The sequence below is a fragment of the Sphaerisporangium flaviroseum genome (assembly GCF_039537005.1).
GTDB classification, from domain to species: Bacteria; Actinomycetota; Actinomycetes; order Streptosporangiales; family Streptosporangiaceae; genus Sphaerisporangium; species Sphaerisporangium flaviroseum.
This window is the reverse complement of record NZ_BAAAZR010000004.1, coordinates 415,618-497,477: the sequence shown is the minus strand read 5'-3', so window position 1 is coordinate 497,477 and position 81,860 is coordinate 415,618. Positions and strand designations below refer to the sequence as shown.

General features: G+C 69.4%; 81 protein-coding genes, 1 tRNA gene and 1 pseudogene (1 of these 83 running past the window's edge). 36 read left to right on the top strand and 47 right to left on the bottom strand.

What is annotated here, in order from left to right; genetic code table 11:
- Window positions 1-48: 48 nt before the first annotated feature.
- Window positions 49-477 carry a transposase gene (locus ABD810_RS41025; protein ID WP_425566897.1) on the bottom strand — a complete coding sequence of 143 codons (429 nt, stop codon included), beginning with the start codon at window positions 475-477 and terminating at the stop codon, window positions 49-51.
- A gap of 70 nt (window positions 478-547) precedes the next feature.
- Here ABD810_RS41025 and ABD810_RS13860 point away from each other — a divergent pair, with 70 nt between their 5' ends.
- On the top strand, window positions 548-1,327 hold the full coding sequence (locus ABD810_RS13860) for a class I tRNA ligase family protein (RefSeq protein ID WP_344938722.1): 780 nt from the start codon (window positions 548-550) through the stop codon (window positions 1,325-1,327).
- Here the strand turns inward: ABD810_RS13860 and ABD810_RS13855 are convergent.
- The gene (locus ABD810_RS13855; RefSeq protein WP_344938719.1) at window positions 1,247-2,947 is read right to left on the bottom strand and encodes an SMI1/KNR4 family protein; all 1,701 of its coding nucleotides are present in this window, start codon (window positions 2,945-2,947) and stop codon (window positions 1,247-1,249) included. The genes ABD810_RS13860 and ABD810_RS13855 overlap by 81 nt on opposite strands.
- Before the next feature lie 207 nt (window positions 2,948-3,154).
- A complete protein-coding gene (locus tag ABD810_RS13850; RefSeq protein WP_344938716.1) occupies window positions 3,155-3,718 on the bottom strand; it encodes a snapalysin family zinc-dependent metalloprotease in 564 nt (187 codons plus the stop codon).
- 437 nt (window positions 3,719-4,155) lie between these two features.
- On the opposite strand from ABD810_RS13850, the gene ABD810_RS13845 reads away from it, so the two are divergent.
- A complete protein-coding gene (locus tag ABD810_RS13845; RefSeq protein WP_344938714.1) occupies window positions 4,156-4,638 on the top strand; it encodes a GNAT family N-acetyltransferase in 483 nt (160 codons plus the stop codon).
- A 112-nt stretch (window positions 4,639-4,750) separates the two neighbouring features.
- Here ABD810_RS13845 and ABD810_RS13840 read toward each other — a convergent pair whose 3' ends face one another.
- Both ABD810_RS13840 and ABD810_RS13835 read right to left on the bottom strand, forming a co-directional pair.
- Window positions 4,751-5,413: a response regulator gene (locus ABD810_RS13840; protein WP_344938712.1), complete on the bottom strand. Its 663-nt coding sequence runs from the start codon at window positions 5,411-5,413 to the stop codon at window positions 4,751-4,753.
- Window positions 5,410-6,588, bottom strand: coding sequence for a sensor histidine kinase (locus ABD810_RS13835; protein ID WP_344938710.1), 1,179 nt, complete (start codon window positions 6,586-6,588; stop codon window positions 5,410-5,412). Before ABD810_RS13835 ends, ABD810_RS13840 begins: the two co-directional genes overlap by 4 nt.
- Before the next feature lie 262 nt (window positions 6,589-6,850).
- On the opposite strand from ABD810_RS13835, the gene ABD810_RS13830 reads away from it, so the two are divergent.
- From ABD810_RS13830 to argG, 4 genes are all read left to right on the top strand, one after another.
- Entirely contained in the window at window positions 6,851-7,252 is a 402-nt protein-coding gene (locus ABD810_RS13830) for a carboxymuconolactone decarboxylase family protein (RefSeq protein WP_344938707.1), read from the top strand.
- Window positions 7,253-7,369: 117 nt separating this feature from the next.
- Entirely contained in the window at window positions 7,370-7,507 is a 138-nt protein-coding gene (locus ABD810_RS13825) for a hypothetical protein (RefSeq protein WP_344938704.1), read from the top strand.
- 28 nt (window positions 7,508-7,535) lie between these two features.
- Window positions 7,536-8,036 carry an anthrone oxygenase family protein gene (locus ABD810_RS13820; protein WP_344938701.1) on the top strand — a complete coding sequence of 167 codons (501 nt, stop codon included), beginning with the start codon at window positions 7,536-7,538 and terminating at the stop codon, window positions 8,034-8,036.
- Window positions 8,037-8,126: 90 nt separating this feature from the next.
- Window positions 8,127-9,575 (top strand): argininosuccinate synthase, encoded by a 1,449-nt coding sequence (argG, locus tag ABD810_RS13815; RefSeq protein ID WP_344939046.1) that lies wholly within the window; start codon window positions 8,127-8,129, stop codon window positions 9,573-9,575.
- A gap of 202 nt (window positions 9,576-9,777) precedes the next feature.
- On the opposite strand, the gene ABD810_RS13810 is transcribed toward argG, so the two are convergent.
- Complete coding sequence (locus ABD810_RS13810; protein ID WP_344938698.1) at window positions 9,778-13,083, bottom strand: S8 family serine peptidase; 3,306 nt, start codon at window positions 13,081-13,083, stop codon at window positions 9,778-9,780.
- 357 nt (window positions 13,084-13,440) lie between these two features.
- Between ABD810_RS13810 and ABD810_RS13805 the strand changes: the two genes are divergently transcribed.
- Window positions 13,441-13,695: a Smr/MutS family protein gene (locus tag ABD810_RS13805; RefSeq protein ID WP_344938696.1), complete on the top strand. Its 255-nt coding sequence runs from the start codon at window positions 13,441-13,443 to the stop codon at window positions 13,693-13,695.
- 288 nt (window positions 13,696-13,983) lie between these two features.
- Here ABD810_RS13805 and ABD810_RS13800 read toward each other — a convergent pair whose 3' ends face one another.
- Window positions 13,984-14,331: a VOC family protein gene (locus tag ABD810_RS13800; protein WP_344938694.1), complete on the bottom strand. Its 348-nt coding sequence runs from the start codon at window positions 14,329-14,331 to the stop codon at window positions 13,984-13,986.
- 69 nt (window positions 14,332-14,400) lie between these two features.
- Between ABD810_RS13800 and ABD810_RS13795 the strand changes: the two genes are divergently transcribed.
- From ABD810_RS13795 to ABD810_RS13775, 5 genes are all read left to right on the top strand, one after another.
- Window positions 14,401-15,525: a sigma-70 family RNA polymerase sigma factor gene (locus ABD810_RS13795; RefSeq protein WP_344938691.1), complete on the top strand. Its 1,125-nt coding sequence runs from the start codon at window positions 14,401-14,403 to the stop codon at window positions 15,523-15,525.
- A 558-nt stretch (window positions 15,526-16,083) separates the two neighbouring features.
- The gene (locus ABD810_RS13790) at window positions 16,084-17,304 is read left to right on the top strand and encodes a sensor histidine kinase (RefSeq protein WP_344938689.1); all 1,221 of its coding nucleotides are present in this window, start codon (window positions 16,084-16,086) and stop codon (window positions 17,302-17,304) included.
- Window positions 17,301-17,960, top strand: coding sequence for a response regulator (locus ABD810_RS13785; protein ID WP_344938687.1), 660 nt, complete (start codon window positions 17,301-17,303; stop codon window positions 17,958-17,960). Before ABD810_RS13790 ends, ABD810_RS13785 begins: the two co-directional genes overlap by 4 nt.
- 364 nt (window positions 17,961-18,324) lie before the next feature.
- Window positions 18,325-19,347 carry a hypothetical protein gene (locus ABD810_RS13780; RefSeq protein WP_344938684.1) on the top strand — a complete coding sequence of 341 codons (1,023 nt, stop codon included), beginning with the start codon at window positions 18,325-18,327 and terminating at the stop codon, window positions 19,345-19,347.
- 173 nt (window positions 19,348-19,520) lie between these two features.
- Complete coding sequence (locus tag ABD810_RS13775; protein WP_344938682.1) at window positions 19,521-20,156, top strand: pyridoxamine 5'-phosphate oxidase family protein; 636 nt, start codon at window positions 19,521-19,523, stop codon at window positions 20,154-20,156.
- Window positions 20,157-20,325: 169 nt separating this feature from the next.
- On the opposite strand, the gene ABD810_RS13770 is transcribed toward ABD810_RS13775, so the two are convergent.
- Genes ABD810_RS13770 through dhaK form a run of 3 tightly spaced genes read right to left on the bottom strand, consistent with a single transcriptional unit; the run spans window position 20,326 to window position 22,384 of the window.
- Window positions 20,326-20,718 (bottom strand): PTS-dependent dihydroxyacetone kinase phosphotransferase subunit DhaM, encoded by a 393-nt coding sequence (locus tag ABD810_RS13770; RefSeq protein WP_344938680.1) that lies wholly within the window; start codon window positions 20,716-20,718, stop codon window positions 20,326-20,328.
- Window positions 20,715-21,338, bottom strand: a complete 624-nt coding sequence (gene dhaL, locus ABD810_RS13765; protein ID WP_344938678.1) for a dihydroxyacetone kinase subunit DhaL — start codon at window positions 21,336-21,338, stop codon at window positions 20,715-20,717. Before dhaL ends, ABD810_RS13770 begins: the two co-directional genes overlap by 4 nt.
- A 53-nt stretch (window positions 21,339-21,391) precedes the next feature.
- Window positions 21,392-22,384 (bottom strand): dihydroxyacetone kinase subunit DhaK, encoded by a 993-nt coding sequence (gene dhaK / locus ABD810_RS13760; RefSeq protein ID WP_344938676.1) that lies wholly within the window; start codon window positions 22,382-22,384, stop codon window positions 21,392-21,394.
- A gap of 132 nt (window positions 22,385-22,516) precedes the next feature.
- On the opposite strand from dhaK, the gene ABD810_RS13755 reads away from it, so the two are divergent.
- Genes ABD810_RS13755 through ABD810_RS13740 form a run of 4 tightly spaced genes read left to right on the top strand, consistent with a single transcriptional unit; the run spans window position 22,517 to window position 26,178 of the window.
- Complete coding sequence (locus tag ABD810_RS13755; protein WP_344938674.1) at window positions 22,517-23,320, top strand: cyclase family protein; 804 nt, start codon at window positions 22,517-22,519, stop codon at window positions 23,318-23,320.
- Window positions 23,317-24,960 (top strand): thiamine pyrophosphate-binding protein, encoded by a 1,644-nt coding sequence (locus ABD810_RS13750; protein WP_344938672.1) that lies wholly within the window; start codon window positions 23,317-23,319, stop codon window positions 24,958-24,960. Before ABD810_RS13755 ends, ABD810_RS13750 begins: the two co-directional genes overlap by 4 nt.
- A 36-nt stretch (window positions 24,961-24,996) precedes the next feature.
- On the top strand, window positions 24,997-25,743 hold the full coding sequence (locus ABD810_RS13745) for a lysophospholipid acyltransferase family protein (protein WP_344938670.1): 747 nt from the start codon (window positions 24,997-24,999) through the stop codon (window positions 25,741-25,743).
- A 9-nt stretch (window positions 25,744-25,752) separates the two neighbouring features.
- Window positions 25,753-26,178, top strand: a complete 426-nt coding sequence (locus ABD810_RS13740; RefSeq protein WP_344938669.1) for a PPOX class F420-dependent oxidoreductase — start codon at window positions 25,753-25,755, stop codon at window positions 26,176-26,178.
- 18 nt (window positions 26,179-26,196) lie between these two features.
- Here ABD810_RS13740 and ABD810_RS13735 read toward each other — a convergent pair whose 3' ends face one another.
- The 3 genes from ABD810_RS13735 to ABD810_RS13725 all read right to left on the bottom strand — a co-directional run bounded on the left by ABD810_RS13735 (window position 26,197) and on the right by ABD810_RS13725 (window position 30,084).
- Window positions 26,197-27,414, bottom strand: coding sequence for an RNA polymerase sigma factor (locus ABD810_RS13735; protein ID WP_344938668.1), 1,218 nt, complete (start codon window positions 27,412-27,414; stop codon window positions 26,197-26,199).
- Between the two features lie 118 nt (window positions 27,415-27,532).
- Window positions 27,533-29,158 (bottom strand): L-glutamate gamma-semialdehyde dehydrogenase, encoded by a 1,626-nt coding sequence (gene pruA / locus ABD810_RS13730; RefSeq protein ID WP_344938666.1) that lies wholly within the window; start codon window positions 29,156-29,158, stop codon window positions 27,533-27,535.
- An 8-nt stretch (window positions 29,159-29,166) separates the two neighbouring features.
- Window positions 29,167-30,084, bottom strand: coding sequence for a proline dehydrogenase family protein (locus ABD810_RS13725; RefSeq protein WP_344938665.1), 918 nt, complete (start codon window positions 30,082-30,084; stop codon window positions 29,167-29,169).
- Window positions 30,085-30,178: 94 nt separating this feature from the next.
- Here ABD810_RS13725 and ABD810_RS13720 point away from each other — a divergent pair, with 94 nt between their 5' ends.
- Window positions 30,179-31,240 carry a PucR family transcriptional regulator gene (locus ABD810_RS13720; protein WP_344938663.1) on the top strand — a complete coding sequence of 354 codons (1,062 nt, stop codon included), beginning with the start codon at window positions 30,179-30,181 and terminating at the stop codon, window positions 31,238-31,240.
- Between the two features lie 18 nt (window positions 31,241-31,258).
- Here the strand turns inward: ABD810_RS13720 and ABD810_RS13715 are convergent, their stop codons facing one another.
- Window positions 31,259-32,323 carry a glycoside hydrolase family 16 protein gene (locus ABD810_RS13715; protein WP_344938660.1) on the bottom strand — a complete coding sequence of 355 codons (1,065 nt, stop codon included), beginning with the start codon at window positions 32,321-32,323 and terminating at the stop codon, window positions 31,259-31,261.
- Window positions 32,324-32,454: 131 nt separating this feature from the next.
- Here ABD810_RS13715 and sthA point away from each other — a divergent pair, with 131 nt between their 5' ends.
- On the top strand, window positions 32,455-33,858 hold the full coding sequence (gene sthA / locus ABD810_RS13710; protein ID WP_344938657.1) for a Si-specific NAD(P)(+) transhydrogenase: 1,404 nt from the start codon (window positions 32,455-32,457) through the stop codon (window positions 33,856-33,858).
- A gap of 67 nt (window positions 33,859-33,925) precedes the next feature.
- Here the strand turns inward: sthA and ABD810_RS13705 are convergent, their stop codons facing one another.
- Together ABD810_RS13705 and ABD810_RS13700 are read right to left on the bottom strand one after the other, a co-directional pair.
- Complete coding sequence (locus tag ABD810_RS13705) at window positions 33,926-35,098, bottom strand: glycosyltransferase (RefSeq protein WP_344938654.1); 1,173 nt, start codon at window positions 35,096-35,098, stop codon at window positions 33,926-33,928.
- A 192-nt stretch (window positions 35,099-35,290) separates the two neighbouring features.
- Window positions 35,291-37,186 (bottom strand): SpoIIE family protein phosphatase, encoded by a 1,896-nt coding sequence (locus ABD810_RS13700; RefSeq protein WP_344938651.1) that lies wholly within the window; start codon window positions 37,184-37,186, stop codon window positions 35,291-35,293.
- 131 nt (window positions 37,187-37,317) lie between these two features.
- On the opposite strand from ABD810_RS13700, the gene ABD810_RS13695 reads away from it, so the two are divergent.
- A complete protein-coding gene (locus ABD810_RS13695) occupies window positions 37,318-38,046 on the top strand; it encodes a GAF and ANTAR domain-containing protein (RefSeq protein WP_344938649.1) in 729 nt (242 codons plus the stop codon).
- A gap of 96 nt (window positions 38,047-38,142) precedes the next feature.
- Here the strand turns inward: ABD810_RS13695 and ABD810_RS13690 are convergent, their stop codons facing one another.
- Window positions 38,143-38,556, bottom strand: coding sequence for an STAS domain-containing protein (locus ABD810_RS13690; RefSeq protein ID WP_344938647.1), 414 nt, complete (start codon window positions 38,554-38,556; stop codon window positions 38,143-38,145).
- Between the two features lie 183 nt (window positions 38,557-38,739).
- Between ABD810_RS13690 and ABD810_RS13685 the strand changes: the two genes are divergently transcribed.
- The 3 genes from ABD810_RS13685 (at window position 38,740) to ABD810_RS13675 (ending at window position 41,539) form a co-directional block, all read left to right on the top strand.
- On the top strand, window positions 38,740-39,522 hold the full coding sequence (locus tag ABD810_RS13685) for a SigB/SigF/SigG family RNA polymerase sigma factor (protein WP_344938645.1): 783 nt from the start codon (window positions 38,740-38,742) through the stop codon (window positions 39,520-39,522).
- A gap of 163 nt (window positions 39,523-39,685) precedes the next feature.
- Window positions 39,686-40,135, top strand: a complete 450-nt coding sequence (locus tag ABD810_RS13680; RefSeq protein ID WP_344938643.1) for an ATP-binding protein — start codon at window positions 39,686-39,688, stop codon at window positions 40,133-40,135.
- Between the two features lie 42 nt (window positions 40,136-40,177).
- Window positions 40,178-41,539, top strand: a complete 1,362-nt coding sequence (locus ABD810_RS13675; protein WP_344938641.1) for an NAD(P)/FAD-dependent oxidoreductase — start codon at window positions 40,178-40,180, stop codon at window positions 41,537-41,539.
- 163 nt (window positions 41,540-41,702) lie between these two features.
- Here the strand turns inward: ABD810_RS13675 and ABD810_RS13670 are convergent, their stop codons facing one another.
- From ABD810_RS13670 to ABD810_RS13650, 5 genes are all read right to left on the bottom strand, one after another.
- Window positions 41,703-42,122, bottom strand: coding sequence for a CBS domain-containing protein (locus ABD810_RS13670; RefSeq protein ID WP_344938639.1), 420 nt, complete (start codon window positions 42,120-42,122; stop codon window positions 41,703-41,705).
- Window positions 42,123-42,258: 136 nt separating this feature from the next.
- The gene (locus tag ABD810_RS13665; RefSeq protein WP_344938637.1) at window positions 42,259-42,450 is read right to left on the bottom strand and encodes a hypothetical protein; all 192 of its coding nucleotides are present in this window, start codon (window positions 42,448-42,450) and stop codon (window positions 42,259-42,261) included.
- Window positions 42,451-42,453: 3 nt separating this feature from the next.
- Entirely contained in the window at window positions 42,454-43,518 is a 1,065-nt protein-coding gene (locus ABD810_RS13660) for a hypothetical protein (protein ID WP_344938635.1), read from the bottom strand.
- A 6-nt stretch (window positions 43,519-43,524) separates the two neighbouring features.
- Window positions 43,525-44,367 carry a hypothetical protein gene (locus tag ABD810_RS13655; protein ID WP_344938633.1) on the bottom strand — a complete coding sequence of 281 codons (843 nt, stop codon included), beginning with the start codon at window positions 44,365-44,367 and terminating at the stop codon, window positions 43,525-43,527.
- 466 nt (window positions 44,368-44,833) lie between these two features.
- Window positions 44,834-45,277 carry a hypothetical protein gene (locus tag ABD810_RS13650; RefSeq protein WP_344938631.1) on the bottom strand — a complete coding sequence of 148 codons (444 nt, stop codon included), beginning with the start codon at window positions 45,275-45,277 and terminating at the stop codon, window positions 44,834-44,836.
- Window positions 45,278-45,628: 351 nt separating this feature from the next.
- Between ABD810_RS13650 and ABD810_RS13645 the strand changes: the two genes are divergently transcribed.
- A tRNA-Pro gene (locus ABD810_RS13645) sits at window positions 45,629-45,702 on the top strand.
- Between the two features lie 79 nt (window positions 45,703-45,781).
- Here the strand turns inward: ABD810_RS13645 and ABD810_RS41020 are convergent.
- From ABD810_RS41020 to ABD810_RS13630, 4 genes are all read right to left on the bottom strand, one after another.
- Window positions 45,782-46,009 (bottom strand): tyrosine-type recombinase/integrase, encoded by a 228-nt coding sequence (locus ABD810_RS41020; protein WP_425566891.1) that lies wholly within the window; start codon window positions 46,007-46,009, stop codon window positions 45,782-45,784.
- Window positions 46,010-46,360: 351 nt separating this feature from the next.
- The gene (locus tag ABD810_RS13640) at window positions 46,361-46,945 is read right to left on the bottom strand and encodes a hypothetical protein (protein WP_344938629.1); all 585 of its coding nucleotides are present in this window, start codon (window positions 46,943-46,945) and stop codon (window positions 46,361-46,363) included.
- A 273-nt stretch (window positions 46,946-47,218) separates the two neighbouring features.
- Window positions 47,219-48,064: a class I SAM-dependent methyltransferase gene (locus ABD810_RS13635; RefSeq protein ID WP_344938627.1), complete on the bottom strand. Its 846-nt coding sequence runs from the start codon at window positions 48,062-48,064 to the stop codon at window positions 47,219-47,221.
- Between the two features lie 475 nt (window positions 48,065-48,539).
- Complete coding sequence (locus tag ABD810_RS13630; protein ID WP_344938625.1) at window positions 48,540-48,929, bottom strand: hypothetical protein; 390 nt, start codon at window positions 48,927-48,929, stop codon at window positions 48,540-48,542.
- A gap of 906 nt (window positions 48,930-49,835) precedes the next feature.
- On the opposite strand from ABD810_RS13630, the gene ABD810_RS13625 reads away from it, so the two are divergent.
- The 3 genes from ABD810_RS13625 to ABD810_RS13615 are packed head-to-tail and all read left to right on the top strand — an operon-like array spanning window position 49,836 to window position 53,413.
- Window positions 49,836-50,960, top strand: a complete 1,125-nt coding sequence (locus ABD810_RS13625; protein ID WP_344938623.1) for an NAD(P)/FAD-dependent oxidoreductase — start codon at window positions 49,836-49,838, stop codon at window positions 50,958-50,960.
- Between the two features lie 10 nt (window positions 50,961-50,970).
- Window positions 50,971-52,323 (top strand): hypothetical protein, encoded by a 1,353-nt coding sequence (locus ABD810_RS13620; protein ID WP_344938621.1) that lies wholly within the window; start codon window positions 50,971-50,973, stop codon window positions 52,321-52,323.
- 34 nt (window positions 52,324-52,357) lie between these two features.
- Complete coding sequence (locus ABD810_RS13615) at window positions 52,358-53,413, top strand: LacI family DNA-binding transcriptional regulator (protein ID WP_344938619.1); 1,056 nt, start codon at window positions 52,358-52,360, stop codon at window positions 53,411-53,413.
- Here the strand turns inward: ABD810_RS13615 and ABD810_RS13610 are convergent.
- Entirely contained in the window at window positions 53,410-54,231 is an 822-nt protein-coding gene (locus tag ABD810_RS13610) for an SDR family oxidoreductase (protein WP_344938617.1), read from the bottom strand. The genes ABD810_RS13615 and ABD810_RS13610 overlap by 4 nt on opposite strands.
- 75 nt (window positions 54,232-54,306) lie before the next feature.
- On the opposite strand from ABD810_RS13610, the gene ABD810_RS13605 reads away from it, so the two are divergent.
- Window positions 54,307-54,798 carry a MarR family winged helix-turn-helix transcriptional regulator gene (locus tag ABD810_RS13605; protein WP_344938615.1) on the top strand — a complete coding sequence of 164 codons (492 nt, stop codon included), beginning with the start codon at window positions 54,307-54,309 and terminating at the stop codon, window positions 54,796-54,798.
- A 309-nt stretch (window positions 54,799-55,107) separates the two neighbouring features.
- Here the strand turns inward: ABD810_RS13605 and ABD810_RS13600 are convergent, their stop codons facing one another.
- The 3 genes from ABD810_RS13600 to ABD810_RS13590 all read right to left on the bottom strand — a co-directional run bounded on the left by ABD810_RS13600 (window position 55,108) and on the right by ABD810_RS13590 (window position 56,705).
- Window positions 55,108-55,707: a site-specific integrase gene (locus ABD810_RS13600; RefSeq protein ID WP_344939043.1), complete on the bottom strand. Its 600-nt coding sequence runs from the start codon at window positions 55,705-55,707 to the stop codon at window positions 55,108-55,110.
- Between the two features lie 32 nt (window positions 55,708-55,739).
- A complete protein-coding gene (locus ABD810_RS13595; protein ID WP_344938613.1) occupies window positions 55,740-56,069 on the bottom strand; it encodes a DUF7669 domain-containing protein in 330 nt (109 codons plus the stop codon).
- Between the two features lie 111 nt (window positions 56,070-56,180).
- Window positions 56,181-56,705 carry an HAD domain-containing protein gene (locus ABD810_RS13590; RefSeq protein WP_344939040.1) on the bottom strand — a complete coding sequence of 175 codons (525 nt, stop codon included), beginning with the start codon at window positions 56,703-56,705 and terminating at the stop codon, window positions 56,181-56,183.
- Between the two features lie 131 nt (window positions 56,706-56,836).
- On the opposite strand from ABD810_RS13590, the gene ABD810_RS13585 reads away from it, so the two are divergent.
- Window positions 56,837-57,298, top strand: a complete 462-nt coding sequence (locus ABD810_RS13585) for a hypothetical protein (protein WP_344938611.1) — start codon at window positions 56,837-56,839, stop codon at window positions 57,296-57,298.
- Window positions 57,299-57,309: 11 nt separating this feature from the next.
- On the opposite strand, the gene ABD810_RS13580 is transcribed toward ABD810_RS13585, so the two are convergent.
- Window positions 57,310-58,521, bottom strand: a complete 1,212-nt coding sequence (locus tag ABD810_RS13580) for an RNA polymerase sigma factor (protein ID WP_344938609.1) — start codon at window positions 58,519-58,521, stop codon at window positions 57,310-57,312.
- On the bottom strand, window positions 58,518-58,889 hold the full coding sequence (locus tag ABD810_RS13575; RefSeq protein ID WP_344938607.1) for a YciI family protein: 372 nt from the start codon (window positions 58,887-58,889) through the stop codon (window positions 58,518-58,520). Before ABD810_RS13575 ends, ABD810_RS13580 begins: the two co-directional genes overlap by 4 nt.
- 201 nt (window positions 58,890-59,090) lie before the next feature.
- Between ABD810_RS13575 and ABD810_RS13570 the strand changes: the two genes are divergently transcribed.
- Window positions 59,091-59,507: an MFS transporter gene (locus ABD810_RS13570; protein WP_344938605.1), complete on the top strand. Its 417-nt coding sequence runs from the start codon at window positions 59,091-59,093 to the stop codon at window positions 59,505-59,507.
- Window positions 59,474-60,043 (top strand): MFS transporter, encoded by a 570-nt coding sequence (locus ABD810_RS13565; protein WP_344938603.1) that lies wholly within the window; start codon window positions 59,474-59,476, stop codon window positions 60,041-60,043. The genes ABD810_RS13570 and ABD810_RS13565 overlap by 34 nt, the downstream gene beginning before the upstream one ends.
- 236 nt (window positions 60,044-60,279) lie before the next feature.
- Here the strand turns inward: ABD810_RS13565 and ABD810_RS13560 are convergent, their stop codons facing one another.
- Window positions 60,280-62,241 (bottom strand): AfsR/SARP family transcriptional regulator, encoded by a 1,962-nt coding sequence (locus tag ABD810_RS13560; protein WP_344938601.1) that lies wholly within the window; start codon window positions 62,239-62,241, stop codon window positions 60,280-60,282.
- 102 nt (window positions 62,242-62,343) lie between these two features.
- On the opposite strand from ABD810_RS13560, the gene ABD810_RS13555 reads away from it, so the two are divergent.
- A complete protein-coding gene (locus ABD810_RS13555; RefSeq protein ID WP_344938599.1) occupies window positions 62,344-63,222 on the top strand; it encodes an alpha/beta fold hydrolase in 879 nt (292 codons plus the stop codon).
- 103 nt (window positions 63,223-63,325) lie between these two features.
- On the opposite strand, the gene ABD810_RS13550 is transcribed toward ABD810_RS13555, so the two are convergent.
- Window positions 63,326-63,685: a hypothetical protein gene (locus tag ABD810_RS13550; protein WP_344938596.1), complete on the bottom strand. Its 360-nt coding sequence runs from the start codon at window positions 63,683-63,685 to the stop codon at window positions 63,326-63,328.
- A gap of 144 nt (window positions 63,686-63,829) precedes the next feature.
- On the bottom strand, window positions 63,830-64,471 hold the full coding sequence (locus tag ABD810_RS13545; RefSeq protein WP_344938594.1) for a TetR/AcrR family transcriptional regulator: 642 nt from the start codon (window positions 64,469-64,471) through the stop codon (window positions 63,830-63,832).
- A gap of 112 nt (window positions 64,472-64,583) precedes the next feature.
- Between ABD810_RS13545 and ABD810_RS13540 the strand changes: the two genes are divergently transcribed.
- Together ABD810_RS13540 and ABD810_RS13535 are read left to right on the top strand one after the other, a co-directional pair.
- Window positions 64,584-65,609 carry a glycoside hydrolase family 113 protein gene (locus ABD810_RS13540; protein WP_344938592.1) on the top strand — a complete coding sequence of 342 codons (1,026 nt, stop codon included), beginning with the start codon at window positions 64,584-64,586 and terminating at the stop codon, window positions 65,607-65,609.
- A gap of 962 nt (window positions 65,610-66,571) precedes the next feature.
- Window positions 66,572-67,807: an MFS transporter gene (locus tag ABD810_RS13535; RefSeq protein WP_344938590.1), complete on the top strand. Its 1,236-nt coding sequence runs from the start codon at window positions 66,572-66,574 to the stop codon at window positions 67,805-67,807.
- Between the two features lie 295 nt (window positions 67,808-68,102).
- Here ABD810_RS13535 and ABD810_RS13530 read toward each other — a convergent pair whose 3' ends face one another.
- From ABD810_RS13530 to ABD810_RS13505, 6 genes are all read right to left on the bottom strand, one after another.
- Window positions 68,103-68,834 (bottom strand): WD40 repeat domain-containing protein, encoded by a 732-nt coding sequence (locus ABD810_RS13530; RefSeq protein WP_344938588.1) that lies wholly within the window; start codon window positions 68,832-68,834, stop codon window positions 68,103-68,105.
- A 240-nt stretch (window positions 68,835-69,074) separates the two neighbouring features.
- Complete coding sequence (locus ABD810_RS13525) at window positions 69,075-69,440, bottom strand: hypothetical protein (protein ID WP_344938586.1); 366 nt, start codon at window positions 69,438-69,440, stop codon at window positions 69,075-69,077.
- A gap of 808 nt (window positions 69,441-70,248) precedes the next feature.
- Window positions 70,249-70,851, bottom strand: coding sequence for a class I SAM-dependent methyltransferase (locus tag ABD810_RS13520; RefSeq protein WP_344938584.1), 603 nt, complete (start codon window positions 70,849-70,851; stop codon window positions 70,249-70,251).
- Window positions 70,852-71,103: 252 nt separating this feature from the next.
- Window positions 71,104-71,469 carry a GntR family transcriptional regulator gene (locus ABD810_RS13515; protein ID WP_344938582.1) on the bottom strand — a complete coding sequence of 122 codons (366 nt, stop codon included), beginning with the start codon at window positions 71,467-71,469 and terminating at the stop codon, window positions 71,104-71,106.
- Window positions 71,463-72,458 (bottom strand): hypothetical protein, encoded by a 996-nt coding sequence (locus ABD810_RS13510; protein WP_344938580.1) that lies wholly within the window; start codon window positions 72,456-72,458, stop codon window positions 71,463-71,465. The genes ABD810_RS13515 and ABD810_RS13510 overlap by 7 nt, the downstream gene beginning before the upstream one ends.
- A 365-nt stretch (window positions 72,459-72,823) precedes the next feature.
- Window positions 72,824-73,288, bottom strand: a complete 465-nt coding sequence (locus tag ABD810_RS13505) for a hypothetical protein (protein ID WP_344938578.1) — start codon at window positions 73,286-73,288, stop codon at window positions 72,824-72,826.
- Window positions 73,289-73,486: 198 nt separating this feature from the next.
- Between ABD810_RS13505 and ABD810_RS13500 the strand changes: the two genes are divergently transcribed.
- Window positions 73,487-73,783 (top strand): hypothetical protein, encoded by a 297-nt coding sequence (locus ABD810_RS13500; protein WP_344938576.1) that lies wholly within the window; start codon window positions 73,487-73,489, stop codon window positions 73,781-73,783.
- A 215-nt stretch (window positions 73,784-73,998) separates the two neighbouring features.
- On the opposite strand, the pseudogene ABD810_RS41015 reads toward ABD810_RS13500, so the two are convergent.
- The 3 genes and pseudogenes from ABD810_RS41015 to ABD810_RS13490 form a co-directional block, all read right to left on the bottom strand.
- Window positions 73,999-74,130, bottom strand: a pseudogene (locus ABD810_RS41015) (aromatic-ring hydroxylase C-terminal domain-containing protein); the annotation flags it as partial.
- Window positions 74,131-74,152: 22 nt separating this feature from the next.
- Window positions 74,153-75,385 (bottom strand): RNA polymerase sigma factor, encoded by a 1,233-nt coding sequence (locus ABD810_RS13495; RefSeq protein WP_344938574.1) that lies wholly within the window; start codon window positions 75,383-75,385, stop codon window positions 74,153-74,155.
- Window positions 75,382-75,705 carry a YciI family protein gene (locus tag ABD810_RS13490; protein WP_344938572.1) on the bottom strand — a complete coding sequence of 108 codons (324 nt, stop codon included), beginning with the start codon at window positions 75,703-75,705 and terminating at the stop codon, window positions 75,382-75,384. The genes ABD810_RS13495 and ABD810_RS13490 overlap by 4 nt, the downstream gene beginning before the upstream one ends.
- A 124-nt stretch (window positions 75,706-75,829) precedes the next feature.
- Between ABD810_RS13490 and ABD810_RS13485 the strand changes: the two genes are divergently transcribed.
- A complete protein-coding gene (locus ABD810_RS13485; RefSeq protein ID WP_344938570.1) occupies window positions 75,830-76,033 on the top strand; it encodes a hypothetical protein in 204 nt (67 codons plus the stop codon).
- Window positions 76,034-76,082: 49 nt separating this feature from the next.
- On the opposite strand, the gene ABD810_RS13480 is transcribed toward ABD810_RS13485, so the two are convergent.
- The 3 genes from ABD810_RS13480 to ABD810_RS13470 all read right to left on the bottom strand — a co-directional run bounded on the left by ABD810_RS13480 (window position 76,083) and on the right by ABD810_RS13470 (window position 79,850).
- Window positions 76,083-77,849, bottom strand: coding sequence for an ABC transporter ATP-binding protein (locus tag ABD810_RS13480; protein WP_344938568.1), 1,767 nt, complete (start codon window positions 77,847-77,849; stop codon window positions 76,083-76,085).
- A gap of 220 nt (window positions 77,850-78,069) precedes the next feature.
- Complete coding sequence (locus tag ABD810_RS13475; RefSeq protein ID WP_344938566.1) at window positions 78,070-79,149, bottom strand: Gfo/Idh/MocA family protein; 1,080 nt, start codon at window positions 79,147-79,149, stop codon at window positions 78,070-78,072.
- Entirely contained in the window at window positions 79,146-79,850 is a 705-nt protein-coding gene (locus ABD810_RS13470) for a ThuA domain-containing protein (RefSeq protein ID WP_344938564.1), read from the bottom strand. The genes ABD810_RS13475 and ABD810_RS13470 overlap by 4 nt, the downstream gene beginning before the upstream one ends.
- Before the next feature lie 129 nt (window positions 79,851-79,979).
- Here ABD810_RS13470 and ABD810_RS13465 point away from each other — a divergent pair, with 129 nt between their 5' ends.
- A protein-coding gene (locus ABD810_RS13465) for an FHA domain-containing protein (RefSeq protein ID WP_344938562.1) crosses the window boundary here: on the top strand, window positions 79,980-81,860 show its 5' portion. 498 nt of this gene lie beyond the right edge of the window; only the first 1,881 of its 2,379 coding nucleotides appear in the window; the start codon lies at window positions 79,980-79,982; the stop codon falls past the right edge of the window.

The window sequence follows — 81,860 nt, the reverse complement described above, 5'->3', positions numbered from 1 at the left end:
TCATGGGCGCTGGCGGACCCGAAGGATCTTACGAGAGCTGGCGCTGGTCTATGAGCATGAAGGCACGGGCCCTGCGCTCCTGCTCGGGAAGCTGCCCAAGGCGGCGGTGGGCGTTTGATCCCGGGAGTTCTGTCTGATCTGAGTTAACGTGTCGCGCAAGGTTGGAGTGGATTCGCGGGTGAGGCGGCGGGTCATGAGGTCGATCATGGCGACGTGGATCATGGCTTCGGAGCGGGCGGGCAAGGCCTCGTAGTCGCGGACCAGACGACGGTGGAGCATCAGCCAGCCGAAGGTCCGCTCGATGACCCAACGTCGGGGCAGGGCGGTGAATCCGCTGGTGGCGGGGTCGCGGCGGACGACTTCGACATCGACGCCGAGGGCGGCGTCGCCTTCGGTGACCTTGGGGCGGTAGCCGTTGTCAGCCCAGGCTTTGGTGATGGCCGGGTGATCTGCGGCGACCTGGGTCAGCAGCGGCAGGCCGGCCGCGCCGTCGGAGACGCCGGCGGAGGGGACCAGTACGGCCAGGAGCAGGCCGCTGGGATTCGCGTTGGAACTCGTTCAGGCGGACACGCTCGCCCGCCATCACCGCGGGCGCGGCGATCACGTCAGGTTCCAGACCGGCACCGACGACAACTCGCTGAAGAACGTGCTGGCCGCCGAAGCGGCGGGAGTCGACGTCCAGGAGTTCGTCGACGGCAACGCCGCCGCGTTCATCGCGCTGGCCGAACCGCTGTCGCCGTCGGTCGACGATGTGATCCGCACCAGCCGCCACCCGCGGCACCGGGCCGGGGTGGAGCGGTTCTGGCGGGCCTGCGCCGACGCGGGCGACCTCGGCAGTCCCCGGCCTCGCTGCTTCGGCCACCTCGCCACCCCGCTGCTTCGGCAGCTCACGACCTGGGTGGGCAGCCACGCAGCACCACTGCCACGGGTGCCGGGTGGGCAGAATAGACCCTCAAATCAACCTCTACCTGCGACCCGTCCCAAACGCACACGCAATCCTGAACGGCCTCTCCCTTGGTGCTGCGGCGGCCCTCGGCCTCGCTGCTTCGGCCAGGTCACCATCCTCGCTGCTTCGGTAGCTCACGACCTGGGTGGGCAGCCACGCCGCGCCACTGCCACGGGTGCCGGGTGGGCAGAACAAACCCTCAAAACCAACTCAGGCGCTGTGAACCGAAGTGACCGGTGCCCGAGAATCGTCGGCCGCTCCTGGTGGTCCATGCTGATGGCCGGGAGCGGCCCGTTCGCGTCACTTCACCCGTTTCCAGTCGAGGAAGCCCTTCTTCACGGTGGGACGCCAGCCACGGAGAGGGCGGCCGGTGTGCAGTGACCTCGCCGTGTCCTCGAGTAGTGCCAGGTAAGAGGGCCAGACCACGTCGCCGTCCGTCCGCAGCCCGGTCTCGTTGAAGAACTCGCCCGTCTTGCCGGTGCCGGAGTCGATGAACAGGTTGCCGCCGTCGATCGCCGACGCGAACGGGATCAGATGCCCGTCCCACCAGATTCCGGCCATCTCTTCGGGGCCGTCGAGGGTGATCCCGCACAGCATCTTCCAGTCCGCGTACAACGCCTTGACGGACATGTACGCGTAGAACGGCGCCGGGCCGAACCCGTTCCACCGCTCGGTCCCGTCGTGGCGGAGCAGGGACGCGCGCAGGTCGTCCGGGAAGGTCATGCCCATGGCGGCCTCCGCCTTGGCGATCGCGCGTGGGGTCGCGGGCGCGTGCAGCGTCCGGTGCGTGGCCGGTGCCCGGCGGGCCAGCCAGGCCTCGATCCGCCGCCAGACGGTGTTCACCCGGGCGGAGACACGCGGGTCGGGCGCGCGGACGACGGCGGCGCGGTGCTTTGGTCGGCACCCGCTGGCGCTGGCCTGCTCGGGGGTGAGCCGGTCGGGTGGGGGCTCGACCGTGGGGGTCGGGCTGGGCGTGGGGCGAGGGCTTCCGGCGCAGCCGCCCGGCAGCGGGCCGCCCGGTTCCTCGGCCCAGCGAAGCTCGCAGGCCGACGTGACCGTCGGGTACCAGTCGCGCAGCGCGGTGCCGGCCTCCAGGGACCCGGCCAGCGCCTCCAGCAGGTCGAGGTAGGACGGCCAGCCCATCGGCCCGTCATAGCGCAGGTTCTCGTTCGAGACCGACTCGCCGACGCGCCCCGAGCGCGGCTCGACGAACAGCGTGCTGCCGTAGCCCGAATGGGCGATCGCCAGCAGGCTGCCGTGCCATTTCCCCTTCTCAGGGTCGGCGGCGGCGACATCGCCGTTCATCACGATGTCCTGGCAGCGCCCCCAGTTGACGTAGTCGATGTCGTCGTAGCCGAGCAGTCCGTGGGAGGCGGGCAACGGGAAGCCTGCGCCGAGGTTGCCGTCTGCGCCGTTGTGCCGCAGGTAGGACGCGTACAGGGCGTCGGGGATCCTGCGCCCGCGCGAGTTCTCCCAGCGCGTTAGATCTTCGGGCTCCGCCGGGGGCTTGAGCTTGCGCAGCGTCGCGGAGGCGTGGGCGCCGAGCCAGCGTTCGATGCGGTCCCAGGCCTTGACCACCCGGGCGGTGATCGCTGGATCGGTCGTCCGCGGCGGCACGCTCGGCTCCGGCTCTCCCGTCGCGACCACCTCGGGGACGGTCCAGTTGCCGTCGGGCCCGTCACCGGTCGCACCGTCCCCCGGCGCATCGCCGGACCCACCCTCCGGGTCGCCCTCGGAACCGCCTGAGCCGCCGCTCCGCTCGTCGGCGAAGGTGATGGGCTCGCAGCCCACGGAGCGCGCCTGCGCCGGTGACAGCGCCCCCGCTCGGATCTGGGCCTCCAGCGCGGGATCGTCGCAGTGCAGCGACACCGTGTCGCCCACGATGGTGGATGAGCAAAGGACGAGCTTTCCGGGCACCCAGCCACTGGCCGCGACTCCGCCCAGCAGTACGAACACGACGAGCGCCGCCCGCAAGGCTCGAAGCCTGGATAAGCCGATCATGCCGCCGTACCCTATCGGCGACCACCGACGATCATCACTGCCGTCGGCGCGGCTGTGACGCAGGTGGGACACGGACAGGGCGGCGGCGATCCTGCGCCCGTGCGAGCTCTCCCAGCGCGCGAGAGCTTCGGGCTCCGCCGGGACCTTGAGCCTGCGCTCGTCCAGGCGGGTGAGGACATCACCGCCGCCCGCTCGTGAGGCGGCCGGCTACGGCGCCGCGGTCAGGGCGGCGTCCGGGCGGTCGACGTACAGCCTGTCGAACTCGACCAGCGGGGTCGAGCCGGCGAAGTTGGCGTTCACCTCGGCACGCTCCGCGGCGCTGGGGTTGGCGTTGGTGCAGCTCACCGGGGCGCTGGAGCCGGACATCAGGTCGGTGCAGCGGCCGGTGCGGCGGTCGGGGAGGCCGAGGATGTGGCCGATCTCGTGGGTGGCGATGCGCAACGGGTAGTAGCCCTGGACGGTCGCGTCGCGGCCCATCCAGATGGTCCCGCGGCCCAGACTGGTCACCCGGGCGCGCGGCCAGCCGTTGTCGGCGAGCACCACGAAGTCGGCGGGAGTCCCGGCCACGAGCCGGACGTTGGTCACGCTGGCGTTCCAGACCTGTGCGGCCTGGTCCACGACGGATCGGAATTCGGCGGCGCGGCTGGCGTCGTACCGCAGCACGCGGACCGCGGCGCTCGCCTGCGCGGAGGCCGCCGGAGTGGGCGACAGGGTGACGAGGAAGGCCAGTCCAAGGAGCAGGGCCGAGATGGTGCGAAGGATTCTTGACATGGGAGTGGGATCTCCTCAAGGTGGGGGGTCGCCACCGCGAGGCGCACCGATGGGATCACCGGCGTGGCGGCGGTGATCAGTGGAGCTCCTCGGGTGGGGCTTCCGCCAAGGTATGCGCGGCGGAGCCCGCCGGGGATACGCCAGTTCTCCCCTACCACCGTGTTATGGACGGCTCCGCGGAGGTCGGCGGGTACGCTGCGCAGGCAATTGGCGGCCCGGAAGCGGAGGACCGGCCCGTACCCGTGCCCGTACGCGGCGCCGACGGAATCATGCGCCACATCCAGGAGGCCCGCACGCAGCTGTGAGTCTGGGGCGGGCCGCCCGGCGTCGCGTTGGTCGGTGCCGTCAGCAGGGCGTTGCGTTGCTCGGTGCCGTTAGGGCGGCGTTGCGTTGCTATCGTCGCGGCTAGCCATTTTGTCCCCAGGAAAGGCGCTCTAGTGGAACTTCGCCGTGTCTCGTTCGACCACCCGGACGCGGTCAGGCTGAACAAAGAGGTACAGGCCGAGTACGGCCGGCGCTACCAGGGTGACGGCGACGCGACACCGCTGGACCCGTCCATGTTCGAGCCGCCGAACGGCCTGTACGTCATCGCGTACGACGAGGACGGCATCCCCATCGCCAGCGGAGGGTGGCGCGCCAGGGAAGCCGGCGAGGAGGGCTACTCGGACGGTGACGCCGAGATCAAGCGGATGTACGTGGTGGAGGCACTCCGCGGCAACGGACTGGCCCGCCGCATCCTGGCCCACCTGGAAGCCGACGCCCGCACGGCGGGACGCGTCCGCATGGTCCTGGAGACCGGCATCGCCCAGCCCGAGGCCATAGCCCTGTACAGCTCCAGCGGCTACGAGCCCTGCGCCAAGTTCGGCTACTACCGCTTCAGCGAAAGCAGCCGCTGCTTCGCCAAACCGCTCCAGCCCTGAGCGCCTCCCGGACGCGGGTTCACGCCGCACTTCTGGAGATGCTTCCCACCCGATCGGCGTTCCTCTGACGGACCGCACGGGCCTCCTCTTCCTCCGAAAGGGGGCCTGGGGGTCACCCTGCGCCGTTCGGGGTGACGAGTCCGGACTGGTAGGCGAAGACGACGAGTTGGGCGCGGTCGCGGGCGTGGAGCTTGATCATGGCGCGGCTGACGTGGGTCTTGGCCGTGGACGGGCTGATGTACATGTGCGCGGCTATCTCGTCGTTGGTCATGCCCTGGGCGACCAGCGCCACGACCTCACGCTCGCGGTTGGTCAGGGACTGCAGGCCGGGCGGGACGGTCCGGGGACGGCGGGCGACGAACTCGCCGATCAGCCGGCGGGTGATCGCCGGGGCGAGCAGCGCGTCCCCGCGCGCCGCCACGTGGATGCCGTGCAGCAGGTCCGCCGGGTCGGCGTCCTTGACCAGGAACCCGGTCGCGCCCGCGCGCAGCGCGTCGAAGACGTACTCGTCCAGCCCGAAGTTGGTGAGGATCACCACGTGGACCTGTGACAGGCGTGCGTCGGCCACGATGCGCCGCGTCGCCTCGATGCCGTCCATCACCGGCATCTGCACGTCGATGAGCACCACGTCCGGGACCAGTTCGCGGGCCATGGCGAGGCCCTCCCGGCCGTCCGGCGCCTCGCCGACCACCTTGATGTCGTCCTCCGGCTCAAGCAGCGCGCGGAAGCCTGCGCGGATCAGGGCCTGGTCGTCGACGAGGATGACGCGGATCACAGGATGTCCTTCGTCAGCGCTGCGTTCGTCAGGGGGAGGCTGGCGCGGATGGTGAAGCCGCCCTCGGGACGGGGGCCGGTGCGCAGCCGGCCCCCGAGGGCGGTGACCCGCTCACGCATACCGGTCAGGCCGACGCCGGGCACCGGCCGCGCGCCGGCGGGCAGGCGGCCGTCGTCGTCGACCCGCACCGTGAGCTCGGTCGCGCCGTAGTCCACGTGCACCGACGCCTGGGTGTGCCCGGAGGCGTGCCGCGCGACGTTGGTGAGCGCCTCCTGGACGATCCGGTAACCCGCGCGGTCGACGGCGGCGGGTAGCGGGCGGGGTTCGCCGCTGATCTCCACGGTGACCGGCAGGCCCGCCGAGCGCGCCCGGGCAACCAGGTCGTCCAGCCGGTCCAACCCGGTGCCAGGGGGTTCACCGGCATCGTCGCGCAGCACCTCCAGGGTGGCGCGCAGTTCGCGCATCGCCTCGCCACTGGCCTCCTGGATGGCCAGCAGCGCCTCGGGAACCTCCTCGCCGCGCTTGCGGGCCAGGTGCACGGCCACCCCCGCCTGCACCTTGATGATCGAGATGCTGTGGGTGAGCGAGTCGTGCAGTTCCCTGGCGATGCGCAGCCGTTCCTCCCCGGCCCGCCGCAGCGCGGCCTCCTCCCGGGTGCGTTCGGCCTCGGCCGCCCGTTGCTGCGCCTGTTCGAGGTACGCGTGCCTGGCCCGGGTGACCGTCCCCCCGATGCCCGCCGCGAGGAACCACCCGAGCAGCAGGACCGTGGGATCGCCGGTCTGCTGGACGGGCGCGTCCGTCAGCAGGCTGCCGGCCAGGGTGCCGCCGAGGAACACCGCGCCCGCGAGGGCCGGGAGCAGCCGGTGGCCCGCCCTGACGGCGGCGAACACCGTGATCAGCACCGGGAAGGCGGCGGGCGGCCCCGGATGCGTCCTCAGTACGTAGAGCAGCATGCAGGTGGTCGCGACGACCACGGCGGCGGCCGGGGCCCTGCGCCAAGCGGCGATGGCGGCCGCGCCGATCAGCACGAGCACGTAGTCCAGCGGCTGCACGCCCGGCCGTGAGACGGCGCCGCCCACCTGCGCCAGGCCGACCACCGCCGCGACCAGTAGGTCCATGGCGAGCGGACGCCACCGGCCCTGGACGTATCCGGCCAGCGGCTGCCATTCGCGCACGAACCCCATCCCAGCACGGTAGAGCCTGGCGGGTCGTACCTCCTCCACACCAGGGCGGAAACCGGACTACTCCCGGCGTGGTACTTCCGCCCGTCCTGCGCTCCGTGGCGTAACCGAAGCATCTCCCCTGGCAGGACGCCCGCGGACCCTCGTACGGGTGACGATCGCAGCCTGGATCACCCGAGCACCCCGTGTGCTCGGTGTGGTGCCGGGACCGGCGCAGCGTCGCCAGGGGCGGCGTCATCTACAGGAGGACCGCATCATGCACTCGCTTTTCCGCCACATCACCCCAGTGCCGCCCGAAGACGCGACCGATCAGGTGGCCGCCGTCTACGAGCAGGTCAACGAAAAGTTCAGCACTATCGGCCCCGCGGTCATGATGCTGTCGCCGGCACCGGAACTCCTCGTGCCCGGCTGGGCCCTGCTGCGCGAGGCGCTGGTGGCCGGCACCGCTCCCCGCCGGCACAAGGAGGTCGTCACGGTGTCGGTTTCGCAGGCCAACCAGTGCGCGTACGACGTCGCCGGCCACTCGTCTTCCTTGAGCTGGCGGGCGGGGGAGACGCGGCCGAGGCGCTGCACCGTGGCGACGACCCGGACGACGAGGAGGTCGCGGCCATCGCGCGGTGGGCCCGCGCCACCGCCCACCCCGAAGCCCCGGACCTGAGGGCAGGAGCTTCCCTCCGGCGACCGCGGGTGGCAGGCCAAGCCACTGGCGTCCCTCGACCCCGGCGACCGGCCCGGGGTCGTCCTGGCGATCCTCGCGGGACTGGCACCGGCCGAGGTGACCGAGGACGACGTCAGCCGCTGGCGCACCGCCGCCTACACCGACCACTGCCTGCTGCACCTGATGGCCTTCGGCGCGATGGTCGCCATCGACCACATCGAGTCCGCCGTCACCGGCCGACCGTCCACCCATTGAGAACACCGTCTCGCAGGAGCTTCGTATCGTGCTTTACCGACTCGTCAAAGCGCTGGCGGCCGTCTCCACAGGCCTGCTCGCGGGAGCCTTCGGCTACGGGGTCGTGAACGTGGTCTACGCGTTCAACACCGTGCCCGTCCCCGTGCGTCTGACCTTCCACGCGGCGCTGATGCAGGTCAACGCCGTCGTCATGCAGTTGATGATGGGACTGGCGCTGCTCAGTACGCTCGCGCTGGCGGTCATGGCGGTCTCGGTCCCGCGGCTGCTGGCCGCGGGTTCGGCGGCCATGGTGCTGACCACGTTCCTGATCACCAGGTTCGGCAACGTCCCCATCCACCCGCTGATCGAGAAGTGGGCCGTCACCTCGCCGCCGACCGGCTACACCGCGATCCTGGACCGGTGGGAGATGTTCAACCTCATAAGAACCGGCACCGGGTTCGCGGCCTTCGGCCTCATCGTCTTCCTCCTGATCGCCGGTGGCGAGCGGATGCCGCTGCGGCGGACGCCCGTTGCGGTGGCAGCGAAGTAGATCGCAGTGGATCACGTGAGTGGTCCACTGCGCCACCACCGCCACGAATGTGTTGCATGGTCATGCATAGGTGTGTATATACTTCTGCTCGTGTCCAAGGTGCTCACCTCTCTGCCTGTCGGTGAACGTGTCGGGATCGCCTTCTCCGGGGGCCTCGACACTTCGGTAGCGGTCGCGTGGATGCGCGAGAAGGGTGCCGTCCCGTGCACCTACACCGCCGACGTGGGCCAGCATGACGAACCCGACATCGCCTCGGTGCCCGGGCGCGCCACGGCGTACGGCGCGGACATCGCCCGGCTGGTCGACTGCCGGGCGGCCCTCGTGGAGGAGGGGCTCGCGGCCCTGGCCTGCGGGGCGTTCCACATCCGGTCAGGTGGCCGCGTCTACTTCAACACCACCCCGCTCGGGCGGGCCGTCACGGGCACCCTGCTGGTGCGCGCGATGCTCGAGGACGGCGTGCAGATCTGGGGGGACGGCTCCACCTTCAAGGGCAACGACATCGAGCGGTTCTACCGTTACGGCCTGCTCGCCAACCCGTCCCTGCGGATCTACAAGCCGTGGCTGGACGCCGACTTCGTCCGCGAACTCGGCGGTCGCACGGAGATGTCCGAGTGGCTGCTCACCCGTGGCCTGCCCTATCGGGACAGCACGGAGAAGGCCTACTCCACCGACGCGAACATCTGGGGCGCGACCCACGAGGCCAAGGCGCTCGAACACCTCGACGCGGGCATAGAGCTCGTTGAGCCGATCATGGGCGTGCGGTCCTGGGATCCCACCGTCGAGATAGCCACCGAGGACGTCACGATCGGCTTCCAGCAGGGACGACCGGTGACGATCAACGGCAAGGAGTTCGCCTCCGCCGTCGACCTGGTGCTCGAGGCCAACGCCATCGGCGGCCGGCACGGCATGGGCATGTCCGACCAGATCGAGAACCGGGTCATCGAGGCCAAGAGCCGTGGCATCTACGAGGCACCGGGAATGGCGTTGCTGCACGCGTCGTATGAGCGGCTGGTCAACGCGATCCACAACGAGGACACCCTCGCCAGCTACCACAACGAGGGACGGCGACTGGGCAGGCTGCTGTACGAAGGCCGCTGGCTCGACCCGCAGGCGCTGATGCTGCGCGAGTCGCTGCAGCGCTGGGTCGGGACGGCGGTCACCGGCGAGGTGACCCTGCGACTGCGGCGCGGCGAGGACTACTCCGTCCTGAACACCTCCGGACCGGCGTTCAGCTACCACCCGGACAAGCTCTCGATGGAACGGACCGAGGACTCCGCCTTCGGCCCCGTCGACCGCATCGGCCAGCTGACCATGCGGAACCTCGACATCGCCGACTCTCGCGCCAAGCTTGAACAGTACGCCCAACTCGGCATGGTCGGCAGCGGGCACCCGACGTTGATCGGTGCCGCGCAGGCGGCCTCGACCGGGCTGATCGGCGCGATGCCCGAGGGCGGCGCCGAGGCGATCGCCTCCCGGGGAGAGGTCCCCGCCGACGACGAACTGCTCGACCACGCCGCGATGGAATCCGGCACCGACTGACCGGTCACGCCGCGACGAGGTCTCGCACCGACTGACGGGTCACGCCGCCGACGAGGTCCGGCACGCACCGACTGACCGGCCGCGATGGCCTCAGCCGCCGGTGCTCGTGAAACCGCTTATGGGTACGCCACGGCCGGAGCCGTGGTGCGGTCGTGCGTGCGGCGGGGCCCGGCGGTCGTGCCGCCGGGCCCCGCCTGGGTGCTTACTGGACGGTGATCTTGTCTACTTCAATGGTGATGCCCTTCACCTCAGGAGTCGAGGTCGCCGTGGTGACCGACCCGACGCCGGAGCTCACGCCCTTGACCTTCAAGGTGTAGGTGAGCTTCCCTCCAGGAGCGCCCGGCGTGCTGCTCACGCGGTAGTCCTGGGTCGGCGGCCCGGAGATCTGGCTGCCGGCCGAGCCGTCCGCGTTCTCGGCGCCCACGGTCAGCCCGAACGAGGGCCCCGGGTCGCCGGGAAGGTTGGACGGGTCGTAGGCGTAGCTGATGTCCTCGGTGCCGTTGACCCCGATCCACTGCTGGAACACCTTCAGGCTGGTCTCGCCGTACAGGTGGACACGCCACTCGATGACGAGCCAGGTGGAGGTGCCGTCGGTGAGCGTTCCCGCGTAGACGCCGGGTGCTCCGGTGCCGTCCAGGTCGGTCCAGTAGCTGGCCAGCACGTTGTTCGGCGGAGTCGCGTCCGGCAGGGTCTGCGGCGCGAACTCGATGTCCGCCGACCCGTTGGTCCCGCCCGCGACGCTGTAGCCGTTGGACACGACCCCGATCCGGTTGTAGCTCCTCCCGGCATAGGCGAAGGCGGGGACGGTGAAGTTGACGGCCTCCTCGTCGCCGACCGGGATCGGTGCGATGCCGAAGGCGTCCAGCGGGAGGTAGCCCGCCGGGCCCTCTCCCGGTGCGATGACCGGCCGGTCCGGCTGGCGGGCCGCCAGCGTGGTCTTGGTCGTCGCGATCTGGCTGCCGATCTTCGTGGCCCCGGTCACGCTGTTGAGCCGCAGCTTGCTGTCGAGCGTGGTGAGCGCGGTGACCTCGGCGTCGTTCAGCGTGGTGTTCTCGACCGTCACCGTGCACGTGGACTCGCCGGTGTTCTTGGCGATCGTGCTCGGCGCGCACGTCTGGTCGACCGGTACGACGCCCTCCTGGCGGTAGAACGCCACCGGAAGGTGCAGGTTACGGCTGCCGCCGCTCTGCTTGAGGTTCACCTGTCCGAAGTACTGCCCGTCGGGCAGGTCCGGAGCGGTGATCACGATGGTCAGCTTGGCGCTCTTGCCGGCCTTCACGGAGAAGATCGGAGGCAGCACCGTGATGTTGGCCCCGCTCGGAGCGGTGCCGGAGGCGGTGAAGGTGAGCGTCTGGGACGTGACGTTGGTGACCGTACGCTTGGCGGTGATGATCCCCGGCATGATCGGCGCGTTGACCGACGGCACGTTCAGGTCGATCCGGTTCAGGGGATCGGCCGCCGAGAGGGCGTAGTTGGCCGCGGTCTCGTCCAGCGTCAGGCCGGGGTCGCCGGCCTTGGTGAGGTCGATGCGCCCGCCGCCGAAGTCGAACGGGTCGGCAGGCGTGACCCGGTCCTCCTTGGTGACCGAGGTCTTGGCCGTGGTCTCCAGGGCGGACTTGACCTGGCCCGGCGTCCAGTCCGGGTGCAGCGCGAACAGCAGGGCCCCGGCCCCGGCCACGTGCGGAGAGGACATCGAGGTGCCGGCGATCACCTGGAAGAGGTTGCCCGGGGGGCCCTCAAGCGGAGATTCCGGCGTCGGGGTCGTGCCGGCCATGATGTGCAGACCGGGCGCGGTGACGTCCGGCTTGAGGAAGTCGCCGCCAGGACCCCGCGAGGAGAACGTGGTCATGGCGTCGCCCTGCCAGGTCGTCTTGGTGCCTGGGGTGAACTTGGCGGTGGTGCTCGGGTTGGCGGCCAGGAAGTTCAGCAGGGTCGTGCTGTCCGGCTGGTCGATGTGGACCGTCGGCAGCCAGTGGTTGTCGGTCATGACGTCGAGCGGCGTGGCGTTGTAAAGGATCATGCCCGCCGCGCCGCCCTGCTTGACGTTGAAACCCTTCAGCACACGGTTGGGCCCGCGCTGGCAGACGACGATCTTGCCGGTGAACAGGCCCGGAGGGGCCGGGGTCGTGCACAGCGCGTTGGAGTACGGTGCGGCGGCGGCCGACACGACGGGAAGCGGTGAGGCTATGCCCGCCGTGATCGTGGCGCCGGAGACGGTGGCCGTGGCCCCGCCGCTGCCGGTGAGCGTCACGGTCGACCGGAAGGTACGGGTCTGCGTGGACGCGGCGACGGTCGTCACCCACGGGCTGCGGTGGTCGGTGGTGGACGCGCCGGGACCGGAGTTGCCGGCGGAGGCCGAGACGAACACGCCGGCCGCGTAGGCGTCGAGGAAGGCGAGCTCGACCGGGTCGCTGTACGGGTCGCTGCCGCCGGAGATCGAGAAGTTGATCACGCGGACGCCGTCGAGGATCGCGCGGCCCACGGCGGCGGCGGAGTCGGAGGGGAAGCAGCCCTCGGCGCCGCAGACCTTGTAGACCGACACGCCGGCGGCGGGTGCGATGCCGTGGATCGGCCCCCGGCTGATGCCGAGCGGGTTGGCGTCCGCGACCGGGCCGCCCGCGGAGGTGGTGGCGGTGTGCGTGCCGTGACCGTTGGAGTCACGGGCGCTGTCGGGGTAGACCTCGCCGCCGAAGACGGCGTTGTACGTCGCGAGGAACGGCTGGCCGCCGACGAGCTTGTTGTTGCACACGAAGGTGTCGCTCGCGGGCGTCAGCGGGTTGTCCCCGAAGTCGCAGACGCGCGGCGTGCCGTCCTTGGTGGGCGGGGGAGCGGGCAGGTTGCCCGGGTCCGCGAACGAGGGATGCTCCGGCCAGACGCCGGAGTCGAGGCTGGCGAAGATCACGCCCTTGCCCGAGGAGGAGCTGCCGCCCAACTTGTTGTAGATGGTCGGGGCGCCGATGAAGGCGGGGCTGGAGTCGGTGAGCAGCTGCTGGAGCTTGTCCTCCTGCACGGCGGCCGCGCCGGGCAGCTTCAGCAGTTCCGCCGCCTTGTTGGCGGGCACGGTCAGGGCGATGCCGCCGAAGACCGTACGCAGCTTCTGGCCCGCCTTGGCGCCGGGAACCCGCTTGCTCAGCTCGCCGAGGAAGGCGTTCTCGATGCCCTCGATGTGCTTCTCGTACTGCTTGGCGGGTGCGCTCTTGATGTCGAGGCTCTTCCCGGTGACCTGCGGGCTCGTACCGGGCAGCCCTTTCAGGCCGCCCTTGTACGCCGCGAACGAGTCGTAGTCGAGCTTGACGACCACGTTGACGGGCGCGGCCGAGGTGGCCTTCAACAGCGACGCGTCACTCTTGGCGAGCTTGCCGCTCGGGGACTTCGCCCCCTGGACGCGGTCGGCGGCGGTGAGCGGAGTCGCCTTCCACTTGCTGGTCGAACCCGTCGCGGGGGTGGGGGCGGGGTCCGCGGACGCCGGAACGGCCGGGCTCATCACACCGACGACGGCGAGACTCACGCCGACGGCCGCTATGCGACGCGCTCGGGATAACAGGGTTGGAAGGGGCTTGCTTGGCACGACACCTCCTGGAGGACCACTGGATCTGTCGCCCAGCAGGCATGGAGGAGCCGCGTCACCCGTCGGAGAGCACGGGAAGGGACCCCACCCTCCCCGTTGGGCGACGCGTGGGTGGCCACCCGGCATTCGGGTGACCAAACACAGACGGGAGTCTAGATGCGCGTCCCATCTCCGCCTAGGTCCGTCTAGTCACTGATCTGCGGCAATATATGCCTAAATGTGGACACGTCTCGGTTAAATGGTGTGATCGGTGCAGTTAGGAGAACGTTCCAAAGCGCGGGACGTAGAATCGCGGGCGTGAAGCTGAAGCTGGACCTCCACGACATCTACAACCGGGGCGGCGAGATCGACCGGGCGCTGCGCGGGATCATCCAGGAGGCGATACAGAAGAAGGCCACCGAGGTCGAGATCATCCCAGGCAAGGGGTCCGGCCAGCTCAAGAAGAAGGTGCTGCGCTTCCTCGACCAGAAGGAAATAAAGGCCCTCTACCACCGCATCGACAAGGACTCCAAGAACCACGGCCGCCTGTTCGTCTACTTCAAACACAAGTGAACGGATCCGCAGCTCAGTTTCGCGGCATTAGTACCGTTCGAGCGTGAGCACTGGCCAGTTCCCGGGCCGCCCGCGGCCTGTCCTGGACGTGGTGCCAGGACAGGAACATGAGAGCGTAGTCGGCGCTGCCGGACGGCACTGGCATGTCCCCGGCCGGAGCGATCGGCCCGCTTCGTGCGGCGGGCGGCCGGACCATCACAGTGCACCGCGTGCTTGCCTGTCGACCGGGTTTCCCCGCTGGAGTGGCCGGGTCAACGGCGTCCTGCGGTCGGGGGAGGTCAGGGGAGGTCAGGGGCTCAGCAGGCCGACGGCGTTGCCGTCGGGGTCGGTGAACACGGCCATCCGCCCCATCCCGGGCACGCTCTGCGGTTCCAGCGTCCGGCTGCCACCGAGTTGCTCGGCGCGCTTGAGGGCGGTGTCTACGTCGTCGACCTGGAAGTAGACGACCATCCCGGTGTAAGGGCTGCCGGGACCGGCCTGGCCTATCCCGCCCGCCGGGCGGCCTTCCTCGCCCACCAGCGCGTAGGTCTCGTCCAGGACGGTCACCGGCCATCCGAACATCTTCTGGTAGAAGCGTCGTGCTCGTACGGCGTCGGGAGAGGAGATGTCGAACCATGCGGGTCCGGTCGGCGTCATGCGGGTCCTCCGGGTGGAGTCGAATGCGGTCGAGGAGGAGACTCCCGCTGTGGGGCAGAATCATCGCTTGTGAGCGAAATTTCTGCGCGGACCATGGACAGGGCAGCGGAGCACACCGAGGACCCCGACCTCACCCGGGCCCGCGAGGGGGAGAAGGTTCCCGATCTCGTCCGGGTCCGCGAGGGGGAGAAGGATTCTGACCTGGCGCGGGCGCGGGGCGGGGACGGTGCCGCGTTCACCCGTCTCGTTGAGCCGCTGCGCCGGGAGTTGCACGCCCACTGCTACCGCATGCTCGGCTCGACCCACGACGCCGACGACGCCCTTCAGGACGCCCTGCTGCGGGCGTGGCGGGGGCTCGCGCGCTTCGAGGGTCGCGGCTCGCTGCGCTCATGGCTGTACACCGTGGCCACCCGCACCTGCCTGGACGTCGTCGAGACCCGTGGCAGGCGAGCCCTGCCCGTCGACCTCGGCCCGTCCAGCGATGGCGCCATGGTCGGCGGCGCCCCGCTTTCCGACGTCGCCTGGCTGGGCCCCTACTCCGATGAGGGCCTCACCGGCGACCTGGCCGGCCCGCACGCGCGCTACGAACAGCGCGAGGCCGTAGAACTGGCCTTCGTCGCCGCCCTGCAACACCTGCCGGGCAACCAGCGAGCGGCGCTGCTGCTCTTCGAGGTCCTCGGCTTCTCGGCGGCCGAGATCGCCACCATGATGGACACCACCATCGCGTCGGTGAACAGTGCCCTGCAGCGGGCCCGCAGGATCGTCGCCGAGAAGATCCCCGCCCCCACCCAGCAGCAGACGCTGCGGGAGATCGACGACGCGCGCCTGCGGGAGATCGTCGCCGGGTACTCCGCCGCGCTGGAACGCGGTGACGCCGACGCCTTGGTCGCGCTGCTGACCGAGGACGTCACCTGGTCGATGCCGCCGCTTGCGCACTGGTACCACGGCCTCGAGGCCGTCACCGACTTCGCCGTGCGCATCCCGCTGACCGGATGCGGCTCCTGGCGGCACGTACCGACCAGCGCGAACGGCCAGCCGGCGGTGGGCTCCTACCTGTGGGACGACGATGCGGGCGCGCACCTCGCCTGGGCGATCAACGTGCTGACCCTGCGCGGCGAGCGAATCGCGGAGATCACCACGTTCATCGGCCTTGAGCACTTCACGCCCTTCGGGCTGCCCGCCTCGCTCGTCTGAGGGCGTCGGGAAGCCTCAGCGGGCCGTACAAACGGGCCGTGCAAAGAGGAGGAAGCGGTCGGCCATGCGCAGGGCCGGGTCCAAGCACCGCTCAACGAGGAGGAGTGCCGCGAGGCCAAAGGCGTTCAGGCGTTCGATCGCTTCCTCGTCTCCAGGATAACCAAGGCCGGGAGTGCGCCGAGTACAAGCCGGAGACCACGGAGTTCATCATCCTTTCCGGAGCGCGCCCACGGCGGCGGCCACATCTCGGACGTTCCCGTCCGGACCCACGCCCGGGCAGGCGTTCCCGTCCGGACCCACGCTCCTGCCCGGGCGTGACCTCGAAGGGCGACGCCCGCTGGGGCGGGGGCTCCGGTGCGGGCCCGAAGCCCTTGAACGTGCCGGGGAAGAAGCTGAACAGCCCGCCGATGATCGCACCCGGCAGTATCCACGCCCACGTCTCCGTGCCCGGCGGGCACTGACGCGCGGAGACGTGGACACCGACCGACGCGCAGCTTCGGCTCTGGGTGTCGACGTCGACGCCACGGGCGTGGGGGATCCATATGGGATACTCCGGGCGTGCGCCGTTCGTTCCGCAGCAGCCTCCGGCGGATAGCCGACGTCGCGGTCCCGGTCGCCGTCATGATCTTTCTGGTCGCCGTCCTGGAGGACGACTCCGCAGGGCGCACGGCGGCGCCGCAGGCCATCGGGACGGTCGCCGCCGTGGCCCAAGGCATGGCGCTGTGCTGGCGGCGCTCCCATCCGGTGCAGGCGATGGCGATCACGCTCGTCGGCGGGCTCCTCATCCAGCTCATCGCGCCGGAAGTGATGTTCCCGGTCGCGGGTCTCATCATGATCGGCTCGCTGGCCGCCGCCCGGCCGCCCCGCGTGTCGCTGCCCGCGCTGGCGGCGCTGGTCGGCCTCACGGCGCTCAACTTCCGCACCGCCCCCATCGAGGACGCGCAGTTCGTGATGTTGTGCCCGTTCGTGGTCTGGGCGTTCGGGGAAGTGCTGCGCAACCGGCGGATGGCGGTCGAGGAGGCGTCACGCCGGGCGGTCAGCGAGGAACAGACGCGGATCGCGCGCGAGCTGCACGACGTGATCGCGCACAGCGTCTCGGTCATCGTGGTTCAGGCCGCCGCGGCCGACGACGTCTTCGACGCGCATCCGGACAAGGCCCGCGGGGCGCTGCGCTCGATCGAGTCGGTGGGTCGCGACACGCTCGGCGAGCTGCGCCGTCTGCTGGCCGTCGTGCGTCCGGGTGAGGACTTCGAGCCGCGGCACCCGCAGCCGGGGCTCGACCAGCTGGGGGAACTGGCCGAGCGGCTACGCGCCGCCGGTCTGGAGGTCGCGGTACGGCGGGAGGACACCGAACCCGCGGATCCGTTGCCGGCGGGGATCGACCTCTCCGCCTACCGCATCGTGCAGGAGGCGCTCACCAACACACTGCGTCACGCCGGCGCCGGCCATGCCCAGGTGACCGTCCGCGCCTGCTCGGGAATACTCGAACTCGAGGTCCTCGACAACGGCCGCGTCCCCGGCCGGGGAAACGATGCGGCCCGCTCCGTGAGCGTGGAGAACGATGACGTGTGGCGCGTGGACGTGGGCAACGATGGCGTCCGGCGTGTGAGCGGGGAGAACGATGGCGTCCGGCGTGTGAGCGTGGGGGGCGGTGCCGGGCGTGGGATCGTGGGGATGCGGGAGCGTGCCGCGATGGTGGGCGGCACCCTCGACGCCGGGCCGCTGCCCGGCGGTGGGTTCCGCGTTCACGCACGCCTGCCGCTTCAGGTGGCGCGGTGACCATCCGCGTGGTCCTGGCGGAAGACCAGGCACTGGTCCGCGGCGGCTTCCGGATGATCCTTGACGCCAGGGCGGATCTCGAGGTGGTCGGCGAGGCCGCCGACGGACGTGAGGCGGTGGCACTGGTCGACAGGCTGCGACCCGATGTGGTGCTCATGGACGTGCGGATGCCCGACGTCGACGGGCTGGAGGCGACCCGGCGCATCGTCGCTTCAGGAAGCCCGGCCCGCGTCATCATCTTGACCACCTACGACGTCGACGAGTCGGTGTTCGCGGCCCTGCGCGCCGGTGCCAGCGCCTTCCTGCTCAAGGACGTACGGCCTGCGGAGCTCGTCGAGGCGATCCGCGTGGTAGCGCGCGGCGACGCGCTGCTCGCACCATCGGTCACCCGCCGGCTGCTCGACCGCTTCGCCGAGGCGCTGCCCGGCGCGGCGCCGCCGCCCGACCTGGGCCGGTTGAGTGAACGAGAGATCGAGGTGCTGCGGCTGGTCGCGCTGGCGTTGTCCAACGCGGAGATAGCCGAGCGTCTGGTGCTCACCGAGGCCACGGTCAAGACGCACGTGTCCTCGATGCTGCGCAAGCTGGGCCTGCGCGACCGGGTACAGGCCGTCGTACTCGCCTACGACGTCGGCCTGGTGCGCCCCCGCTCTCCCTGAAGAGCCGATCCCAAGGACCGCGGCGCCACCTCTGATGTCCGCTGGGAGCGTGCTGGTCTGGACTGGCGCCCGCTGACTGCCTGATCCGAGGCCAGGCGGACGACCGCGCCGTGTCTGGGGTGGCTGGGTGCGCGTATTGGGTTCGGAGCGGAGTTCGGTGGTCGGGCTCCGTCTGGAGTGGAGTTCGGTGGTGGGGCTCCGTCTGGGGTGGAGTTCGGTGGTGGGGCTCCGTCTGGGGTGGAGTTCGGTGGTGGGGCTCCGTCTGGAGTTGAGTCGGGGCAGACGGGGTCCGTCGAAAGTCGGGGTGGAAAGCCGATCTCGCGTGCGATGTGGCGGCACCTCTCACGGACGTACGGTCGCCGACATGACCAGCGACGCACTCGATGACCACCACCGACGACCCACGCAGACCGACGGCAGCGGGCGTCTGGGACTGATGCGGCGCATCGCGCCCGCGCTCGGGCTCTTCCTCCTGGCTCCGCTGGTCGCCGAATATCTGCTCGGCAACATCCCTCCGGCCGAGATCGCGGGCGCGCTCTTCCTCGCACCGATGTACGGCGGCGGGGCGCTGCTCATCCGCGAAGTGGCGCGGCGCACTGGGCGCGGCTGGCCCTCGCTGCTCGTGCTCGGAGCCGCATACGGCCTGCTGGAAGCCGGTCTGCTCGACCAGTCGCTGTTCAACCCCTCGTTCGAGGGTTATGACTTCCAGAGCGTGGCGCACATCCCGGCGCTGGGCATCAGTGCTCACAGCGTGCTGTCGTTCGTCGGAGGGCACATGATCTGGAGCATCTGCGTTCCCATCGCCATCATGGAAACGCTGGTACCCGGCCGGAGCGACACCCCTTGGCTGGGCAGGTTCGGCCTGGCCGTGACGAGCGTCGTGTTCGTCCTCGGCTCCACCGTCCTTTGGTACGGCCTGGCCGACGAAGAGGGATTCCAGGCGTCGGCGCCGCAGGTGGCCGCCACGGCCGCCGTGATCGCGGCGCTGGTCGGTGGCGCGTTCGCCATCGGAGGCCGCCCCCGTCCGGCGCTGGACCGGCGGGCGCCGAACCCGTGGCTGGTCGGCGCGGCGGGGTTCGTCGCGACCGGGGCGTTCTTCGCCCGTCCCGAGAGCTGGTGGGGCGTCGTCATGGGCATCGGGCTGCTCGCCGCGATGGCGGTGGTGCTCGCCCGATGGTCGCGCCGCGCAGGCTGGGGCGCCACACACCGGTTCGCGGTGGCCGGTGGAGCGATGCTGACGTACGCCTGGGGCGGCTTTGTCTTGTTGTCTCTCGAGGGCAACGCGAGCACCGTCAACCTGATCGGCCAGGTGATCCTCGTGCTGGGCGCGATCACCCTGCTCCTCGCGGCGGCTCGCACCGCGCGCTGTACGGTCCCGGCCCGGTGAAGCCGTGAAGCTGAAGAAGCCGGGTGAAGCTGAAGAAGCCGGATGAAGCTGAAGAAGCCGGATGAAGCTGAAGAAGCCGTGCCCGGTCCTGCTGTCGGCGGGAGGAGGCCGGTTATGCTGGGACAGGCCATGATCCCCCTGGTGGCGGCTCGCATGACGGTGAGGAGACACGGGTGACGCGGAGCGTGGACGTCGTGGAGATCACCTCCAAGGCCGAACTGCGGGAGTTGCTCGGCGAGGTGAAGCCGAGGGCCATCACCAAGGAGCGCGTGGTGCTGCACGAGCGCGACAGGGAATGGCTCGCTGCGTCCCCCTTCTGCCTGATCGCCACGGCGGGCGCGGACGGCACCTGCGACGTCTCGCCCAAGGGTGACCCGCCCGGGTTCACGCACGTCATCGACGCGACCACGATCGCGATCCCGGACCGTCCCGGCAACCGCCGCGCCGACGGCTTCGGCAACATCCTGGACAACCCCCACGTCGGGCTGGTCTACCTCGTCCCCGGCCGCAACGAGACGCTGCGCATCAACGGCAGGGCGCGACTCGTGCGCGACGCGCCGTTCTTCGACGAGATGATCGTCAAGGGGCACCGGCCGTCGCTGGCCATGGTCGTGGAGATCGAGCAGATCTTCTTCCACTGCGGCAAGGCGTTCCTGCGCTCGTCGCTGTGGAAGCCCGAGACGTGGGACCCGGACGTGCTGCCGACGCACGCCAGCATCGTCAAGAGCGTCCAGCAGACCGAGGAGAGCCTCGAAGAACTGGAGCGGTACTACGGCCCGCAGTACGAGGCCGGCCTCTACCGATCCTGAACCAAGTGGCGTGCCTCTGCCGATCCTGAACCAAGCGGCGGGCCACCGCACAAGGGGCTTCGTGCTCGCCGGGGAGCGGGACTGTGGCCGGTACGTCGAGGCCCGTCTCGGGTGGAGGTTCCCGCGCAAGGGTTCGTGCTCGCCGGGGGCCCGGGCTGTGGCCGGTGCGTCAGAGTTTCCGGTACGTTCTGGCGTCCTCGGCGGCGTCGAGGACGCCCTGGAGGTCGGCGCCGATGCCGGCCGCCACGGCCGCCGCGATGGCGCCCTCCACGAAGGGGACGTCCGCGATCACTACCGAGCCCGGTTCCTCGAACAGGCGGGCGGTCAGCACCGAGCTGCCGATGTCGGGGATCAGCACCACTCCCACCCCCTGATCCACCACCTCGATCGCCGAGGCGACCTTGTCGGGGCTGGTGCCGAGGCCGCCGTCGTCGGTGCCGCCCGCGGCGGCCACCCGTACGTGGGCACCGGCGATCCCCACCGCCAGTGCCACGGCCTCCCTGGCCAGCGCGTCGCTGTGGGAGATCAGGACGATGCCGACCAGGCGCTCGGGAGTGGTCATCCGGCTGCCGCGTGCAGTGCGCCCAGGATGAGGGCGGTGGAGGCGGCGCCGGGGTCCTCGTGCCCGATGCTGCGCTCACCCAGGTAGCTGGCGCGCCCCTTGCGCGCCTGGAGCGGGATCGTCGCCCGGGCGCCCTCCTCGGCCGCCAGGCGCGCGGCGTCGAGGGCCTCCCCGGTCTTCGCGCCGCCCTGCGCGGCCTCGGTGAGCGCGCGTGCCGCGGGGGCGAGCGCGTCCACCATGGTCTTGTCGCCCTCGCTCGCGCCGCCGAGCTTCTGTACACCCGCCACGGCCGCTTCCACGGCGGACGCCAGCTCGGTGAGCGTGACGTCGGCGCCGGGGCCGAGCCGCGAGCCCATCTGGCGGAAGGCCGTGCCGTACAGAGGACCGGAGGCGCCGCCGACCTTGCGGATCAGGGTCGTGCCGGTGAGCGTCAGGATGGCGCCGGGGGAGTCCGCCGGCTTGGCCGACAGGGCCTCCAGGACCGCGGTGAAGCCGCGGTGGAGGTTGGCGCCGTGGTCGGCGTCCCCGATCGCGGCGTCAAGTCGCGTGAGATGGTCGCGGTTCGCGGTGACGACCCGCGCGATCTCCTCGATCCAGGCGGTGAAGAACTGGGCGTCCATGAGGGTTGCGGCTCCTCCGAGCAGGTGCGGGTGGTTCTCGGTCCTGCCGCCGGTCACCGGCCCCAGCGCAGGCCGGGGGTCTCGACCGGGGCGTCCCAGAGCCGGGTGAGCTCGTCGGTCAGCCGGCAGACCGTGACCGAGAAGCCCTCCATGTCGAGGCTGGTGACGTAGTTGCCCACCAGGCTGCGCACGGGTTCGGCGCCCTTTTCCCGCAGGTAGGCGGCGACCTCGGCGAAGACCACGTACAGCTCGATCAGCGGGGTGCCGCCCATGCCGTTCACCATCACCAGGACCTCACCCGAGAGCGGCATGTCGGCGTGGACGGCGTCCATGGCGATTCGCGCGACCTCGCGGGCGGGTGCGGCGGACACGCGGGTGCGGCCGGGCTCGCCGTGGATGCCGATGCCCAGCTCGATCTCGTTGTCGTCCAGGTCGAAGGTCGGCTTGCCCGCCGCCGGGACCGTGCAGGAGGACAGCGCCACGCCGAACGACCTGCTGCGCGCGTTGACCTCCTCGCCGATCTTGGCGACGTCGGCCAGGGATGCCCCTGTCTCGGCGAGGGCTCCGGTGATCTTCTCCACGAAGACCGTGGCGCCCGTGCCCCGGCGGCCGGCCGTGTAGAGCGAGTCCTTGACCGCGACGTCGTCGTTGACCAGCACGGACGCGACCTCGATGCCCTCCTCGGCGCACAGCTCGGCGGCCATCTCGAAGTTCAGCACGTCCCCGGTGTAGTTCTTGACGATGTGCAGGACCCCCGCGCCGCCGTCGACGCCCTTGGTCGCCTCGATGACCTGGTCGGGGACGGGGGAGGTGAAGACCTCTCCAGGGCACGCGGCGTCGAGCATGCCGTATCCGACGAAGCCGCCGTGCAGCGGTTCGTGGCCGGAACCACCGCCGGACACCAGCCCGACCTTGCCCTGTGTGGGTGCGGACCGCCGAAATATGATCTTGTTCTCCGGGTCCACCCGCAGGGAGGGATGGGCCGCGGCCATACCGGTGAGCGCGTCGGTCACTACGGATTCGGCACTGTTGATGAGCTTCTTCATGACCTGGTCCTTGACTTGCGTTGGTGGTCCCTCGGCCAATCTCTCCCCGTTCGCGACTTCTGGCAAGCGTGGCCCCTCACGCATCCGCGTGCGATGGGTGGTGACGGGAGGCCTGCCGGAGAGGGAAGATCTGTGCGAACGACCACCAGCGGGAGGCAGCAGATGTCGGTGTTGAACAGTCTCGTCGAGAGCATCCGGAGCGGCGCGATCGAGGTGATCGACCTCACGGCGCCCCTGAGCTCCCGGACGCCGATCCTGATGCTGCCCGAGCCGTTCGGGAACACCGTGCCGTTCCAGCTCACCGAGATCAGCCGGTACGACGACCGCGGCCCCGCCTGGTACTGGAACGACATCACCACCGGCGAGCACACCGGCACCCACTTCGACGCGCCGATCCACTGGGTGACCGGCCGCGACGGTGAGGACGTCTCGCAGGTGGCTCCGGCGCGCCTGATCGGCCCGGCCGCGGTGCTCGACTTCGCCGGCCGTGCCGCCGAGGACCCCGACTTCCTGCTCCAGATCGAGGACGTCAAGGAGTGGGAGAACGCCAACGGCCCGCTGCCCGACGGCGGCTGGCTGCTCTACCGCACCGGATGGGACGCCCGAGCCGACGACCAGGGGAGCTTCCTCAACGCCGACGAGACCGGCCCGCACACCCCCGGCATCTCGGTGGAGTGCGCCAAGTGGCTGGCCGAGGAGACCGCGATCGCCGGGCTCGGCGTGGAGACCGTCGGCACCGACGCCGGGGCCGCGCACTCCTTCGATCCGGCCTTCCCCTGCCACTCGTTCCTGCTCGGCGCCGGGAAGTACGGCCTGACCCAGCTCCGCAACCTCGACAGGCTTCCCGCCACCGGTGCGGTCGTCCTCGCCCCTCCGCTCCCCATCGTGGGCGGCTCGGGCAGCCCGGTCCGCGTGCTGGCGCTCGTCGAGCGATGATCGTCGCTCAGGCCGTCGGCCGGGCGCTGGCGCAGCTCGGGGTGGGCACGGCCTTCGGCGTGGTGGGCAGCGGCAACTTCCACCTCACCAACGCGCTCGTGGAGCACGGCGTGCGCTTCGTCGCCGCGCGCCACGAGGGCGGCGCGGCCACCATGGCGGACGCCTACGCCCGCATGAGCGGCACGGTGGGCGTCCTCAGCGTGCACCAGGGTCCCGGCCTGACCAACGCGATGACCGGGATCACCGAGGCCGCCAAGAGCCGCACGCCGCTGCTCATCCTGGCGGCGGAGGCGCTGGAGCCCCGGTCGAACTTCCACGTCGACCAGAGCGGGCTGGCCCAGGCGGTGGGCGCGGTGCCCGTGCGCGTGCGATCGGCGGGCAGCGCGGTCCAGGACGCCGTACAGGCCTACCGGATCGCGGCGCACGACCGCAGGACCGTCCTGCTCAACCTCCCGCTGGGCATCCAGGGCCGGCCGGCCGAGGGCGGCGGCGAGGCGCTGTCCACGCCGTCGCGGGAGAGCGCCGTGCGGCCCTCGCCCGAGGCGGTGGCGGCGCTGGCGAAGGTGTTGTCCGCGGCGCGGCGTCCGGTCTTCGTCGCCGGACGCGGCGCCCGGCACGCGCGGAGCGAGCTCTCGGCGCTGGCCGAGCGCACGGGCGCCCTGCTGGCCACCTCGGCCGTCGCCCGGGGCCTGTTCAGGGACAGCCCCTGGAACCTCGACGTCAGCGGCGGGTTCGCCTCACCGCTGGCCGCCGAGCTGATCCGCGAGGCGGACCTGATCGTCGGGTGGGGCTGCGCGCTGAACATGTGGACCATGCGGCACGGCGCGCTGATCGGGCCGTCCACCACCGTCGTCCAGGTCGACGACGATCCCGAGGCCCTCGGCGCGCACCGTCCCATCGAGCTCGGCGTCCTCGCCGACGTGGCGGCCACCGCGCGCGCCGTCATGGACCTCGGCGAGTACGGCTCGCGCGTGCCGAGCGGGGGGTGGCGTGACCCCGCGCTGGCCGAGAGGATCGCCCGCGAGATCGCCTGGCGCGACGTGCCTTACGACGACGAGTCCGGCGGCGGCCGGATCGACCCCCGGACGTTGTCGATCGCGCTTGACGACCTGCTTCCCGCGGAGCGGATCGTCAGCGTCGACTCCGGCAATTTCATGGGATATCCGTCGATGTTCCTGTCGGTGCCGGACGAGAACGGCTTCTGCTTCACGCAAGGGTTCCAGTCCATCGGGCTCGGCCTCGCCACCGCCATCGGCGCCGCTCTCGCGCGGCCCGACCGGCTGCCCGTGGCGGCGCTCGGGGACGGCGGCGCGCTCATGGGCATCGCCGAGCTGGAGACCGTCGTACGGCTCGGCCTGCCCATGGTCATCGTCGTCTACGACGACGAGGCGTACGGAGCCGAGGTGCACCACTTCGGCCCCGACGGTCACGCGCTCGACCAGGTGAGGTTCCCCCCGGCCGACATCGCCGCCATCGGGAGGGGCTTCGGCTGCGTTGCGTTGACCGTACGGGAGCCCGCCGACCTGGCGGTGGTGCGGGGCTGGCTGGACGGGCCGCGCGACCGGCCGCTCCTGATCCACGCGAAGGTCACCGCCGAGCGTGCCTCCTGGTGGCTGGAGGAGGCGTTCCGCGGCCACTGAACCACAAGTTACTCGGGCGTAGGTTACGGTGCAGACATGGCTGAGTTCGTGTATCCCCCGGTCGTCGCAACGGCGCGCGGCCTGTTCAAGGCGCTTGATCTGAGAATCGACGTGAAGGGTTCCGAGCGGGTGCCGAAGAGCGGCGGCGCCGTGCTCGTCAGCAACCACGTGAGCTACCTCGACTTCATCTTCGTCGGCTACGGCGCCCACCCCTCCCGCCGTCTCGTGCGGTTCATGGCCAAGAACGAGGTCTTCACCAACCGGATCTCCGGCCCGCTGATGCGTGCGATGCACCACATCCCTGTCGATCGGTCGGCGGGCGCGGGGGCCTACGGCCACGCTGTGAAGGCCCTGCGCCAGGGCGAGGTGGTGGGCGTGTTCGCCGAGGCCACGATCAGCCGCTCCTTCACGATCAAGGACATCAAGAACGGCGCCGTCCGCATGGCGTCCCAGGCCGAGGTCCCCCTGATCCCCGTCACGGTGTGGGGTACGCAGCGCTTGTGGACCAAGGGCCGCCCGAAGAACCTCACCCAGCGGCACGTGCCCATCACGATCGACGTGGGCGAGCCCCTCTACCTCAAGCCCGGGGACGACATGGCCCAGCTCACCGCCGACCTGCGGGTGCTCATGTCGGAGCAGCTCGACCGCGTCCAGCGGAGCTACCCGGAGATCCCCGAGGGCGTGTGGTGGCAGCCCGCCCACCTCGGCGGAACCGCTCCGACCCCCGAGGAGGCCGCCGCCCTGGACGCGGCCGAGCGCCAGTCGCGGGGTGGCATGTCGTAATGTGACTCTATGGATCGGATGAGTGACAGTGAGTGGCGCGAGTTCGTGCTCGAGGGCACGCACACCGCGAAGGTCGGGGTCACGCGGGCGGACGGCCGCCCGCATGTGACCCCGGTGTGGTTCGTCCTGGACGGCGACGACCTGGTGTTCACCACCAGCGGCAGCGGGCAGAAGGCCAAGAGCCTGCGCCGCGATCCCCGCGTGGCGATCTGCGTGGACGAGGAGCGGCCGCCGTACTCCTTCGTCATGATCGACGGCACGGCGACGCTGTCCGAGGACTTGGAGGAGCTGGTCAAGTGGGCGACCGTGCTCGGCGGGCGCTACATGGGCCAGGAGCGCGCGGAGGAGTTCGGCAGGCGTAACGGCGCCCCGGGCGAGGTCGTGGTCCGGGTCCACATCGGCAAGGTCATCGCCATGCGCGGCATCGCCGTCTGAACGCGGGCCCGCGCCAGGTCACATGGTCGACGACTCGCGCCCGCAGCCTGCGGCGCGGTCCAGGAACAGTGCGCGTTCACGCTGGTTGCGCGTGAGGGTCGCGGCCCGGCGGAACTCCCGCCGCGCCTCGTCGAGCCGGCCGAGCCTGGCCAGCAGGTCGCCGCGCACGGCCGGCAGTTGGGCGTAGGAGTCGAGGGCTCGTTCCGAGGTCAGCGTGTCGGCGATCTGCAGGCCCCTTTCCGGGCCGTAGGCCATCCCGACCCCGACCGCGCGGTTCAGCTCCACGACCGGAGACGGGGTGATGTAGGCGAGCACCTGGTAGAGCGCCGCGATCCGTGCCCAGTCGGTGTCCCCGGGGGTCAGCGCACGGGCGTGGCAGGCGGCGATCGCGGCCTGCAGGGTGTAGGGGCCGATCCCGTCACCGAGCGCCTCGGCGCGTTCGAGTGCGGCAAGGCCGCGGCGGATCAGCAGCCGATCCCACAGCCCGCGATCCTGGTCGAGAAGCAGGATGGGCTCGCCGGACGGGCCGGTGCGGGCACGGGTGCGCGAGGCCTGGATCTCCATCAGGGCGAGCAGGCCGTGCACCTCGGGCTCTTCTGGCATGAGACCGGCCAGGACGCGGCCGAGGCGGAGGGCTTCCGCGCACAGCGCCGGCCGCATCCAGTCCTCGGAGACGGTGGCCGTGTAGCCCTCGTTGAACACGAGATACAGGACCGCCAGCACCGATGCCAGCCGGTCGGGCAGCTCGTCGCGGTCGGGCATCTCGAACCGGACCTTCTTGCCGGCCAGTGTGCGCTTGGCCCGGACGATGCGCTGGGCGACGGTCGGCTCCGGCACGAGGAACCCCCGCGCGATCTCCTCGGTCGTCAGGCCCCCGAGCAGTCTGAGCGTGAGCGCCGTACGCGCCTCGGTGGACAGCACCGGGTGGCAGGCGGTGAAGATGAGGCGCAGCAGGTCGTCACCGATGTGGTCGTCCATCGCGGCGTCCGGATCGGGCCCGGCCGGCCCCTGGGTCTCCAGTTCGTGGCCGAGCTCTTGCAGCTTCCGGTCGTACCGGACCCGCCGGCGTACGAGATCGATCGCGCGGTGCTTGGCGGTGGCCATGAGCCAGGCGCCCGGGTTGCCGGGGACACCTGACTCAGGCCACTTCCCGAGCGCGATGACCAGCGCGTCCTGCGCGAGCTCCTCGGCGAGGCCGACGTCCTGCACGATCCACCGGTTACGGTCGCGTGGCACGGCGGTACAGGTGCGCCGACAGCGCCGACACCCAGGCCCACGCGAGCACGATGGCCGCGGTGAAGGCCACCGGAATTTCTTCCGGGCTCCGGGAGAGGAGCCCGTGCGTTGCCCGGCGTCACCCCATGTGGGGGTAGCGGTGGTCGACCGGCGGGGTGAAGGTCTCCTTGATGGCGCGGGCGTTGACCCAGCGGATCAGGTTGAAGATGGAGCCGGCCTTGTCGTCGGTGCCGGAGGAACGGGCGCCGCCGAAGGGCTGCTGTCCCACGACCGCGCCGGTGGGCTTGTCGTTGATGTAGAAGTTGCCCGCGGCGAAGCGCAGCCGCTCGGAGGCCGAGGCGATGGCGTACCGGTCCTGGGCGATGATCGCGCCGGTCAGGGCGTACGGCGACACGCTCTCCATCTGGTCGAGCACGGAGTCGAAGCGGTGGTCGTCGTAGACGTGCACCGCCAGGATCGGGCCGAAGTACTCCTTGACGAAGATCTCGTCGGCCGGGTCGGAGCCCTCCAGGATGGTGGGCCGGACGAAGTAGCCGGTGGAGTCGTCGTAGGAGCCGGTGAGCACGTTGATCGAGTCGGTGGCCCGTGCCCGGTCGATGGCCTCCTTGTGCTTGGCGAAGGCCCGGGCGTCGATGACGGCGCCCATGAACGTCGACAGGTCGGCGGCCACGTCGCCCACGGTCAGGGACTCGGCCGTGGCCACGAACTCGTCCCGGATCGCCGACCAGATCGAGCGGGGGACGTACGCCCGGGACGCCGCCGAGCACTTCTGGCCCTGGTACTCGAACGCGCCGCGGATCAGCGCCGTCGACAGCACGGCCGGGTCGGCGGAGGGATGGGCCAGCACGAAGTCCTTGCCACCGGTCTCGCCCACCAGGCGGGGGTAGGCGCGGTAGCCGGCGATGTTGGCGCCGACCGTGCCCCACAAGTGCTGGAAGGTGGCGGTGGAACCGGTGAAGTGGATGCCGGCCAGGTGCGGGTCGGTCAGCGCCACCTCGGAGACGGCCGCGCCGTTGCCGGTCACCAGGTTGATGACGCCCGGCGGGAGCCCGGCCTCCTCAAGCAGGCGCATCGTGAAGTGGGCCGCGAACTGCTGCGTCGGCGACGGCTTCCAGACGACGACATTTCCCATCAAAGCCGCAGAAGACGGCAAATTCCCCGCGATAGCGGTGAAGTTGAACGGCGTGATCGCGAGCACGAAGCCCTCGAGCGGCCGGTACTCCATGCGGTTCCACACACCGGGAGACGAGATCGGCTGCTCGGTGAGCAACTGCCGGGCGAACGAGACGTTGAAGCGCAGGAAGTCGATCAGCTCGCAGGCGGCGTCGATCTCGGCCTGCTGCACCGACTTCGACTGCCCCAGGATCGTGGCGGCGTTCAGCGTGGCCCGGCGTGGCCCGGCGAGCAGGTCGGCGGCCTTGAGGAAGATCGCGGCCCGCTCGTCGAACGACAGCGCCCGCCAGGCCGGCGCGGCCTTCAGCGCGGCGTCGATGGCGGCCCGCACGTCGGCGGCCGAGGCGTCGGCCGTACGGCCCAGCACGTGGGCGTGGTTGTGCGGCTGCACCACCTCGATCGAGGTGCCGGAGGCCATGCGCTGCTCGCCGGCGATCGTCATCGTCAGATCGATCGCGGAGCCGGAGAGCTCCTTGAGGCGGCTCTCCAGAGCGGACCGCTCGGAGCTGCCCGGCGCGTAGCCGTGAACCGGCTCGTTGGCCGGGACGGGGACGTTGCTTACGGCATCCATGGAAGACCTCACTTGGAGCGGAGTGAACGCAGGAAGAAGGCGACGTTGGCGGGGCGCTCGGCGAGGCGGCGCATGAAGTACCCGTACCAGTCGTCGCCGTAGGGGACATAGACGCGGACCGAGGACCCGGCGCGGGCCAGCGCCTCCTGCTTGTCGGTCCTGATGCCGTAGAGCATCTGGTACTCGAAGCCGTCGCGCTCGCGCCCGTTGCGGTCGGCCAGCAGCTCGGTGATGGAGATGAGCCGGTCGTCGTGCGTGGCCACCATGGGGTACCCCTTCCCCTCCATGAGGATGCGCAGGCACCGCACGTACGCCTTGTCCACCTCGATCTTGCTCTGGTGGGCCACCGAGGCGGGCTCGGCGTAGGCGCCCTTGACCAGGCGGACGCGGGAGCCCTCGTACGACAGGTCGCGCAGGTCGGCCTCGCTGCGGAACAGGTAGGCCTGGATGGCGACACCGGTCGAGGGGAAGTCCTCACGCAGGGTGCGCAGGATCGACAGCGTGGAGTCGACCGTGGTGTGGTCCTCCATGTCGAGGGTCACGGTCGTCCCGGCCTCCCGCGCGGCGGCGCAGATCTCACGGGCGTGGTCGAGGGCCAGGCTGTGGTCGAGCGCCTGGCCGACGGCCGACAGCTTGACCGAGACCTCGGCGCGGCCGCCGAGCCCGAGGGGGCGCAGTGCGTCGAGCACCGTGGCGTAGGCCTTGACGGTCTCGGCGGCGGCCCGGGTGTCCTTGGTCTCCTCGCCCAGATGATCGAGGGTGACCGAGAGGCGGGCATCGGTGAGGCGCTGGACGGCGGACAGCGCGTCACCGGCGTCCTCGCCCGCGACGAACCGGTCGACCACGTGCCGGGTCACCGGAAAACCCGAGACGGCGCGGCGTGCGAGAGGGCTTCGCGATACCGCCAACAATATGGAACCGAGCATGTCTACCACCATAAATCCGCAGCTCAGTGGCTTCCATGGACATCCGCCACGGCCCACGTCTACCCCCTTCATACAGATGTATGACAATGAGCGGGTGGACCTGCAGGAAATCGTCGATGACATCGCTCGCATCCTGGACGCCTCGGCGACGCTGGAAGATCGAAGCTTCCAGCTTCTGGCGTACGCGGCGCAGAGCGGCGACATCGACACGGTCCGCCGCGAGTCGATCCTGCGGCGCCGCGCCTCCGACGAGGTCCGCGCCTACTTCGAGGGCTTCGGCATCGCCTCGGCCCTCGGCCCCGTCCGCATCCCGGCCGACGAGAGCCTCGGGGTGCTCGCGCGGGTCTGCGTGCCGCTCCGCCACCGCGAGGTGACCTACGGGTACCTGTGGCTGCTCGACTCGGGCGCGCTGAGTGACCGCCTCCTGGCCGAGGTGTCACCGCTGGTCGACCGGGCCGCCGCCGTGCTGGCCCAGGAGGCGCGCAGCCGCCAGGACCTCGGCGCGCGCCTGAGGGACCTGCTCTCGGCCGACCCGGAGTCCCGCGCGTCCGCCGCTCTGGACGTCACCGGGCCCGTCGCGGCGATAGCCGTCCGGAGCGCCTCGGACCGGGTGGCACCGCTGTGGACGCTGCCGCGCGGGGTGCTCGCCCACGCGGGCGACCCCCTCACCGCCGTCCTCGCGCCCGCCGCCCAGGCCCGCGCCGTCGCGGCGAGGGTCCAGGCGATGTACGGCACGGCCGCCGGCATCGGGGGCGCCCGCGACGACCCGGGCGAGGCCTGGCGCAGCTGGCGCGAGGCAGGACTGGCCCTGCGCGCGGCCCAGCGGGTGCCGAGGTTCGCCCCCGTCGCCGCCTGGGCCGACCTCGGCGTCCACCGGCTCCTGGTGCGCCTGTCCGCGACGGACCTGGCCGACCTCGCCGCCGAGGCGGGGGCGCTGGACGGCGAGCTCGCGTTCACCGTGGAGACCTACCTCGACCATGGCGGCCAGGTGCGCGAGACCGCCGCGCGGCTGGGCGTGCACCGCCAGACGCTGTACTACCGGCTGGCGAAGGCCGAGCGCGTCACCGGGCTCGACCTCGCCGACGGCGACAACCGCCTCCTGCTGCACCTGGGACTCAAGGCGACGGAGCTCCTCAGGACACCCGGCAGGCCATGACCCGAAGCGCCCGCTCGCTCAGCGAGCGCGGTAGATCTTGACCCAGTCGACGAACATCGACACCGTCCTCGGCGTCGAGGCGTTGCGGCAGGGCGACCACTGGTTGCAGACCACGTCGTTCTGCAAGGTCAGATGCATCGGCTGGCCCTCGGGCACCCGGGGCCCGGTGTAGTCCCAGACCTGCTTGCCGTCGAGCCAGAACGTCAGCCGGCCGGGCAGCCAGTCGACGGCGACCGTGTGCCACTTGGTGAAGTCGGCGCGCATCTGGCTCTGCGCCTGCGGGGCCTCACCACGGTGGATGTAGATGCCGCCGGTCTGCCGGGTGGGGTCGATCACCTCGGCGAAGTCGATCTCGGCGTACTCGCCGCTCTCACTGCTCGGCCACAGCAACGTGACCAGGGAGTACCCGGCACCCGCCTCGCCGCGGAAGCGCACCTCCCACCGGCCGTAGGTCTGCGACAGGTGGCTCGCGACCCCGCCGGACAGGTCCTTGCCGTCGTAGAAGCCGCCGGTCATGTGCAGCATGCCGTCGTGGACGGTCGTCGCCCGCGCCGTACGCGGGTTCACCCGGGCGTCGGGGGAGTGGTACACCTCCCACTTGCCGCGGTCGATCTGCCCGCCGTCGAAGTTCTCCACGAACACCGGCGTGCCCCACCGGGCGTCGGGCGCCGCCGACACGCGGTCACCGGCCGGCGGTGTGGCACCGGGCTGTCCCGGAGCCCGCGTGCCCGTTCCGGAGGGTGAGGGGGCGCTGGGCTGCCCCGGGATGCGTGTGCCCGCTCCCGAGGGCGAGGGGGTGCCGGGGCGCCCGTAGCGGCGGTCGTAGACCGGTGGCGGGGGATAGGCCGGGGCGTCGCCCGTGAGACCGGGCCCCCGCTCCGCCTGATCGCTCCCGGGCGGGGCGTATCGCGGAGATCTGCTCGTCACCGGGCCGGCGTGCGGAGGGTAGCCCTGAGTCGTGCCGGTGGGGGAGGCGCCGCCGTGGACGGCCGGCCGCCGTGCCTCACCGCCTGAGCGGCCGTCGTACGGGCCATCGTGCCCCGGACCGGGACAGAGACTCAACGTCGTCGCCGCTACGATCATGTATGCGCTACGAATCGACATGCGCCCATGAAAGCAAGCATCTTCCCCTGATCACAGGGTTATAGCGATTTGGCGTTCCCGGCGGCCCGCACCGCTTCACGTATCCAGGAGTTAGCCGCACACTGGGCGTTGTGTCGGATTTCGAGATTATTGTTCTGGGGTCCGGGCCCGGAGGCCAGAAGGCGGCCATCGCGGCGGCCAAGCTGGAGCGCCGGGTCGCGATCGTCGAGCGTCGCAACATGATCGGCGGGGTGTGCATCAACACCGGCACGATCCCCTCCAAGACCATGCGCGAGGCGGTGCTGTACCTCACCGGCCTCAACCAGCGCGAGATGTACGGCCAGAGCTACCGCCTGAAGGAAGAGGTCACGGTCGCGGACCTGACGATGCGCACCTCGCACGTGGTGGGCCGCCAGGTGGACGTGATCAGGAGCCAGCTGACCCGTAACCACGTGACCGTGCTGACGGGCTCCGGACGGTTCCTGGACGCCCACACGATCGAGGTGGTCGACGAGCACGGCAAGGGCACCAAGGTCACCGCCGACAAGGTCATCATCGCGACGGGGACGCGGCCTGCCCGTCCCGACAGCGTCGAGTTCGACGACCGCACGGTCATCGACTCCGACGGCATGGTCCGCCTGGAGCGGGTGCCCGACTCGATGGTGGTCGTCGGCGCGGGCGTGATCGGCATCGAGTACGCCTCCATGTTCGCCGCACTCGGCACCAAGATCACCGTGGTCGAGCGGCGCGAGCGCATGCTGGACTTCTGCGACCTGGAGGTCGTCGAGGCGCTGAAGTACCACCTGCGGGACCTGGCGGTCACCTTCAGGTTCGGCGAGACCGTCGCCGCGGTCGAGCGCCGGGCACGCGGGTGCGTCACGGTGCTCGAAAGCGGGAAGAAGATCCCGGCGGAGACCGTCATGTACTCGGCGGGCCGGCACGGCGTGACGGAAGGGCTCGACCTGCCGGCGGCGGGGCTGACCGCCGACGCCCGTGGCCGCATCACCGTCGACGAGCACTACCGTACGAGCGTGCCCGGCATCTACGCGGTGGGCGACGTCATCGGCTTCCCCTCCCTGGCGGCCACCTCCATGGAGCAGGGGCGCATCGCCGTCCACCACGCCTGCGACGAGCCGCTGAACGCGATGTCGCACCTGCAGCCGATCGGCATCTACACGATCCCGGAGATCAGCTTCATCGGGAAGACCGAGGACGAGCTCACCAAGTCGCTCATCCCGTTCGAGGTGGGCGTCTCCCGCTACCGGGAACTCGCACGCGGGCAGATCATCGGCGACACCTACGGGATGCTGAAGTTGCTGGTGTCACCGGAGGACCGTGCTCTGCTCGGGGTGCACGTCTTCGGTACCGGAGCCACCGAGCTGCTGCACATCGGCCAGGCGGTGATGGGCTGCGGCGGCACGGTCGACTATCTGGTCGACGCGGTGTTCAACTACCCCACCCTCGCCGAGTCGTACAAGGTCGCGGCCCTGGACGCCATGAACAAGATTCGCCGCATGGCCCGTTTCGCGGAGTGAGCGGTCCCGGACATGCGTGAGCCCGTACCGCCGTGGGCGGTACGGGCTCGGGGCGGAGCGCGCCGGGTCAGGCGGCTTCGGCCTCCTCGATCTCCACGGGCTGCTGGCGGCCGGTCACGGTGTCGTAGACGCGGACCAGCTCGCGGCTGATGCGCTCCATCGAGTAACGCGAGCTGGCGCGGTCGGCGCCGGCGAAGCCCAGGGCGGTCCGGCGGGTGAGGTCGCCGAGCAGCTGGCGGGTGCGGCGGGCGAGGAGCGCGGGGCTGTCCGGACGGACCAGGATGCCGGTCACGCCGTCGACCACCGAGTCGACGTGGGCGCCGAGGGCGGAGGCGATGACCGGGACGCCGCAGGCCATGGCCTCCAGCGCCACCTTGCCGTTGGGAACGGCGACGGGCAGCGAGAGCACGACGTCGGCGCTGCGCATGAGCTTGGCGATCCCGTTGTGGGGGACGTGACCGAGCAGGGTGACGCGGTCCTCCACGCCGGCCTCCTTGGCCAGCAGGCGCAGGGCCTCGAGGTCGCGCTCGGTGTCGGGGGCGCCGGCGACGGGGCCGCCGGCGATCAGCAGTTCGGCGCCGGGAATGCCGTCGAGCGCGCGGATCGCGGTGTGCGCGCCGCCGCCCGGCGTGATGTGGCCGACGTGCACCAGGCGGGGCCGGTCGCCGCGGTTGAGAGAGGGGCCCTGACGGCGGAAGCGCTCGACGTCGACGCCGTGCGGGACGACCGCGATGTTCTTGCGCGGCACGCCGAGCCGGATCAGCTCTTCGGCCTCGTCGGCGCAGGAGGCGATCACCGCGTTGGCGCGGCGGCCGATCGCGCGCTCCAGGCGGACCCGGGCGGCCTGCTCGCGGTCGGCACGGGGCTGTATGGAGGATGAGCCGAGCTTGTGGAAGGTCTGGGCGATCGGGATGTCCATGCCGTCGGATCCGGCGATCGCGGCGAGACCGCCGGTCCAGGAGTGGGCGTGGATGACGTCGGGCCGGTCCTTGCTCCACCGCTGCATGAGCTGGGCGCTGAAGTCGGAGATGTAAGGCATGAGCCCGTTCTCCGGAAGGGGCTCGGCGGGGCCCGCCGTGAGGTACTCGATCGTCACGCCGGTCGCCACCTTCACCCGCGGCTTGCGGTCAGGAGCGTTGCGGCGGGTGTAAACGGTCACGCGGTGGGCACTGCTCAACTCACGGGCGATGGCCGGGATGTCGGCGGGAAGATCGTGCACGGAGACGATGGCGATGTTCATGGCACACCTCAGGAGAGCCGGGCCACAGAAGGGCCCGAAGACGTACTGAGTTGTGCCTGCGTCTTAGGCACGGGAACTGATAGTGAGTGTACCGATCTCCCAGAGCTTGGAAACCCCTTCAGGGGAATTATTCTGAAAGATATATGTCGCGAGGGTTATCCCCTGGGCGCTGACCTGGGCGTTCGCGGGGTGTCAGCGGGCGCGGCGCAGGGCGAGAATGGTGGTCTCGTCGAGCACCTGACCGCCGCAGAAGGCCTGGTGGTCCTCCTCGACGGCCTTGACCACCGCCGTGGCCGACTGTCCCGTGCAGCGCGTGAGCACCTCGGTCAGGCGTCCCTCGCCGTACGCCAGCTCGGCCTGGCCCGACCTGCCGCGGGAGCCCGCGAGCCCATCGGAGTACAGCACCAGCGTCTCGCCCAGAGCGACGCCGATCTCCTCCACGGGGACCTCGACACCCGTCTCGATGCCGAGCGGCATGCCTCCCCCGGAGGTGAAGCGCACCTCGCCATCGGCTCTCAGCACGGCCGGAGGGTGGTTGCCGGCCGACGCCAGCCGGATGCGCCCGCCGCGCCTGCCGGGGGTGACGAACCCGGCGGCCACCATGACGAACATGCCGGTGTCCTGCATAACCAGGGCGTCGTTCAGCTTCGCCACGACGGCTCCGGGGTCGTCCTCCCACACGCTGAGCGTGCGCAGCCCGCCGCGTACCATCGCCGTGACCGACGCGGCCTCCTCGCCCTGGCCCACCACACCGCCGACGGCGAAGCCCCAGCCGTCCTTCACGCGGAAGACGTCGTAGAACTCCCCGCCGATGGCCCTCGGCCCGGCCCCGGTGTGATACGCCGCCGCGGTGTCGTAGCCGGGGACGTCCGGCAGGGTGCGGGGCAGCACCCCGGACTGGAGGGTGTCGGCGGTCTGGGACCTGCCCTGGAAGATGCGCTGGGCGCGCAGGGCCAGCCCGATGTGGGCGCCGGCGTCCTCCATCAGCGCGAGGTCCGCCAGACCGAACGGGGGGCGCTCGCGCAGCCGCAGCAGGGTGAGGACCCCGTGGACCTCGTCAGCGGCCTGGATGGGGACGCTGAGCACCGACCCGGCCCGCGTCGCGTGCAGCACGGGGGAGCCGTCGGGCAGGACGCCGAACGACGAGTCCTCCTCGACCATCTCCTGCACCACGCCGCCCCTGCTCTCGAGCACGTGGGAGACGAGCGGTGCCGCCGAGGGGTCCATGCGCTCCAGCGTCTGCACCAGGCGGGCGACGGGCTGGTTGGTGGGGCCGATGACCAGCGATCGCCGCATCACGCCGTTGCGGACCACGTCGGCGAACACCCAGTCGGCGGTGGCGGAGGCAAGCAGCCGCCCGGCCCTGATCAGGGCGACCGGCTCGCTCAGGCTCTCCTCGTCGAGGAGCAGGCGGGTGAGCTGTGACATCAGGTCCTGGCGCCGCGCGCTGCCCATGATCAACGATTCTTCGGGCCCCTGCTCGTGCTCCACCACCCGCTCGTGCTCGGGGATCTGGACCTCTACGGGCAGCGCCACCGCGGCGATCATCTCCTGAGGCTCCCCGGCCATGCGGAGCTGCGTCAGGACGAGCCGTACGTTGTGCGCGCGGCCCTGGTGGGTCAGCCGTGTCGGGAAGGCCGCCGTCTCGCCTGTGTGGAGCAAGGAGGTCAGGTGGGAGCGGAAGGCCGCCCGCCGGGAGACGTCCACCAGCAGCGGGAAGGCGCGGCCGGTGAGGTACCCGTCCGGGCTCCCGAGCAGGCGGGAGGCCTCGGCGTTGACCCGCCGCACCGTGCCCGCGGTGTCCAGGACGATCACCGGGACGGGCATCGTGCGGTAGATGGTGCGCAGCAGCTTCAGCTCGCGGTTGGAGCTGCTCTCCTTGCCGCCCGACCTGCGGCGCGACTTGCCCAGCTCGCCGATCGCGGCCCTGAGAAGGTCACGTGCCGTGTCCAGCTCCACGAGGGCCGCGTCCAGGGTCGGGCGCGGGTCGCCCGGGTAGGCCGAGCGGGCGTCGCGAAGCGACGATATGCGGGCCGTCAGGCCGCTCAGCGCCTGTTCGAGCGCCGGGAGATCAGTGCTGTCGGTCAATTGGGGTCCTTCATATGGCCGAGGGGTGCGTGCGTTCCCCTGCTAGACCGTACGTCAAGGAGGCGCTTCCCATCGGTGAGCACCCCGTTGTTGGAATTAACCTGGCATCTGAGGGAAGCCGGAGGCTTGTTATGGAGACGATGCGGATGTTCAGTCCCGCGCTCGCTCGGGAACTGGCGGCCCTCGGCCGCGTTCACGAGGGCACCTCGATGGAGAGCGTGCTGCAGGGCATCACCGGGGCCGTGGCGGCCGGCGTGCCCGGATGCGCCGGTGGCACCGTCGAGCTGCGGCGCGAGGAGCGGCTCATGCTCTCCGCCTCCCACAGCGACCTGATCGCCCTGGTCGACCGGGAGCAGGCCCTGGGGGAGGGGCCGTCGGTCGAGGCGCTGGCCACGGGCCGCAGCGTGCTCGTCACCGACGTGCTGCTCGACACGCGCTGGCCTCGGTACACCGTGACGGCCGTCAAGCACGGAGTGCGGTCGACGCTGATCCTGCCGATCGCCATCGACGGCGCGACGCTGGTGCTCGGCCTGTACGCCGTGCGGCCGGGCGCCTTCTCCGGCGGCTCCGCCGACGCCCTCGCCGCCCTGCTGACCGAGCAGCTCACCGTGGCCCTGGCCAACATCTCCGACTACGACGACGTGCTCACCGACGCGGCTCAGCTCCAGGAGGCGCTGGCGGGCCGCGCGGTGATCGACCAGGCCAAGGGCATCATCATGCATGCGAGCGGCTGCTCGGCCGAGGCCGCCTTCGACGAGCTGCGCCGTCTTTCGCAGCACCACCAGGTCAAGGTCGCCGATCTGGCCCGCCTGCTGGTCAGCGAGCACCAGAGCAAGCACGGTGGCGCGGCGCCGTCCTGACGGCCGGATAGGAACGGTGGGTGATGGGTAGCTTTCTCATACTTCGTAGGACTCTAGCGTCAGTTGTCCGCTAAGGCATGATTTTCTGGGTTGGCATCAGCCTTTGAAGGCCGCCAGTGCCTCGTCGAGCGTGTCGTACAGCGGGAGCCGCTGCGCGAGCCCGGTCACCCACATCACCTTGGAGTTGGAGTATTGCACTCCGACCAGGGCGAAGTGGCCTTCCGCCGCCATCGCTCGCTGCCAGTGGTGCACGATCAGCCCGAGCGCCCGGGAGTCCATGAACGTGACGCCGGCCAGGTCGAGCACCAGGTCGGGGCCATGATCTTCGGCGATCTCCGCCAGCCGGTCGGTGAACTGCTGCCGGGTGGTCGCATCGAGGATGCCGCTCACACGTACTACGGGCACTCCCTCGGCAACCGCCGAAGCAAGGGTCAGGGCCGAATCTGCCCTATCTGGAACGGTCACCACGCGCCTCCTCGCCGCTTCCCTGGCGCATGGCGCCAACCCCATCGGGGGGTCAATCGCAACATTACTGTTGCCTGGGGGGTAGCAATACTCTTGATTTTTGGGGAATACTGGAGCCCGAGAGGTCCAGCAGAGGGCCTCGTCTCGACAGTAGTACGCGAGGCGATGTCGACTCTGCATGGGCATTGTCGGTTCCGCCTCGCTTGCAAGGCATACGAGGGAGCAGCAATGGCTGCCGAGAACCGCACTTTCCCCCAGACCGACGTCACCGCCGAAGATCTTCTTCGCGAACTCGCCGAGCCCGGCGTCACCGAGGCCAGGCGCGCCCGGTTGCGCGAGATGATCGTCGAAATGCACCTTCCGATGGCGCGGGAGATCTCCCGCCGGTACCTCCATCGGGGCGAGCCCATGGAGGACCTGCTCCAGGCCGCGTACGTCGGGCTGATGAAAGCGATCAACGGGTTCGACGCCGAGCTGGGACACAGCTTCAGAGGCTATGCCATGGTCACCATGACCGGGGAAGTGAAGCGGCACTTCCGCGACAGGACCTGGGCCGTACGGGTCCCGCGTCTTTACCAGGAGCGGCGATCCGAGCTCAACCGCCTCGTCGCCGACTTCACCCAGGAGCTCGGCCGGTTCCCCACCGTCGCCGAGCTGGCGAAGAGGATGGGCATCTCCGAAGAGGACATGCTGCTGACGATGGACGCCTCCGCCGCCTACAGCACCCTGTCGCTGGACGCCCCGATGGGCGCCGACGACGACGCCGCCGCGCTCGGCGACCTCATCCCCGACGAGGACGACGAGCTGGCCACGCTGGTCGACCGTGAGGCGATCAAGCCGCTGATCGACCAGCTGCCTGAGCGCGAGCGCAACATCCTGCTCCTGCGCTACTACGGCAACATGACCCAGGCCGAGATCGCCGCGGAGTTCGGCATCTCCCAGATGCACGTCTCCCGAATCCTCCGCAAGGTGCTCGACCAGCTCCGCTCGCAGCTCGTCGCCGCATACTGATTAACCCCTCCCTCCTGGGGCACTCAACCCCGCAGCAGAGAAGTTACGGGGAGGGAGCACTTCCCTCACGGAACGGCATCCCGGGGTATCTTCATCGATGTATTGGCACCCACGGCTTGCGGGTGACCATTCCTAGCCGATCGCTCTTGGAGGCGGTTATCGGGTGAACGAGGACGAAGTCCCTCCTCCCCGCTTCCTGACGGACGGGGGCGGCAGCGTGCCGCTCCCGTCCGGAGTGGCGATCCGGGAGATGACGTTCTGTGTCGGGGACCTTCCTGACGTCCGGGACTTCGCCGCCCTCCACGCCCGCCGGGCGGGCATGGTGGAAGGGGACATCGGCGACTTCCTCGTGGCGGTCAACGAGGTCGCCACCAACGCCGTGACACACGGGGCCGACAAGGCGCGGCTGCGCATATGGTGCCAGAGTGGCGATCTGATGATCGACGTCCACGACGACGGCCACTGGGTCCCCGACAAGACTCCCGGCCTAGAGGCTCCGCACGACTATTCGACCAGTGGCATGGGCCTGTGGGTGGCCAGGCGGCTGGCGAAGGAGCTTCACCTCCGAACCGGGCCAAACGGGACAAACGTCATAATGCGCTTTAGACTTTGACAAATCCCCTTATAACGCCCTTCGGGCGGGTATGTCCTGGATATGACTCAGCGAATCCCTCGGGTACTCATCGTGGGAGGCGGCTCCGTCGGCATGCTCACCGCGCTGCGCCTGCGGAAGAGGCTCCGACGTGGCGAAGCCCGCATAACCGTGGTCAACCTGGACTCCTACATGACCTACCAGCCGTTCCTGCCGGAGGCGGCGGCGGGGAGCGTGGAGCCCCGGCATGTCGTCGTCTTCCTGCGCCGCGTGCTTACGGGATGCGAGATCCTCAGCGGCCGGGTGGTCCGGGTAGAGCTCGCCTCCCGCACGGTCGACTTCGAGCCCTACGAAGGGCCGGGACGCCGGCTGGAATACGACTACCTGGTCTTCGCGCCCGGCTCGGTCTCCCGGACGCTGCTGATCCCCGGCCTGGCCGAGTGCGGCATCGGCTTCAAGACCCTGGAGGAGGCCATCCATCTGCGCAACCACGTGCTCGCCCAGCTCGATCTGGTCGCCTCGACCACCGACGAGCGGGTACGGCGGCGGGCGCTGGCGTTCGTCTTCGTGGGCGCCGGCTTCGCGGGGGTCGAGGCGCTGGCCGAACTGGAGGACATGGCCACCGACGCGTGCCGCTACTTCCCCGGTCTGACCCCGGGAGACATGCGGTGGGTGCTCGTCGAGGCCAGCGACAAGATTCTGCCCGAAGTGGGCGTCGAAATGGGGGAGTGGACCGCCCGGGAGCTCCGCAGACGGGGCATCGAGGTGCGGACCCACACCTTGCTCCGGTCGGCGGAGAACCACCACATCGTGCTCAGCGACGGAGAGGAGTTCGACGCCGACACCCTGGTGTGGACCGCGGGAGTCAAGCCGAACCCGCTGGTCAAAGCCGGAGACCTGCCGCTGGACTCCCACAATCGGGTCAGGGTCGACGAGTTCCTCACCATCGAGGGCACCACCTTCGCCTTCGCGGCCGGGGACTGCGCGGCCGTCCCCGACCTGACCCGGCCCGGAGAGACCACCCAGCCCAACGCCCAGCACGCCGTACGCCAGGCCACCCGGCTGGCCGACAACCTCCTCGCCACCCTGCGCGGCGAGGAGCGCAAGCCGTACAAGCACAAGAGCGCCGGCTCGGTGGCCAGCCTCGGGCTCTACCGCGGCGTGGCCAACATCTACGGGCACCGGATCCGCGGATTCCCGGCCTGGCTGCTGCACCGGACCTACCACCTGTCGAAGATCCCGACCTTCAACAAGAAGGTCCGCGTCATGATGGACTGGACGCTCGGGTTCTTCTTCAAACGCGAGATCGTCTCGCTGGGCGCCATGCAGTACCCCCGCGGTGAGTTCGAGTTCGCGGCCCGGACGACCGTCCAGGAGACCCGTGAACGGCCCCCGGTCCACTCGGGTGCGGGAAGGCACGGCTGACGGTAGATCTCGACCATTCGTGCGGGGGCCGGCATGCGAAAGGGCGCCGTCCCGGTGGGACGGCGCCCTTCCTCTCAAACCGTGCGTACCCGAGGCCCGAGAGGGCACACACGGCGTCTCTGGCACGCCACCGGCCGCAGGGCCGCCGGCGCGTTCATGGTGATCAGCCGTTCGGGGGAGCGCCGCTGATCTCCGAAAGCGGTGACCTGGGCTCGCGCTCCAGCGCCATGTCCCCCAGGGAGACGATGCCGACCGGACGCCCGCGCTCGACGACGGGAACCCGCCGGACGGCCTTCTCGCGCATCAGCCGTACGACCTCGTCGGCGTTCTGGTCGGGGTGCACGGTGACCAGCTCCGAACTGCACAGAGAGCCCAGGGGTGTCGACTCGGGATCCCGGGACTCCGCGACGGCGCGCACGACGATGTCGCGATCGGTGACGACTCCGCAGAGCCGATCGTCCTTGGTCACCAGCACGTCTCCGATGGCCTGGTCCCGCATCAGGCGGGCGGCCTTGGAGACCGTCGCGTCGGCGGGCAGGCAGATCGGCCGGTGCGTCATGACGTCCCGCACCTTCTGGGTCATTCTCGACACCTTCTTTGCTCGATCTTGACGTTTGAGCGCTTCAGCGCTTGGACGTTTCAGTGCCTCAGTGCCTCAGTGCCTCGGCGTCTCGGTACCTCGGCTTTTCAGCGCCTCAGCGGTTCGGCGTCTCGGCGGCTCAGCGGCGGGTGCGCCGGTATCCGCGCCAGTTGCCGCCGCTCACGCTCGACGTGCCGATGCCACCCTGGTGCAGGGCGAGCAGGCACAGCCCGAGCGCGACCAGCGCCGTGGTGGAGATGCCGATGCTGGTACCGATGAGGTCGAACAGAAAGGCGATCCCGAAAACGATCGCCGCGACGATGGCTAGCATCGATTACCTCGTTTCCTTTCGAGCCGGGGAGCTTCCCTGCCCGGCGGTGGAGTAGGAAAGCCCTACGAGATCCTGGAGCAGGGAGCGGTAGTCGCGCAGGGCCAGCCGCAGCTGCTCGGTATCACTCTGGTCGCTGTTCTTCCAGCGGTCGACGAGCCCCTGCCTGCGCGTGGTGAGCGCCGTCACGGCCTCCTCCACGAGCTGGTCGGCCCGCTCGACGGCGTCCCTCGGGTCGTCCACGAAACCGGCCTGGACCTCGCGCCAGCGCTGCTGGAAGTCGATGGACTCCCCGGCGGTGTCCGACGCCGTCCCGGTCGCCGCACCTGTGTCCGTAGCGGTCGCGGTGCTCGTCGCCGCCGCGGTGTCCGTCGCGGAGCCGGCTATGACCGCCGTGCCGCTTTCGTCGCGGTGCACGTCGTTGTCGTTGGTGTGCTGGGCGCCGGCCGCCGGCAAGGGCTCCAGGCCGGGAACTCCGGAGGCCGGCTTCGAGTCCTCGACGGACTGCGTCGGGCGCTCCGCGTCCTCGGGGTAGACGATCAGGTCGGCCTGGTCGTCATTCTTGGCCTGCTCCGACTTCTTCACGTCATCCGCGCCCCAGGCCGGCTCGCCGAGGTCGTTGTCTGGGTCCGCCAGGTCGTTCCGCTTACCGAGCACATCATTCCGATCGTGGTCGTCGTTCTTGCCGTCAAGGCCATCGGACTCGGAGAGACCGTCCCGCCCGTGGGAGGCATCCGTCTCGGACGAGCCGAGGTGATCTGATCCCTGAACCGGGTCGGAGGACCCGTCGTGGTCGGAGCCGTGGACCGGGTCGGAGGACCCGTCGAGGTCGGAGCCGTGGGAGCCTTGTATCGGATCAGAGCTGTGCGCGGGGTCAGGAGTGGCGTCGAGATCGTCGCTTCCGTCGAGATCGCGCTTGTCCCGATCGTGGTCCGCCTCGTCGTAGACGGTGTCGGCCTCGTCGAGACGGCGGTCGCGGTCACGGTCGTGGTCGCCGGTGGGGTTGAAGACGTGGCCGGTTTCCGGATCACGGACCGGCTCGTCCACGGGGTCTCGGCGATAGGGTTCCATCGCTGGTCAGCCTCCCTGGGTGTTGCGGTGTGAAGTACGCTCCTCGGCCAGGCGGGCGTCGCTCTCCACAGAGCCCCGGGTGCCGGTGTCCACGGACTCGCGACGGTCAGGGTCCACAGGCCCATTGCGGTCGCGGTCGATGGTGTCCTGGCGGCCGGGGTCCACGGCGCTCCGGTTGCCGGGGTCCGCGGGGCCGTCCTGAAGGTCGGGGTCCACGGAGCTGCGGCGGTCGGGCGTCACGGCGTCCTGGCGGTCGGGGTCCGCGGAGGCCTCGCGGCCATGGTCCGCGGTGTCCTGGCGGTGGTCAGGGCCGACGCCGGTGCTGTCCTCGAGGAGTTCCTCGAACAGGGCGCGGTAGTGCACCATCGCCTGCCGCAGCTCCTCGGTCGACGCCTCCTGCCGCGCGGCGCGGCTGCTGATCTCGTGGGCCTGACGGTAGCGATCCAGCGTCGCGCCGTGGGAGACCGAAAGATCGGCCACCTGCTGCTCAAATCCCTCGGTGGGGTAACCGCGGTCCGCCATGACGGCGGTGACGAGGTGGTCCGCCTCGGTGACCGCGAAGCCGGGAGCGTCGACGAACCGCTCCTGCACCTCGGTCCACTTCTTCGCATAGGTCGATCGGGTTTCCGGGGCAAGCGGCCTGATGTCCAGTTTGGCGTGGCGCTGCTCTCTTTCGAGCAGCTCCTGCTCCGCCTCACGGCGGCTCTCGCGTTCGCTCAAAGTGCGTTCGTACTCGGGGCCGAAGCGCTCTTGGAGCCGGCGCCTGCGCTGCTGCTGCTTCACGAGGTAGCCGACGGCCAAAATCGCCACCACCGCGGCTACAACGACGGCCACCCAGGTGATGGTCATGTATGCCTCCGGTTATGTGTGCCTTTGTAACCCCCGACTGCCCGAGATAACGGCTGCAAAACGGACCGAAAGCACACGTTTGGCCAAGCACGCAAAGACCACCCCTCGACTCGCCTCCACCCCACCCGGAGGCGAGGACCACGGCCCCCGAGCCGACGCTGGACCGGCCGGGGCGGGAAGGCGCGGTCGTGCGGGGGGTGAGGGGGCTCGGGCGGTGTTTGCTGGAGAGCTGGCGCCCTTCTCCAGCGGTGACCCGGCGTCAGTGGCCGCCCGTCGCGGTCGGGTCTTCACCGTCGAGCCGGTCCAAGCGGTCGGGAGGGCTCCGGGGCCGGCTCGGGGGTCGTGGTTCTCGCCTGAGGCTCCGGCGGGGATTCAAGTCGGGCAGTGCTTACGGGAGGTCTGACGGTCCGGGCTTACGGGAGGTCTGACGGTCCCGCCGATCTCAGCCGGCCGAAAGATCGAATGCCTACCTCTCGCCCGGTAGACCCTCGCGCTCGCGCAGGACGGCGAGCGCGTCGTCCAGTACGGACCGGATATGGGAGGGCCCGGTGACGGGTGTCTCGTAGAACCCCTCCTCGGGGCCGTAGGCGATGTCGAGGCCACCGTCGACCAGTCGCTGCGCCCACCGCAGAGCTGTGTTGATCTTCGGCTGGGGTACATCCCCACCTTGCGCGATGGCGGAGAGGTTCCTCAGATTGGTGGCGGGACCGGTCTGGTTATGGACGCGGTTCAGCTTCCAGGGGATGGCCTTACCGTGGTCGAGCATCGGCTTGGCGAGCCCTGCGTTTCGCTTGGCTTGCAAGATCCCGGACTCCGTCACCCCGAAGTACGCGGCCAGGTCCGCGTTGGATCGGCCCTCGCCGACGAGCCGCCGCAACTCTTCCCGATCAATATGAGCTTTCCGCCCCATGCGCCCATCCTGCCGTCATCGCCTACCACTCCACCGGCCCGCACCTCGGGGTACATCGGCCCCACATTCCCGCGCCGACCGGCCCAAGTCCCGTCTTCACCGGCCTCATGATCCCGCGCCGACCGGCCCCGTGATCCCGCGTCCCCAGGCCCCATGTTGCCGTGTCCCACATCCCATGTTCCGGCGATCCCTTCCCCATGTTCCCCGGACGACTGATCGTCCATCACGTCGGCAGGGGCGCCACCCGTAGGCGCGTCCCCTCGCCCCCTAGAGAGCCGCCAGGGGCGGGGCACGCGTACACATGACTCCTGGAACTGCGCTAAGGTTGTTCTCGCTCGCCTAGGTGAGCAGCGGGACGTAGCGCAGCTTGGTAGCGCACTTGACTGGGGGTCAAGGGGTCGCAGGTTCAAATCCTGTCGTCCCGACAGGCGAGAAGGTCTGTCGATCAGAGGGAAACCTCAGGTCAACAGGCCTTTCTTCATGTCGGCTAGATCATCGGGTCGGCTAGACGACCTTGAGGCGGGGACCATTTGGGGACCGCCTGACAGCGAGATGGGCACCCAAAGCTTCGCTGGCGTCCGCAATGGATCGTGAATCCGGATGCAGATAGCGCTGGGTTGTGGTCAGTGATCCATGGCCCGCGATCTTCCGCAGAACATGCATCGGCACGCCGGCGTCGGCCATCCAGGTGAGCCCGGTGTGCCGGAGATCATGGCGGGCGAAGAGGCTCATAGCCGAGCTGTGTCACCACGTGATCCCAATGGGTGGCGTCTCGCAGAACCGCCGTGGTGATCCGTCCGCCCCGAGGACCGGTGAAAAGCCGCGCGGTGGGATCCGGGCCGACCACATCCAGACGTACTGCGATCAGGTTACGAACCTCAGCGATCAGAGGAACTGTTCGAGCCCGCCCACACTGTCGTTCACGGCCATCACCTGTTCTCCTTCGATCTTGGTGTAGCAACCTGAAGGATCACGTGATGGCCGTCTTCATTTCACGACGCCACGCTGACTACCAGCGGAAACTCCCGCGGCAGAAGGGCGCACCTGATCTTGACGTCTTGGCGTTAGCTGTGGCGGAGGTTCTCAACGCCAGGCGGGATTGCGGCTCGGCAGCCATGGCCCAAACAGCGACCCATACTCCTCACCAGTTTCGACGGTGAGGAGAAAGTCAGGTGTAGTGCCGGCCACCGCATCACGCAGGCGGGCCAGCAGCAGCGGGACAGTCGCCAGGTCCAACGACAGTGCTATCGCGAGTTGGACGCGCTGAGCACCAAGCTCCGGTTGGTCTCTCAGCTCGTCGTGCTCCAGGTGCTCCGCAGCGGCCTGCATAGTCACCAGATCTCCGCCACCGGAATACTTAAGGCAGTCCCACCAGGACGGTAGCCCGATCATGACCTCCAGGGCTTCGCCAAGGCTATGGCCGATAAGTCCGGCCTCCCCTTCGGAGCTGGCATACAAGACCGGACGGATCGAGCGGCGTTCACCGCAGAGGAAGAACGTACCGCCAGTGAAGTCGCCTGCTATGGCCTCCAGGGCATGCCCAGACGAGAGCCGAACAGGTTCGCCGTGATCACCACGCGAGAGGTCAAACTCGCAGACCTCCCACAGCAGTTCGCCGAGACCCTGATCTTGGCGAACCATCTCCAGGATCTCGTCATCGCTCTTCATATGGCGGGACGCTAGCAGCCAGGCCATGGCCGCCCTGCGCAACCTGGCCATCGGCATCTTGAAAACGGCCGGGCACGCCAGCGTCGCCGCCGCCTGCAGGCACCACGCCCGGGACGCCACCCGGACCCTCGAAACCCTCGGACTGCGCCCAGCATGAGCAAAGCGGACACGACGCGGCTACGCCGAGGCCCTGGAGGTTGCTGTACTCCTCTGCCGTACCGTCACCGCCGGGCCCTCGCAGACGGTGAAGTTGCCGACGTGGCCTGCGCTCGCTCAGGTGACCCGCGCGGCCACCAGGGTCTCGAAGGTATAGGGCCGCAGGCCATCGGTACGGCCGGCGAAGTACCGCTGCTGGAGGTCTGCACGTGCGGGGTGGTCCACGACCTTTAGCCCGCACCGGCTGATCAGCCTCTCGATCTCGGATACCGGCCAGCCAGGCTGAAGAGGCTCGCCGGCAGAAGCCGCGATCGGCGTGTAGATACGGGCGAATTCCGTCCCCGCGTCGTCGAGCGCACAGTCCTCGGCCCGGTAGGAGAACACCACCTCAGACCCGGGAGCAGCCGCCGCGATCGTGCGCAACGTCGACTCGATCGCCTGTGCCGTCAGATAGGGGGCGACGCCCGTCCAGCAGAACATCGCCGGCTGCGCCCAGTCGAACCCAGCCGGGCCCAGAACATCCTGAACCGGTCCGGCCTCGAAATCAACCGGCACGAATACCTGCGAGTCGCTGAGCGGCAGGCCGAGCTCCCTGACCCGCTCGAGCTTCCAGGCCTGGGAGGCAGGGTGATCAACCTCGAACACCGTCAGCGAGCCGAGCAGATCCGGCCGCCGCCACGCAAACGAGTCAAGCCCCGCGCCAAGAATCACGTACTGCGTGAAGGCACCAGCAGCCAGCCGGTCTTCGGCGTACCGGCTGCGGGTGCAGACAGCCGCACGGGACTCGCTGCGGACCGGGCCAGGGAACAGCGGATCGAACTGGTCTCGCAGCTGCTGCCATACCGGGCCGACAAGCACCAGGGCCAGCACATCGTCCAGTACCCACGGCGGCGCCGTCTCCAGGCGAAACAATCCACGCGACACGGCCGCAAACATCGCCGTCCTGCTCGGCGCGCTTTCCATGCATTCCTCCTCGCCGGCCAGAACCCAGCGTGCTGGCCACGCCCGGCCACTCCGCGCACTTCACAGGATGCGCCTGAAGCGCCCTGACGGCCATAACCAGATGGACGTCTGGCTATGTGACGATCTCTGCCGAGCATGATCCGCCCCAGAAGCCGGACGCAGCGGCCCAACCAGACCACGCAGCCTTGCCGCCAGATCAGGGGCACATTCAGGGCACATGTTGACGCCCCAGTTCCGTTTCAGTTCCGTTTGAGGCCGTAAAACGTCGGAAGTCGACGGGAGACGTTGAGAGTTATTTTGCCTGGTCAGGCGCTACTCGGCGTGATCGGCGCAGGTGGAGAAGTCGCAGGCTGGAGTTCGAGCTCTACTACGACATCTGGGGTTCACTGTTGTCGAACTTGCGGGCCGCGGGTTAGAGAAACACTGTGATCAGAACACGGCCTACAGGGTGAGACAGCCTCTATCAGTTCTCTATTCAGCGGTTGGACCAGCCTTGCGCGGAAAGCTGGGCCAGGACCAGCGCGACAATGCCTCGCTCAGCGTTCTCGTTGCCGTCAGCAAGGCGATCGGAGACAGCCGCCCAACGCTCTAGCTGGGAAGCGACCAGACTCCACTGTTGACCGGTAAGGCTCATCGTGACCTGCTGACCTGCCGGCGGCCACGTCTTAAGAGCCTCGGCATCGTGCGGCCAGTCAGGGACCTGTTCCCAACCGGCGTGCCGGATGCTGTCACCGAGATCGACAATGCCGGGATCACCATCCACGACCTCTATGGCGATCGTGTTGTCAATCACTGCGTCAATGATCAACCATTGACTGGTGTCCATCTGAACCCGGTACTTGCTCTGTTCACGCGCGGCGCCCACGGGTATTGATCATCGCCGCCACGAACCGCGATCGCAACCATGCTGGTCATTCTCGCGCAATCGGTGGCGTTGCCCCGGCCCAAGAAAGAACCTGGCCCACTGTCACATACATCACCCTTTCGGATCACGGCAGGTGACATCGGTGGATCTTTGCGCTATGCATAGCGAAAGCGCTTTGTAACGGTCCAGAATTTGCCAGCCCGTATCGCCACACGAGGGAGCCACTGCCTGTGACACAGCCATCTCTCTTCGCACCAGACCCGGATGCCGTAAGTCACAAACCGGCAGGAAACCGCCCAGAGCGCTTAAAACTATTGATCGTCGTCAAGGCGGCACCGAACCCATCCCAGACGTATGGCGAAACGGTCTGCGTCGCGGCCCTGCGCGGAAGTTGATGGGATACAGCCGTACCCAGTGACTTCGATCGGGATCCACATGCGCGCCCGCGAACAAATCGCACGTCACCACACGACGTCCCCAGCCATCTGAAGGCCATTGAGCTGCAAGAACGCCTACCCCCACTTCCTGGGGGTCAAGGGGTCGCAGGTTCAAATCCTGTCGTCCTCCTTGCGGTTCGGGCATGCCAGTCGACCAAAGGGACTCCACAAAAGCCAGTGAACATCACGTATGGGCGGCGCCGGGCGAAGACCCGCAAGGAGTGAGCGGCGGACCGGCGCCGTCACCTCTTCGAAGGCCTGCAGGGGCAGATTCGATTGACACGCGGAATGGCGCACGCTTACTTTGTAACTAGTTACTGAAACTAGTTACTTTCGGGAGGGCCTAAGCCGTCGAGCCGAGGTCATCAGTTCCCTTTCATCCGCCCCGGCTTAGACGATGAGCGCCGAGACCGGCGACACCCGAAACGACCCAACAAGCCCCACGAGAGACGAGGGAGACCGGATCAGCATGGTCGAGCATGTGGTCGTCATCGGTGCCGGCGTCTACGGTGCGGCGGTGACCGCCGCGCTGACGCGGCGGGGCGCTCGTGTCACGGTCGTTGACGCCGGTGCACCGGCGGCTGGCAGCTCTGGTGCGACGTTCTCGTGGACCAACTCCTGCGGCAAGCAGCCGCGGGCGTACCACGATCTCAGCGTCGCGAGTATGGCGGCCCATCGCAAGCTGGCCACCGACGTGCCCCATGGCGACTGGTACCACGAGGGCGGCAACCTCGAATGGGCCGCCGACGACGCCGGGCGCGAGGAACTGCGCAAGAAGGTTGCGGGCGTCCTCGACTACGGATACGAGGCACGGTGGCTCAGCCGAGCGGAGGCGCTGGGCCTGGAACCGGACATGGACCCCGCCGAGTTGCCGGCAGGCGAGATCGCCTACTTCCCGCGCGAAGGCTGGATCGAGCCGGTGCGCCTGATCGCCCACCTGCTGTCGAGCGCGGTGGCCGGCGGTTCCGAACTGGTGGCGAACGACGCCGTCACCGGACTGGAGGTGACCGCGGGCACGGTGCGCGCCGTGCGGCTCGCCTCCGGCCGGCGGCTCCTCGCGGATGCGGTCGTGAACTGTGCGGGACCCCAGGCCGCCGGGATCGCCGCGCTGGCCGGACTGGTTCTGCCCATGCGCAACACCCGCGGTGTGCTCGTCTACTCCTCACCGGTCGCGGTATCGGTCTCGCGCGTCATCCATGCCCCGCACGTCCACCTACGCCCGGATGGCGGCGGGCGGCTGCTGCTGCACACCCATGAGATCGACGGTACGGCGCACGTGTCCGGCACGGGGGAGATCAGCGTCGACCCGTCGGCCGTCGACAAGGTGGTCGAGGCCGGTCGTGCGCTGTACCCGGGACTGCGAGCCTCGACCGTGGAAGCCGTCCGGGTCGGTCAACGGCCCATCCCCGGCGACGGCCTGCCGGTACTCGGCCGGGTCGTCGCGCTGCCCAACTTCCACTTCGCGGTCTCGCACAGCGGCGCGACGCTCAGCGTGCACGCCGGCGACCTGGTCGCCGGTGAGGTGCTCGGTGAGGACCACGACGACGCGCTGGCCGCGTTCCGGTTCGAGCGGCCGGCACTGGCGGCCCGGTAACGGAGCGATCATGCACACGATCGTCCTGCATGGCTGCGACCTGGTCGACGGCACGGGCACGGATCCACGGCACGGGGTCGACATCGTCGTCGCGGGGGGCACCATCCGAGAGATCGTTCCCACGCGACCGGCTGACGCCTACGGCACGGTGGACGAGATCGTTGACGCGGCCGGAATGCTGATGATCCCCGGTCTGATCAACAACCACACACATGGCACCGCGTACGGACCGCTGTTTCCCAGCGGACACGTGGGCCTGCCGCACGAACAGGTCCTCGCCAACCTCGACCGGCACCTGCTGGAGGGGACGACCACGGTGCTCTGCGTGGACGGTTTCGTCACCGCCGAGGCGCTCGCGCGCACCGGTGAAGCGCACCCGATCAACGTCAAGCTCGCCTCGTGCAACACCCCGGCGTGCCTGGCGGCGGCGACCATCGCCGACGGCGGCGGCCTCACCGAGGCGAACCGCATGTTCACCGCGCGGCACGCGGTACGCGCCGGCGCGGTCGCGCTCGGCGAGATCGGGGCGGGACACACCCTCGGTGGGGGCGGGGCGAGTTACATGTACATCCCGGCCGAGGTCGAGAGACGTACCGGCGTGAAGATCACACCTCGGCAGGCGAACGGGCTGAAGACCGCGGTGCTGGGCCGGCACATCTCGGAGAAGGCGTTCGATCGGGACCGTGTCGAGGAGGCCCTGGCGAGCGCGGGCCTGACTGGCACGCTCTCGGTCGAGGACACCTGCGAGATCGTCTCCGGCATCGTGCTGCCGGCCTTCGACATCGCCTTGAACGGGCTCGCCGAGGCGGCCGCGCAGGCTCGCGAGGCGGGCGTCCCGGTGCTGGTGCACAACGCGGCGGCATCGATGACCCAGGTCGCCTCCATCGCGGAGACGGACGTGCCGCTGATCGCCGGGCACTCCAACCACTCGAGCTTCGAGCTCCGCGAGGCGGTCGAGCACGCCGGACGGCTCAAGGAGATGGGCGCGATCGTGGATGTCTCCACCCTGGACACCTTCGGGGCACAGCGGCTCACAACGGGGCCGGAATTGCTTTATGCGATGTTTTCCGCGGGAGTGGTCGACACGATCTCGACCGACTACGCGGGCGGCCACCACGACCCGATCTTGCTGGCGATCGACCGATCCATCAGGGCGGGCGTGGTGAGTCTGCCGGCGGCGGTCGCCATGGCGACCGCCAACGTCGCGGACGCCATCCCCGGCGTGGCACCGCGGCGTGGCCGTGTCCTGCCGGGAACGATCGCCGACCTCGTGCTGACGGACCCTGCGGAGCTCCACCACGTGGGGATCGTCATGGTCGGTGGCGAGATCGTCGCGAGAGCCGGTCGGCGCGTCGCCGCCTGACCGGCGCCGGAACTGCTAGGGGACCGGGAGAATCATGGTGAAACGAGCGACCATCGGCGACGTCGCCGCGGACGCCGGCGTGTCCACGGCCACGGTCTCCCGCGTCCTCAACGGCGGCGCCGTCACCGAGGCGACCGCCACCCGGGTGTGGGAAGCGGTCGCTCGTCTCGAGTACACCCCCAACGCGCTCACCAGGGGCGTCTTCGCCGGACGCTCCAGCACGATCGGAGTCGTCATCCGCGACCTGAGCAGCCCGTTCTACCTGGACCTGATCCGCGGCATCGACGAGGTGGCGGCCGCAAACGACAGCCTCGTCATGCTCGCCAACACGTTCCGTCGCGTCGACCGCGAGGTCGCCCAGGTGCGGACCATGGACGAACAGAGGGTGCGTGGCCTGATCGTGACGACCGGCGAAGCGACCGATGGCCGGACACGCCGGATGGCCGAGAACGGCACACCCTGCGTGATCATCGCGCGCTCCGTGCTGGACGCGCCGCCCGGCATGCACTCGATCAGCTTGGACAACGTCGAGGCCGGGCGGCTGATGGCCGTCCATCTGGCCGGGTGCGGGCGGTCGTCCATAGGCGTCGTGTCCTCGGGACGCCGCACGTCTCAGATCGAGCGCACGGCGGGGCTGAGGCGGGCCCTCGCGGACCTGGGGCTGCCCTTGCCCGAGGACGCGGTGATGGTCGCGGAAACCGAAGACGAGGTGAGCGGTGCCGTCGACGCGCTGCTCATCCGTGGCCGTGATCGCGGCGAGCCATTGGACGCGATCGTCTGCACCACCGGCCGGCTCACCGTCGCGGTCCACGCGGCCCTCACCGCTCGCGGCATCGCCATCCCCGGCGACATCGCGTTCGTGACGATGGACGATTTTCCGTGGGCCACCGCGCTCGGGATCACCGTGATCGCCCAGCCCTCCTACCAGATGGGCCTGAAGGCGGGCGAACTCGTCGTCGACCGTCCCAGCGGGCCGGTCGAGTTGGTCTTCACGCCTACGTTGGTCGCCCGCACCTCGTGCGGCGAGCGCCAAGGCCTGATTCCGTACCCCGGCAGCTCGGCGCTCCCTGAGTCGCCTTTGGTGCCCTAGCCGGTGAAGTCGGTGGCGTGGTCAGTCGCCCAGGTTGCGAAGGTACGGGCGGGGTGGCCGGTCAGCTCTTCGACGGCCCGGGTGAGCTTGGCAGGGACACCGTCGCAGGACTGCCACCAGTCCAGGAGGCCGTCGGCGAAACGGGCGGGGATATGGTCGGCCATCTCGGCCTTCCACTCCTCCCGGGTGACGGTGTTGACGGTGATCGCCAGTCCAGTCGCGCGGGCGAGGATGTTGAGCTGCTCGGCGAAGGTGAGGGACTGCGGGCCTGTCAGGTGGTACGGCCGGCCGCCCAGCGCGGGGTCGGTGAGCACGGCCAGGGCGGCCTCCGCGATGTCGGCTTCGTGGATCGGGTCGGTGTGCGCGCCGGGGTACGGCAGGTTGACCGGCCGGCCTGCCCGGATCGGCCAGGACCAGCTCTTCGCGTTGCCGGCAAAGGAGCCCGGGCGCAGCAGCGTGGTGCGGAACGGCGCGGATGTCAAGGCCTCCTCGACGTGCAGGTGGGAGGCGGCGAGGGGGTCGTCCGCCGCGGAAGGGCTGAGCACGGACGATGAGGAAAGCAACACCACGTGCTCCACCCCGGCAGCGGTGGCCTCCTTCGCGAAGGCATGCGCGTGGTCGTGCGTGGCGTAGAGGAAGACGGATGTGACGCCGTCGAGGGCGGCGGCGAAGGTGGCCGGGTCGGTGAGGTCGCAGGTGACTGTCGAGGAGTCCGCAGGCATGCGGGAGGCCGGGCGGACATCGACGCCGCGCTCACGCAGGAGGGTGATAAGGCTGGTGGCGACGGCGCCACGGCTGCCGGTCACGAGGATCGTCATGGGGTCCTTCCCGATATAATGTGTGCAGCACAAATCTTGTGTGGCGCAAGTAAATGTGGGTCATGGAAGGATCGGATGTCAAATCGGGAGAAGTTGCTGGGCGAGATCGTGGCCGAGAGCCAGCGGCACTACGCCGCGTACGTCCTGTTCAACCAGGCCATGGCCGAGCACCTGGGAGTGCACCCGACCGACCTGCAGTGCGTGAGCCTGCTCGACCTGGAGCCCGAGCCGGTGAGCACCGGCGAAGTCGCCAGGCTGACCGGCCTCACCCCCGGCTCCGCGACTCGCCTGGTCGACCGCCTGGCGAAAGCGGGCCTCGTCGTCCGGCACGCCGACCCGCAGGACCGCAGGAAGTCGCTCGTCTCCCTGACCCCCAGCGCCAGGGACCGGATCGGCGCGGCCTGGGAGACGCCCGGCGACGCGTTCGGTAAGGTCCTGTCCGCCTACAGCGACCATGAGTTGGAGGTCATCGGCGACTACCTGCGCCGCGCCACCGACGTAGGGCGGGCGCAGGCCGCACGGCTCACCTCGCCGCCAACATCAGGAGCGGCACACACGCGGAGTTGAGCCGCGTATAGCTACCCTGGATGAACGTGCTTGTCGTCAGTAAGCGGCTCACCTAATCGCGGTCGGGGACACGTGGGGACCACACGTCGTGCACGCAGCCGAACAACCCGCACATCACCAGACGTCGTGCATGACTACCTGAACGCCGTTGAGCTGCAAAACGGCTACCCCCACGTCCTGGGGGTCAAGGGGTCGCAGGTTCAAATCCTGTCGTCCCGACCAGGTTTTCGCTGGTCGGATAGGGTGTCACGTGATCGCGTGGCACCTTTCTCATTTGCTGAGTGACAAACTGAGTGACTACGGGTGTGATCACTCGAAGATCCGATCCATGGCTTCGGCTCCGCCGAGCAGCACCGGGCGGATCTGCTTGGGGTAGACGGCCTCTGTTACGGCAGTCCCGCTGTGGCCCACCAGACGAGCGATGTCGTCCAGGGGCACACCGGAGTCCGAGAGCAGAGAGATGAAGCTGTGCCGCATCTCCCGTGGCGTCCAGTCGTCGGCCGAGAGCCCGCCATCCTTGACGATCTTCCGGAAGGCGCGCCGGACGTTGTGGAGGTCCAGGGGAGTGTCGACGAGCGAGGCGAAGACGAGATCGTTTTCCTGCCACTTGTCGCCGGCCTCCTGCCGTTCCCTGTGCTGCTGAGCCCGATGGAGGATGAGCGCTTCCACGCATCGCCTTGGCAACGCGAGCGATCTCCGCGACCGCTTGGTCTTGGTATCGCCACCCTCACGTACGGAACGCCATACGGCGATCCACGCGGGCACGTCGTTGTCCGGATCACCGACGAGATCCACCTCCGTCCAGGCCAGTGCTCGCAGTTCCTCGGTCCGGGCCCCGATGAGGAGGGAGAGCACGACGTAGGCGTACATCCGGGTGCCTTCCGCCGCTTTTACGACGGAGTCGGGCAGAACACCTACGAACTCGTGGGCGCCGTGCTTGGTCAGTAGCCGGTAGACGGCTCGGCGACCGTTGCATCACCGTCCGGCCTTGTCGCTGTTTCGCTGCCGCTTCCGGGCGGGCTGGCCAGCACGTAGAGTCCTCGACCGGTCCGGCGGAGCGGTGTTCCACCTGCGCTGGGCGGTCCTCCGGGCGCATTACTGATCATGCCCTGAAAAGTGGGATCGAGGCTTGGCCGGTCATGATCACGGCGCAGGTAGCGTGACCAGATCCACTCGTAGACGGCGATCCGCGTGAATGGCGTCTGCCCAGCGGTCGTCAATGCGCGGGCGGCTTGGAGGATCAGCCGCCAATTCTCAGTGCCCTCGGCCACACGCCCTCCTTGTCTCCCAACATCAAAGCTGGTGACCAGGAGGTCGGGCAACTGCTCCGGATCCTCGCCGTCGGACCGAGCGCGCTGTCGGCGGCATGAGAGTGCGCGTGATCAAGCGTCGTCGTCACCCTGCCCAAGCCATCGGCGGACCGCTGAGAAATCCGCGTCGGTCAGGCCGAAGTATGGGTCGACACGTTGCACCAGCGCCCGCCCCGGGTGGTGCCCTGCGACCCATCGCCGGTCAGCATCAGTTATCTCGTCATCAAGCCATACAAATGGGCGTCCGGCCGCCCACTGGGTAAGGAACACGGTCTTCCAGTGCAGACCATGCGCCGGATCGCCATCGCCGTCCGGCCACTCGACTACGGGCAGATCCGGAAGCCCGAGCCGTGGCGAGATGACCTCGTTCGCCTCAGCCATCCATGTCGTTGCCCAGACCAACTGGCACCCCAGCGCCAACAGTCGGCGCCCGTCCTCCGGGTCAAGCCGGTTGAGCAGAGGATTGCCAGTACCGCTCAGTGGCTGAACGCCGGCACCGCTCAAGGAACGCTCCCGGTTAACGGGCCGGACTTTGAACGGGATCAGCGTCCCATCTACATCGAGGAAGATCAAGGGAAGGTTGGTAATGCCGGGCATCACGCTCGAACCGTATCGGGCCCATCCAAGCTGAGCCAGACGCGACTCTTCGGCAGGTGCGGGTGTTCGCTGGCCCGGCCGCTGGTGGCCACCGTCACCTGTGTTCGGCGGCAGGAGAGTAAGGTCGCCACGTGCCGGAGGACATCACGCTGCGGCTGGACCGAGCGACCGCTGAGGACCTGTACGCCGCACTGTACGAGCTCGGTAAACACCTCGCGGCCGGCGCACCTATCGCGGCCCCGAGCAGGGATGAAGCCGAACGGCTGGGAAGCTTCCTGCAGGATGTCGGCCACACGATCGGCCGCCGGTGCTCGCCGTCCTGCGAACATGTCGTGGCACAGAGTCAACGGCGTGCCCGCACCGAATCGCGTCGAGCTGCCGTCGATGGCGTAGCGGCTTACCTCGCAGACGAGGATGCAGAGGTCTACAACATCACCGACGCGGCTGTCCGCGAGGACGCGTTGGCCCTGGCCCTTAACCTCATCGCGCTCAGCGCGACGGCTGTCACCGCTCTGGCCGCAGCAACCGGCCAAACCCCCGACGACGCGCTGCCGTCGATGGTTACGCCCCACGCCCGCGACCTACGCTGGTAGCCGCAGCGCGTCTATGTTCTCACTCGGCTGGCCCGGGACTGTAGGTAGCGTTGCTCGGCGATGCTGGCGGTGGCCTTCGCGGCGCGCCGGTAGTGCTCGTACGCCCCGGCCGTGTCGCCGGTCTTCTCCAGCAGATGCGCCCGTACGGACATCAGCCGGTGATGCCCGGCCATCCGCTCGTCACTGTCCAATGTGGACAGCAGGGCCAGCCCGGCCAGCGGGCCCTCGGTCTCGGCGAGCGCGATCGCCCGGTTGAGGGTGACCATCGGGTTGGGCGCGATCCGTTCCAGGATCAGGTAAAGGGCGTGCACCTGCGGCCAGTTGGTCTCCTCGGCCGTGGCCGCGTCGGCGTGCGTGGCGGCGATGGCGGCCTGCAGTTGGTAAGGCGCCAGCGCCGGGCCGGCCAGCGACGCCTTGACCAGCTCGATGCCCTCGTCGATCAGCCCGCGATCCCACTTCGTACGGTCCTGCTCGTCCAGCGGCACCAGGTCGCCGTCCGCCGTCGTACGTGCCTCCCGGCGGGCGTGGGTCAGCAGCATCAGCGCGAGCAGCCCGGTCACCTCGCCGTCCCCGGGCAGCTGCGCGTGCACCATCCTGGCCAGCCGGATCGCCTCGTGCGCGAGGTCGGCACGGTGCAACTCGCTGCCCGAGGAGGCGGTGTAGCCCTCGTTGAAGATCAGGTAGAGCACGTGCAGGACGACCCGCAGCCGCTCCTCGCGCTCCGCGCCGTCCGGCAGGCTGAACGAGCTGCCGGTGGCCTTGATGCGCTGCTTGGCCCGGCTGATCCTGGCCGCCATCGTGGCCTCCGGCACCAGGAACGCGCGGGCGATCTCAGCAGTGGTCAGGCCGCCGACCGCCCGCAGCGTCAGGGCGGTCTGGGAGGCCGCGGTCAGCGTCGGATGGCAGCACAGGAACAGCAGGACGAGCGTGTCGTCGGTGTCCGGTACGTCCTTGGGCACCACCTCGGTGGCCGTCGCCGACTCCCGCTCGCGGCGCGCGTGGTCGCTGCGCATCTGGTCGATGAGCCGCCGGGACGCGACAGTCACCAGCCAGCCGCGCGGGTTGTCCGGCACTCCCTCGACCGGCCACTGCACGGTGGCGGCGAGGACGGCCTCCTGTACGGCGTCCTCACACCCCTCGAACTGGCCGTGCCGGCGTACCAACGCGGCGAGGACCTGCGGCGTGAGCTCACGCAGCAGATCCTCGATGGCTGGTGCCGTCATGCCTCCAATTGTCCGTCAGCGAACATCACCTGCCGCACCTCGACCCCCAGACCCTCGATCGCGGTGTCCGGGATCTGCGCCGCCAGCTCGATCGCCCGCTCCTTGTTCTCGCAGTCGATCAGGTAGAAGCCGCCCAGATACTCCTTGGACTCCAGGAAAGGTCCGTCGCTCACCACCGGCTGGCCGTTGCGTACGGACACCACGGCGGCCTGTGACGGGTCGACCAGCGCCAGCGTGTTGATCAGCTCGCCGGACTTCTTCAGCGCCTCGATGAACTTGCCGTGGCCGTCGCCGATCGCCGCCTTCTCCTCGTCGGTCAGCGCGTCCAGCACGGCCGGGTTGATGTGCAGGCTGATCAGGAACTTCATCTCGTACCCCTCGTGGTTCGCGAGCCCCGGCTGGGCCCTTCGACCAGTTGGTCGGACCCGCCGCCGCCGTCTTGACATCCCCCCGCAGAACTTTCGCACGAGCTTTTTCGCCGCCGCCTCGCCGGGACTGCGATGTCGTCATCTCTGCTGACCCCCCGCCGTGGCAGACCCGAGAGATCCCGTCCGTACCGATGTCACCTGATGATCGGCGGAGCGGCGTTCGCGGTGCTGTCGATCGTGGCCGCCTTCGCGGCCAGCCCGCTGATGCTGATCGTCGCGCGTGCGCTGCTGGGCGTCGCCGGCGCGACCCGGGCGCCGTCCACACTTGCCTTGATCACCAACATGTTCCGCTACGAACGACAGCGCGGGCAGGCCATCGCGATCTGGGCGACCTGCCAGTTCACCGGCGGCGCGCTCGGACCCGTACTCGCCGGATTCCTGCTCCAGCACTTCTGGTGGGGATCGGTGTTCCTGGTCGCCGTGCCGGCGATGGTGTTGCTGCTGCTCGCCGGGCCGGTCCTGCTGCCCGAGTTCCGCAGCGACCAGGCCGGCCGGCTGGACTGTTCGCACCAATGGGCCTGGGCGTGGCGGTCGGCACCATGGCCGCGCCGGCGCTGACCCGGCGGATGAAGCAGACGACCGCGATCACCGGCGGGCTGGTGGGGTCGGCGCTGGGCAGCCTGCTGCTGGTCGGCGTCGACGGTGCGAGCGCCCTGCCGCCGGTGATGATCGGCATCACCGTACTGGCGCTGGGCACCGGCCCGCTGTTCGCGCTGGGCACCGGGCTGGTCGTCGGGTCCGTACCGCCGGAGCGCGCCGGATCGGCGGCGTCGATGTCGGAGACCGGCAACTATTTCGGCGGTTCGCTCGGCTTCGCGCTGCTCGGCGTGGTGGCCGCGGTGGTCTACCGCAGCCGGATGGACGGCACGTCCGACTCGCTGGCCGGCGCGGTCGCCGCCAGCCAGCACCTTCCCGCCGGCCAGGGCGCGGAACTGCTGCACACCGCGCGGGAGGCGTTCACCGCCAGCCTGCACGTCACCGGCGTCCTCGCCGCGGTCATCTTCGCCGGGCTGGCCGTACTGATCCTCACCATGCGCCCGGCAACCCGGACCACCCCAGCCGCACTCCCCGACTACGAGGCGACTCGCTCATAGCACCCCTGCCGAGGCTGACATTGCAGCCCGGCTCGGTCACCTCCGCCGCTCTGGGGCATTTTTGCCGAGTCGACGTTGCCTGCATCGGCGATGGTAGGTCCGTTCGATCCGTCCTCGCATGGTCGATACCCCGGCTTGGTCGGCCACCAGATCATGGGTGCTTGCGGACTTGACGGGCGGCCCCAGAGTCATGCCGCTGATCACGGGCTCGCCGGGGCGGTCGGAGCGACTCCGGCTCATCGGGTGCGGCTGAGGGCCGCGGCGAGGTGGTCGAGATGATGTGAGACGGGGCCGATGGTGAGCATGCCGCTGCCGGCCCCGGCCAGCTCATTGGCGGCCGGCGTGAGTTCGGTCCGGGCGCGTTCCATCGTCGTCCGGTCGTCGAGCGCGATCGCAGCCTGGGCGGTGAGGCACCACAGGGCCTCGAACAACAGGTCGCGCGGCGGATCCGGGGTCTGACGCAGCGCCGCGGCGGCATCGGCCGGGCGGTCCCGGGTCAGCAGGACGAGCGGGCGCACCCAGGGCGTGTAGGGGCCCCAGTCGGTGTCGTCGTCCAAGCGGACCGGGTGCCCGTGCCACACCTGCAGGCACAGCAGGGCCAGCGGGAGCAGGCCCCGCTCGACGCCGGGCATACCGGCGTTGGCGAGCTGTGCCGCCGCGTCGCGGTAGGCGGCTTCTGCGGCCTGTTGCGACGATCCGGTCGCGGCCAGTTGCAGTGCGCGGTACCACTGGGTGAACACGCCGACCAGCGGGCGTTCGTGCCGCTCGGCGAGCTGGTTCGCGGCGGCGGCGTGCCCGTCCGCGACGGCGAAGTCCGCGAGCGCACTGCGGGCCTGGAGCCGGATGAGGTGGCCGAGGATCTCGAACGTCACCAGGCCGTGCCGGGTGGAGAGCGCGATAAGCTCGGCGCCGATTTCGTCCCGTTCGGGCGCGAGGCCCGCGCGGTGGAAGGTCTGCATGAACACGCCATTCAGGGCGAAGGCCAGCAGGGCCGGGTCGCCCAGGCTGCGCGCGATCCGCTCCGCTTCCCGGGCCGCCTCGGGCCCGCGCGCCGCGCGCGTACCGCGTGACTCCACCGCGATCGTGGCCAGCAGGCGGGCCCGGGTGGCGTCGGGCGAACCGGGGCGAAGGGCGGCCAGGGTTCGCTCAGCCGCCGCCACGATCTGCGCCGCCTGCTCCGGATCGTCGGAGCGGGTCCAGTTCGCGGGTACGTCGTAGCCACCGATCACTCGGGCGGTGAGGTCAGGGTCACCCAGCTGCTCAGCCGCGGCGATGGCCGCGATTCGCTGGTCCCGCGCCGCATCGAGCCCGCTCGGCCCGGCCACCGCGAGACTGCGCAGCAGACCGACCGTCGATTCGAGCCGAGCCCGGGAGCCGGACGCCACGGTACGGTCGTAGGCCGCCGCGGCCTGCGCCCAGACCCGTTCCGCGCTCGGACTGTCGCTTACCTGATCGGCCTGCCGGAGGATGTCGGTCTCCAGGCGGCGCAGCCGCGGACTGGGATCGACGCCGAGCTGTTCAAGGAGCAGGGTACGAGCTCGGCGCAGGACCGCGAGTGCGTCCCCTTGGCGTCCCGTGCGGTACAGGGCCAGAGCCAACAGCCGCCACGCCTCCTCCCGCCACGGATACTCCGCCACCTGGGCGTCGAGATCCGGTACGGCGTCGGCGGCGCGTCCGAGCGCCAGTAGCGCCTCGGCGCGTTGCTCGATCGCGTTCAGCCGTAGCTGTTCGAGCCGGGAGCGCTCGGCGCGCGCCCACGGCTCGTCGTCGAAGCCGGCGTACGCGGGCCCTCGCCACCAGGTCAGGGCACCATCGAGAAGCTCGAGTGCCCCGTACGGCGACGCGGCGGACGCGGCAGCGACCGAGCCCTCGAACCGCCAGGCGTCGACGGCGTCCGACGCGGCCCGAAGCGCGTAGCCCGGCCCTTCGGTGACCAGCAGCCGAGCCGGCTCACGCGGTGGGCGCTGCGGCTCCAGGGCGCGCCGCAACGCCGCCACGAACGTGCGGACGGCGCTCACCGCGCCCGGCGGGGGCTCCTCCCACAGGTCGTCGACGAGGCGGCTGACCGGAACGACCCGGCCGCGCGCGACGACAAGCCGTGCCAGCACGGCACGGTGCTTCGGCCCCTTCACGTCGATTGGTGCGCCGGTGCCGTCCCAGGCGACGACCGGCCCGAGAACACCGAACCTGACCTGCACCGATCAAACCGCCCTTCCGCTTGGACCAACGTATCGCGCTCATTGGATGCTCATCCGTGACCGGCACGCTGAACTCGTCCACGCGACGAGAAAAGGACGATCATGACTTCTGCCATTCCCGGGTTCGACTACCAGCGCGTTGCGGTCGACGACGACGTGACACTGAACGTGGCGGTGGGAGGCACCGGCAGCCCGATCGTGCTGTTGCACGGCTTCCCGCAGACCCACCTCATGTGGCGACACGTCGCCGTCGACCTGGCCGCCGACCACACGGTGATCTGTCCCGACCTGCGCGGCTACGGCGCCAGCGACAAACCCGCCGAGCGCGACGCCGACACGTACTCCAAGCGCACCATGGCCGCCGACATCCTCACGCTCGCCAGCGAGCTCGGCCACGAGCGCTTCGCCCTGGCCGGACACGACCGCGGTGCCCTCGTCGCTATCCGCGCCGGCCTCGACCATCCCGCTACGATCACCCACCTCGGCACGCTCGACGTCCTGCCTACCCTGGACATGTGGGACATCCTGCACGGGCCCACCGCCGCGGTCGCCTTCCATCTGTACCTGATGGCCCAGCCACCCGGGCTGCCCGAGCAGATGATCAGCGCCAGCGCGGACGCCTTCTTCGGCTACTTCCTCGACGTATGGGCCCAGAACCCGCAGGCCATTCCCGCGGACGTGCGGGCGGAGTACCTGAAAGCCTCCCGCGATGCGGTCCCGTCCATCGTCGCCGACTACCGCGCCTCGGCCGGCATCGACATCGAACACGACCAGACCGACCGAGCCGCCGGGAACCGGCTGGCCATGCCGGTCACCGTCGTCCAGCAAGACTGGGGAGCCGCACTCGGCTACGACGCCGCCGCGCTGTGGCGCACCTGGGCCGCTGATCTGGAGCACCGCACCACGTCGGCTGGGCACTTCATGGCCGAGGAAGCACCTGACGAGGTCATCAAGGTGCTACGTTCCCTGCTCGCACGGTGACGCATCGCCTGCCAGCACGACGCGGTGACGCGCTCAACTCGGCAGAAGCGAACTTCGCTCGAATGGTTGATCCCCTCTCGGGTAGCGACCACGTTCGGAGTCCTCAAAGCGGATCGTCGTGTGGCGCCATCTCGCCGGCGAACATGCCGTAGGGCGCGCCGCCGGAGGTGTAGCCCGCCACGAAGAACCACCTGCCGTCCAGCATGGTCCACCACTCGTCGTCGACCTGGCTGACGCCGCGCTCGACGGTACGGCGCGGGGTCGTTGGCGGGCGCTGCGCCCACTGCTGCGCTGATTCTGGCAACGCGAATCCGAGCGCGGTCAGGTCGTCGCAGGCGGTGTACCGGTCGACGCCGTACCGCTTGGCGTAGCTCTTCACCGTAACCGCCGCACCGGAATTGATCCATTCCTGTGCCGAGTCACGGCGTTGCCGCTGGCGCATCCGGTGACGTCGCGGCTGCATGCCCGGATGCTACCGGCGACCGGTGTCCGTCCGCACGACCTGTGGCACGCAGTCGGTTGGCATCCGATCCAGGCCGAGTGCTGGCCCGCCTGGTGGCTGTCACGGCCAGCGGCGGTTCCTCCACAAGCGCCTGGGTGAGACCTGTCAGTGGCGTGAGCGTGCCGCAGCTGCGTCAAGTGCCGGTACGAGCGGCATTAGTGCGATCCGCATCAGGTTCGGCAGCGACCCCGACGGCACCACGAAGCCACTCATCGATGGAGGCACGGTCGTCGAGTGCAACCACTGCTGAAGCGCGACCTTGGCGGCCGCGCCGACGCTGGCGGAGAGCACCTGGGCGGTCAGCCGGTCCATGCCTTGGCAGCGTTCGGCGATGGCTTCGGCGAGCGGGCCCTCGATCGTGGTGACTGTGTCGGCGTAGCAGGCGCGCAGGGCGGGACTGGTGGTGATCATCAGCAGCGCGTCACGCGCATCGTCGCCCGGATCGGTGTACTGCTCGACGACGGCGTCGATGATGGCGTCGGCGAGGCTGACATCGGCAGGACGGGCGGCCACGGCTGCCGCGACTCGTGACGCACGCTCTGCGGTGACCGCGGCGACGATCGCCTGCTCGCGGCTTGAGAAGTAGTTGTTGTATGTCCTCGGCGACACGCCCGCAGCCTCGGCGATGTCGTCGACGCGGACATTCGCGGGCCCGCGTTCCAGCGCGAGGCGCAGCGCCGCCGCCCGAAGCGCCTCTCTGGTGGCCTCCTTCTTCCGTTCACGCAAGCTGGGCCGGTTTGTCGTCACGCCCTCATCATCGCACATTACATGCGCACGCGCAAAAATGCGCACACGCAAGAATCTGATAGCGTCGCCTCTAACCCGCTCGACAGGCATGGACCGGAAGGGACCGACACACATGCGCGCCAAGGGCATGACCTACGACACCGGCTTCGTCCGCGATGGCAGCAACTCGCTGGAGCGCTTCGACCCCGAGCTGGTCAGGCGAGAGCTGACCATCATCCGCGATGATCTGCACTGCAATGCCGTCCAGATCGTCGGCGGCGACCCGCAGCGCCTGGAGCTCACCGCCCGCTCTGCCGCCGAGCTCGGACTGGAGGTCTGGTTCTCGCCGTACCCGCTGGACTTGACGACCGACGAGATCCTCACGTTGTTCCTCGACTCCGCCGACCGGGCCGAGCGACTGCGCACGGCGGGAGCCGAGGTCGTGTTCGTCACCGGCGTCGAGCTGAGCATCATGAACCGAGGGTTCCTCGACGGCGACCGTATCGAAGAACGACTCAGTCGCCTGCTGGCCAACCCGGACGGCCGGGTCGAACGACTCGCCGAAGTTCGAACCCGTCTCAACCACTTCCTCCGCACCGCCGTGGCAGCCGTCCGTGAGCGCTTCCGCGGAAAGGTCACCTACGCCGCCATACCGTTCGAGGGCGTCAACTGGGACCTGTTCGACTTCGTGACTCTCGAACTCATCCGATCCGCGGAGGTCGCCGACCGATTCCGAGATGACGTACGCAACCTCGTCGCACAACCCAAACCCGTCGCCATCACCGGCTTCGGCACCGCGACCTGGCGCGGTGCGAGCGACGTCGCACCACGCAGCATGGAAATCCTCGAAATGGACGAAGCCACCGGCGCGCCACTGCGACTGAACGGGCAGTACCAGCGCGACGAGGCCGGCCAGGCAGCGTACCTCGGCGAGCTGCTCGAAATCTTCGACAGCGAGGGCGTCGACAGCGCCTTCGTATACCTCTTCGCGCTCTACAACCTGCGCCACCGTCCCGACGGCGATCCCCGCGACGACCTCGACCTCGCCAGCCTCGGGATCGTCAAGGTCCTCGACGGCCGCAACGGCGACACCTACCCCGACATGCCCTGGGAGCCCAAAGCCGCCTTCGCCACGATCGCCGAACGCTACTCCGGCTGACCCACATCAGCGAACCCTCCGAGAGACACCGTTCAGGTCGGACTGGACCCCAGCCGTCGGCGGTGGCGCTTCGCGTCGCCCACGGACGGCGGCCGTCCGAGTACCCCATCCGCATCCGGCCCAGATTGATCTCAGCGCAGCAATGCGCGTCGGGACTCTTCGCGAGATGCGCCGGGCGATCTTCCCCCAGGGCACGCACCGGGTCCGCCTCCAACTCGAAGGCCTCGCGACTGCCGATCAGGAAGAGGGTGTCCGCAGCGATGTCCCAGCGCAGATGGTCATGGAAGCCTTGGTAGCTCCATCGCCGATGATCAGCGACGGGACGCCGGTGAAATGCCCAGGGCGGAATCGTCACGCGATGCGGCCGGCCTGCTCCCAAGCGGGCGCGGACCTGCTTCCACCGAGAGATCGGAAACGCCAGTCGATGATGCAGCAGCACCAGATCGAGCGGCTGCCCCTCATTGACCGAGTCAGCCGGACGGGCGGCGCGAAGCGGCAGGTAGATCAAGCTGTGCGGGGAGCGGGCAGCCAGCCCCCAGGCCATGGCCAGCATCACGGCCGCTCGCTTGTCCACGCTCATCTGCGCGCCGAGCCGCCCTTCGTGCAGCATCGCGTGCTCCACAGGCTACGGACTACGCGCGCGGGTGACCAACGGCTTTTCACCGCGCTGATCCCGCAGCGGACCGCTAACCACAGCACGCTCGGCGGCATGAGCGCGCATCGCGGCAGAAGAGGGATTATTGCGTTGCGGTCGTCGCGACCTCTGTGTACGGTTCCGGCCATGTTCTCGCCGTGTAAGTCCTAGCTGTCACGCTCCGACACGCGGGTGGAGTCTGCCCTTTTCCAGCGGCTCCCGATGATCACCCCCTCGCACTGCGATGCCGCGCATCGCGTGGTGCCCGCGTGTCTGTCGAGCCCGTGACGGCGCGCCATGTCGGCGCATTCATCGACAGGACTTCACCATGGACCCCCTCGCATCGACGCCACCTCGAAACCTGTGGCGGCGACACGACTTCCAACTACTGCTCGGCGGGCGACTGATCTCACAACTGGGCGACCAGCTTCAGTCCCTCGCTCTGCCCCTCCTCGTCGTGGCCCTGACCGGGTCGTCAACACAGGCCGGCATCGTGCTCGGCCTCCAGACCGTCGTCTACCTCGTTTTCGGACTCGTGGCCGGCGCTCTGGTCGACCATTGGGATCGCAAGACCACGATGATCTGGTGCGAAATCGGCCGCGGGTCCCTGACCGCTACCGTCCCCATCGCTGCCGCATCGGGAGTGCTGGGCATGCCGCAGTTGTATGCCATCGCGGTCCTGAACGGTGTGCTCAGCACCCTGTTCGGGGCAGCGAACAGTTCAGCGTTGCCGAACATCGTCACCAAGACCGACCTCCCAAGCGCACTCGGAGCGATCGGGGCGATGTCCAACACCGTTCGGATCGTCGGCGCCTCGGTGGCCGGCGTCGCCTACGCCCTGGGCCGGATGGTCCCGTTCGCGTTCAACGCCGTCTCGTTCCTGGCGTCGGCCGCAGCCCTGCGGGCCATCCGTGCCGACTTCCAGCAGGAACGAGCCACGGCCACAGCGTCGCCGCGTAGGCTCCTGGCCGACATCGGTCACGGCCAGTCCTGGCTGTGGCGCAAGCCGGTGATCCGAACGCTGGCCCTGCTCGATGCAGGAGACAGCCTGCGTTATGGCGCCGGCTACCTCCTGATCATCATGCTGGCCCAGGACCTGCACGCGAACCCCACACAGGTCGGCATCGTCTTCACCGGCGCCGCGATCGGCGCCCTTCTCGGGAGCCTGCTGGTGCCGGTGCTCACCCGCCGATTTCCACTCGGGACACTGTCCATCACCATGTTGTGGGTGGAGGCCTTGACCTTTCCCTTCTACGCACTGGCGCCAACATGGTGGCTGCTCCTGGTCGTGGCGTTCGCCGAGTCGGTGGTCTCGCCCGTCTACAACGTTGCCCTCGACTCCTACCGGCTCAGCGTCACTCCCGACGCTCTCCGTGGCCGAGTCACGAGCGCGATCGATACCCTCACCAGCGGAGCCGCTGCCATCGGCACCATAGCCAGCGGCGCCCTGATCGCCCTACTCGGGGCGCCGACACTGACCCTCGTCCTGTCCGGATGGCTCACCTTCCTCGCGCTCACAGCGACACTGAGCAGAACGGTCCGCACGGCGTCGGCGACGGACTGACGCAATGATCTCCTGTGGCCCCGCAGGGGCCACGGGGGAACAGCCTCAATTCGGCATGAGCGGAAGTCTCGCCGGGCGACATGGCCAGTCCACGCAGAGCTTGGGTTGACCAACCTCATCGTGATCATGTAACGCATCAGGCGGGGCCGAAGCGTCAAGCAGATCATGTGAGACCAGGCACTGCCCTGAGCTAATGTCCAGTCCCACGACATGCTTGACGTTTCTGGCACAGGACATGCTTGACAGGTGATCTAGGAAGCATAGTGAGTCTGCGGGGCCGGTTGGCTTTGATGCCTCAGCGAGAGAAGTCCAGCCATGCGATGTGGGCCTTGTAGTCCGCTATCGCGTTGGTGTAGCGGAGCTGCTCCTGAATCAGGACCATCCCGGCCTTACCGTCGAGGCTCACGAGCCTGAACGTCGACGTAGGGACCGCAGAAGGCTGCACCGCGGTGCGGTACATCACGATCACGTGGTTGTCGTCGTACCAGCCCTGAAACCCGCCACGCAGCCGGTGGACGACCTTTCCGGTCTCAGCGTCGACGATCAGAATCGCCCGCGTGTAGGAGCTGTCACCTCCGCCGAGGCTGACGAACTGCCGACCGGAGGGTGAAAAGAGGGAAGTGACCCGCGCTTCGAGGGAGCCCACCCCGGTGTAGACGCGGGTTCTCCCCCCGCTCAGGTTGTAGGCCGCGATGCCTTTGTCGTTCTTCAGCGTCGACATCACGCCCGTGCCGTCGGCGTTCCAGAAGAAACCGCCCTTCATGCCCACGTCCCAGTCGCTGACGGTCCAGGCGGATCCGGCCTTGACGAGGCGGGGCTTGCGCTCAGTCACGTTGATGGTGACGAATCCGATCGTCTTGTAAGCCGTGCCCCGCATTCGGTACGCGGTGAGCAGCAGCGTCCGGCCGTCCGGTGACCACTGTGCGGACGTCGCACCGACAGGCATCTTGACGCTGTATTCCTTGTGGCGGACCCGGTCGATCAGGACGATTCTGTTCGCCGGCAGATACCGCTTGTAACCCGGCACCTCGGCCGCCCACCGTCCGCTCTTCGAGACCGAGACCTGGCGGTAGGGCGTCCTGACGAACATGTCGCCGACCCGGAGATAGCCGATGTTCGAGCTGCCCGCGTCCTCGGTGAGGACATACGACGCCAGACGGGCCGGTCCCGGCGGACGCCGAGGCCGAGCCGGCCTTCGCCCGCGCGCTCATCCAGTCGTAGACGGCGAAGGACCGGGAGAACGGCTGCATCACGTTGCCCGCGGCGTCTAGCCGGAGGGCAAGGCGAACGGATCTTCAGGCGGGAAGCAGCCGTAGTCCTGCAACGGCCTAGGATCGTTGAGCACGAGTTGCTTGATCTCACCCGCCGGGGATAGACCGTCCGGGCGGTCCAGGACACGCTGGCCCGGACGTAACCCACCGCGGCCGACCGGCATCTCCGGCGCATCAGCCGACAGCCGCCCGAACCGGTCCAGCAGGATAAAGACCGCGTCATGCAGATCTGCGACGCTCTCGGCCACAGCCTCCTCGCTGACGTCAGGGTGGAGATCACGATATGCCGCACGCGCGGCCGCCATGAAACGCGCCGGATCCACGATCACAACGTCCCGGCGCGTCCGGACGCTGATCGTCATGCCCGCTCTTGGAAGCGTCTGCTCGTCCACTGTCTGAAAGTAGCCCGTCCCAGGGCTTGATTACGTAGGAAAACGATCCCTATCAGGCCGCTTGACGGTCATAGGAGCATCGCGAACCCGAGCCTGCTCGCCAAAGTGGTTCGTGACGTGGACAACTGGCTATGGCGAGACGAGTTCACCTCGTTGATCGTTGTCGCCCTGACCGATGCTGGCTGTGCGTGGTTGTGACGACGTGGCAGAGGACTGCGAAGGTCTGGGGCGAGTGACGAACTGAGTGACTACCGCCGTGGACGGCCGCATACACCGGTGGACGGCTGAGGATCGTTTCCGCAGGTGGAGGCGGGTATCGGGGCTGATCCCGCCCCGTCTGGGTTGCCTGGGGGTCAAGGGGTCGCAGGTTCAAATCCTGTCGTCCCGACCAGGTAGGGCCTGGTCGGCAAGGGTGTCACGAGATCACGTGGCACCCTTTCTCGTTGCTGAGTGACTACGGGCTGAAGATCCGGGGCATCACCTGCGCACCACCCAGGAGCACCGGCCTGATCTGCTCCGGTAGACGGCCTCGGTGACGGCCGTCCCGCTGTGGCCGGCCAGGCGGGCGGTGTCCTCCAAGGGCACCCGCCGTCTGAGAGCAACGAGACGAAGCTCTGCCGCATCTCGCGTGGTGATCATTTCTTCGCCAGGGGGCCCGCTTGGGTGACGATCCGGCGGAAGTCGCGCCGTACATTGTGCGCATCCGAACGGGGTGGACAGGGGCGAGTGGCCGCGTGGCGCCATTCGCTGCGCCGTCGGCCTGGCCGGCTGACCCTGCTCAGTCCTGCGGTTTGCGCCAGGTGATGCTGTAGCGCAACAGCAGGTGGCGGCGATACTGGGAGCCGGGCAGGATCTCGGCGGCCAACGCTCGCATCTGCGGGTACGTAACTGGCGGCGGCCACACCGTGGGGGACGGATGCTCCCAGTGGCCCTTCGTGGCGCGGTGGAAGGTACTGATGACGACACCGCCCAGGTCGCGCGGCAGGTCGTTGGGCATGGTGCTACGGGCCAAGCCGACGATGGCCAGGACGCCGCCGGGGCGCAGCAGGTGGCGCATGCGGGCCAACCCGGCGGCGGCGTCTATGTGGTGCAGGGTGGCCACCGACGCGATGACGTCGAACGAGGCGGGCTCGAAGGGGTGGGTGAGGAAATCGCCGAGGATGTAGTCGACGTCGTCCGGATATCTGCGGGCGTGGTCGATGCTGGGCGCGTCAAGGTCGATGCCGGCGACGTGCGGCACGGCCTGCCGGAGTTCGCGGGCGAGCATGCCCTCGCCGCAGCCGACATCGAGGGCGCGCTGGGCGCCATCGGGGACCGCGCGCAGGATGCGGGGGTGGTAATGGATGTTGTGATTCCACCGCCTGCCGTTCTTCACTGTCATGTGATCATCCTGCCGGACGCAGGCCCTGCTGGTCGGCGTCGCGCGACACGCGACAGTTCCTGACGACGACTCACACGACTTCACCGGATGTGCGGGACCACCGCGGCGCAGCTCGCGGGTTCACTGACCCGGCAGACCATCGACCGCCTCATGCCCGAGCAAGTTTCCACTCCATCACCCACGGAGCACCGTGAGCCGGCCCTCCCGCTCACCCGCGCCTCTGAGCCCGGGTGATGCCTCTGTCCGTGCCGGTCAGGCCCGTATGGCGCGCAGTGCTTCTCGTACCGCGGCGAGGGCCTCTTCCTCGGAGGCGCCGGCGTGGTCGGCGGCCTTGGCGAACTCATCGGCCGCGGCGGAGAGCTGGAGGCGGAACTGGTCGGCCGTGCCCGTGATGACGGCCGCACGGCCGCGGCGCAGCTCCACCACCCCCTCGTCACGTAGCTGCTGGTAACCCCGCAGCACCGTATGGAGGTTGATGCCGAGGGCTGCGGCCACGGTGCGCGCCGAGGGGAGCCGGTCTCCCGGCCTCGCCATGCCGCCGGCCAGCGCGGCACGTACCGAGCCCGCCACCTGGTCGGCGAGGGGCTGGGCGGACGAGGGGTCGACGGTGATCAGCACGACGCCGTCCCCCCTTGCCGTTCCCTGCTCAGCCATCCGTTGACCAGCGCGGCCGCCGTCTCGGCCTCGCTCGTGGAGTAGACGAACCGCCGGCCGTCGGCGAGCGCGAGGACGAGCGCCGGGCCCTTCCCGCTGACGATGCCCCAGCCTTCCACACCGGTGCTGAGCTTGTACCGCCCCGGCGGGGCCTCGCTCATGGCCTCGGCGAACCGCACGGACGGGTAGGGCACCGTCCGGCGCAGGGCGGGCAGCCAGAGGAACCTCACCGTGACCCCGGAGCCGTCGATCTGCAGCCGGGTGCGCGCCTGCGCCACCTCGAGGGCCGTCCACAGCGCCAGCAGCGCCGTGAGCTGCCACACGTCTGCGCCCCTTGACGCGTTCCACACGGTGAACCCGGCCAGGACCGCGGAGGTCAGCAGCCTGCGCGCCGACCAGGTGGAGGTCACGAACATGGCGCGCTGTCCCGAACGAAGGGCCATGGTGGGCACGTACGGCGGTGGTGCGGCCGTCGCCTCGGGCGGCCGTGGCAGCGTACCCGCGGCCCGGTAACCCACCGCGGCCGCCACCACCGTGCAGATGATCTCCGCCGGCGTGGACCAGGGGGGCTGGACCGGCTTCAGCGTCCACAGCACACCGGACACCAGGATGGGCGCGCCGAAGGTGAAGCCGACGATCACCAGGACTCGCTGGACCTGAGGCAGGCGCCAGTGGCTCAGGAAGGGCAGGACGAGCAGCGCCTCGCTCCACAGCGCCACCCCGAACTGCGGCTGTGAGATCCAGCCGCGCCAGGTGAGCGCGTGCTCGGTGCCGATGGCCAGGTGGCCGAAGTAGATGCGGCCGGGGAGTCGCTCGCCGTGCAGCGCGGCCAGGGCCATGGGCAGGATCAGGAGAAGCAGCGGGGAAGCGGCCGTCAGGGCCAGGCGGCGGAGCCTGCCGGGCGCGGCGTAATCAACGCAAGGAGCCGACACCGGAGATACAGGGATGAACATGACCCAACCTCCAACTGTTTGCTCTCGACTATAACACTGCAAACAGTTCAGGGAAGGCCCGGTCTAGTCTTCTCCGGTCCGGTACCGTCGCATCGATGAATGCGGACGACTCGACATCGCCGACGTCACGCTGACCGCACGGACCGGGCACCTGCGGCTGCACGGCAGAGGCGACGAGGTACGCACCGTCCCCCCACCCCGCTCGCCCGCGAGCACCCCATCGCGTGGCTGGACCGGCGACGGACCACTGTGGACCGGCCGGCGCGGCCCGCCGCCGGGGCCGCCTGGTCGGCGAGCAGGCCGCCGAAGACCTGCTGGGCGCCCCGTCCGACGTGGTGGCGCAATCGGCCAGGCCATGTCCGCAGTCAGATGGCCTCGCCCAACTGTTCGGCCAGCCGCTCCAGGCCACCCCTGATGAGCCGCCCGTACTCGTCGTCGCCAAGCGCGCCGATCCCGGCCCGCGCCTGCTGGAGGTGCTCGCGGGCGCGGATGAGATCGCCCAGCTTGCGATAGCAGTCGCTCAAGTTGAGATGCAACGACGGATACAAGCCTGCCACCGAAAGCGTCACCCCGGCCTGCGCTACCCGCTCATCGGTGACCAGATCGGCGGCGGCAAGCGCTCGCAGATCCCACATCAGCTCCTGGCGCACGTCGTCCTGCACGTCGGCCATCGAGTGGGCAAGGACGCAAACATGCAGCGGGTCGCCTTGCTCGCCGTCGATGTCGTCCCAGATCTGCGCGAACAGGGCGCGAGCGGCTTCACGCTGACCTTGGTGGTGATGCAACTCCACCCCGTGGCCGATCCGGGTCATCGTCGGGTCGGTGGTCATCAGCGGCTCCTTCCCCGTCGCGGGCTGATCTGGCCCGCGAGTATTCTGTCCCAGTCCACCGTCTTGGCGCACTCGGCGTAGCTGTGCCAGCGTACGGCGGGGTACCTGGCATGCAGAGTCGTCACGCGCGGCCGCAAGGCCGTCGTCACCCTGCCCGACGGGCGCACCGTCAATGGGCGCGTCACCGCGATCGGGTCGGTGGCCACAGCCGCCGCCGAGGAGGGACAGCCCGCGACGATCGACGTCACGGTGACCGTCAGGGACCAGAAGGCGCTCGGCCGGCTCGACCAGGCACCGGTGGTCGTCGACCTGGTCGCCGCCACCGCCGAGAACGTGCTGGCCGTGCCCGTCACCGCGCTGGTGGCCCTGTCAGGCGGCGGTTACGGCGTCCAGATCGGCGGCCGCTACGTCCCCGTACGGCTCGGCCTGTTCGCCGACGGGCTGGTCGAGGTCAGCGGCGTGGCCGAGGGCACCCTGGTGGGGGTGCCGTCGTGATCGGCTTCGACCGCGTGAGCAAGGCCTACGCCGGGGGCGTGCGCGCGCTCGACGAGGTGAGCCTGCGGGTGGAGCCCACCTCATCCCCGCGAAGCGCATCAATGCTCCCACCGCAGGCCCTCGAACGCTGCTACTTCTCAGCGACACTTGCGCTCAGCGAAGCATCAGGACCACACCTCCTCCGTGAACGCACCCGCTGGCCGAGCCGGGGGTGTTCAGGGCCCGAACCAGCGGGTCAGTGATGACCGCAGGTCGTCGATCTGTCCTTGGAGGGCTGAGGCGATGGATCCGTCGGGCCGGATGAGCAGGGTTCGCGCGTGGTTCTCTCGCCGACGAAAGCATCCTGGTGCAGCTGACGACGTAGTGCCGCTACCCCAGTTGGTCGCGGCGGCGGGTCAGGTAGGCGGTCTCGGCCGTGTTGCCCGCAAGCTCGATGGCTCTGTCGTACGCCGCGCGTGACTTGTGGCTGCGGCCCAGCCGGCGCAGCAGTTCGGCGCGGGTCGCGTGGTAGGCGTGGTAGCCGGCCAACTTGTCCTCAAGACGGTCGACGGCTGCCAGCGCCACCTCCGGGCCGTCGAGTTCGGCGACCGCGATGGCCCGGTTGAGCGCGACGATCGGCGAGGGGGCGAGGCGGACGAGCTGGTCGTAGAGGGCGACGACCTGCGACCAGTCGGTGTCGCGTGCGTCGCGGGCTGAGGTGTGCACGGCGTTGATCGCCGCGAGGATCTGGTACCGGCCCGGGGCCGCCCCGGAGGCCAGGCGCTCGCGTACCAGCCGGTGGCCCTCGGCGATCAGCGCCGCGTCCCAGGCCCCACGGTCCTGCTCGTCCAGGGTGACCAGTTCGCCGCTGACCGAAACCCGGGCGGTGCGGCGGGCCTCGGTGAGGAGCATCAGCGCCAGCAGCCCGGCCACCTCACCGTCCTGTGGCATGAGGGCACGGATCAAGCGGGTGAGCCGGATCGCCTCGGCGGTCAGGTCGTGGCGTACGGGATCGGTGTCGGGGCCGGTCGCCAGGTAGCCCTCGTTGAAGACGAGGTAGAGGACGGCCAGCACGCCGGACACGCGGTCCGGGAGATCCTGCTCGGGCGGCACGCGATAGGGGATGCGCGCCGCTTTGATCTTGGCCTTCGCGCGGGTGATCCGCTGGCCCATGGCGGTCTCCTGCACCAGGAAGGCACGGGCGATCTCGGGCATGCTCAGACCGGCGACCATGCGCAGCGTCAGCGCCACGCGGGCCTCCATCGACAGCGCCGGGTGACAGCAGGTGAAGATCAGCCGGAGCCGCTCGTCGTCGATCGCGCCGAGAGGCTCGGGCGGGTCGTCGTCGTACAACAGCTGCGCCTCCCTGTGCTTGTCGTCGCGCTTGTTCTCGCGCCGGACCCGGTCGATGGCCTTGCGGTTGGCGGTGGTGGTCAGCCAGGCGGCGGGGTTGGGGGGTACGCCGTCGGCCGGCCACCGCTGGACGGCGGTCGCGAATGCCTCGGCCGCCGCCTCCTCGGCGATGTCGAGATCACCGAAACGCCTGGTCAGAAAGGCGACCACCCGCGCCCACTCCTCGTGGTGGGCCTGGGTGATCACATCCCGGACGTCGATCCCGTTCACAGGAACGGCCGCACCTCGACCTTCCGATTGCAGGCCTTCGACCCCTCGGCGGCGAGCTTGAGCGCCACGTCGAGGTCCGCGGCCTCGATGATCCAGAAGCCGCCGAGGAACTCCTTCGACTCCAGGAAGGGCCCGTCGGTGAACAGCGCCTCCCCACCCCGGTTGTCGATCACAGTGGCCGTGGTGGGCGCCCCGAGACCGCCGGCGAAGACCCAGTGGCCTTCGGCCACGAGCCGGTCGTTGAACACGTCGATCGCAGCCTCCTCGTCCGGGGTGGCCAAGCCGGCCCTGTCAAAGATCACGGAAACCATGTACTGCATCTTGGATCATCTCCTATGTTGCGGGGCGCCCCTCGTGGGCGGCCGCTCACCCCTACTACGAACACTCCTGCCCTGATCCGACGCCGCCCCCGGATTTCTTTTCGCGTCACCCAAGATCGTGTACATGTCCACCACCTGCCGGCGAACGTCCCGGCGACCCGACGACGCAGGCGCGAGCTGGGTACGCGTCAACGACGACCGGCACCAGTTCGGCGGCGCTCCCGAAACGCTCACCGGCGACCCGGCCGTCTATGGCCGGGTGTACTTCAGCGGCTACGGCCGCGGCGTCCTCTACGGCGACCGATCCATCACCAGACCCCCTCGATGAGCGCCCGCGCAGGGACGCGCCGTCCCGCATGCGGAGACACTCGCGTGCGTCAGTGGTGGACGGCCGAGTTGTCCTCTTCGACCAGGAAGCCGCCTGATTGGTGATGCCACAGGCGGGCGTAGGGCCCTTGCGCCTGGAGAAGTTCGCGGTGGTCGCCCTGTTCCACGATGCGGCCCTGGTCGAGGACGACCAGGCGGTCCATGCGGACGACGGTGCTCAGCCGGTGCGCGACCACGATGGCGGTGCGGTCGCGCATCAGGTGCCACAGGGCTTCCTGGACGAGGATCTCGCTTTCGGAGTCCAGCGCGCTCGTGGCCTCGTCCAGTAAGAGGATCGGCGCGTCGCGCAGGATGGCGCGGGCGAGGGCGACGCGCTGCCGCTGGCCGCCGGAGAGTTTGACGCCGCGCTCTCCGACCAGCGTGTCGAAGCCGTCCGGCAGGGCCTCGGCGAACTCTGTGACGTGCGCCGCCTGCGCGGCCTGGTAGATCTCGGCTTCGGAAGCGCCCGGCCGGGCGAAGGCGATGTTGTCGTGCAGCGACCGGTGGAACATGGAGGGGTCCTGGGGGACGTACGCGATCAGGCTGCGCAGGTCGGCTTGGCGGATCCGGCTGATGTCCTGGCCGCCGATCAGTATCCGGCCGCCGTGGACGTCCATCAGACGGAGCAGCAGCCGAGTGAGGCTGGTCTTGCCACCACCGGACCGGCCGACCAGGCCGACCTTGGTGCCGGTGGGAATGTCGAGGTCCAGGCCGTCGAACAGGAGCGGATTGCCGGCGTGCGCGAACGCCACCCGCTCGAACCGGACGCCGGCGTCGGCGGGACGCAGGGGTTGCGGACTGTCGGGGTCGCTCACGCCCGGCGGTGTGAGCAGGAGCTGGGTGAACTGGGCGGACTCGGTGAGCACGCTCTCCATGCGACGGTAGATCTGGTTGAACTCGAACATGAGGTTGATCGTGTTCGCGTAGTAGGTGAACGTCACCACGATCGCCTCCACGCCCAGGCCACCGCGCAGGACGACGGCGAGGAGCAGGCCGGCGGTGCTGGTGAGGACCGACAGCGGTGCGACGACGGTGTCAACCCGGAGGTTGCTGTAGTCCCACGAACGGATGGTCAGCCTGCGCTGCTCGGCGAGCCTGGCTCGGTGCTCGGCCTCCTCGCGGTCCTCGGCGGCGAACGCGCGGACCGTATCCATGTTGGACAGCACGTCGGCGACGTGCCCGGCGACCCGTACCTTGGCGGCCTCCCGCTGGTCCACCAGCCGCTGGCGGCGGCGAATAAGCGGGGCGACGAGGAAGCCGGTGACGATGATGAGGCCCACGAGGACGAAGACCAGGAGCGGGTGGTACCGCCACAGCACCACAGAGGCGAACGCCAGTGGCACCACCTTGGCGATGATCGAGAACGTGAGCGTGTCCGTGAAACCCTCGAACCCGCTGGAGAAACTCAGCACCCGCTTGGTCAGCGAACCGGCGAAGTTGTCGTGGAAGAACGCGGCGTCCTTGGCCAGCAACCTCTCCATGCCCATGGCACCGAGCCGCTCGATGCCCCGGGCCTCCGTACGGTTCACGAAGTGCAGGGCCAGCCGCCACAGCACCTCGCCCGTGAGCAGCAGCGCACCGAAGCCGAGCACGTACGGGATCAGCACGTCGATGGTGCCGTTCCCGCCATCGGACAGGCGCCCCACGATCCCGCCCACCGCCAGCGGCGCCAGATAGAACAGGCAGATGTTGCCCAACGCCGGCAGGATCAGCGCGGGCACCGCGATCCGCCGCTGATGCAGCAGCTCCTCGCTGTAGTACCGCAGCGCCAGCAGCACGGCCGATCTTCGTGTGGCCGGTTCGTCTCCTGGGATACCAAGTGATCCGAGCACAGCCATCCGCCCCTCTGAATACCCGCCGCTATGGCCATGGTGGCGCGGGGTGGGCGGCTGGAGCGAACGGTTTTCGCCCGGACGGCGACCGGGAGAGCACTGCCCGGGAGCGAGTGACCGGGTCACAACGCTCCCGGGGTGCGTCTAGGCGCTCATGGCATGTGGCTCATCGCTCGGCCGGCGGCAGCGCCACGGGCCGGGGGCGTTCACATGTGCTTGCGATGGTCACCGCCGTCCCGGAGTGCGCCGAGGACAGTAGTGACTCCATGACGTCGAGCACGTGGTAGCCCAGCGCCCCGCCCGCGCGGGACTCCTGGCCCGCCGGGGTCGTGGCGAGGTCCGCCAGGCCCACTCCGCGTCCGGCCTCGACGTAGCCGGCCGTGGCGGGAAGGGTCCGCCAGCCCTCCTCGCCCACCCTCGCCAGGAGGACGGGGCCGTCGAAGTGGTTCGGATCGGGGACGACGAGCGAGCCTCGTTCGCCGTGCACTTCGATGTTGGGCGCGCTGGTGGCCGCTCCCTCGAAGCTCATCACCAGCGTGGACAGCGCCCCCGAGGCGTGTGTCAGCACGCCCGTGACGTGGGTGTCGACAAGGACCGGGATCTCCTCGCCGCGGCGGGGGCCCGAGCCGATGGTCCGCTTGGCCCGCGTGCGGCCGGCGGCGCCGATGACCGTCGTCACCGGCCCGAGCAGGGTGACCAGGCTGGTGATGTAGTACGGGCCCATGTCCAGGAGCGGGCCGCCGCCGGGGGCGTAGTAGAAGTCGGGATGCGGGTGCCAGCTTTCGTGGCCGGGCGTCATCATGGTCGCGGTCGCCGCGACCGGCCGGCCGATCAGGCCGTCGTCGATCGCCTTGCGCGCGGTCTGCGTACCGGTGCCCAGCACCGTGTCCGGCGCGCAGCCCACCCGCACCCCGGCGTCGGCGGCCGCGCGGAGCACCCGCGCGGCGTCGGTGGCGGTCGCGGCAAGGGGCTTCTCGCAATAGATGTCCTTGCCGGCCGCGATGGCCTGCAACGCGATCTCGGCGTGCGCGGCGGGGATGGTCAGGTTCAGCACGACGTCAATGCGCGGATCGGCCATGAGCTCCGCCACGCTCAGCACGTCGACACCCGCATACGGCCGCACCGCCTCCCTCGCCCGTTCGAGGTCCAGATCGGCCACGGCGGTGAGCCGCAGCTCCGGCAGCCGTTCGATGCTCTGGCAGTACTGGGTGAAAATGAACCCGCACCCGACAACGCCGACGTTCACCGGGTGGCCCACAACATTCCCCTCTCGATGATGGTGTGCACGCTGTCGTGACGCAGGACGTCGAGGCTGTGCCCCGGGGTGGTGACGAAGATCTTTCCGCTGCCCCACCTGCGGGTCCAGATCGCCGGCGAGGTGACCTCCCTGTGCCAGGGGTCCCATGGGCGGACCTTCTGCGTCGTGGTGGCCAGCACGTCGATGTAGTCGTCGGTCAGCACCCAGTACTGCTCGGTGACCAGGTCGAAGTCCGCGATGCCCGCGGTGATGGGATGGGTGCCGGCCTCGGGCAGCATGGTGACGGTGTACGGGATGAAGTTGTCGGCCTGCGAGCCGTCCCGCTCGGCCGGGTCCTTGCCGGGATGGCAGGCGAACTGCCCGCCGATGAGGTGCAGGTAGTCGGAGGAGTTACGGAAGGAATCGGCGATGCCGCCGTGCCAGCCGGCCAGTCCCGTACCCGCTCGGATCGCGGCCTCCAGCCCGCGCAGTTCGTCCGGCTCGATCGTGCCCATGGTGTAGCACTGCACGATGAGGTCGACACTGGACATGTACGCGGAGTCCGCGTACAGCGCGGGGGAGTCCGCCCGGTGCACCTCGAACCCGTTCTTCTCGAGGAAGGGGACGAAGAGGTCGGTGGCCGCCACCGGGGCGTGCCCTTCCCACCCGCCCCGCATCACCAGAGCTCTACGGTCGTGATCGCCTGTCATGCTTTCACCTATCACTCAACGGCAAACGACTCCAATCGTCACATTTCAGGCTCGTGGCCACTAGACGCGATCCTTCTGTACGGTCAGCTGTTCGAGGACCGACGATCCCCCCATCCGAAAGGCGGTCTCGTGACGCAGCTTGTTGTCGAAGGCCATGGCACATCTGTGACCCTTGATCCGAACCGTTCGTACCGGCTGGGCCGCGACCCGAAGTCGGATGTCGTCGTCAGCGCCGATCGCGTCTCGCGTACGCATGCCGTGCTGCGTTTCGAGGGCGGCCAGTGGGTCCTTGAGGACGCAGGCAGCCGGAACGGCACGTACGACCGGGGCCGCCGCGTCCAGCGGGTGGTCGTCGGCCCGGGTACCGAGATCGGCCTCGGCCACGCGACCGAGGGCGGGCTCATCAGCTTCCGCGCGGTCCCGCACCAGCCGCCCGCGGCGCGTGTGGAGGCACCTCCCGTGCACGGAGACGGCGCACCCGAGATGGCACCCGAGATGGCACCCGAGATGCCTACGGTCGCCTTCCGGCGCAGGGGGCAGTGGCGTGAGCCGGCCGCCATCAGGAGCCTCGGCGACGAGCAGGTCGTGCGCATCGGCCGGGCGCCCGAGAACGACATGGTCGTCACCGATCTGAGGGTGTCCCGGCTGCACGCCGAGCTCCGCATCGTCCACGGCGTTCATGAGATCGTCGACGTGGGCAGCCGCATCGGCACCTACGTCAACGGCCGGCGCGTGGAGCGGGCCCGCATCTCCCCGAACGACCTCATCGGCATCGGGCCGTCGACGTTCCGGCTCGTGGGCGACACGCTCACGGAGTACGCCGACACCGGTGAGGTCTGCCTCCAGGCGCACGACCTCACCGTCACCGTCGGGCGGGGCAAGGTGCTGCTGGACCACGTGACGTTCCCGGTCGGCGAGAAATGCCTGCTGGCCATCATCGGCCCCAGCGGCTCGGGCAAGTCCACCTTGCTGCGCGCGCTCACCGGGCTGCGCCCCGCCGACCTGGGCGTGGTGTCCTACGACGGGCGAGACCTGTACCGCGACTACGCCGAGCTGCGCTCGCGGATCGGGCTCGTGCCGCAGGACGACATCCTGCACAGCCAGTTGACCGTGCGCCGGGCCCTCATCTACGCCGCGGAGCTGCGCTTCCCCGACGACACGCGGCAGCACGAGCGGAAGGAGCGCGTCGACGAGGTGCTCCGGCAGCTCGGGCTCGAGAACCGCAAGGACAACCGCATCTCTTCGCTGTCCGGCGGCCAGCGAAAGCGCGTCAGCGTCGCCCTCGAGTTGCTGACCAAGCCGTCCTTGCTGTTCCTCGACGAGCCGACGTCCGGCCTCGACCCGGGGCTGGACAAGTCGGTGATGCAGATGCTGCGGGGCCTGTCCGACGATGGCCGTACGGTCGCCGTGGTCACTCACAGCGTCGCCAACCTGGGTATCTGCGACCGGCTCCTGGTGATGGCGCCGGGCGGGAAGATCGCCTACTTCGGCCCGCCCGATGAGGCGCTGCCGTTCCTCGGCTTCACCGACTGGGCGGACGTGTTCCTGGCGTTCGACGACCCGTCCAGGGACTGGGCCGGCGAGTACGCGCGGTCCTCGCAGTACCAGAAGTACATCGCGGCCGACCTGGTCCAGCCGGCCACGATGGGACCCCCCGTACAACGGGAGGCCCCGCAGAGACAGCAGAGCTGGCCGGAGCAGCTCAGCACTCTGGTACGCCGCTACTGCCGTGGCATCGTGGCGGACCGGCTGTTCCTCGGGCTCACCATCGCCCTGCCCATCATCATGGGCCTGATGGCCCGTGTCGTCCCGACCGGCGACCTGAAGGGACCCCCGAACAGCAACGGCAACGCGGCGAACCTGCTGCTGATCCTGTGCATCGGCGGCTGCCTCACCGGCAGCGCGAACGCGGTGCGCGAACTGGTCAAGGAACGCGCCATCTACCAACGAGAACGGGCGGTCGGTCTCTCCAGATCGGCCTACCTCTGTTCCAAGCTGCTCGTGCTCGGC

What these genes read in the sequence shown, in the direction of transcription:
- ABD810_RS13590 (WP_344939040.1), bottom strand. Translation starts at nt 56,705, where the DNA reads ATGCCCGGCATTACCAACCTTCCCTTGATCTTCCTCGATGTAGATGGG.
- ABD810_RS13705 (WP_344938654.1), bottom strand. Translation starts at nt 35,098, where the DNA reads ATGAACATCGCCATCGTCTCCGTGCACGATCTTCCCGCCGACATCCCG.
- ABD810_RS13575 (WP_344938607.1), bottom strand. Translation starts at nt 58,889, where the DNA reads ATGAAGTTCCTGATCAGCCTGCACATCAACCCGGCCGTGCTGGACGCG.
- ABD810_RS13770 (WP_344938680.1), bottom strand. Translation starts at nt 20,718, where the DNA reads ATGACCACTCCCGAGCGCCTGGTCGGCATCGTCCTGATCTCCCACAGC.
- ABD810_RS13615 (WP_344938619.1), top strand. Translation starts at nt 52,358, where the DNA reads ATGGTGAAACGAGCGACCATCGGCGACGTCGCCGCGGACGCCGGCGTG.
- pruA (WP_344938666.1), bottom strand. Translation starts at nt 29,158, where the DNA reads ATGGATGCCGTAAGCAACGTCCCCGTCCCGGCCAACGAGCCGGTTCAC.
- ABD810_RS13690 (WP_344938647.1), bottom strand. Translation starts at nt 38,556, where the DNA reads ATGGGGTTGGCGCCATGCGCCAGGGAAGCGGCGAGGAGGCGCGTGGTG.
- ABD810_RS13535 (WP_344938590.1), top strand. Translation starts at nt 66,572, where the DNA reads ATGGACCCCCTCGCATCGACGCCACCTCGAAACCTGTGGCGGCGACAC.
- ABD810_RS13510 (WP_344938580.1), bottom strand. Translation starts at nt 72,458, where the DNA reads ATGTTCATCCCTGTATCTCCGGTGTCGGCTCCTTGCGTTGATTACGCC.
- dhaK (WP_344938676.1), bottom strand. Translation starts at nt 22,384, where the DNA reads ATGAAGAAGCTCATCAACAGTGCCGAATCCGTAGTGACCGACGCGCTC.
- dhaL (WP_344938678.1), bottom strand. Translation starts at nt 21,338, where the DNA reads ATGGACGCCCAGTTCTTCACCGCCTGGATCGAGGAGATCGCGCGGGTC.
- ABD810_RS13490 (WP_344938572.1), bottom strand. Translation starts at nt 75,705, where the DNA reads ATGCAGTACATGGTTTCCGTGATCTTTGACAGGGCCGGCTTGGCCACC.
- ABD810_RS13625 (WP_344938623.1), top strand. Translation starts at nt 49,836, where the DNA reads ATGGTCGAGCATGTGGTCGTCATCGGTGCCGGCGTCTACGGTGCGGCG.
- ABD810_RS41020 (WP_425566891.1), bottom strand. Translation starts at nt 46,009, where the DNA reads ATGAGCCTCTTCGCCCGCCATGATCTCCGGCACACCGGGCTCACCTGG.
- ABD810_RS13505 (WP_344938578.1), bottom strand. Translation starts at nt 73,288, where the DNA reads ATGACCACCGACCCGACGATGACCCGGATCGGCCACGGGGTGGAGTTG.
- ABD810_RS13555 (WP_344938599.1), top strand. Translation starts at nt 62,344, where the DNA reads ATGACTTCTGCCATTCCCGGGTTCGACTACCAGCGCGTTGCGGTCGAC.
- ABD810_RS13540 (WP_344938592.1), top strand. Translation starts at nt 64,584, where the DNA reads ATGCGCGCCAAGGGCATGACCTACGACACCGGCTTCGTCCGCGATGGC.
- ABD810_RS13655 (WP_344938633.1), bottom strand. Translation starts at nt 44,367, where the DNA reads ATGACCATCACCTGGGTGGCCGTCGTTGTAGCCGCGGTGGTGGCGATT.
- ABD810_RS13780 (WP_344938684.1), top strand. Translation starts at nt 18,325, where the DNA reads ATGACCAGCGACGCACTCGATGACCACCACCGACGACCCACGCAGACC.
- ABD810_RS13605 (WP_344938615.1), top strand. Translation starts at nt 54,307, where the DNA reads ATGTCAAATCGGGAGAAGTTGCTGGGCGAGATCGTGGCCGAGAGCCAG.
- ABD810_RS13695 (WP_344938649.1), top strand. Translation starts at nt 37,318, where the DNA reads ATGGAGACGATGCGGATGTTCAGTCCCGCGCTCGCTCGGGAACTGGCG.
- ABD810_RS13850 (WP_344938716.1), bottom strand. Translation starts at nt 3,718, where the DNA reads ATGTCAAGAATCCTTCGCACCATCTCGGCCCTGCTCCTTGGACTGGCC.
- ABD810_RS13635 (WP_344938627.1), bottom strand. Translation starts at nt 48,064, where the DNA reads ATGGAAAGCGCGCCGAGCAGGACGGCGATGTTTGCGGCCGTGTCGCGT.
- ABD810_RS13685 (WP_344938645.1), top strand. Translation starts at nt 38,740, where the DNA reads ATGGCTGCCGAGAACCGCACTTTCCCCCAGACCGACGTCACCGCCGAA.
- ABD810_RS13650 (WP_344938631.1), bottom strand. Translation starts at nt 45,277, where the DNA reads ATGGGGCGGAAAGCTCATATTGATCGGGAAGAGTTGCGGCGGCTCGTC.
- ABD810_RS13580 (WP_344938609.1), bottom strand. Translation starts at nt 58,521, where the DNA reads ATGACGGCACCAGCCATCGAGGATCTGCTGCGTGAGCTCACGCCGCAG.
- ABD810_RS13660 (WP_344938635.1), bottom strand. Translation starts at nt 43,518, where the DNA reads ATGGAACCCTATCGCCGAGACCCCGTGGACGAGCCGGTCCGTGATCCG.
- ABD810_RS13520 (WP_344938584.1), bottom strand. Translation starts at nt 70,851, where the DNA reads ATGACAGTGAAGAACGGCAGGCGGTGGAATCACAACATCCATTACCAC.
- ABD810_RS13570 (WP_344938605.1), top strand. Translation starts at nt 59,091, where the DNA reads ATGATCGGCGGAGCGGCGTTCGCGGTGCTGTCGATCGTGGCCGCCTTC.
- ABD810_RS13610 (WP_344938617.1), bottom strand. Translation starts at nt 54,231, where the DNA reads ATGACGATCCTCGTGACCGGCAGCCGTGGCGCCGTCGCCACCAGCCTT.
- ABD810_RS13740 (WP_344938669.1), top strand. Translation starts at nt 25,753, where the DNA reads ATGGATCGGATGAGTGACAGTGAGTGGCGCGAGTTCGTGCTCGAGGGC.
- ABD810_RS13725 (WP_344938665.1), bottom strand. Translation starts at nt 30,084, where the DNA reads ATGCTCGGTTCCATATTGTTGGCGGTATCGCGAAGCCCTCTCGCACGC.
- ABD810_RS13640 (WP_344938629.1), bottom strand. Translation starts at nt 46,945, where the DNA reads ATGAAGAGCGATGACGAGATCCTGGAGATGGTTCGCCAAGATCAGGGT.
- ABD810_RS13665 (WP_344938637.1), bottom strand. Translation starts at nt 42,450, where the DNA reads ATGCTAGCCATCGTCGCGGCGATCGTTTTCGGGATCGCCTTTCTGTTC.
- ABD810_RS13550 (WP_344938596.1), bottom strand. Translation starts at nt 63,685, where the DNA reads ATGCAGCCGCGACGTCACCGGATGCGCCAGCGGCAACGCCGTGACTCG.
- ABD810_RS13745 (WP_344938670.1), top strand. Translation starts at nt 24,997, where the DNA reads ATGGCTGAGTTCGTGTATCCCCCGGTCGTCGCAACGGCGCGCGGCCTG.
- ABD810_RS13750 (WP_344938672.1), top strand. Translation starts at nt 23,317, where the DNA reads ATGATCGTCGCTCAGGCCGTCGGCCGGGCGCTGGCGCAGCTCGGGGTG.
- ABD810_RS13525 (WP_344938586.1), bottom strand. Translation starts at nt 69,440, where the DNA reads ATGACGATCAGCGTCCGGACGCGCCGGGACGTTGTGATCGTGGATCCG.
- ABD810_RS13620 (WP_344938621.1), top strand. Translation starts at nt 50,971, where the DNA reads ATGCACACGATCGTCCTGCATGGCTGCGACCTGGTCGACGGCACGGGC.
- ABD810_RS13670 (WP_344938639.1), bottom strand. Translation starts at nt 42,122, where the DNA reads ATGACCCAGAAGGTGCGGGACGTCATGACGCACCGGCCGATCTGCCTG.
- ABD810_RS13485 (WP_344938570.1), top strand. Translation starts at nt 75,830, where the DNA reads ATGTCCACCACCTGCCGGCGAACGTCCCGGCGACCCGACGACGCAGGC.
- ABD810_RS13470 (WP_344938564.1), bottom strand. Translation starts at nt 79,850, where the DNA reads ATGACAGGCGATCACGACCGTAGAGCTCTGGTGATGCGGGGCGGGTGG.
- ABD810_RS13675 (WP_344938641.1), top strand. Translation starts at nt 40,178, where the DNA reads ATGACTCAGCGAATCCCTCGGGTACTCATCGTGGGAGGCGGCTCCGTC.
- ABD810_RS13715 (WP_344938660.1), bottom strand. Translation starts at nt 32,323, where the DNA reads ATGATCGTAGCGGCGACGACGTTGAGTCTCTGTCCCGGTCCGGGGCAC.
- ABD810_RS13855 (WP_344938719.1), bottom strand. Translation starts at nt 2,947, where the DNA reads ATGATCGGCTTATCCAGGCTTCGAGCCTTGCGGGCGGCGCTCGTCGTG.
- ABD810_RS13830 (WP_344938707.1), top strand. Translation starts at nt 6,851, where the DNA reads ATGCACTCGCTTTTCCGCCACATCACCCCAGTGCCGCCCGAAGACGCG.
- ABD810_RS13800 (WP_344938694.1), bottom strand. Translation starts at nt 14,331, where the DNA reads ATGACGCCGACCGGACCCGCATGGTTCGACATCTCCTCTCCCGACGCC.